The sequence below is a fragment of the Actinosynnema sp. NPDC004786 genome (assembly GCF_053601135.1).
Map to the genome: position 1 here is coordinate 57,672 of NZ_JBSGBG010000019.1, position 91,350 is coordinate 149,021.

The window sequence follows — 91,350 nt, forward strand, 5'->3', positions numbered from 1 at the left end:
GTTCGGCGTGACCGGGCCGGGCGGCCGTCCTTATCCTGCGGAGGTGTCGAAGCCTCCCTCCGGTCCGCTGTGCACCCGGCACTCGATCGCCGCCCAGCTCGGGGAAGCCGGGCTGCGCGCGGGCGACACCGTGCTCGTCCATTCCTCGTTGAGCGCGCTCGGCTGGGTCTGCGGCGGGGCCAACACCGTCGTGGCGGCGTTGCTCGACGTGCTCGGCGAGGCCGGGACGCTGGTGGTGCCCACCCAGTCGACCGACAACTCCGACCCGGCCGGCTGGCACGACCCGCCCGTGCCCGAGTCGTGGTGGGCCGAGATCCGCGCGTCCCTGCCGCCCTACGACCCGCGCACCACCCCGGCGACGGGCGTCGGCGTGATCCCCGAGGCGGTGCGGACCTGGCCCGGGGCGCTGCGCAGCGCGCACCCGCAGACGTCGTTCGCCGCGCTCGGCGCGCGGGCCGCCGAGGTGGTGGCCGACCACGCCCTCGACAGCCAGCTCGGCGAGCGCAGCCCGCTGGCCCGGCTGGAGGCGATGGGGGCGCGGGTGCTGCTGCTCGGTGTCGGCTTCGGCTCGTGCACGGCGTTCCACCTGGCCGAGTACCGGCTCCCGGACCCGCCGGAGGCGGACAACTCGTTCGCGATCACGACCCCGCGGGGCCGGTCGTGGGCGACCGTCCGCGACCTCGCGCTGGACGACGGCGACTTCGCGGAGCTGGGCGCGGCCTTCGGCGGCGCGCGGCCGGTCCGGCTCGGCCGGGTCGGCGCGGCCGTCACCCGGCTGTTCTCGCTGCCCGACGCGGTCGCGTTCGCCGAGACCTGGCTGGCCGAGCACCGGGGCGACGCCGGGCACCGGGACGACGCCGGGCACCGGGGCGACGCCGAGCGCCGCGACGATGCCGAGCGCCGCGACGATGCCGAGCGCCGGAGCGACGCCCAGCACCCGGGCGACGCCGGGCACCGGAACGACGCCGAGCGGACGGACGATGCCGAGCGCCGGAACGACGTTGAGGACCGGGGCGGTTCCCGACTAGGGTGCTGCGGGTGACGAGTCCCGAGTCGGACAGAGCCGAGCCGCCGATCGCCGGCGGCGTCCCGTCCGACCGGTGAGCCACCGGTCCTGATCGCGATCGCCCGTCGGCGGTCGGCACGCGCACGCACCTGACCGCGCACGCCGACCTCGGAGTCGATCCCTTGCCCCTGTTCGTGTACGTCCTCGGCCTTGCCGTGTTCGCGCAAGGCACCTCGGAATTCATGCTGTCCGGCCTGGTCCCCGGCATCGCCGCCGACCTGTCGGTCCCGCCCGGCGCGGCGGCGAGCCTCACCTCCGCCTACGCCGTCGGCATGGTCGTCGGCGCGCCGCTGATGGCCGCCCTGGCCGCGCGGTGGCCACGCCGGCGGGCGCTGGCGGGCTTCCTGACCGCGTTCGTCGTCGTGCACGCCCTCGGGGCGGTCACGACGAGCTTCCCCGTCCTGTTCGCGACCAGGATCGTCGCCGCGGTCGCCAACGCGGGTTTCCTCGCGGTCGCGATGTCCGTCGCGATCGCCCTGGTGCGCCCGGAGCGGCAGGGCAGGGCGACCGCCGTGCTGCTGTCGGGCATCACGCTGGCGTGCGTCGCGGGCGTGCCGGCGGGCGCGCTGCTCGGCGACCGGGCCGGGTGGCGGTGGGTGTTCTGGGCGGTCGCCGCCCTGTGCGTGCCCGCGTTGGCGCTGGTGTTCCGGTCCGCGCCCGCCGACGCGGCCGACCGCCGCGACGTGGCGGTCCGGCGGGAGGCGCGGGCGTTGCGGTCGCCGGTGCTGCGGCGGGCGCTGCTGCTCGCGGTCCTGGTCAACGGGGCCACGTTCGCCACCTTCGCCTACCTCGCGGTCGTCGCCGTGGACGTCGCCGGGTTGCCCGGCGGCGCGGTGCCCGCGCTGTTGGCGGCTTTCGGCGCGGGCGCGTTCCTCGGCGTCACGGCGGCGGGCCGGCTCGGCGACACGGCGCTGCGGCCCGCGGTCCTCGCCGCCCTGCCGGTCGGGTGGGCGGCGCTGGCCCTGACCGGCTCGCACGCGCCGCCGCTGTTCGCCTTGGCGGTGGTGCAGGGCGCGTTGTCGTTCGGCGTGGGCTCGGCCCTGGTCGGCCGGGTCGTGCGGGTGGCGTCCGACGCGCCGTCGTTGGGCGGGGCGTTCGCCACGGTCGCGCTGAACGTGGGCGCGTTCCTGGGGCCCCTGGCGGTCGCCGTGGCCTCCGGTGCGGTGGGGGACTACCGCGCCGCGCCGTGGGTCAGCGCCGTCCTGGCGGGGGCGGCGCTCGCCGTCACCGGTGTCCGTAGGCCAGGTTCGTCCCGGTCACCGCGCGTTCCGCGGTGATCACGGTGTCGCCGACGAGCAGCGCGCGGTCGTCCACGAGCGGCGTGCCGTCCTCGCCCCGGCTGAGGCGGCTGCTCAGCAGGGCGGGCGAGCCGGGCTCGCGCCCCAGCACCCGCGCCTGCCCGGCGGTCAGCGCGACCGCCTGGATGGTCTCGCTCGCCTGCCGCACCGGTCGCCCCGACTCCGCGAGGAGCCGGTACAGCGACTCGTGGCGCAGGGCGTCCACGCCGATGCCGAACTCCTCGGGCAGGTAGGACGTCTGCAACAGCAACGGGACGGACCCGCCGGCGGGAGGTCGGGTGCTGCGCAGCCTCTCGACCGCCAGCACCCGACCTCCCCCGGCGAGGCCCAACCGCGCGCCCACGTCGCCCGGCGGCACGACGAGCCGCGCGTCGAGCACCTCGGTCTCCAGCTCGATGCCTTGCTCCACCAAGTCCTGCGCCAGGCTGCGCAACCCCGTCAGCCCGTAGGCGAAGGCGGGCCGCCGCACGAACGTGCCGACGCCGTGCCGCGTCTCCAGCAGGCCGTCGGCCTCCAGCGCCGCGATCGCCTGCCGCACCGTCATCAGCGAGACGTCGAACTCCTCGCCCAGCTCGCGCTGCGCGGGCAGCGGCGCGTCCGCCGGGTAGCGCCCGTCCGCGATCCGGTCGGCCAGCGCCCGGTAGATGGCGAGGTACTTGGGCAGGCGCGCCCCGTGCCCGCGGCCCGTGCGCCGCCCGTCGTCCACCGGTGCGAACCCCCGACTCTCAGCCCCCGACGGAGGATAGCGTCCGGCGGAACGCGGCCACCTCCTCCACGACGTCGGCGACGGGCGCGCCGTCGACCAGCATCCGCATCAGGACCGAGCCGATCACCACGCCGTCGGCGTCCGCGCACGCCCGCACCGCGTGCTCGACCGTGGAGATGCCGAAGCCGGTCACCACGGGCAGGTCGGTCACGGCCTTGAGCCGCCGGGCGTTCGCGCCCGCCGTCGCGGCGAGGTCGGCGCGTTCGCCGGTGATCCGCATCGAGCTCATGCAGTAGACGAACCCGGACGACGCCCGCGCGATCTCGCGGCACCGGTCGTCGTCGCAGGCGGGCGCGGCCAGCAGCACCCCGGCGATGCCCAGCTCCGCGGCCCGCGCCAGGTGCTCCGCCGACTCCTCCAGCGGCAGGTCCGGCACGATCACCCCGCGCACGCCCACCGCCGCCAGGTGGTCGAGGAACCCGTCGGCCGTCGCCACGTTGGCGTAGGTCATGACGACCAGCGGCACGTCGAGGTCGAGGTCGGCGAGGTCGTCCAGCAACGCCCTCGGCCGCCCGCCGCGCCGGGCGGAGAGGGCCGCCGCCCGCTGCACCGTCGGGCCGTCGAGCATCGGGTCGGAGAACGGCAGGCCGATCTCGACCGCGTCCGCCCCGGCCTCCGCCGCGCCCCGCACCAGGTCCAGCCAGTCCGGCACGACGCCGGCCATCACGTACGGCACGAGCAGCCGCCGACCGTCGGCGCGGGCGGCCCGCAGGTGGTCTGCCACGGTGTCGGTCATCGCAGGTGCTCCCTGATCTGCTGGACGTCCTTGTCGCCGCGGCCGGACAACGTGACGAGCACCGTCGAGCCGGCCGCCAGCTCGCCGGTCGCGGCGGCGTCCACCACCCACGCCAGCGCGTGCGCCGACTCCAGCGCGGGCAGGATGCCCTCGGTCCTCGTCACCAGCCTCAACGCGCGCAACGCCTGCTCGTCGGTGACGCTCGCGTAGTGCGCGCGGCCGGTCTCGGCGAGGTGCACGTGCTCCGGGCCGACGCCCGGGTAGTCCAGCCCGGCGGAGATCGAGTGCGCTTCGAGGACCTGGCTGTCCTCGTCCTGCAGGAAGTGCGAGCGGAACCCGTGCAGCACGCCGGGCCTGCCCTTGTCGACCGCGCTGCCGCCGGCCGCCTCGACACCGACCAGCCGCGCCGGGGTGTCCACGAACCCGGCGAACGTGCCCGCCGCGTTCGACCCGCCGCCCACGCAGGCCACGACGACGTCCGGCACGGCCGCCGCCAGCCGCTCGGCGCACTGCGCGCGGGCCTCGTCGCCGATGACGCGCTGGAACTCGCGCACCATCCACGGGTACGGGTGCGGGCCCATGGTGGAACCGACGCAGTAGTGCGCGTGCCCGGTCTCGGCGACCCACGCGCGCAGCGCGCCGTTGGTCGCCTCCTTCAACGTGCCCGTGCCGCTCGCGGAGGCGACCGGCACGACCTCGGCCCCGAGCAGCTGCATCCGGAAGACGTTCAGCTCCTGCCGCCGGACGTCGGTCTGCCCCATGTAGACGGTGCAGTCCAGGCCCAGCAGGGCAGCGGCCGTCGCGGTCGCCACCCCGTGCTGGCCCGCGCCGGTCTCCGCGATCAGCTTGCGCTTGCCCGTGCGCCGCGCCAGCAACGCCTGCCCGAGCACGTTGTTGATCTTGTGCGACCCGGTGTGCGCCAGGTCCTCCCGCTTCAGCAGCACCCGCACGCCCAGCGCCTCGGACAACCGCGCGCAGTCCGTCAACGGCGTGGGCCTGCCCGCGTAGGTGGTGAGCAGCCGGTGGAACTCCGCGGTGAACGCGGCGTCCGCCCACGCCTCGCGGAACGCGGCCTCGACCGCCCGTGCGGCGGGCACCAGCGCCTCCGGCAGGTACCGCCCGCCGAACCTCCCGAACCGACCGGCCGCGTCGGGTGCGCGCATCAAGCCGGTCGTCACGACCTCGTGGAATGACACTTCTAGAACTCTAGAACTGTCGTGCGGTTGTGGCAAGTGGGTGACCGTGTCGCCGCACGGCTCCGGAGGCGGTCGGCGGCGGCTACGGTGCACGCGGACCAGGGCCTGCGTGGCAGGAGGACCGCATGCCGGAGCAGCACGACGCGTTCGCCGAACCGCCCCGGACCGCCGAAGTCGTCGCCGCGCACGCGGAGGAGGTCGCGCTCCAGCGGTTCCGGGCGACTTACGACCCCGGCCGCCGGCCCGACCTGGCCAGGGCGCTGACCGACCTGGCCGCCGTGCACGACGCGGCCGGCCGGCGCCTGGACGCCCTCGGCCCGGCCGAGGAGGCCGTCGCCGTCCACCGGGACCTGGTCGCCGACGACCCGGCGCGGCTGCCCGCGCTGGCCGCGGCGCTGGACGACCTGGGCGTGCGCTGCCACGAGGTCGGCAGGTCCGCGGACGCGGTCGCCCGGTCGCGGGAGGCGGTGGACCTCTACCGGCGGCTGGCCGACGCGGACCCGGCGTACCGGCCGCACCTCGCCGCCGCGACGGCCAACCTGGAACGCCACCGGCAGGCCCGCGAACCGCGCACCAGCTGAGCGACCGGTCCGTCGACCACCTCGCGGACGGAACCGGTGCTGCGGGTGCGGGCCGGTGCTGCGGGTGTGGGCCGGTGCTGCGGGTGTGGGCCGGTGCTGCGGGTGTGGGCCGGTGCTGCGGGTGTGGGCCGGTGCTGCGGGTGTGGGCCGGTGCTGCGAGGGCGGGTTGGCGCTGCGAGGGCGGGCCGGCGAGGTGGGAGTGAACGAGCGGGGGGCGGGCAGGGTGCCGTGAACCGCGTTCCGCCGATCGGGGCGCGCGGGTTACCGTGCGCCGGTGGACGTGGACATCAGACGCGGCGACCTGGCCGACCTCCCCGCGGTCATGGCGATGCTGGACGGTGCGGTGGCGTGGTTGACCGAGTCCGGCCGCACCGGGCAGTGGGGGAGCGAGCCGTTCTCCGACCAGCCCGGCCGCGTGGAGGGCATCGCCGGGAAGATCCGCGAGGGCACCGCCTGGATCGCCGAGGTCGACGGCGTCCCCGCCGGGGCGATGACGCTGGCCCCGAAGCCGCCGAAGTACGTGAGCCCGGCCGGCGAGCCCGAGGTGTACGTGACCCTCCTCGTCACGTCCCGCTCCCACGCCGGGCTCGGCGTGGGCAGCGCCCTGCTGGCCCACGCCCGTGACGAGGCCCGCCGCGCCGGCGTGGACCTCCTGCGGGTGGACTGCTACGCGGGCTCGGACGGCGAGCTGGTCGCCTACTACCGGCGCAACGGGTTCGAGCCCGTCGAGCCGTTCACGGTCGGCGCGTGGCCGGGGCAGCTGTTGGCCCAGCGCGTGCTCACCACACCGCGATAACCACCCGACAGGTGGACGCGCCACCCCGTTCGGAGGCAACACCGCTCACCCCGGCTCCGCAATTCTGCGTTCTCGGGCGGGATTTCCGGCGTTTCCGCCGGAAATCGACTCACCCCATCAGGGCGTTGGCCGTAGGTTTCGCCCCGAGTACGGTTTGATCTCGAGGATGGCCACCTCTCCTGTCAAACCGTCCGCGGCGCGTCCGCGGCCCCGATCGGGTGTGAGGTGGACTCATGGCGTTGGACGCGCTCGACCTGCTCAAACAAGGTCTTCCGGACAGCTCGGCCCCGCGGCGGAAGATCGTCGTCGTCGGCGCGGGAATGGCCGGGTTGACCGCGGCCATGCTGTTGAAGGAAGCCGGTCACGAGGTCGTCATCCTCGAAGGGCAGAACCGCCTGGGCGGGCGCATCCTCACGCACCGCGGTTTCGCGGGCGACATGTACGGCGAGTTCGGCGCGATGCGGTTCCCGCAGCAGCACCCGATGGTCTCCTGGCTGATCGACGAGAAGTTCAAGCTCGCCACGAAACCGTTCCCGATGTACGACGAGGACACGTTCGTCTACCTCCAGGGCAAGGGCGTGCGGCGCAAGGACTTCAGCGCCGACCAGTTCAGCTTCGACCTGTCCTCCGCCGAGGCCGACCAGGCGCCCCACGAGTTGCTGCGCCGCACCGTGCAACCGCTGATCGACATCATGGAGCACGAGGACGAGGCCAAGGCGTGGCACCGGCTGCTCACCGACTACGACCGGTACACCCTGCTGGGCTACCTGAAGGAGCGCGGCCTGAGCGACGGCGCGCTCTCGATGCTCGGCCCGCTGTTCAACCTGGAGGGTCGCTACCACTTCTCGCTGGTCGAGTGGTTCTCGCACTTCTACGAGGACGTGTTCGGCCACCTCGTGTACATCGTGGACGGCGCGGACTCGCTGCCCAGGGCGTTCGAGCCGATGCTGATGGACGACATCCGCCTCGGCGCGCTGGTGCACGCCATCGACCAGGACGACAGCGGGGTGCGCGTGCACTACCGCGCCGGTCGGCGCACGCAGACCGTCACCGCCGACGAGTGCATCGTGACGGTCCCGTTCGCCAGCCTGCGGCACATGGAGATCCAGGGCCTCGACCCGGACAAGTGGTACGCCATCCGCAACACCTACTACGGCCGTGCGCACAAGCTGTTCATGCAGTTCAGCGAGCGGTGGTGGGAGAGCGGGTACGGCATCACCCACGGCCTCACCGTGACCGACCTGGCGATCCGCAACATCGTCTACCCGCCCGCCGGCCAGGACACCCGCTTCCGCAAGGGCGTGATGATCGCGTCGTACTGCTGGGAGCAGGACAGCATGCCGTACACGCCGCTGGCCGGCGAGGAGAGCGTCATGCAGGCGCTGGAGGACCTGGTCAAGATCCACCCGGAGGCGCGGGACACGTTCGAGTTCGGCGTCTACAAGGACTGGGCGCTCGACTGGTTCGCCTGCGGCATCGGCCCGCTGTTCCGGGCGTTCGAGATGAGCGAGACGTTCTACGAGGACGTGATCCGGCCGGTGAACCGGGTGTGGTTCGCCAACGACGCCTGCGACCGCCGGCACCGGCGGTGGGTGGAGGGCGCGCTCAAGGCGGCGGTGAAGAACGCGTTCGCGATCCACGAGGGCATGCGCGACGAGATGCCCTGGAAGGACTGAGCGGGCCCATCGCGCCGGCCGCTCCCGACGCCTTCGTCGCTCCGCCCGCACGACGTCCCGACCACTCGGTGCCGGGTTCTCGTGGAACGATCACCCGGTTCCACGAGAACCCGTCCCGCAAGGGGGTGCACGCCTTCGACCGGCCTGTCGAGACGGTGGACGACGCGGTCACGGGTGGATGTTCTTGTTGAGGTGCAGGAAGTTGGTCGGGTCGTAGTGGCGTTTGAGCGCGCTCAGGCGTGCGGTTTTGCCCGGTCCGTAGGCGTCGGCGACGCGTTGTGCCGGCTCGTCGGCGTCGAGGAAGCCGGGGTGGGTGCGGCGGTCGGTGAACGGGGCGAAGGCGTTCCACGCCTCCCGCGTCCACGCGGTGTGGGCGGCGGTGTCGCCGGGGTCGCTCCAGGTGGACTGGAACATGCAGAAGAACCGGGCGTCGCGGCCGGGGAACGCGGTGCCGTCCTCCGGGACGTGGGCGACGGCGCCTTCGAGGTGCAGCAGCTCGACGATGCACAGGGGTGACACGACCCTGTCGGCTTGGTGGACCAGGGCGGCGATGGCGTCGTCGCCGAGCTCGGCGAGGTAACCGGCGCGGATGCTCTGGCGGTAGCCGTAATCGCCCGCGGGCATGCCGTCGAACATGCTCTGCAGCGTCGTGTAGGGCATGGGAGCGACGAGGTCGGCCGCCGGCGGGCCGAATCGGCGCAGGGGGCGCAGCGCTTCGTCGGCGTCCTCGGGCGGGCCGCTGTGGCACACGCCGATGGCGACCGCCGGTCTGCCGTGCAGGGATTCGGGCAGTCCCGGCATCGGTGGCGCGGTCAGGGCGATGACCGTGGAGGTGACCGAGTCGGGTTCGACGGCGGCGTAGTCGCGGTAGAGGGCCAGGACGTCGGCCAGCCGGTCGCCCGGGTACACCAGCAGCCCGGCCGTGACCTCGCGGACCGGGTGCAGGCGGAACTCGAACTCGGTGACGATGCCGAAGTTGCCGCCTCCGCCGCGCAGCCCCCAGAACAGCTCGCTGTTGTCGTGCTCGCTCGCGGTGAGCAGTTGCCCGTCCGGGGTCACGACGTCGACGGAGAGCAGGTTGTCGACGGTGAGGCCGTGCTTGCGCATCAGCCAGCCCATGCCGCCGCCGAGGGTGACGCCGGCGACGCCCGTGCCGGAGCACTGCCCGCCGGTCGTGGCCAGGCCGAACGCCTGCGTCTCCCGGTCGAACTCGGCCCACGTGAGCCCGGCCTGGGCACGGGCGACTCGCCGCACCGGATCGACCCGGACGCCCTTCATCGGCGACAGGTCGAGCACGACGCCGCCCTCGCACACGCCGTTGCCGGCCACGTCGTGTCCCCCGCCGCGCACCGCCACCTCGACGTCGAACTCCCGCGCCACCGCCAGCGCGTGCCGGACGTCGGCCACCCCGCGACAGCGGGCGATCACCGCGGGACGGCGGTCGGCCACGGCGTTCCACACCACGCGCGCCCCGTCGTACCCGGCATCGCCCGGCTCGAGCAGCTCACCGCGAAACCCGGCGCGGATGGCGTCCGCCACGGCCCGCCCTTCCCGATCCGCCACGGCTCCTCCGATCGTCGGACGCCCGCCGGCCGGCCCGCCGGCGCACCGGCGCGCCGCGGCGACCACCGGGAGGGCAGCGTAACCGCGTACCGCGCCCGAACCGCCCGACGTCGCCCGATCAGACCCACGGCAGGTGAAGGCGAACGATCGTCCCGTTTCCCGGGATCGGTGGTCACCACGTGTCACCTCGACCGCCCCGGTACGGGGAAGACCTGCCCGTTCGAGGAGCCGGTCGGCGTCCCCACCGCGTGGGTGGTCGTCGGGCCGGTGTCGCGCCGTGGGCCCGGACCGGGCCGGCCGACGAGGGCACTCCGCGATCCGGCGCAACGAAAGGGCGCGTCGGGGCGACCAACCAGATGAGTGCCCGTGATGCGTGCTGCCCGGACCGGAGGGCGTGACCATGACCATCTTCGTCAGCTACACCAGGGCCGACGAGCCCGCGGTGCGCGCCCTCCGGGACGACCTCGACCGGATGGGGCACCAGGTCTGGCTGGACCACGAGATCCACGGCGGCGAGCTGTGGTGGCGCGAGATCATCCGCACCATCCAGGCCGCGCGGGTGTTCGTGTTCGCGCTGTCGCAGGCGTCGTGGAAGTCGGTGCCCTGCCACGCGGAGTTCGACTACGCGCAGCAGCTCGACCTGCCCGTGCTGCCGGTGCAGGTGGGGCCGCTGGACAACCTGCGGATCCCGATCATGGAACGGCAGCTCGTGGACTACCGGGAGCGTGACGCGGACGCGATCGTGGCGTTGGCGGGCGCGCTGACCGAGCTGACCGCCCGCCCGCGCGTGCTGCCGAACCCGCTGCCCACGCCGCCGAAGGTGCCGTTCGAGTACCTCTACCGGATCGCCGAGCTGCTGGGACCGCAGCCGATCGCGCCGGAGCGGCAGGAGATCATCATCGGGCAGCTGCGGCGGCACCTGAGGACGGAGCGGGACGAGATCGCCCGTGCCGACATCCTGAAGCTGTTGCGGGAGTTCCGCGAGCGCGGCGAGATCACCAACCTGAACTCGCGGGAGATCGACGAGATCCTGGCGAACGTGGAGCCGGCGGAAGGGCTGCCCGAGGGGGTCACCTGGCTGTCGGCGGCCGACCACTGGCGGAGGAACCCCGTGGTGATCGGCCCGCCGAAAGATCCGGAGGACGACGCGGCGGAGAGAGTCGAGCAGGATGCGGGCGAACCACCCGAACGCATCGAACCCGTCGAGGCCGGCGAGTCCGCCGGAACGGGCGGTGCGCCGGCGTGGCTGCGGGGCGCGGTGGAGGCGCAGCGCGCCGCTCCGGTGACGAAGGAAGCGCCGTCCACCACGCCCTGGTGGCAGGGGGACAAGCCCCGACCGCCGGAACCGCCCGCCTCCGCACCGCCCGCCGCGCCCACACCGGCTCCGGAAGCCGCCTCCGCCCCGACATCGCCCTGGCCCACCGCATCGACCCCGACCCCGGCACCCGGTCCCGGTGCGGTGGCGGGCTCGGCGGAGGAGGGCGGTGCGGGCTCCGAGGCGGCCGTGGCCGACGCCGGTTCCCCGTTGGCGTTCGTCAGTGCGGTCCTCGGCGCGCCGGGCATCCCGTTCCTGATGCTCACGGGCACGGGCAGGCACCCCATCGCCGCCACGGTCGCGTTGTCCGTCCTCACCGGACTGGTCCTGGGCGTGCTGGCGGTGAGGCGGCAGGTGCCGCGAGCCCGCGCGGCCCTGGTCATCGCGTCGGTCGGCCTGCTCGGCGTGGTCGTCTACCTGGTCGTGCCGCACGCGTCCTAGCCCGACCGCGCCCGCCGCACGGCCGCGCCGATCGCCCACGCGAGCAGCGCCGCCATCACGCCCCCGCCCACCGCGCCGTCCGGGTCCGCCCCCGGGGCGAACAGCAGGCCGACGCAGGCGAGCACGCCGACGAGCAGGGCGACCACCAGCACGCTCACCCGCCGTCCCGCCGGCTGCGGCTCCACCGCCGCCCACCAGTCGCCCTGGCGCGGCCGGACGGGGACGGCGGGCGTGGCGACCGGCGGCCGCGGGACGGGCACGGGCGCGGCAGGCGCCGGCGTGCGTTCCCACCACGGCGTGACGCGCGGCGCGAGCAACTCCGCCATCCCGGTGCCGGCGACCCACCCCGGCGCGCAGCACCACTGGAGCCGGCGGGCCACGTCGTCCACCAGCGGGTCGCGCAACGCGGCCAGGTGCGCCCAGACGGGCGTGGCGAACGGCGGCCGGTAGTCCTCCTGGTCCAACAGCAGGTTCTCGCCGGTGTGGAAGGCGGACCAGCCGCTCGGGTCGCGCGCCAGCGCCAGCAGCGACAGGTAGATCACCAGCCCGGGGAACGTGTCCATCCACCGACCCCACGGCCGGTGGGCCGGCTGGTAGTTGCGGTGCCCCGTCTCGCCGGGCGGCGGCGTGCCGGCGAACCGGGGGATCCACGAGCAGTCGAAGTCCACCAGCCGCAGCCCGCCGCCCCCGTCCACCAGGACGTTGCCGTGCTGGAGGTCGCCGTGCGCGAACCCGGCCCGCTGGAGCCGCGTCACGAGGTCCCGCCACGACACCGCCAACGCGGCCAGCGACGCGGTGTCCCCGCGCGCCACCAACGCCTCCACGTGCCGGTTGAGCGTGTGGCCCTCGACCCACTGCATCCGCACCACGGGCCACTCGCGGCCGTTGACCCGGATTCCGCCGTCCACCCACCGCGGCAGGGCGACCGCGTCCGCCAGCCCGCTCGCCGTGAAGAACTCGTGCAGCGCGCCGTAACGCTCGCCGCTGGACACGTCCTCGCGGGTGAAGAACCGCAACGCCTGCGCCTGCCCGTCCGCCACCGCCTTGAACACCACGGCGCTCGTCCCCGCCGCAGGCATGGGCACCCCGTACCGGGGGTGGACCACCAGCTCCAGCCCGCGCAGCTCCGCCGCGACGAAGCAGTCCGGGCGCTGCACCGCCTTCACGTACTCCTCGGGCGTCGGGTAGCGGGTCACAGGCACACCACCAGGTGCGTCGCCGGCGCCCGGTCGAGCCGGACCCGCATGAGGGTGACGTCGTCGTTGACCATCTCCCGCGCCGCCCGCGCGCGGGTCACGAGCGCGCGGAACGCGTCCGGGTGGTCCAGCGCCGCCAACGCGGCCCACGAGCCCGGCCCGTCGGCCGCGGCGGCCCACTGGGCGAACGCGTCCGTGGCGAGGTAGAGCGAGTCGCCGTCCAGGAGGTCGCCCTCCGCGAACGACGCCCGGCCGATCACGTCCGCCAACCCGTCGGACCCGGTGGGCAGGCCGTCCGGGTTGGACCCGAACTCCTCGGGCGACAGGGGCGGGAACTGGGTGACGACCCGCCGCCCGCGGACGTGGAACAGCACGGCGTCGCCCAGCGCGACCGCCGACCAGCGCGGACGCGGCCCGGCGAGGTCGAGCAGTTCGCAGCCGAGGAACGTGGCGAACGAGCCGACCGTGGCCTGCTTGAGCCGTTGCAGGTCCGTCGCGCCCGCCAGGCGCGGGTCGTCCCGCCACCGGCGCTGCGCCTCCGACACCCACCGGTGCAGCGCGGTCGGGGTGAGGTCGGGAGCCGGGCCCTGGTCGCCGACGAAGCCCGCGACCAACTGCTGCGCCCAGCGCGCCGAGCCGAAGCCCTGCGTGGCGCCGTCCGCGACGGCGAACCGGGGACCGCGCCCGGCGTCGTCCGCGGGCGCGGCGGCCGCGCCGTCCTCCCACTCGGCCTCGGCGTTGCCGTGCTTGGGCGCGAAGAACACGACCTGCCGGGTGTGGATCACGACGACCCCCTACCGCGTGCGGTCCGGGACCCTGGTCCCGATCTGGAGCACCCGCAGGAGGGTCGAGCGGCCTACGTTGAACGCCAGGCCGCGCGCCCCCGGCCGGACGTCGTAGCCGTCGACCCGGGCGTTGGCCACCATCGGCCCCGGCAGCGGGCTGCTCAGCGCGAACAGCTCCGGGCCGGGCGGCGGCAGGCCGTCCGCGCCGGACGGGAACACGATCTCGGCGACCTCGGCGGGGGAGAGGAACACGTTGAAGAACAACGTCGCGCCGTCGTTGGTCTCAATCGACGTCAGCCGCCGCACCCACTCCTGCAACGACGCGCCCTCGTACGGGCTGTCGGTCACCATGCCGTCGGTGATGTTGACGACGATCGGCGGGAACGAGTCCGGGTGCGCGGCGGCCCAGTCGAACACGTGCCCGCCCGCCACGGCGATGGCCTGGCACATGGGCGTGCGGTAGCCGTGCACCGGGTCCACCCACACCGGCATCCGGGCGTTCACCGGCATCAGGTCGATCGACGGTTCCTCGCGCACCGCCACGGGGTGCTCGGCCAACTCCGGCAGCGGCACCAGCCCGCGCCCCGCCAGCACGCCGCCGAACGCGGACTCGACACCCTCGCCGGGTTCGCCGAGACGCGCGCCGTAGCTGAAGATCCCGACGTCGAAGTAGTGCCGCACCGGGGCGTTCACCTCGGCGGTCGCCTTGATGCACATGTCCAGCAGGATGTTGTTCACCGCCAGCGCCGCGCCGTCGGCGAGCGACGCCCCCGTGCGGCCCCAGGCGAGCTTCATCGAGTCCGAGCGGTCCAACAGGATCACCACGCACCCCGGCGTGGACCGCGACACGGACTGCCGGTACTGCTCCACAACGCACCCCCTCCTGCTCGGCCGTCACGTCATCGGGTCAGGTTGCGGCGGACGACCGTCGTCGGCCACGGCGCGTCCGGCCGCCACTCCCACCGGTGGCCGCAGTTCGGGTTGCGGCAGTGGAAGGCGTAGCCGTCGCCGTGCTGCGCCACGTCGAGGCGGAAGTCGCCGCAGCGCGGGCACTGCGCCACGACCGCGCGGTCCACCTCGTAGCCGTCGTCCGCTCGTCCGGTGTGGACGGTGGGTGGGGCGGTCGGGCGTGCCTCGGTCCACCAGGTCCGGTCGGCCGCGGCCCGCGGTCCGACGGCCGCCGGGGTCGGCACGGGCTCCGGCGTCGGTCGCGGCGTCCGGTGCGGTGCCGGTCGCGGTGACGGGGGCGGTGACGGGGGCGGTGTCGGTTGCGGTGACGGGACCGCTGGGAGTCGCGGCCGTCGACCGGTGGTCAGCACCCCGAGCGCGAGGACGGTCCCGAAGACCGCGCCGGTCGCCACGACGAGGGCCGAGCGCCACAGGTCCGCTCCCCAGGGCAGCACGCCGATCACCGCGCCCGCCACGGCGCACCCGACCGTCACGGCCCCGCCCCGCGCGGTCACCTGCCGGTCTCCGTCCGGGCGACGACGAGGTCCGCCCGCTGCTCGTCGTGGAGCGGCGGCCAGCAGGCGAAGTCGGCGAACTGCTTCGCCGGGTCGGGGGCCGACCACTCCTTCGGGAGCTTCACGCAGACGGTGATCGGCTCGCCCGACGAGGTGATGTGGATGCGGGCCCCGGCGTCCACCGCCAGGGGAGACCCGTCGCCGCCCAGCACCGTGACGGGGACGCGTGCCAGTTCGGTGGCCGGGGACTGATCGGCGGTCACCAACCGGAGGTCGAGCGGACGCGGGGTGACCGGAGGCGGCGCCGGCTCGGGCAGCAGCCACCCGATCAGCGTCGCCACCAGGAACGCGATCACCAGCGCGTACCCCGGGGCCAGCCGGCGGCTGCGCCACGCGGCGCGCGGCTCGGCCCGGTTCCGGGGTTCGGCGGTGCTGCCCGACGTCTGCACCTGGACCTCCGCGCGGAGTTTCGGCGTGTACTCCGGGTATCGCGGAGGATCATGCGCTCGTGTCGCGGTGTCCCCTGAACGGGTTAACGGGGGCGGTTCGTCACCCCACCGTGCCCGTGGTGACCAGGAGGAGGCCGATGGCGGGCAGGAGGTTGTTGGTCTGGTGCGCCACGACGCTCGCGAGGAGGTTGCCGGTGAACATCCGGGCCAGGCCGATCGGGATCGACAGCACCAGCAGCAGCGGTGTGCGCAGCAGTTCCAGGTGGGCGACCGAGAACACCAGGCTGGTCACCGCGAACACGACCCAGCGGTTCCAGCCCAGGCGCTCCACCGCGCGCCACAGCACGCCCCGGAACACCACCTCCTCGGCGAGGGGCGCGACCAGCCACACGACGAGGAACGCGACCACGGCCGCCGCCGGCGCCAGCTCGCGCCCGGCGAACGCGTCGCCCACCGCCGACGAGGCGTCGTCCGCGCCGACCCAGGCCGCCCACAACGCCGCCGCCGGCAGCGTCAGCGCCAACCCGCCCAGGCCGAACCCGAGGCCGATCGCGAGGTCCTTGAGGTCCCAGCGGACCGCCAGCTCGCGCGTCGCCCGCCGGGCACGCGGACCACCGCCCAGCCAGGCGGTGCCGAGCACTCCCACCAGCGCGGCCGACGACGTGGGCACGACCAGCAGCGCCAGCAGCCGGCCGTCCTCCAGCCCGCCGCCCGTCGCGTCGTGGGACAGCAGCACCAGGACCGACACGGCGAGCATGGTGACCTGGGTGGCGAGGAAGACGGCGAGCAACGTCAGGCCGGTCCGCGGGTCGCGGGTCCGGACGGGCGCGGGGTGCGGGTCGGCCGGGGCCGGCGCGGTCACGCGTTCGGGGTGGGGAGGCGGGCCGATCTGCTCATCGCTCACAACCGTGGATAACCCGTGCGTGCCGCGAGGTCAACTCGAAGCCGCGCGGTCCGGCAGGGCGGTGCCGTGGTCGCGGGTCACCCTCGGCCGATGCCGGTCGTCTCCCAGCGGATGCCGGTCAGCCGCGCGGGAAGGCGGGCCGGCGGAAGCGCCACCGCTGCTCGCCGTCGTCGCGGAACTCGCCGGTGGCCCGCATGCCGATCCGCCGCGCCACCGCCTCGCTGGCCAGGTGCTCGGGCGCGATGTGGGCGTGCACGTCCCGCGCGCCGCGCTCCACCAGCCACCCGATCACCGCCGCCGCGGCCTCGGTGGCGTACCCGAGCCCCTGGAACGGCACCCCGACCACCCAGGCCACCTCCGCCGCGAACCCGCCCGCGCACTCCGTCGTGGTCGCCTGCACGGAGCCGACCGCCGCGCCGTCCGCGTCCCGCCGCACGACCCAGTTCAGCCAGCCCTCACGCCCGTCCTCGGAGTGCGGCCGCTCCCACCGCCCGTACCGGGCCACGAGGTCGGCGGCCGTGGGCGGGGCGCCGCCGATGACCGCGTACAACGCCGGGTCGCCCAGCACCGAGGCCATCTCCTCGGCGTGCTCCACCCGCACGGGTTCCACCCGCAACCGCGCCGTCCGCACCACGGCGTCCTCCGGCCAGCGGGCCGGCACCACCACCGGTCGATCCACGTGTCACCCCCGACGTCACGTGCACCCTAATCGCCGTCACGGCGAACGCATGCCCCGCAGGTAGCGGACCGCGGCCCACGGGCGCAGGCCCAGCGGGCGCACCTTCCCCGTCGCGATGGCCCGCGTGAGGCTGATCCGGCGGAAGACGGTGAGCATCATCGCGGTCGGGTCGAACAGGATCCGCGCGTCGAGCCGCCGGCCGTCGGGCGGCTCGACCCGCAACCGCCCGTGCCCGCTGGTCAGCACGACCGGGGTGGTGTGCCGGGAGCGGAATTCGAGGGTGACGCGGTCGCCGCCGCCCGCGCCCGCCAGCAGCCGGCCCGACTGCCCGCCCAGCATCGGCATGAGGAACAGGTCGAAGGCCAGCGCGGCCTCGTGCGCGGCGATGTCCCACGGCACGTCCAGCGCCCGCGCGATGTCCAGCCCGTGGATCAGGATCTCGTTGAGCTGGTGCGCCACGTGCGCGGCCGCGGGCAGCCGCGCGCCGCCCAGCCACGGCCGCGGCTCGCGCGGGTCGACGTCCCGGGCGCGGGCGAGCAGCAGGTCCACCTCTTCGAGCAGGGTGTTGGCCACGACCTCCGGCGACCGCTCGGGGAAGGCCGCCAGGGACAGCGCGTTGAGCCGCGCGAACCCGCCCAGGTTCGCCTCCTGCCACCCCCGGTCCAGGTCGGGTTCGTCGAGCGGGGCCAGGTCGCCCGCGATGAGCCCGGCGTTGAGGCGGCCGACGATCGCGACGTGCGCCGCCGTGTCGGCCGCCGACCAGTCGCCGATCGTGCGCCGGTCCGGCGTCCGGCAGTCCAGCAGCAGCCGGCTGAACCGCGTCGCGGCGCCGGCGAGGGCGTCACGGACGTCCTGCCACCGCCGGTCGGTGATGTCCGGCTCCACGAGTAGCACCCTCCCGCACCGTCGACGTCACCTCACCGAGCGTAGTCAATCGGACCCCGCCGGACTTCCGCGTGCGTGCCCTACCGCCCGCACGGCTCCGGCACGCGGCGCAGGCCGACGTCCGGCGGCTCGGTCGCCGAGTCGAGCACCAGGTGCGGTTCGGCTCTCCCACGTTTCATCCGCAGCACGTGCTCCCACGACACCGCCCGCGGCCGGCCGGGGATCCCCGCGCCCGGCCAGTCCACGGAGAACGCCGGCAGCCCCGCCGCGCCCCCCTCCGGCGGGGCACCACCGGGAAGGCACCGCTCACCGGGTGGCGGCGCGCACCCGGTTGATCAGGGAATCGGTTCCCGGTCGATCACCGCTCGTGCCGAGCGCGACCGCAATAGAGCATCATTCACAAATTGCGATGTGCGCTAGAGTGCCTGTGTTCCGCATCACACCGCCTCGAACGCGAAGGGCCGGCAATGGCACCCAAAATCGCCCCGAATTCCGATCCCGTCCTCGTCCAGCGTTACGACGAACTCTACAACAACAGCGACGCGTTCAAGTCGCGCCTGCACAACGTCGTCACCACCAGTCGTGCCCTCACGCTCGTGTCGGTCGCGGGTGTGGGGGACGCGAGCTACGAAGCGGCGACCAACACCATCAGGGTGTGGCAGCAGAACGCCGGCGGCCCGAAGACGAACACGGAGATCCGGGACGACCTCTTCTTCGAGCTGCACAACGCGAAGAAGGCGATGGCCTTCGCCGACATCGGCGGGCTCAAGGGTTACAACGTCTCGTCGTTGACCAACGACGTCAAAAAGGCCGCGGGCTACGCCCTGGCGGTCGAATGGGCGGAGTGGAACAACGTCGCGGAGTGCGTCATCCTCAACGACGTCGTGAACGCGCAGGCGGCCGGTGCGGGGCCGTTGTTACACACCCCGTCCCCGTTCCGCGCGCCGTTCACCGCCCCCGGCGACAACTGGATGAAGTTCGAGCACTACCTCGCCGACCAGATCCGGACCGGGCACACGGGGCATTACGACGCCGCCGCGTCGAACCCGACCTGGATCGGCAAGGAAATCCTCAAGCAGGTCGCCGCGAAGAGCCGGGACACGGTGGAGGTCTACCCGAACGAGTTGACCCCGCCGCCCGGTCGGCAGCCCGGCATCAACTTCCGCGGCAACCCGTTCCTCTGGGACCTGGTCAAGAACCTGAAGCTGCGCTAGGTCGTCCGCAACGCGTCGGCACGACCGACCGCCCAGCCATCGGACCGTGAGGACGGTCGAGTCCGCGTGCGCTCCACCCGGCGACCGGCGGTGCTGTCGTGCGGCCCGTCAGTCCTCGGACCGGCGTTCGCCGCCGGCGCGGGCGGGGAGTTGGCCCGTGTGGGCCAGTTGTTCGGCCAGGTCGCGCAGCTTCATGTTGCTCTGCTGGCTGACCCGGACCAGCACGGAGAACGCCTGGTCGGCGGTCAGCTTGTGGCGTTCCATCAGGATGCCCTTGGCCTGGCCGATCAGGTCCCGCGTGTGCACCGCCTCCGCCAGGTGGTCGCGCTCCTGCGCGGTGGCCAGCGCCACGGCCGCGTGGCCGGCGAACAGCAGCCCGACGTGGTTCGACTCCTCCTCGAAGGCGTGCGCCTCCGGCGCGTAGAGGTTGAGCGCGCCCAGGTCGTCGCCGTCCATGTAGAGCCGGAACGACAGCATGCTCGTCACGTCGAACTCCAGCGCGCGTTCGGCGAACAGCGGCCAGCGCGACTCGTCGGCGAGGTCCGGCGCGCTGACCACCTTCTGCTGGTACAGCGCGGTCAGGCACGGTCCCTGGCCGGTGGCGTACTGGATCCGGTCGACCTCGTTCGGCACGTCGTCGGTCGAGGCGACGGTGCGCACCTCCCGCTTGCCCAGGATGGTCATGATGCCCGCGTGCCGCGCGCCGGGGATGGTGCCGACGGCGGTGCGCACGATTTCGTCCAACGTGTCCTGGGCGTTGTTCTGCCGGTGCAGCGCGCGGGACACCGCGTTCAGCCGGGCCGCCAGGTCCTCGCCGGTCGTGTCCACCGCCATGCGCCACCTTCCGTGGGTCGAGGTCCCAGCATGTCGCGTGCGGCACGTCACGTCCACGTGAGGGGTGCGCCCCGAGGGTTGGAATACGAGCCGGAAGCGTTCCGTTGAAACGGCTGTCGGCCCTGCCCGAGGTGCGCGGGGCGAAAGTCGTCCGAAGCCGCCGTGTCGGCGGACGACCCCACGAAGTCCCTGGCTCGGGCACGCCGTGCGTGCGTGCGCGAGCGCGATGCCGCGAGGAGAACCATGCCGGTGACGACGGACATGCCCCGACAGACCCGCCCGACCGCTCCCGCCCGGACGGCCGCGCAGCCGCGCGAGGGCGCGGGGGACGCCGACCTGGTTGGCCGCTACCTGCGTGAGCTCGCCGCGACGCCGCTGCTCACGGCGGACGAGGAGGTCGTGCTCGCCAAGCGCGTCGAGGCCGGCGTGTACGCCGCCGAGCTGGTGCGGCGGTCCGACGAGGGCGAGAGCCCGGCGCTGGACGCGGAGCGCCGCCGTGCGCTGCGCACGGTGGTCGAGGAGGGCCGCCGGGCGAAGGACCACATGATCCGGGCCAACCTGCGCCTGGTCGTGTCGGTGGCCAAGAAGCACTCGTTCCGCGGCCTGCCGCTGCTGGACGTGGTGCAGGAGGGCAACCTGGGCCTCATCCGCGCGGTGGAGAAGTGGGACTACGTCAAGGGCTTCAAGTTCTCCACCTACGCCGTCTGGTGGATCCGCCAGGCCATCGAGCGCGGCCTGGCCGAGCAGACCCGCACCATCCGGCTGCCGATGCACGTCCACGAGGAGGTCGGCAAGCTGCGCAAGGCCGAGCAGCGACTGCGCCTGGAGGCCGACCGCGAGCCGACCGCCGAGGAGATCGCGGCGACGGCGAAGATGCCGGTGACCCGGGTGGTCGAGCTGCTGGCCGCGAGCCGCGCCACGCTCAGCCTGGAGGCCCCGGTCGGCGACGAGGGCGACGCGTCGGTGGCCGACCTCATCGAGGACGCCGAGGCCGTGCACGCCCACGAGGCCGTCGAGCAGCACCAGTTCGCCGAGGAGCTGCGGGCCCTGGTGCGCACGCTGCCCGAGCGGCAGGCGCGCATCGTCACCCAGCGCTACGGCCTGGCCGACGGGCAGGCGCACAGCCTCCAGGAGCTGGCCGACGAGCTGGGCCTGACCAAGGAGCGCATCCGCCAGCTGGAGAAGGAGTCCCTTCGCCTGCTGCGCGACCCGGAGCGCCACCGGGCGCTGCTCGCGTGGGCGAGCTGAGCCCCCTTCGGTTTGCGCGTCGCGCCCGGCGGTAGCAGGGTCGGTGGCGCGGCGACCGCGAGGAGGGCCGGTCATGGACGAGCACCCGCACCCCATCCACCACACGACCACCACCGCGCTGGACGGCGACATCGTGCTCGTCAGCGTGTCCGGCGCCATCGACGCGGCCTCCCAGCCCCCGGTCGCGACCGAACTCGACCAGGTGTTCGAGTCGCGTCCCGCCGGGGTGGTGCTCGACCTCGGCGGGGTCGACTTCATGGGCTCGGTCGGGATCGCGATGCTGGTCAACGCCCACCACCGGGCGTCCCGGCTGGGCGTCCCGTTCGCGGTGGTCGCGAACAGCAGGCCCGTGCTGCGGCCGCTGCGGATGAGCCAGGTCGACGGGGCGCTCGCGTTGCACGACTCCGTGGACGCGGCGGTCGCCGCGGTGCGGCTGGTGTCCACCTGATCACGCCGCCCTCAGCCGCCTGACCAGGGCGGTCGCCGCGAGCACGCCCAGCAGGGCGAGCCCGAGCGGCCGCAGCGACCGCGTCCACGGCCAGGCCGGGCCGTCGAGCGCGAGGTGGTCGGTCGGGTACTCCAGGACCCTCGCCGTCCACGTCGCGGTGGCCACGTCGGTGGTGCGCGCCAGGTCGCGCAGCACGCCGTCGAACGGGAAACCCGGCTCGGCGTGCACGTAGACCGGCGCGAGGTCGGCGAACGGGTCCGCCACGCGCTGCCGCGCGGCTTGCGCGCCCGGCACCACCAGCCGGTCCAGCCCGCCCGCCGCGGCGACCGGGTCCGCCCTGGGGACGAACGTCAGCCCGTGCCGCGACCGCACCGGCCCGACGCCCGGCGCGACGGACAGCGTGCGCACGGCCAGCGACTGGCCGTAGGTGTCGAACACCGAGGCCAGTTCGATCTCGCCGACGCCGTCCGACAGCAGCACGCCGGCCGTGTCGCGGTCCCAGCCGAACGCGGTGTTGAACCCCACGACGGCGTCCGCCGGCCGCAGCCGCGCCTGCGCCAGCGCGGCGGCGGTGCCCCGGTGGTAGTGGCGCCACCCGGTGTCCTCGGCCGCCCGGCGCGCGGCCTCCGGCCCGACCAGCCGTTCCACCACGCGCAGCGTGCCGTCCACCCCGGACAGGATCCCGGCCGTGGTGACGACCTCGCCGTCGTCCACGTACCGCGTGCCGCGGACCCAGCGGACCTCCGGGTGCTCCTCCTCGAACGAGTCCACGCGCAACCAGTGGGCCGTCGCATCGCGCCCGTCGAGCAGGCCGGCCGACGCGAGCACCCCGGACCCGTTGCACACGCCCAGCACCAACGCCCCGGCCGCCGCCTGCCGCGCCAGCCAGTCCTCGACCGGCTTCGACGTGGGCTCGCCCACGTCCGGCATGGCGGGCACGACGACCACGTCCGGCGGCTGCGCGCCGAGCAGGTCGGCCAGCCCGGCGAAGGTGAGGTCGGGCACCAGGTCCAGCCCGCCGGTCAACGGCTTCGGCCCGGCGGTGGGCGCGACCGCGTAGACGTTGAACGCGCCCGTCGTGGCCAGGACCTCGTAGGGGGCCAGGGTGTCGGACACGACGGCGCCGCGGTCGCCCACCACGACCACGGCGGTCGGCCGGTCCGGGTCGTGCGCCACGGGCGCCGGCGGCGGTGCGGAGCGGTCCGTGCGCGGGGCGTTCAGGTCGTCGAACGCGGCCAGCGCGGTCGGCGTGCCCAGGGCGGCGGGCAGGGCGAGGGCGGCGAACACGAACACCAGCGCGGTGGCCGCGGTCCGGGTCGGCGCGCGCATGGCGCTCAGCACCCGTACTCGTGCCGGCGGCGCAGCATCGCGGCCAGCATCGCCGGGACCATCAGCACGTGACCGGCCGTCATCAACGCCATGGCGGACAGCGCGCCGGCCCAGTGGAACGGCAGCAGCACCGCGAACGGCACGTACATCGCGGCCGACATCTCCGCGACGGACGCCCAGCCGTGCCGGCGGACCCGCATCCACACCGCCATGCCCAGCGCCATGTTCGTCGCCATCACCAGCACGTGCGCGGTCACGTTGTCGTCCAGGCCCGGCCACGCGAACGACCAGACCGGCTCCAGCGCCACCATGCCCACCACCATGGCGACGACCATCTCCAGCAGGTGCCGGGCGAAGCGCAGCACGGGACGCGGCCGGCGCGTCGTGGTGGTCGTCGGTTCCGGGCTCATGTCGGTTCCCTCCGTCGCGATCGGTGTCGTCACGACGGGATCCTCGGCCGACCGGGGTGGTGCGGTCAGGTGCCGAAGGTCACGGGTGCGGTCATGTTCGCGGCATGACCCCGAGCGGGGTCAGCACAGGCCCAGCTCCCTGGCCCGCAGCGCGGCCTGGGTGCGGTCGCGCACCTGGAGCTTGGACAGGACGCTGGTGACGAGGTTCTTCACCGTGCCCTCGGCCAGGAAGAGTGCCCCGGCGATCTCCCGGTTGCTGCGGCCCTCGGCGAGCAGCCGGACAACGTCCAGCTCCCGGTCGGACAGCGGCACGGGCAGCGGTCGCCGCGCCGGCGGGTCGTCGTCCGGCAGGTTGGCGACCCGGGCGACGAGCTTGGCCGCGACCGACGGCTGCAACACCGACTCGCCGCGCCGTGCGGCGACCAGCGCCTCCACCAACCGGGCCGAGGACACGTCCTTGAGCAGGTAGCCCAGCGCCCCGGCGCGCAACGCCGCGAACACGTCCGCGTCGTCGTCGAACGTGGTCAACGCCAGCACCCGCACCCCGGGCTGCTCGACGCGCAGCCGGTGGGTGGCCGCGATGCCGTCCAGCACCGGCATCCGCAGGTCCATCAGCACCACGTCGGGCGCCAGCTCGGCGCACAGCCGCACGGCCTGCTCGCCGTCGCCCGCCTCCCCGACCACCTCGATGCCCGGCTGGACCTCCAGCAACGTCGCGAGCGCCTCCCGGAACAGGGCCTGGTCGTCCACGATGAGCACGCGGACCGGCGCGTCCGGGGCGGTCACGCGGGCACCTCCACGGTCAAGGTCAGGCCGCGCCCGGCGGCCGAGTCCACCGACACGCGACCGCCGAGGCCCGCCACCCGCTCCCGGAGCCCGACCAGGCCGTACCCGCCGCCGGGGTCGTCGCCCAGGCCGCGGCCGTCGTCGCGCACCTCCAGCCGGACCAGGTCGACGCGTTCGTAGTCGAGCACCACGCGTGCCGCGGACGCGTCGGCGTGCTTGCGCACGTTGGTCAACCCCTCCTGGGCGGCCCGGAACAACGACTCCTCGACCTCCGCCCGCGCCGCGCGGGCCGTGCCGCGGACCTCCACCTCGGTCGGCACCCCCGCCCCGGTGGCCTCCGACGCCAGCTCCCGCACCGCGTCCACCAGCGGCGCGGACCGGGGCTCGCGCAGCGCGGCGACCGAGCGGCGGACCTCCGCCAACGCCTCCCGCGCCTGCTCCTGGGCCTTGGCGAGCATGCCGTCGAGCCGGTCCGGGTCGGCGGTGGGTATCACCGCGCGGGCGGCCTGCAGCAGCATCTGCACGACGGTGAGGTGGTGGCCGAGGCCGTCGTGGATGTCCCGCGCGACCCGGTTGCGCTCCTGCGTCGTGGCCAGCTGCTCGGCCTGGGCCGCGTACCCGCGCAGCCGTTCGTGCGCGACCGCCAGCTCGGCGCGGGCGCGTTGCTCGCGCACCAGCAGCTCCGTGATGACGACGGTGAACGCCGTGACGGCCAACGTGCCCAGCCCTTCCCGCAACCCGTCGGGCCACGCCATCTCCACGTGGATCAGCGGGATGACCGCCGCCACGCCGGCCGCCGCCGGCAGCGGGAGCAGCAGCACGGCCTGCGAGACCAGCACGACCAGCAGCAGCACCGCGCCGATCGCCGCGCCGGACAGCGCGAACAGCACGAACCCCAACGGCAGCTGGACCAGGACGTACGCCGCCCGCCACGCGCGACCCCGCCGGTGCACGAACGGGAAGCCGAAGACCGCCAGCGCGCCGTAGGCCAGGCCGACCAGCAGCGTCGGCACGAGCGCCTGCTCGTAGCGCTCCGACCCGAGCGGCAGCGTCACGTACGCGAGCACGGTCAGCACGCTCAGGGCCTTCTGCACGTCCTCACTCTGGGGGAGGCGGAACGGCGTGGTCAACCGAGTGGGGTACGCCACTCGGGCGGTCGACCGGGACGCGGCGGTGTTTGACCGCTCCGCCGATCGGGGTACCTGGTGAGGGCGTCAAACAGTCGGCGCGTCGACATCCCCGGGCGACCGGGTCGAAGGCGGCGATGCGCGGTGGAACTGGATTACGACGACGTGGTGGGGCAGGCCCTGCGCGGGTACGTGCGCCGGGTGAGCGCGGAGATCGGGCTCACCGGCGAGTGCTCCTGCGTGCAGTCCGAGCCGCAGGCGACCGCGTACCTGGCGTTGGACGGGCGGTTGCCCGGCATCCCGGACCGGGACGTGGCGTTGCTGTGGGACGAGCGGCACGGGTGGGCGGCCGCGATCGAGACCCACAGCGGCGAGGACCTCATCATCCAGGCGCGTTTCGGGCCGGACCTGGTGCCGTCGCCCCGGGCCGTCGCCCGGTGGGTCGAAGGGCTGTTCCGCGGCGAAGTGCCCCGTCGGGGTGCGGCGGTCGACGGCCGCGACCCGGCCGGGGAGCCGGCGGCGCGGCTGGCCCGTTACGCGGTCGCGGAACTCGTGCCGGTGCCGGTGCCGCGCGTCGGGTCGGTGTGACCGTCCCCGGGTACACGACGGTATGAGCGTTCAGCCGTGTGTCGCCGCGTCGAGCCGGTGGGTGGACGAGGACGGTGTCCGCCAACCGTCCGGTGACGTCCACGCGTGGACCCCGGGCGCCAACCAGACCCTGTGCGGGCAGGCCCTGAGCCGCAGCCGGCTGGCCCGCTTCCCGCACGTGCCGTGGGCGGACGCGGTGTGGCTGTCGCAGACCACCGACCGCAGCCTGCACCTGTGCACCCGCTGCGTCGCCGCGACCACCCCGCGCGCCCAGCGCTCGGGTCGCCGGTGGACCCGCGTCCGACCGCGCCCGTAGGCGCGGAACGCGCCGGTCGACCGGTGCCGGTGGGGTCCGCCGCACCGCGTCCGGCACCACAGCGCCCGCAGGCGCGCTCTCCCGACCCGGGCACGCCCGGCAGCCGGCCGCTTATGCTCGACCACCCGAAGCGGCGGCGGACGTGCCGCCCGCGCCGAGGGGAGCCGGATGAGCGCGACACCCGTGCTGCGCAAGGCCGTCCGGGCGGATGTGCCCGCCATCGCGGCGCTGATGCGCCGGTCCGTGCTGGAGCTGTTCCCGCACTTCCACGACGAGCGCGAGACCGCGAGCGCGGCGCGCTACCTCACCGAGCCCGACGTGGTGCTGGTGGACGACGGCACCTACTTCGTCCACGAGGCGGCGGGCGAGGTCGTGGCCTGCGGCGGGTGGAGCAAGCGGGACAAGCTCTACACCGGCTCCGGCGACCGGCCCACCGACGGCCGCCTGCTCGACCCGGCCGCCGAGCCCGCCAGGGTGCGCGCGATGTTCGTCCGCGACGACTGGACCCGCCGCGGGCTCGGGCGGGCCATCCTCGCCGCGTGCGAGCGCGACGCCCGCGCGGCCGGCTTCCGGTCGCTGGTGCTGATGGCCACGCTGCCCGGCGTGCCGCTGTACCGGTCGTTCGGGTTCCAGGAGGTGAACAGGACTCGTGTTCCCCTGCCCGACGGTGTGACCCTCGCCGGGGTCGAGATGGCCTACCCGCTCGACCGACCACCGCCACCCCATCGCACGGCCGAGTGACCCTGTGCCACGTTCCGGTGATGAACGGTTCCACCGTTTTTCACCGCTCCTACGCTCGCTCCGTACCCCGGTGCGGAGGGAGCTGATCGTCGTGAGCAGGTCGACCGTCCTCATCGCCACCGAACGGGCGGCCGAGGACAACACCGTGCCGGCGGCCAAGGTCGAGCAGGTCCGCGCGCACCTGCGCGAGTGCGGCCACGACGTGATGGTGGTGCACTCCACCGCCGACGCGGCCGCGGCGATCACCGCGCAGGCCGACCTCGGGGCCGCCGTGGTGAGCTGGGAGCTGGTCGGCGGCACGCTCCCGTCCGCCGAGGACGGACCGGCCGAGCCCGGCGGGGTGCTGCGGATGCTGCTGGACCGGTTCTCCTCGCGCCTGCCCGTGTTCCTGCTGACCACCGGCGACTACAGCGACGAGACCCCGCTGTGGGTGTCGGAGGTCATCAACGGCTGGATCTGGCTGCTGGAGGACACCCCGGACTTCATCGCCGGCCGCATCGACTTCGCCGCCCGCCAGTACCTCGACCACGTGCTGCCGCCGTTCTTCCGCGAGCTGCGCCGGTTCGACGACACGCACCCGTACTCGTGGCACACCCCGGCCCACGCGGGCGGCATCGCGTTCCTCAAGTCGCCGGTGGGGCGGGCGTTCTTCGACTACTACGGCGAACGCCTGTTCCGCACCGACATCTCGGTGTCGGTCGCCGAGCTGGGCTCGCTGTTCGAGCACACCGGCCCGGTCGGCGACGCCGAGCGCAACGCCGCCCGGATCTTCGGCGCGGACGAGACCTACTTCGTGCTGCACGGCACGTCCACGTCGAACCGCATGATCGTGCACAGCGCGGTCGCCCGGGACGAGATCACGCTCCTGGACCGCAACTGCCACAAGGCGATCAACCACGGCGTCACGCTCGCCGGCGCGCGTCCGGTCTACCTGGTGCCCACGCGCAACGGGTACGGGATCACCGGCCCCATCCCGCCGGCGCGGCTGACCCCCGAGGCGGTGCGCGAGCAGATCGCGCGCACCCCGATCGCGGCGGGCGCGGCCGGTCCGGACCCGGCGTACGCGGTCGTCACGAACTCCACCTACGACGGGCTGTGCTACGACACCGTCCGGGTCACCGAACTGCTCGGCGCGTCCACCAGGACGCTGCACTTCGACGAGGCGTGGTTCGCCTACGGCCGGTTCAACCCGCTCTACGCGCGCCGCTACGGCATGGCGGTCGACGGCGACGGGCTGCCGGACGCGAACCGCCCGACCGTGTTCGCCACCCACTCCTCGCACAAGCTCCTGGCCGCGCTGTCGCAGTCCGCGATGATCCACGTCCGGTCGGGCGCCAAGGCGCCGTTCGACCGGTCCCGGTTCAACGAGACGTACATGATGCACGGCACCACGTCGCCGCTGTACCCGATGATCGCCGCCTGTGACGTCGCGGCGGGCATGATGGACGGCCCGGCCGGCACCTGGCTGACCGGCGAGGCCATCACCGAGGCGGTCCGGTTCCGGCAGGCGATGGTCCGGCTGGGCCGGCGGCTGGCCGACGCGGGGGACCGGCCGCCGTGGTTCTTCGGGGTGTGGCAGCCGCCGGAGGTCACCGACCCGGGCACCGGCGGGCGGATCGCGTTCCACGAGGCGCCGCTGGACCTGCTGCGCACCACGCCGGACTGCTGGGCGCTGGAGCCGGACGCGGCGTGGCACGGCTTCCCCGACCTCGAACCCGGCTTCTGCCTGCTCGACCCGGTCAAGGTGACGATCACCTGCCCCGGCGTGGACGCGCGCGGCGACGTGTCGGCGTTCGGCATCCCGGCCCGCGTGGTGACCGCGTACCTGGAGACCCGCCGGATCGTGGTGGAGAAGACGGACGTCTACACGTTCCTGGTGCTGTTCTCCATGGGCATCACGAAGGGCAAGTGGGGCACGCTGCTGGACGCGCTCACGGACTTCAAGCAACTGCACGACGACGGCGCGCCGCTGAGCGAGGTGCTCCCGGACCTGGTCAAGGCGCACCCCGAGCGCTACCGCGGGATGACGTTGCCGCAGCTGTGCGCGGAGATGCACCACAGCCTGGCCGACAGCAAGGTCGTGCAGCTGCTCAACGAGGCGTTCACCAGCCCCACGCCGCCCACGGCGGTGATGACGCCGGCCGAGGCGTACCAGCGGTTCATCCGGGGCGAGACCGAGCTGGTGGGGCTCGCCGACCTGGCCGACCGCGTGGTGGCCACCCAGGTCACGACCACGCCGCCGGGCATCCCGGTGCTGGTGCCGGGGGAGCGCGTCGGCTCGCCGGACGGCCCGCTGCCCCGGTACCTGCGCGTGCTGGAGGCGTTCGACCAGCGGTTCCCCGGCTTCGCCAGCGAGACGCACGGCGTGCACCACGAGGGCGGCCGGTACTGGATCTCCTGCGTGAAGGAGTGAGGCCGGGCGTGCCGCGCACCCGAACGGTCGGTGTTCCGCCGCCGCGCACATGACCGGTCGCACCGGCGGTATCCGGGGTCGAACGGGAGGACGGCCATGCGCTTCGGCAACACCCGGGTGGAGTTCCTGGGCGGTCGGGCCGGCTGCCTGACCATGCTCGTGGTGTCGGTGCTGGTGTCGGTCCTGCTGACCGTGCTGCTCAACGTCCTGCTGTGATCGCGGTCGGGGCACGGCGCTCGACGCCCGCCGGTCGCCTCCGCACGCCCTCCCGCCGCTCGGACCAGTCCCCGCGCCGAGGCGTCGGCCGGCGGCGCGGGTCAGCGCAGCGGGTCGAAGTCGCGCAACGCGTCCGGCCGCCGGCCGGTGGCGACGTGCTCGGCCAGCAGCCGACCGGTGACCGGGCCGTGGGCGAGCCCCCACATGCCGTGACCGCCCGCGACGTACACGCCGGGCACCCGCACCGCGCCGATGAGCGGCCGGCCGTCGGGCGTGATCGGGCGCGGGCCGACCCACACGTCGCGGCGCTCCTCCCAGCGCACGCCGTCCAGCAGCGGGCGGACCGAGGCGATGATCGCCTCCGTTCGGGCCGCCACCGCGGGCGCGTCCGGGTCGCGGAACTCCATGGTGCCCGCGATCCGGAGCGCGCCCCGGTAGGGCGTGCCCGCCACCCGGGCTCCGGGGAGGTAGATCGGACCGGGCACGGGTCGGTCCACCGGCACGGTGAACGAGTAGCCGCGACCGGCGCGCACCGGGACCCGCACACCCCACGCGGCCGCGAGCCGGGACAGCCACGCGCCGGTCGCCACGACCGCGACGTCGGCGACGAGCGTCCCGCCGTCGCGGGTGCGCACGCCCACGCCTCGGCCGTGCGGCCGGACGCCGGTGGCCTCGTCGGTGCGGACCGTCCCGCCCCGGTCGGCGACCGACCGGGCCAGCGCCCGCACGAACCCGCCCGGGTCGAGGTGCCGCTGGCCGTCGATCCGCACGCCCGCGGTCAGGGCCCGCGACGCCAGCGGCACCAGCTCGCGCAGCCGGGCCGCGTCGAGTTCGGCGTGCTCGACCGGCTCGCCGGCCTCGGCCATCCGGTCCAGCTCCCGCAGGAGCCCGTGCGCCTGCCGCCGGTCCGCGAACCCGGCGGTGACCGGGGCGGCGACCGTGGGCGCGGCCACGCCGTTGGCGGTCAGCTCGTCGAACGCCGCCAGGCAACCCGCGTTGAGCGAGCGGTTCGCCCGGACCGCGCGGGTCCACGACGACCAGCGGCAGTGCGCCGCGAACCGGGTCAGGAACGACCACAGCGCCGGGTCGGCGGTCAGCGGGACGTGCAGCGGCGCGGCCGGGTCGAGCAGCGACCGCAGGCCGTAGCGCAGCACGGACGGCTCGTTGAGCGGGATCGTCAGGCCGGGGGCCAACCACCCGGCGTTGCCCCACGACGCCCCGGCCGCCACCCCGGTCCGGTCGACCACGGTCACGGCGACGCCGCGCTCCTGCAGGAACCACGCGGTGGACAGCCCGACGATGCCCGCACCCACCACCACCGCCGACCGGGGACCGACCTGGACCACGACCACCTCCCACACCCGACCGCCACCAACCGCCACGGACCGCTACCGCTCAAGCCGCCGCCGACCGCCGCCCCCCACGGACCGCCGCCGCCTCTCAAGCAGCCGCCGACCGCCCGCCTCCGCCGCGCGTTGCCGGGCCCGGGCGTCGCCGTGCCGATCACGCCGCCGTGCCGATCACACTCCCGCCCACGATCCCGGCCCGCGGCCCGGTGGGCAACCGCCGGCGGTCAGGGCTGGTCGAGCTGGTCCCGCCGGCGGATGGTGACCAGCTCGCTCGCGTCCTCCCGCCGCAGCCTGCGGATCATCGACCAGGCGATCCGCTCCGCCTGCGTCTTCGCCATGTCCGCCTTCGCGCCCACGAACAGGTCGTCCACGGTGGCGGCCCAGAGCGCGAGCCACCGGCTGAAGTGCGCGGACGTCAGCGGGAACTGCTCGTGCAGGGCGAGGTGCACCCGCAGCAGGTTCCGGCGGTACGTGCCGGCGCGGAACAGCACCGTGTCCCAGAAGTCGGCGATCACCGGCAGGTGCGCGGCCAGGTCGAGCCGCGCCACGTCCCGGAAGATCGGGCCCAGCACGCCGTCCTCGAACGCGCGCCGGTAGAACTCGGTCACCACGGTCAGCGCGTCGTCCCGGCCGGTCAGGTCGCGGCTCGCGGTCACGGCGCACCGCCTGCGCGCTGCGGCACCAGGTCGAGCAGCACGGGACCGGCCGGGTCGGCCACGAGACCCCGCACGGTCACCCCGTCCAGCACGGCCAGGAACGCGAGCTGGGCCGTGCGCAACGCGGAGCGCAGGTGGCAGCCGCCGCGCAGCGGGCACGGCGGGCCCTCGCAGTCGACCACCTCGCCGTCGCCCTCCAAGGCGCGCACGATCGCCCCGACGGACGTGTCCAGCACCTCGGCGGGCACCACGACCCCGCCGGCCCGGCCGCGCGCGGTGGCGACGAAGCCGTGCCGCTGGAGGCGCTGCACGACCTTGGCGAGGTGGTTGCGCGGCACGTCCAGGGCGTCGGAGAGCTGGTCGACGGTGAGCCGGTCACCGCCGGAGGCGAGCAGCATCACCACGCGCAGCGCGATGTCCGTCGACCGGATCAGGTGCATGGAGGGCACGGTAGCAAAAGAGGTATTGTCGAGTCCGCTTTGTGGTCCGATCGGGACGACGGGAGACGCCATGGGCTCCGACGGGGACGACGTGCCCGTGACCGCGGTGCGCCGGGAGGAGACCGAAGGGGGCGACCCGGTGTGCCGGCTGTCCCAGGTCTGCCCGGAGTGCGGCGCGCTGGACGACGGGCCGGCCCGCCCGGTGTGCCCCCGCTGCGGGGCGACCCTCGCCGAGGGCGGTGGTGCGCGGTGACGTCGGCGGCGGTGGTCGGGGGCGTCTCCTGCCTCTGGCTGGGGATGGTGCTGGCGATCTCGTTCCTGGAGGCTCCGCTGAAGTTCCGCGCGCCGGGCGTGACGCTCGTGGTCGGGCTCGGCATCGGCCGGATCGTGTTCCGCGCGCTCAACGCCGCCGAGGTCGTGCTCGCCGTAGCCGTGGTGGCGGCGTCGCTGGTGGGCGGGTCGCCGAACCCCGTGGCCGTCGGCGTCGTGGTCGTCGTCCTGGTGCTCCAGCTGGCCGCCGTGCGGCCGGTGCTCAACCGGCGGTCCGACCGCGTGCTGGCGGGGGAGACGCCGCCCCGGTCGCGGGCGCACCTCGCGTACGTCGCGCTGGAAGTGGTCAAGGTGGTGGCCCTGGCCGTGCTGGGCGTGACCGCCCTCGGCGCGCCGTGACGCACGGGCCGTTACCGCGGGGCATTTGTTCACAAATGTGACCGGAACCGGTCGGGCCGGTTCACGAATATGACCGGCCGTATTGGCCCCGGATCGTCCTTGATCTGCTCGCACGGCCTTTCACCTCGGCGTTCGACAGTATTCGACGCGCGGGCGGGCGACGCCGTCGAAAACTGCCGTTGACCTGCTGGTTACGCAGCATCTAACATCCGCCGGGAAAGCGAATTCCGCCATCGCGGCGCGTATTTCGCGTGCCCGTGAAATGGATTCGAGCGCATGTTGGTCGGAAAGGGACCGCCGCCTCCCCCGACCTTCCCGGGAAGTGAGAAGTGGAGCTGTGATGAGCACATCGGAGCAACCCCGACCCCCGCGGTCGGCACGGCCGGCGCGCGGCAGGTGGCGCACCGGGTCGGCGGCCGCGGCGGCGGTGATCGCGCTGGCCGCCACCTTCACGGCGTGGTCGGCCGCCGGGTCGGCGCAGGCCGCGGTCGGCGCGGGCACGTACGTGGTGCAGAACGGCGGCAGCGGGCTGTGCCTCGCGGTGCCGAACGCGAGCACGTCCACCGGCGTCCAACTCCAGCAGGCGTCGTGCGGCACGACCGGCAGCCAGCAGTGGACGCTGACCGCGGTGAGCGGCGGCTTCCGGATCACGTCGGTCGCCACCGGCCTGTGCGTGGGCGTCCGGGACGCCTCCACCTCGGCCGGCAAGGCGATCGAGCAGCAGTCGTGCTCCGGGTCCGCAAGCCAGACCTGGAGCCTGACCGCGAGCGGCAGCAACTACCGCGTGGTCAACGCCAACGGCGGCAAGTGCATGAACACCGCCGACAACTCCACCTCGGCCGGCGCGCCCGTGCAGCAGAACTCGTGCGACAGCGTGGCCACCAAGCAGTGGGCGTTCACGCCGACCAGCGGCGGCCCGACCTCGACGTCCACCTCCACGTCCACGACGACGCGGACGACGACCACGACCACGACCACGACGACGTCGGTGCCGGGCGGCGGGGACGGCAGCGGTGCGTGGCCGAGCGACACCGGCAGCGTCCACCAGACGACGACCCGGAACGTGGGGACGTACTTCGACGGTGGGATGAAGCGGTACTACGGCATCGGCGACGGTGGTCAGGGCGAGAGCCAGGACCCGATGTTCGTGGTGGCGAACGGGGGGACGATCGAGAACCTGTTCATCGACGCGCCGGCGGGCGACGGCATCCACTGCGAGGGGTCGTGCACGATCCGCAACGTGTGGTGGAACGACGTGGGCGAGGACGCGGCGACGTTCAAGTCGTCGAGCTCGTCGGCGACGTACCTGGTGGACGGCGGCGGGGCGCGGAAGGCGTCGGACAAGGTGTTCCAGCACAACGGCGCGGGGACGGTGACGATCCGGAACTTCCAGGTGCACGACGCGGGCAAGCTGTACCGGGCGTGCGGGAACTGCTCGACGTCGTACCAGCGCCACGTGGTGATGAACGGGGTGACGGCCCGGAACACGGACGTGTTGGCGGGCATCAACACGAACTGGGGCGACACGGCCCGGTTCTCGCGGATCACGGTCTACGGCGACACGACGATCTGCGAGAAGTACCAGGGCGTGCCGAAGGGCTCGGAGCCGAAGAAGATCGGTGAGGGCGCGGACGGCAAGAACTGCTTCTACTCCGCCTCCGACATCACCTACCGGTAGGCGCGGCGGTTCGACACGGATCGGGGTCGCGGCCCGCGGGTCGCGGCCCCGACCTGTCGGTTCGGCTACCGTGTGCGGCGACCGGACGTGGCGTGACCAGGGGTGAGGGGCGACAGCGGTGACCAGCTGGATCGACGTGATCAACTATGTCCGGACGCGGTACGAGGTCCTCGAGGAGACCGACAGCTGGCTGCGGTTCCGCCTCGACACCGGTCGGGACCGGACCCAGCAGGTGTCGGTGCACCACGTGCCGGAGTCGGACGGCGTCGCGTGGGTCGAGATCTCCTCGCCGGTCGGCCGCGCCGACGCGATCGACCTGCGGCGACTGCTGGAGCTGGCCGGCACGTCCGCGGTGGGCGGCGCCGCGGTGGTCGACGGCGTGGCCCTGCTCAAGCACACCGTGCCGCTGGAGGACCTGAGCGTGCGGGAGGAGTTCGAACGCCCGTTGATGCTGCTCGTGGCGGCCGCGGACGAGTTCGAGCACGAGCTGACGCGGACCGACAGCTACTGACCGCCCCGCCGGCTCAGGCCAGCGCCAGCTCCGCCCACACGGTCTTGCCGTCGTCGTGCACCCGCGTGCCCCAGCGGCGGCACGACAGGCTGTCCACCATGACCAGGCCGCGGCCGCGGAAGCCGTTCAGGCGCGACGTGCCGGCGACCGGCAGGAGGTCGGGGCTGCCGTCGTCCACCTCCACGCGCAGCGCCCGGTAGTCCGGCGTGGGGTGCACGCGCAGCCGGCGTGGCGCGCCGGCGTGGTCGTAGGCGTTGGACACCAGTTCCGTGCAGACCAGCAGCAGGTCCTGCAGCAGCTCTTCGGCGAGGTCGGCCAGGACGGTGGCCAGCCAGTGCCGGATCTGCGCCAGCGGTGGCACCGACATGTTCAGCTCGATGCTGATCTTCGTAGTGAGCGTGTTGTCCGACAACGTCATGGCCGTCCCCAGGTCACTGCGGCCGCCTCGTTCCGGCAGGAGGCAGCCTCGGCACGTCGGAGTACCCCGCTCGTTCGTTCGGCACACATCGCGCCCTCGATCGTGCGCTGTGCACATGCCGGGTCACGGGTGGTGATCTAGTCTTACCCATCGTGAGCGAGGAGACGGTTCCGGTGGACGACCCGGTCGCGGTGCTGCGCACCGCGGTCGACTCCGCCGTGCGGGCCGTGCTGCGCCTCGACCCCCACCACGCCGACGCGCGCGTGGAGATGGCCCGGGTGCTCACGGCGTTCGGTGACGCGGTGGAGCCGGTGCTGGACCGGCTGGTCGCGCTGACCGACGCCGCGCCGCACGGGCCGGTGGCGGCCACCCTGGGGTTCATGCGGGACGCCAAGGCGCAGGCCGCCGACGGCGACGTGCAGGCCGCGCGCGTGTTCCTGCTCGCCGGCCGCACCGCGCTGTTCCGCCTCGCCCGGCCGGTGCCGGACTCGGGCGTGGCGCCGGGCTGAGCGCTGGAGCGGCGCTGTGCTGAGGGCCGGAGCGGCGCCGGGCTGAGGGCCGGAGCGGCGCCGTGCTCCGTGGGGCGGAACGCCCTGCTCAGGCTGTGCGGCCGAACGGCTCGCCGGTCCACGTCTCCGCGCCGGACAGGGTGTCCGCGGCCAGGTGGTCGAGCACGTCCCACATCCGGCCGGCGCGGGCGAAGGCGCGGCGCTGCCGGGCCGCCCCGCCGCCGTTGCCGTCCAGTGTGGACACCAGTTGCCCGACCAGCTCCCGGTCGGCGTGGTCGAGGTGGTCGTGGACGTGGTGCAGCAGCCGGTCCAGCAGCAGGCGCGCGGGCAGCAGGCGGCCGGACAGCACGTCGAGGGCCTGGCCGCCGATGCCGTCGCGCGCCGACCGCCAGCAGGCGGCGCGCAACACCTCCGTCGGCACGGGCGTCGCCCGCAGGCCGCGGCCCAGGTCGGCCAGCGCCGCGACGACGAGCGCCCGCACCAGGGCCGCCAACAACACCGCTTCGTCCACCGTGGCCGCGACGTCCGCGCCCCGCACCTCCACGGTCGGCAGGTGCGCGGACGGCCGCACGTCCCAGTAGACCATCCGCCGGTCCCGGATCGCGCCCGCCGCGAGCAGCGCGTCGCAGGTGGACTCGTAGTGCGCCAACGACTCGAAGTAGGGCGGCGGTCCGGCGGTCGGCCAGCGCGACCACACGATCGAGCGCCAACTCGCGTACCCCGTGTCCCGCCCGCGGGTGAAGGGCGAGTTCGCGGTGAGCGTCCCGAGCACCGGCAACCACGGCCGCACGTGGTTGCACACCTGCACCGCCGTCTCCGGGTCGGGCACGGCCACGTGCACGTGACAGCCGCAGATGGACTGCTCGCCGGCCAGCAGCCGGTAGTCCTCACCGAGCGCCCGGTACCGCTCCCGGTCGCTGATGACCACGTCCGGCCCACCGACCGGCGGCGCGCCGACCGCGAGCAGCCGGTGCCCGAGCCGGTGCGCGGCCTCGGCGGCCACCAGGCGCAGGCCGTGCAGCTGGCGGCGCACGTCGGCGAGGTCGCGGCAGACGGGCGTCTGGACCTCGACCTGCGAGGCGGCCAACTCGACGTCGAGCGCCACCCCGAAACGCGACCGGACCGACTCGACCACCTCGCCGCCGTGCGGCACCGGCTCACCGGTCAGCGCGTCCACGAGGAGGAACTCCTCCTCGACGCCGAGCGTCGGCGCAGCGCCCACGAGACTGCCCATCGCGGCCTCCGATGGCTGGTCGGCCATGGAGGAGTGGGATACCCGGAACCCACGCCGTGAACCGGGCGACCGCGCACCGGCCCCCGACGGCGAAGCCGGACAGGTTCAACCTCTGGGGTGAACCTCACCGGCCGCTCGCCCTCCAAGGGCGAAAGGCGGCCATCTGTGGTCGACATCTTCGCCGCTTCGGTGGAGCAGGGTTCGGCGAGAGCAGTACCGTGGGAGAACGCCCTGTGACGACAGTTGCACTGCTGCTACGCGCCGTTCCTCACACTGCCGGCCAAGGTCGCCGTGCTGACCACCGACATCGCCGGTTCGATCCGGCCGTGAATCGGCGACCCTATGTGAAGAACCGGGGATCGGGCTTTGACCTGCGCCTTTTCGTCTTGCGAAGGTCGCCATAGCTTTCGTGGCGCAGGACCGTTCCCGCCGCAGGTGCGGGGTCCGGGGTGTGGGTATACGGACTGCGTTGTGGCCGGCGAAGGACGCGTGGGACGCGGGCGCGGGCACCGGTTCACGACCAGGTGCCCGCGCCCGCTGCTTTCAGGGCCGCAAGTGGACGAAGGGCAGCACGACGGGGCTGGTCGTGGTCCAGTCGAGGACGGCGGACTGGTCGGCGTCACCGGTGATGACGTCGATGGTGTTGGGGTCGCGGGTGTCGGTGTCCCGGCTGGGCAGGTCGAAGCTCTGCTCGCCCGCGCCGCCGCCGAAGCGGAACTCCTTGGTCCACGGGAACCCGTTGTTCCAGTGCGCCTTGCTAGTAGATCTCGCTGAGCGTGCCGTCGGTGAGGGTGTACCAGACCTTCGAGCCGGTGGTGGTGGACGTGCCGATGCCGTCCTTGTCCCCGGTGGTCCAGTTGGCCGGCGCGCCGGGTGCGCCCGGCGGTTCGGGCTCGGCGGCGGCGGGTGGGGCGGACAGCAGGCAGGCCGCGGCGACGAGCGCTATCGCGGCGCGTGGTCCGGGTGGTCGCATGGGTGCTCCTCGTTGAGCGTGCCCGGCGGAGGCGGGCGTGCGTCATCGCCACGGCGGCGCGCGCCATGGGAGGGATCGGGTGGGCTTGGTCAGCCGGCCCGCAGGGGCAGGACGGCCAGGACGGTGCGCTGGATCGCCACGGCGGCGGCGCCGCGGGCCCAGAGCGTGGGGTCGTCGTTGATGAACCGCAGGTCGATCGGTGACGCCTCGGCATGCCGGGACTGGGCGATGGTCGCCCGCACCCGTGCTTCGGCGACCTGGGCGAGGCGGATGCCCTCACCGGTGAGGATGATCCGCTCGGGCTGGGCGATGTTGGCGACGGCCGCGATCAGCGTGCCGAACGCGTGGGCGGCTCGGCCGACGATCTGGTCGGCGACGGCGTTGCCCTCTTCGGCGAGGTCGAGCACCTCGTCGTAGGTGACGGGCCGGCCCAGTGTGAGGGCGGCCTGTGACTGGATGCCGTCGGTGGTGAGCAGGGCTTTCACGCAGCCGCGGTGGCCTTCGGGACAGATCGGTCCGACGGGGTCGACGGGGAAGTGGCCGAGCACGAGACTGAGTAACGGCCGTACGGTTTGTGAAGGCCCATTAGAGAAGTGGTCAAAAACTGGTCAGTTTGCGCCTGGGGGGATTGTCCAGTCAGCCGTGCTGGTGGCGCGCTCGCATGGGGAATCATGCATAGTTGCAGCTCAGGGCTGCTCTGCCGCTTGGGGTGGTCCACTCCAATCTTCTGGTCGGGCGCAACCTCGATTTGACGGACCTGTGACGCGATGGAGTATGTTTCGAGCCTCAACCCCGCGAATAGATGGAGCGTCCAAGTTTCATGCGGATCTGTCGCTTCTCGGTCAAGAATTTTCGGAACTTGGCCAACGTCGAGTTGGAGCTTTGCCCAGGCACCGTCATCGTGGGCGAGAACCGGGCTGGGAAGAGCAACTTGCTATACGCGTTGCGCCTGATCCTCGACGGCCGGATGTCCTTCGCGGACCGCCAGCTCACGGCGGAGGACTTCTGGGATGGACTGTCCACTGGCGAACCCGACTGGGATCCGATGGCGGAGGGCCACGTCATCGAGGCCTCGATCGACCTCGTCGACTTCCTCCACGACGCCGGTCTCACGTCCGCGCTCGGCGGTGCCCTGGTCGCCGAGGATCCGCCGCGAGCACGGCTAACCTACCGGTTCGGGCCCGTCGACACCGGCACCGCCGACGGCAAGCCCCGCTACCGGGGCGCCGTCTACGGCGGAGACACCGACCAGAAGATCAGCTCGGAGATGCTGGCGAGCCTGCACCTGGTGTTCATGCACGCGCTCCGCGACGTCGAGGCCGACATCCGCAACTGGCGCAAGTCCCCGTTGCGCGGCCTGCTCGTTGCCGCCGCGGCGGCCGCTGCGGAGGGCGGCGACCTGACCGAGGTGAAAGCCGCCATGAAACAGGCCAACGACAAGCTCAACGGTCTCGACGTGATCAAGCAACTCGGCACCAACATCAGCGGCAGGCTGGAGGACATGGTCGGATCGGCGCAGGCGGTCGAGACGAAGCTCGCCGCCGCACCGGACGAACCGGCTCGCCTCATCCGCGCGATGCGGCTATTCGTGGACGGCGAGGCGAACCGCCCGCTCGGCAGCGCCAGCCTGGGCACCCTGAACGTGATCTACCTGGCGCTGCAGGAACTCGGCCTCGACGCCCGGATGATCAATGAGCCGGACATCGCGCACGTCGTGATGGCGATCGAGGAACCGGAAGCCCACCTGCACCCGCACCTGCAGCGGCTGGTCTTTCGCAGGCTTCTCACCGCGCGCGACTCGGCGTACACCGCCCTGGTGACCACCCAGTCCCCGCACATCGCCAGTGTGACCGACCCGCGTTGTTTGGTCGTCCTGCACAACGTGGAGGGCACGACCACCGCGTCGCAGGCCCGCGACGCCGATCTCACCCAGGCCGAGTGGGACGACATCGCGCGCTACCTCGACGCGACCCGCGCAGAGATCGTCTTCGCCAGGAAGGTCCTGCTGGTCGAGGGCTATGCGGAGGAGGTGCTGATGCCGAGGCTCGCCCAGTCGATGGGCATCGACCTCGACAAGGAGGGCATCTCGGTCTGCGCCGTGCACGGCACGCACTTCTCCTCCTACGTGCGGTTCTGCGACGCGCTCGGCCTTCCGTGGGCCGTGGTAACGGACGGGGACGTCGACAGCAAGGGCAACTCGGCTGGCGCGGCTTGGGCCACCGAGCTGCTCAGCCTGCTGAAGCTCGGGGGCATGCCGGCCGAGCACGGCATCTTCGTCGGTAATACCACGCTGGAGTACGACCTGATCACCTCACGGCCGAAGGAGAACATCGTCCCGTCGTTCAAGGCGTTGAAGGAGCTCTGCGCGGCCCCGTCGGCGGCCGACGTGGACTCGTGGGGCGCTGCCGCACCTGATCTGGCGGAATTCATGAGGATCGTGAAGAACGCGGGCGGCAAGGGCAGGTACGCCCAGCGCCTCGCCCAGTTCGACATCGCGCCGTCCAGCCACGTCGAGGGCGCTCTGCGGTACCTGGTGGGACGTTGAGCAACCTCTCGGCGTCGGTCGACGAGCTCAAGAACAACGACTCCCAGTGGAAGGCGTTCACCACCGAAGGTCACTGCGTGGTGCTCGCCCCGCCGGGCAGCGGCAAGACGAAGCTGCTCACCACGCGGATGGCCTACGACCTGGCGAACAAGATCAATCGGCCGCAGGGGGCAGCGTGCATCACGCTGACCAACGCCGCCGCCGACCAGTTGCGCCGCCGGATGGAGCGGCTGGGCACCGAGGACCGTCCTAACTTCTTCATCGGGACGGTCCACAGTTTTCTGCTTCGCCGGGTCGTGGCCCCGTTCGCGCACGCCGTTGGCCGTCCGGAACTTGCCTCGATCACGATCGCGAGCGAGGAGGAGAGCCAGAAGCTCCTACACGAGGCGATCTACGAGGCCTACCCGAGCGCTGACACCTGGAACGTCGCGACCACGATCAATTTCAACCGCACCCGCATGGCGAGCGCGGAGGACTGGGCGAAGTCCGGCGAGGGCTTGATCGAGGCTGCCCGACGCTACGAAGCGAAGCTTGAGGAACGGGGCCTGCACGACTTCAGCGGACTGGTCGAGACCGCCGTGCAGCTGGTCGAGAACCACCAGATCGTGCGCCAGGTGCTCAACGCCCAGTTCCCACACCTGTACGTCGACGAGTACCAGGATCTGTCGCCCGGGCTGGATCGAGTGGTCAAGGCCCTGTGCTTCGACTACCTCACCGGGTCCGAGCTGTTCGCGGTGGGCGACCCCGACCAAGCCTTGTTCGGGTTCACCGGTACCCGGCCCGAACTGCTCAACGAACTGGCCGCGCGGACGGATCTCACCTCTGTCGAGCTCACCCGCAACTACCGGTCCCGGGACGAAATCATCAAGCGGGCCAACATGATGCGACCCGGTCGAGTTCCCATGGTCGGTGACAAGCCGGGTGGTTCGGTCGCAGGGGTATACTGTCCGGGTGGTTTGCCCGACCAGTACCATCGCGTGGTCGACGCGATCGGGGAGGCTCACAGCGGCGGCGTGGCGCTGCACGAGATCGCGGTGCTGTGCCCGACGCGGGACCTCTGCCTAGAAGTGACCGGCGCGTTGCGCCAAGCTGGCATCCCAGTGTTCTACCGCGACGTGAAGAAGGAGTACCGGCCGAACTCGTTGACGAGGTTCATCGAGTCCGCCGCCACGTGGGCCGCCACGGGAAGGGAGACGAGCGGCTACCGGCTCGGGGACCTGTTGAAGCAGTGGCGGTACCTGCTCGGTCCGTTGTGGACACACCAACACGATCGCAAGTTCGTCAGCGTGCTCGTCGGATGGGGAGACCGGGCTGACGAAGCGGCCACTACCTTCCTCGACGAGATTCGGCAGGTGGGCCTGGGCGATGCGCTCGGGCAGGTCGCGTTGGCAGCCGAGGCACCGGAAATCCGGAAGATGGAGGCGGTGATCCGCACCTGGTCGCTGCGCGAGCTGACCCAGCGGGCGTTGCGTCAGGATCGAGTGGAAGTCATCACTACGACGTCGAGCAAGGGCTTGGAGTTCGACGTGGTGCTGCTCGTCGGCGCGGACAACGGCCGCATGCCCAGCCACATGTCGAACACGCCGGAACGACGGGCAGAGGACCGGCGTAAGTTCTACGTGTCCGTCACGCGGGCGCGCGATGACCTCCGCATCTTCTACTCGGGTTTCAGGTTGACCAGGTGGAGGCGCTGGGACGACGGCGTCAGCCCGTACCTCGGGGAGATCGAACTGCTCTAAACGTCCGTTAGCCCGCTGCGTTCGGCGGGATGACCACGACCGGGCATTCGGCGCGAGCGCCCCGCAGCCGCGGGTGCCGATCCCAAGCGGTACGGCGTGCCGGGTGGCCTCGGCGAGCGTCTCGGCCGCGTTGCTCACCACGACGGTCTCGGTGACGTCCGGCGCGTCGGATATGGCCGCCCGCTTTTGCTGCACAGCGACGTGCAGCTCCTGGGCCGGGTGCCTGCGGGGCGTCTCACCGTGAGGGTTGAAGCTCAACGGGGTTGGCCAAAGACGAACGCGGGCTCCTGCTGTTTGGCCGTAAAGCGTGCTCGACCCGACAAGTGTGTGGTGGAGGGTCATCGTTCGTCGCGCAGGTCAGAGCCGTCTATTGCCGACGCGTTGCACCCGATGACGGCCCGTTCCTCCGCGTTGTCGTCGCCATCAGATCGCCGTTCGGTCTTGTCTGGACCCCGTGGAGCGGCGATCCGAGGCATCGGACCTGTACGCGGTCGCTTCGTGAGCGGTCTTGGCACTGTCCGCTGGGGTGCCGCGTACTCGGGCATCTTCCTGTGGCGATCGATGCGCCGCTCGACGGTCCTGTCCGTTCGTCATGGCAGCCCTCCGCTCGCGCGGAGAGACTCCAACAGGTTGAGGCGGCGGGCGACCGAGTCCGGAGCACCCCACCCGCGCAGGGAAGAACAGGCCACGCTGTGGACGCAGGCGATGTGGCCGGACCACCCCTGCTCGCGCGGGGAAGGATGCGAACCGCTCCGATGTCAGGCGACGACGGCATGCGGTCGGAGTGGGGTGACGGACCGCTGCCGACATCGACCCGACAACCTGGTGCGGCCCGGTGAGGCGCCTACAGGCCCTTCCGCGTCCACCAGGGCGGCGGACCTCGTGACCAGGCGGGTCAGCGGCTTGGCGGAGGGGCGATGTCGTTCCGACCGTCGGGCGGCTCGGATCCGTGGGTGATGTCGGCGTTGACGTAGTCGAACTGGGCGTAGGCGAACGGTCCGTCGGGCAGGTGCCACACGGCGGTGCCGCGTCGCGGGCGCATGCGCCCGTCGACCAGGCACCACCCGTCGACCGGAGTCGACCAGCGGGTCTTGACCAAGCCCTCCGGCAGGTCGGCCCAGCGGTCGTCGGTGGTGAACTCGCGGGGTGCGCCGCGGTCGTCCACGACGACCCGGCCGGTGACGGTGTTGCCGTTGTCGGTCAACGTCAGCTCGAAGCTGTCGTCGTCGACCGGGGTCCACGTCACGGGTAGGCGCAGGAGCATGGAGGGTGCCAACAGCACGGCGTCGTCGAGGAACGTCACCAGTTCGCTCAGGTCGTACGCGGCACCCCTGCCGTCGGCGAGGGTGAACGTGCCCAGGGCGGTGGCGCGCATCCGACCGTGCCCGTGCGCGTAGACGTCGGTGGCCTCCACGGGGATCAGGTGGGCCATCGTGAACCGCATCCGGAAGTCGCGCGTGAGGTCCGCGGCGCTGTTGTGCTGCTCGCAGAGGCAAGCCATCCACCGCTGGTCGGGGCGCAGCCGGAAGAAGCCCGGCACGGTCGCGCGGAACCACAGGTCCGCGGGGCGGCCAAGCGCCTGCGCGAACCTCAGGTAGCGCTGAGCCGGCTTCGGCAGGTGGGCGATGTCATCGGCGGTGATCGGTCCGGTCAGGGCGTCGGTGTGCGGCATGGTGCACCTCCCTCTCTCAGCGTGGGGGAATGGCGGAAGTCCGGGCAGGGACGAAAGCAACGACGGCGTGGGGACTTCCGGCTGCCGCCTCGCCCTCAAGGGCAAGGACTTCTCCACCTGGTGCTGTCCGGTGGTCCCGCCGTGCTCGTCATCCCGTTCTGACGATCACTTGCCGACGGCCGGCGTCGAGCCGCTCGCCGTGACGGACGTCAGGCTTCCGCACGAATGCGGTGCGGGTAGCCGGCGGCGGGCCGAATGCCCCGGTGAAGAAGGGTCGAACGGACGTGTCGCCGTGACGACGGGCGCGGGATGGTTGGCGGGCAACTGGGCCGGAATGGCCGGCGTCCGGGGCCGGGAAGGTGTTCCGATGAGAATCCGTCGTTGGTCGCCGGCCGCGGTCGTCGCGGTCTTGGCCACCTTTTCAGTCCCCACGGCGCAGGCCGACCAGGTGGTTGTCGATCTGGGCACGCTGCCCGGCGGCACCGCCAGCTACGCGTCGGCGGTGAACGACAACGGGATCGTGGCGGGCGAGGCGAACACCGAGTCGGGCCGGTGGCACGTCGTGCGATGGGGTCGTGACGGCCGCATCGACGACATCGGCAGGACTCTGCCCGACTCGATGCGCGGCTACGCGATCGGCGTCGCCGCGGACGGTTCGGTGGTCGCCCACGTGCTCGTACTCGACCCCGACGGCGGGCGGTGGATCGGTGCGAGGTGGGACGCCGGGGGACGGTTGACCATGCTGGCGGCGTTGACACCCGGCGAGATGGCCGAACCGCTGGACGTGTCGTGGGACGGTGTGGCGGTGGGCCGTGCCCAGGACGTGAGCGGCAACGTGCGCGGCGTGAAGTGGGACCGGCAGGGCCGGATCACGGATCTGGGCACGTTGCCCGGGGCGACCGCCTCCAGCGCCGTCGCCATCAACCGCCACCACGTCATCGTGGGCTACACCGACGACGACTGGAACGAAGGGCACGCGTTGCGGTGGGGACGCGGCGGTGTCCCCGAAGACCTCGGTCCGCTCCCCGGCGGCACGTTCAGCAAGGCGCTCCACGTCGACGACCGGGGAACCGCGTACGGCATCTCCGGCACGTCGGACGGCGGGACCAGCGTCGTCCGCTGGGATGTCGGAGGTCGAATCACGGAACTGCCGGGTCCGCCCGGCAGCACGTACGGCTGGGTGGTCGGGGCGAACGACCGCGGCTCGGCCGTCGGCATCACCGGTGGCCCGACGATCGGCGAGGTCTCCGTCCGGTGGTCGGGTGAAGGCGGGATGGCCGTGCTGCCGGCCCTGCCCGACGACGCGTACCTGAGGGCCGACCCGATCGCGATCAACGACGAGGGCACGGTGGTCGGTCAGCTCATGCGCCCGGACTTGAGCGTGCGCTGCGTGTACTGGAACCGCGACGGCGAGGTCGAACCGCTGCCGGCCCTCGCCCCGGGCGGCGAGTACTACTGCCAACCGAAGCAGATCAACGCACACGGTGTGGCGATCGGCAACTCGATGCTGATCGTCAACGGAGTCGGCGAGAACCGCGCGGTGCTGTGGCGCGGGGTGAGGTGACGTCGCGGCGCCGATACAGAGGCCGATGCGGTAGACGAAGCGGAGGGCGGTGGCGGTGAAGCGCGCCACGGCCACTGCGGCAACGCCAACCCACGCGAACAGGTGCAACAAGGCAGGCCGAACGACGACCGTTCCGATGCTCCAGCCGACGAAGGTGGCCTGACGGTGTCGTAGTGCCAGTAGGAGGAGACCTGTTCTCGTGTGCAGGGGTCGTCACCGTGTGCGCAGCCACCAGCGCCACAGTTCGTCGGTTCCCCAGACCACGAGCGGGAACAGCAGGAGCATCGGGAGGTACCGCGGCGGGGGCAGCGTGGTGTCGAACAGCCGGCCCAGTGCGGGCACGCCGAGCAGGAGCGCGACGAAGGCGATCTCGAAGGCGATGCCCCACAGCAGCAGGCGGTTGCTGAACACGCCGATGGAGCGCAGGGAGGCGTGTTGGGTGCGGGCGGCGAAGGCGGTGCCGATCTGGCAGGCCACGATGCCGAGGAAGGTCATGGTGGTGGCCTGCTGCCAGGTGTGGTGCAGGGCGGTGCCGGGGCCGGTGGGCGCGCCGGGGGTCCAGCCGCCGTCGAGCAGGACGAGGAAGTAGCCGGCCAGCACGAGCAGTGCGGACAGGCCGCCGAGCAGGCCCCAGGCGCGGAAGAGCATGGGGCCGTCGATGACGTTGTCGCCGCGCTTGCGCGGTGGGCGGTCCATCAGGCCGGGTTCGGCGGGTTCGCGGCCCAGGGCGAGGGCGGGCAGGGTTTCGGTGCCCAGGTCGATGGCGAGGATCTGGAGCACGGTCAGCGGGAGGGGGATGGCGCCGCCGGAGAGGGCGTAGAGCAGGAACGGCACGACCTCGGGGGTGGCGTGGGCGAAGATGTAGAGGATGAACTTGCGGACGTTGTCGTAGACGCGCCTGCCGGCTTGCACGGCGGTGACGATGGTGGCGAAGTTGTCCTCCGTGAGCACCATGGTGGCGGCCTCGCGGGCGACGTCGGTGCCGCTGCGGCCCATGGCGACGCCGATGTCGGCGCGGTGCAGGGCGGGTGCGTCGTTGACCCCGTCGCCGGTCATGGCGACCACGTGGCCCTCGGCGCGCAGCGCGTCGGTGACGCGGAGCTTCACCTCGGGGGAGCTGCGGGCGAAGATCAGTTCGTCGTCGCCCGCGAGCAGGTCGTCCAGCTCGGCCTCGCTCATGGCGTCGAGTTCGGCCCCCGTGACGATGGTGGTGCGGCCGTTGGAGATGCCGACCTGGTGCGCGATCTCGGCGGCGGTCAGCCCGTGGTCGCCGGTGATGACGACGAGCCGGATGCCGGCGGTGTGGCAGCGGGCGACGGCGTCGGCGACCTCGGGGCGGGGCGGGTCGAACATGCCCACCAGACCCAGCAGCACCAGGTCGCGCTCGGCGTCCTCCCGTTCGGCCGGCAGGGGCTCGTCGGGGGCGAGGACGCGGCGGGCGACGGCCAGCAGCCGCAGTCCGTGGCCGGCTTTCTCCGCGATGACGGCGGCGAGCCGGTCACGGTGGGCATCGGTCAGCGGCTCCGTGCAGCCGTCGGGGCCGGCGATCGCCGTCGTGCGGGCCAGGACCTCCTCGGGCGCCCCCTTGACGCTGACCACGCGGGCGCCGCCGAGGTCGTCGACGGTGGACATCAGGCGCAGCGCGGGGTCGAAGTGGAACAGCCGCAGCCGCCGGACGTCGCGCCGGGCCGCGGACACGTCCGCGCCGAGTGCGGCGGCGGCCAGGGCGAGGGCGATCTCGGTGGGGTCGCACTTGGCCGACTCGGGGTCGGCGGGGTCGACGTCGGCGGTGCCGCACACCGCGGCCGATGTCGCCAGCAGGGATGCCGCGCCTCGGGCGGGCGCGGTGAGGTCGACCGCGCCCTGCGGGGTCCACACGTCGGTGACGCGCATCCGGTTGCGGGTCAGGGTTCCGGTCTTGTCGGTGCAGATGACCGTGGTCGAGCCCAGGGTCTCCACCGCGGACAGCCGCTTGACCAGGGCCCCGTTGCGGGCGAGTGCGCGGACCCCCACGGCCAGGGCCAGGGTGATGGTGGGCAGCAGCCCTTCGGGGACGTTGGCCACGAGCAGGCCGATGGCGAACTGCACGGCGTCGGACAGCGGCAACCCGGCCGCGAGGGTTCCCAGCGGCAGGAACGCCAGCCCGGCGCCGATCGCGACCGCGGCGATCATCCACGCCACGCGCTTGACCTGCTTCTCCAGTGGGCTCTGGTCGCGGCCGACGTGTTGGGTCAGGGCGGCGATGCGGCCCAGTTCGGTGCGCATGCCGGTGGCGAACACGAGCGCACTGGCCTGCCCGCCGGTGCAGGTCGTGCCGCTGAACACCATGTCCCGGGCTTCCAGCAGCGGGCCGACGACCCGGTCCGCCCCGGCCGAGCGGAACGCGGGCAGCGACTCCCCGTTCAGCGTCGACAGGTCGACCTCGACCGCGCCGGACAGCAGGCGGGCGTCCGCCGAGATCCGGTCGCCCTCCTCGACCAGCAGCACGTCGCCGGGCACGAGGTCCTTGGCCTCGACGTCGCTGCGCACACCGTCGCGGACGACCTTCGCCATGGGCGGCAGGTAGGCGGCCAGGGTTTCCACCGCCCGTTCGGCCTGCTGCTCCTGGGCGAAGGCCAGAGCGGCGTTGAGGACGATCACCGCGACGATCGCGATGCCCAGCGCGGTCGACCCGGAGGCCAGGGCCAGGGCGGCGGCCAGCCACAGCAGCAGGGCCAGGGGGTGGGTGAACTGCCGCACCAGGGGGCCTGGCCACCCGCGCCGGGCGTGCCTGACGATGACGTTGGGGCCATGGGCCTGCAACCGGCGGGCGGCCTCGCGCGCGGTCAGCCCTTCCGGCCGGGACCGCAGGTCGCGCTGCAACCGGGCGAGGGGCTCCCCGGGGTCCTGGACGACATCACGATCGTCGGTGGTGGTCACCGTTCGATCGTGGTCCCGGGTCGACGCCGGAACGACGGCAGCACGGCACCGTTGTCGCGGCCCCAACGGCCCTTGCGGACCGGGCACAAGGTCCCGGGTCGCGCCCGGGGAGCGCTCCGGCCCGGCGGATCACTCCTCGTCGTTCCTGGTGGGCCTGCGGAGCTTGGTGGCGAGGACGGCGGCCTGGGTGCGGCGTTCGAGGCCGAGTTTGGCCAGGAGGTGGGAGACGTAGTTCTTGACGGTTTTCTCGGCGAGGAACATCTGCTCGGCGATCTGGCGGTTGGTCAGTCCTTGGCCGATGTGGTCGAGCACGGTGCGTTCCTGCTCGGTCAATGACCGGGTGGGGTCGCCCTGGTCGCGTTCGCGGCGGATGCGGTCCAGCAGCGCGGCGGTGGAGCGGGCGTCGAGCAGTGAGCCGCCGGCGGCGACGGTGCGGACGGCGTTCTGCAGGTCGTGGCCCAGGATGCGCTTGAGGACGAAGCCGGAGGCGCCGGCCATGATGGCGTCGAACAGGGCTTCGTCGTCGGTGAACGAGGTCAGCATCAGGCATTGCAGCTCGGGCATCCGGGACCTCAGTTCGCGGCACAGCTCGATGCCGTTGCCGTCGGGCAGCCGCACGTCCAGCACGGCGACGTCCGCCCCGCTGGCGGGCACCCTGGCCAGGGCCTCGGACACCGACCCGGCCTCGCCCACCACCTCCAGGTCGTCCGCGCTGTTCAGCAGTTCCCTGACCCCGATCCGGACCACCTCGTGGTCGTCCACCAGGAACACACGCGCCACGCCGGTCACCTCTCGCTCGTCTGCCTGTGCCGATCCTCTTGCGGAGGGGTCGTCGGCCGGGGATCCACAACCCTACGAGGCGCTCAAGGTCTTCCGCACCCTCTCGTACTCCTCCGCGTCGATCTCCCCGCGCGCCAGCCGCTCCTCCAGGATGCGCTTCGCCGGATCGCGGCGCCCGCGCAGCGCGAGCGCCACGACCGCCACCGCACCCACGATCAGCAGCACGAGCGAGGCCACCACGAAGACCAGTCCGTCCGCTCCGGGGCCATAGCCGCAGTACCAGTGCATCGCACACCTCCCGTCGTCCGCTCCCAGTAGTCCACGGGAGCGGTACGCGGAACGCGGCCATTGGGCCCTGATCGGTGAGGACCAAGGACCGCTGCCGCGGGTCCGGCGGCTGCCTAGCGTCGGAGGCGACAACGACGAGGAGGTGCGCCGTGCGTGCACTGGACATCATGACCAGCCCGGTCATCACCGTGACCCGGGACGTGCCGATCCGCGTGGCCGCCGCGCTGATGGTCTCGCACGGCTTCACCGCGCTGCCGGTGGTCGACGCCGACCGACGGCTCGTCGGGATCGTCACCGAGAGCGACATGCTGCGGGGTCGGTACACCGACGACGACTCCGGGGACACACCGGTGAGCGAGGTGCTCACCACTCCGGTCTACGGGATGGACCCGGCCGCGCCGGTCGATGTGCTCGCCCGGGTGATGATCGACGACCGGATCCGCTGCGTGCCCGTCGTGGACGGCGGGCGGCTGGTCGGCGTGGTCACCCGGCGTGACCTGGTGCGGGCACTGGCGCGCACGGACGCGTCCGTCGCGGCCGACGTGCGGGAGCGGCTGGACGCCTACGACCCCGGCGGCCGGTGGTCCGTGGCGGTGCACGACGGCCACGTCGACCTCGGCGCGCCGTTCCCGGACGAGCGGGCAGCCCGGATCGCGGTCGCGCTGACCGAAGCGGTGACCGGCGTCGTGGGCGTGCGCGTCCACGCGGCGGCGGACATGGAGAGGACTTCGTGATGAGTGCCCCGATCGTGGTCGGCGTGGACGGTTCGGCGTCGGCCGTGCGGGCCGCCGAGTGGGCTGCCGCGGAAGCGGTCCGCCACCGCGTGCCCCTCGAACTCGTGCACGCCTTCATGCCGCCGACCCGCGGCTACCCGGAGATCGTGCTGACCGGGCACGAGGTGCGGGAGGCGTTCGAGGGTCAGGGCAGGAGGTGGCTCGCGGAGGCGGCGGACGCCGTGCGGGCCGCGGTGCCGGAGGTGGGGACGTCCCTGGTGGTGGACACGCCCGCCGGGGCGCTCATCTCCGAGTCGCGCCGCGCCGGCCTGGTCGTGGTCGGTTCCCGGGGGCTGGGCGGCTTCTCCGGGCTGCTGGTGGGTTCGGTCGCGGTCGCGGTCTCCGCGCACGGCGAGTGCCCGGTGGTGGTCGTGCGCGAGCCGCGACGGCCGGACGGTCCGGTCGTCGTCGGGGTGGACGGCTCGCCGGCGAGCGAGGAGGCGGTCGGCTTCGCGTTCGAGGAGGCGTCCCGGTGGGACGCGCCGCTGGACGCGGTCATCGCGTGGAACGACTTCCTGGTGGACAGCCCCTACGGCTCCCGCTTGACCGTGGACTGGTCGCAGGTCGAGGACGAGCAACGGCGCGTCCTGGCCGAACGGCTCGCGGGATGGCAGGAGAAGTACCCCGATGTGCGAGTGGACCGCGTGGTCGTGCGCGACCGGCCGGTCCGCGCGCTGCTGCGCGCCGCCGAGAACGCCCGGCTGCTCGTGGTCGGCAGCCGGGGTCACGGCGGTTTCACCGGTATGCTGCTGGGGTCCACCAGCCAGGCCCTGGTGCACCACGCGTCCTGCCCGCTCGCGGTCGTGCGACCCCTGCACGCCAAGCGGTAGGGCACCACCGACCACCGCGCCGGACGGGCACCCCTCGACCGTCCGGCGCGGTTCCGCGTGCGCGGGAGAGGACTTCGGTCCCCGCCCTGTCGGGACCATGCGCACTGCCCCTCGGCGGCGCGCCGGCGGACCGTTCAGGCATGAACGCCGCAGATGTGATGACCCGCCCCGTGTACACGGTCGAACCGACCACCACCGTGCGCGCCGCGAGCGTGCTCATGATCGACCACGGGTTCTCCGCGCTCCCGGTCGCGGAACCCGGCACCCGCCGCCTGGTCGGCATCGTGTCGGGGTCGGACCTGCTGGCCGCCGGCCTCGACCGGGCCGGCGCCACCGTCGCGCAGGTCATGTCCTCGCCCGCGATCAGCGTGCCGCTCACCGCGTCCCCCGCCGAGATGGCGAGCGCGATGCTGGGCCACCGGCTGCGCTGCCTGCCGGTGGTCGACGCCCGCGGTGTGGCCGTGGGCGTGGTGAGCCGCTGCGACCTGCTGCGCGTGTTCACCCCGGACGACGACTTCCTCGCCGCCCGCGTCGACCGGCTGCTGACCGCCTACAGCCGTACCCGGCGCTGGACCGTGGACGTCCGGGACGGCCGGGTCGTGATCGCCGGGTTGTTCGACGACGAGGCCGAACTCCGCGTCGTCACCGCCCTGGTGCGCACGGTGCCCGGAGTGGCGGACATCGACCTGCGCCCGGTCCGCGCGCCGGTGGAAACCGGCTGAGGCCCGCCTCCGGGGAGTCGAAAGTCCCGGTCCCCACAGGACCGCCGCCACTGACCACCGCGCCCTCCCGCCGCGAGGCTTGGAGGGGAGACCCGAGGAGAAACCATGGACACCAAGATCGTCGTGGGTGTGGACGGATCCCCCGCCGGCCGGACCGCCTTGCGGTGGGCGGTCGAGGAAGCCAAGGTGCGTGGCTGCGAGGTCGAAGCGGTCCTCGCGTGGTGCGCCGATCACGGGATGGTCATCGGTCCGGTGTCGGCCACCGTCGCCGCCGGCGTGGACCCGGACGCGCTGCGCGAGGACAACCGCGCCGTGCTCGACGCGGCGATCGCGGAGACCGGCGCCGAGGTTCGGGCGGTGTTGGCCGAGGGCGACGCGCGGGACGTGCTGGTGAAGGCGTCCGAGGACGCGGCGCTGCTGGTGGTGGGCAGCAGGGGCGCGGGGCCGATCCGCGGGGCGTTGCTGGGTTCGGTCAGCTCCTACTGCGTGCACCACGCGCAGTGCCCCGTGGTCGTCATCCGCGAGCCGCGCCCCCGGCATGCCGAGCCCCGACCGGTCGTCACCCCCGGACCCCTGCTGTGACCGCCCTCGCCGACCGCGCGCTGCTGGCCGACGGGTCGGTGGTGCAGCTGCGCCGGCTCGGTCCCGCCGACGCCGACGCCCTGCTCGCCCTGCACCTGGGCCTGCCGCCGCACGACCGGTACCTGCGGTTCTTCGGCGCCTCGCCACGCGCGTTGACCGACTTCGTCGCCCGGCTCACGTCGCCGGACGAACACGGGCACGTCGCCCTCGGCGCGTTCGCCGGGGACGAGCTGGTCGGGGCGGCGAGTTACGTCCTGCTGGAGGGTCCGACGGCCGAGGTCGCGCTGGTGGTGGCGCACGACCGGCAATCGCACGGGGTCGGCACGCTGCTGCTCGAACACCTGATCTCCGCGGCGAAGTCCGAAGGTGTCCGCCGGCTCTCCGCCGACGTGCTCACCGCCAACTCGCGCATGCTGCGCGTGTTCACCGATCTCGGCCTGGTGGTCGAGTCCGGCGTGGACAGCGGAGTGGTGCACGTCGACCTGGGCCTGGAGTTCGACGAGCGCTACCTGGACGCGATCGCCGACCGGGAGCTGGCCGCCGACGTGGCGAGCCTGCGGGCGGTCCTGCGGCCGTCGTCGGTCGTGGTGGTCGGCGCGGGTCGCAAGCGGTCGTCGGTGGGCAACGCCGTGCTCTACAACCTGGTCTTCGGCGGCTACCCGGGCCGGAAGTACGCGGTCAACCCGCACACCGACCAGGTGCTCGGCGTCGCCTCCCGCTCCTCGGTGGCCGAGCTGCCCGAGGCGCCCGAGTTGGCGGTGGTGTGCGTGCCCGCCGACGCGGTGGTCGGGGTCGCCGAGGACTGTGGTCGGCGCGGCGTGAAGGCGCTGGTGGTCATCACCTCCGGTGTCGAGCCCGACCGCCTGGTGGAGGTCGTGCGGCGGTACGGCATGCGCCTGGTGGGGCCCAACTGCGTCGGCGTGGCCGGACCCGGCTTGAACGCCACGTTCACCCGCGGTCGCCTCACCGCGGGTGACGTCGGGGTGGTGACCCAGTCCGGTGGGGTGGCGATCGTCGCGGTCGAGCGGCTGCGGCGGTTGGGCCTGGGCACGTCGGAGCTGGTGTCCACCGGGGACAAGTTGGACGTCAGCGGGAACGACCTGCTGTTGTGGTGGGAACGCGACGAGCGGACCCGGGCGGTGGTGCTGTACCTGGAGTCGTTCGGGAACCCGCGGAAGTTCTCGCGGTTGGCCCGGCGGGTGGCGCGGCGCAAGCCGGTGCTGGCGATCCGGGCGGGGAGCAGCGAGGCCGGCCGGCGTGCCGCCGCCTCCCACACCGCTTCGACCGCGACCCCGGTCGTGACGCGGGAGGCGTTGTTCCGGCAGGCGGGCGTGATCGCGGTGGACGGTGTCGGCGAGATGGTCGACGTGCTGGCCGCGTTGCACGCCACCCCGTTGCCCGCCGGGCGGTCGGTGGCGGTGTTGGGCAACGCGGGCGGGTTGGGTGTGTTGGCCGCCGACGCCTGCGAGCGCCACGGGCTGGCCGTCGCCGGCCTGGGCCGCGGCACGGTGGAGTCGCTGGGGGAGTTGCTGCCCGGCACCGCGAGCCCGCGCAACCCGGTCGACACGACGGCGGTCGTGGACGACGCCACGTTCGCCCGCTGCCTGGACCTCCTGGCCGCCGACCCGGCGGTGGACGCGGTCATCGCGGTGACCGTGCCCACGGCGCTGGGCGACCCGGCGGGCGGGATCCACCGCACGGCGAAGCCGGTGCTCGCGGTGGGCGCCGACCTGGACGGTTCGGTGTCGCTGCGCGGCGACGGCATCGCCTGCTACGCGGAACCCGATCGTGCCGCCGCCGTGCTCGCCGCACTGGCCGAGCGGGCCGAGTGGCTGGACCGCTCCACACCCCGGCCGGTCGACCTGTCGGACGTGGACCTGGGCACCGCCCGCGCCGTGGTCGCCGACCACCTCATCGGCGAACCCGCTGGTGGGTGGCTCGACCCCGAACGAGTGGTGCGCCTGCTGGGCGCGTTCGGGCTGCCGGTGCTCGGCGGCGTCCTCGTCTCCGATGTCGGGTCCGCGGTGGCCGCACAGCGGTCCTTCGACGCACCGGTCGCCCTCAAGGCCGTGGCACGAGGGCTGCTGCACAAGAGCGAGGGCGGGGGCGTGGTGCTCGACCTGGCCGGCGAGGACGCGGTGGACCACGCCTTCGAGTCGCTGCGCGAGCGGTTCGGCGAGCGGCTGACCGGTGTGTTCGTGCAGCCCATGGCCGACCGGGGACGCGAGCTGCTCGTCGGCGTGGTGACCGACCCCCAGTTCGGCCCGCTCGTGGTGACCGGTCTGGGCGGCGTCGACACCGACCTGGTGGACGACCGCGCCGCCGCGCTCGCACCGCTGACCGAGGCCGACGCCGACGACCTGCTGCACGGCTTCCGCGCGGCGTCGAAGGTGTTCGCCGAGCACGACGCCTCGGTGGTGAGGGACGCGCTGCTGCGCGTCGGCCGGCTCGCCGAGCTGCTGCCCGAGGTCGCGGAGCTGGACCTCAACCCGTTGGTCCTCACCGGGGACCGGGCGCTGGTGGTCGACGCGCGCGTGCGCGTCGTGCCCGCCGTGCCGGTCGACCCGTTCCTGCGCAGGCTGCGCGACGCCGGGAGGTCGTCATGATCACGACGGCGGAGGTGGACGTGACGTACTCGGCCGGGGAGCAGTACGTGGTCCGGATCGGCCGGCACGTCGTCCCGACCGACCAACCCGTCGAAGACGGAGGGGGCGACCGGGCACCCGGCCCGGTCGACCTCCTGGTCGGCTCGATGGCCGCCTGCACCGCGTTCTACGCGGGCCGCTTCCTCGACCGCCACGGCTTGCCCCGCGCCGGCCTCGGGGTCACGGCCCGGTACCGGGTGGCGGCCGATCCGCACCGCCGCGTCGCCGAGGTGCGGTTGGACGTGCGGGTGCCCGCCGGGTTGTCCGCGCACGACCGGACCGCCCTGGTGGCGGTCCTGCAGCACTGCACCGTGCACAACACGCTCCGGCAGGGGCCGGAGATCGTCATCGACCTCGACGAGGCGGAGTCATGAGCACAGGTCCGATCGTCGTGGGGATCGACGGGACATCGGCCGCCGAGCGCGCGTTGCGGTGGGCGATGGTCGAGGCGACCCGCCACGACATCCCGCTGCACGTCGGGAGCGGAGCCGGGCCGTCGGCGCACGCGCCGGGCCCGGCGGTCGGGAAGATCGCGATCGCCCCTCCGCGGGTCCGCCGGCCGCCGGCGGGCACGCGGCGCGGCGACGCCGTCCGCGACGTGCCCGCCGGCGGTGTGGTCCCGGTCCGGGTGGATGCCACGGCTGCGCCGGCGCGCGTACCGCTCACCGCCGAGGGCATGGTCGTCGCGGCGGCGGCGGTCGTGATGGGCTCCTGGGTCGCCCTGGGAGGGGCCCTGGCGCTCGCGTACGTCGTGCTGAGGTCGGCGCACGCCGGTCCCCGGCGCCGACCGGGTGACATGGGGCGGGCCGCTGCCGGGCCCGGTTGGAGGAGATGGGCATGACCACCTATCCCGGTCGTGTGCGCGGAAGGTTGGATCCGGCGCTCAGTCGTTGGCTGTGGCTGGTGAAGTGGCTGCCGGCCATCCCGCACCTGCTCATCGTCGGCGTGTTCCTCGGCGGTGGCGGCTACGTCGCGTTCCGGGCCGGGGAGTGGGCGTTCAGCCCGTCCGGTGGGCTGGTCGGTCTGCTCGTGCTGATCGCGGGCGTGGTGCTGCTGGTCACCGGCCGTTATCCGCGGGGCGTGTTGGACTTCGTGCTGGGCATGGACTGCGCGACCCGGCGACTGGACCGCCGTGGTGATGAACCCGGACGGCTCGCGGGGCGTCGCGACATCCGTCCTGGCGACGGCGACGTTGCCCGCGCTCGCCCCGGCCGGGTGGGCGTTGCCGGGCGTCGGCGTGGTGGTGCTGGTGCTCGGCGGCGGGCTGGTGCTCTTCGCCGTCACCCGACCCTTGCCGACCACGACCGAAGGAGAGATCGATGCGTGAATCGGATGTGGCCTCGCTGATGACCCGCGTGGTGGTCGGCGCCCGGCCGGGAACCCAGGCCCACGGCGTGACCCCGGCCGACGTGATGACCATCCCGGTCGCCACCATCGGCCCGGACGAGCCCGCGAGCGCCGCCGCGCGCGAACTGGCCGCCCGGAACGTGCGCCGGCTGTTCGTCGTGGACACCGGCGGCAGGCTGGTCGGTGTCCTCGCGCGCCGCGATTTGCTGCGGGTCTTCCTGCGCACGGACGAGGAGTTGCGCCGGGAGGTGGCCGACCGGGTGGTGCGCCGGGCGCTGTGGCTGGATCCCGCGGCGGTGACCGTCGAGGTCGCGTGGTCACGCTGCGCGGGCACGTCGAGCGGCGCAGCGAGGTCGACATCGCGGTCCGGCTGACCCGCGCGATGCCGGGCGTGGTCCAGGTGACCGACGACCTGTCCTACGACTGGGACGACGACACCGGCCACCGGGTCGGGTGACGGGATGACCGCCCCGACGGAACTCCCCGGCCGCGGCCCGACCACGGTCGGACGACCCACGACCGGCGTCCTCCCGCACCGGCGTGCCGGGGTGGAGGAGGACTCGTGGACGCGGACGCCGGACACCGACCAGGAGGCGTTGTGAACGGGACAGTGGTGGTAGGGGTCGACGGGTCGGACTCGGCGCTCGACGCCGTGCGGTGGGCGGCGGAGCGGGCGCGGACCGGCGGGGCGCGGCTGCGCCTGGTCCACGCCGAGATGCCGCTGGTGGGCGAGGTCGCCGAACTCGACGGGCGAACCCGCGTCGCCCTGCACGACCAGGCGTCGCAATGGGTGCGGGAGGCCGCCGACGCCGCCCGGGACGTCGACCCCGACGTGCGGCTCGACGTGCGCCTGCAAGTCGCCGACCCCGTGCCGCTGCTGCTGGCGGAGTCGATCGACGCCGATCTCCTGGTGCTCGGGTCGCGCGGACTGGGAGGGTTCACGTCGCTGCTGCTGGGTTCGACGGCGATAGCGGTGACCGACCACGGCGGTTGCCCGGTGGTGGTGGTCCGCGGATCGGGTGGGACCGGACCGGTCGTGTGCGGGGTGGAGGAGGAGAACCCCGCCGTGCTCGACCGTGCCTTCGAGGAGGCGTCGGCTCGCGGCGTGCCGCTGGTCGCGGTGCGCGCCTGGCACGCGCCACCCGGTCCGTTGGCCCATGCGGCGGGCGTCGACCTGGCGGAACGCGACGCGCAGGAGGGCCGCAAGCTCGCCCGACACCTGGGGCCGTGGCGCGAGGAGTACCCGGACGTCGCCGTGGAACCGGTGGTCGCCCGGGGCAACGCGGCCCGGGCGCTGGTCGAGCGTGCCGGGGACGCCGCGCTGCTCGTCGTCGGCTGCCACGGCCGCGGCACGCTGTCCGGATTGCTGCCGGGCTCCACCACGCACGCGCTGCTGCACCACGCGCCGTGCCCCGTGCTAGTGGTCCGGGCGACGGGGAGGGAGGAGCGGTGATGCGGCGACCGCCTTCCTGGCGCGGGAGCGCCTGGCGCCGGCCGGTCGGCCGCTGTGGGCGTTCAGCCGGGCGAACCACGGGACCGGCGGACCCGTCCGGTCGGTCGGCCACGCCGCGTCGTCGACCCCGTCCGGGCACGTGGTGCCGGCCCTGCCGACCGCGTGAACCCCGGCTCCGTCGAACCGGATGTCAGGGTCGAAGGTCCCGACCGGGTCGGGGACCGCGTGCCCTGGGGCTGGATGGTTCCGGCGGCAGCCTTGATCGCAGCACCCCGACACAGGCAGGAGACGCGAGATGTCGCGGTCCGGTCCGATCGACCTCGACCTGGTCGACGCCTATTGGCGCGCCGCGAACTACCTGTCGGCAGGTCAGATCTACCTGCTCGACAACCCCCTGCTCACCGACCCGCTCACCCCGGAGCACATCCCGTCCTCGCCCGGCACCACGTCGAGCGGTGGGACGGCACGCCCGACCTCGACCTGCCGCCCGTGGACGCCGTGGGCCACCGCGTCGTCCACGGCGGCACCCGCTTCACCGAGCCGACCGTGCTGGACGATCCGGCGCGGCGCGGAGTCGAGGAGCTGACCGAACTCGCCCCGCTGCACCGGCCCCGCGCGCCGGCCGGGATCGACGCGGCGGTGAAGCTGCGTGCCGCACGTGGCCTGCTTCGACACCGCCTTCCACCACACCCTGCCCGCCGCCGCGTCCACCCACCCGCTGCCGGGGGAGTGGCGGGAGCGCTGGGACCTGCGCCGCTACGGCTTCCACGGCCTGTCCCACTCCTACGCCTCGCGTCGGGCGGTGCGGCCGGCGGGCGGCGGGAGGCGCGTGGTGACCTGCCACCTCGGCGCGGGCTGTTCCCTGGCCGCCGTGCACGACGGCCGCTCGGTCGACACCACCGTGGGGTTCACCCCGATGGGCGGCGTGCCGATGGCCACCCGCCCCGGTGACCTGGACCCCGGCCTCGACGTGCTGGTCTTCACCGGCGTTGTTGGTGAGCACGACGCGGAATTGCGCGCCCGCGTGGTCGAGGGCCTGGCGTTCCTCGGCGTGACCGTGGACGACGACGCCGACCTCGCCGCCTCGGGTGACGCCGCGATCGGGGCCGGGGTGTGGGTGGTCACCGCGCGCGAGGACGTCGAGATCGCGGCCGGCGCCAGGAGTGCCCTGGCGGTGCGGTGACCGGGAGCGGAAGGTCCGCCGCCTCCCTCGGCGCAGTTGCACTGTTGTAGAGTTGAAGAAGTTTTCAATTCCACACGTCACTGGAGTCCGTCGTGCCCCTTCCGCTGCACCAGGCCAAGGCGGAGTTCTTCCGGATGCTCGGGCACCCCGTGCGGATCAGGGTGCTCGAACTGCTCCAGGACGGTCCCAAGCCGGTGCGCGACCTGCTGGCGGACATCGGGATCGAGGCGTCGAGCCTGTCGGCCCAGCTGGCGGTGCTGCGCCGCTCGGGGATCGTCACGGCGACCCGCGACGGCACGACCGTGGTGTACGCGCTGACCACCGACGACCTGGCCGAGCTGCTGCGCGTGGCGCGACGGGTCCTTACCGGGCTGCTGGCCGGGCAGAACGAGCTGCTGGCGATGTTGCGCGAGGAGGAGCGGGCGTGACGACGTTCCTGCCGGCCCGGTCGGACTGGGTCGGCGCGACCCGGCGCGACCTGCTCGCCGGGGTGACGGTGGCGATCGTGGCCCTGCCGCTGGCCCTCGGGTTCGGTGTCGCCTCCGGCCTGGGCGCGGCCTCCGGCCTGATCACGGCCGTCGTCGCCGGCGCGCTGGCCGCGGTGTTCGGCGGCTCCAGCCTCCAGGTGTCCGGGCCCACCGGCGCGATGACCGTGGTCCTGGTGCCGATCGTCGCGCGTCACGGCGTGGACGGCGTGCTGACCGTCGGCCTGCTCGCGGGCGTCCTGCTGGTGGTGCTCGCGGTGGCCCGTGCGGGCCGCTACATGCGGTACGTGCCCGTGCCGGTCGTGGAGGGCTTCACGATCGGCATCGCGGCGGTGATCGCGTTGCAGCAGGTGCCCGCGGCCCTGGGGGTGTCCACGCCCGACGAGGAGCACGTGGTGCTCGCCGCGGTCGCCGCGTTCACCGACTTCGTCGCCGCGCCGCGCTGGGAGGCCGTCGCCTTGGCGGGCGGAGTCGCCCTGGTGATGCTGGTCGGCGCCAGGTGGCGGCCCGGCGTGCCGTTCTCCCTGCCCGCGGTCGTCGTGGCGACCCTCGTCACGCAGTGGGCGGCGCTGCCCGTGGCCACGATCGGGGCGCTGCCGACGGCCCTGCCCGCACCGTCGCTGGGGTTCCTGGACCTCGGCGCGCTGTGGTCGCTGCTGCCGTCGGCGGTGGCGGTGGCCGCGCTCGCCGCCCTGGAGAGCCTGCTCTCGGCCGCGGTCGCCGACGGGATGAGCGTCAACCAGCGCCACGACCCCGACCGGGAGCTGTTCGGCCAGGGCCTGGCCAACCTCGTCGCGCCGCTGTTCGGCGGCGTGCCCGCCACCGCGGCCATCGCGCGCACGGCGGTCAACGTCCGCTCCGGCGCGACCTCCCGGCTCGCCGCCCTCACCCACGCCGTCGTGCTGCTGTTGATCGTCATGGTCGCCGCGCCGTGGGTGGCCGGCGTCCCGCTCGCGGTGCTCGCCGGCGTGCTGCTGGCCACGGCGGTCCGGATGGTCGAGGTCGGCTCGGTGCGCGCCCTGGCCCGCGCCGGCCGCCCCGACTTCGCGGTGCTGGCGCTGACCGCCGTGGCGACGCTCGCGCTGGACCTCGTCACCGCCGTCATCGTCGGCCTCGTGCTCGCCGGTGTGTTCGCCCTGCGCGCGGTGTCGCGGACCGCGCGCCTGCAGGAGGTGCCCCTGGAACCCGGCGACCACCGCGAGGAGGAACGGGCGCTGCTCGCACAGCACATCGTCGCCTACCGCCTCGACGGCCCGCTGCTGTTCGCCGCCGCCCACCGCTTCCTGCTGGAGCTGACCGAGATCGCCCCGGTGGCGGTGGTGATCCTGCGCATGTCCCGGCTGTCCGCCGTGGACGCCACCGGCGCGCAGGTCCTGCGCGACGCCGTGCGCCGCCTGGAACACCGGGGCATCACCGTCCTGGTTTCCGGCGTGCGCGACGAACACCGGCGCGCGCTGGACGCGCTGGACCTGCCCGTGTTCGACCACACACCCGACGCCATCGACCACGCCCGCACCCTCCTGCGCGAGCGCGACCTGCTGCCCTGATCGTCCCCGGTGGCTCACGCGGGAACCGCGGGCGTGGTCCGGTCGGAAGCCCGGACCGGGCTCACGCCGTGGTCGGCCGGTGCGGTCGGCGATCGGCGGTCACCGCGTCAGCACCACCTTCAACGCGCCGGTCTCTCCTGCCCGCGCGAACACGTCGTAGGCGAGGTCCATCTCGTCCAGCGCGAAGTGGTGGGTGGCGAACCGGGCCGCGTCGAGCCGCCCGCCGGCCAGCATCGTCAGCAGCGTGGGGGTGGTGACCGTGTCGACCAGGCCGGTGGTGATGGTGGCGTTGCGGATCCACAGGTGTTCCAGGTGCAGGGTGGCGGGTTTGCCGTGCACGCCGACGTTCGCGACCCGTCCGCCGGGGCGGATGAGCCGGGTGCACAGCTCGAAGGTCTCGGGCACGCCCACCGCCTCGATCGCGACGTCCGCGCCCATCCCCCCGGTCAACTCGAAGACGACCCGCTCGACGTCCTCGGCCGCGTTCACGGTGACGTCCGCGCCGAACTGCTTGGCCGCGTCGAGTCGTGTCGGCGCGAGGTCGACCGCGACCACGAGGCCGGGGCTGAACAGCTTCGCCGTCTCCACCGCGGCCAGCCCGATCGGGCCCGCGCCGACCACCGCCACGACCTGACCGGGTCGGACCCCGCCGTTGAGCACGCCGACCTCGTAGGCGGTGGGCAGGATGTCCGACAGCATGACCGCCGCTCCGTCCGGCACCGTCTCGGGCAGCCGGTGGGTCGAGGTGTCGGCGAACGGCACCCGCACGTACTCCGCGTGCGTGCCGTCCACGGTGTGGCCGAGGATCCAGCCGCCACCGCCGAGGCACTGCCCGTACACCCCGGTCCGGCAGTACGAGCACCGCCCGCACGCGCTGATGCACGACACCAGCACCCGGTCGCCCGGCTTGATCGCGGTGACCGCCGCCCCGACCCGCTCCACCACGCCCACACCCTCGTGGCCCAGCACCCGGCCGGGCTCCACCTCGGGCACGTCGCCCTTGAGGATGTGCAGGTCCGTGCCGCAGATCGTGGCCGCCGTGATCCGCACGACCGCGTCGGTCGGCTCCACCGGTTCCGGGTCGGGCACGTCCTCCCACGCCCGTCGGCCGGGGCCGTGGAAAACCATCGCCTTCATCGCGTCCTCCTTGCCTGGTGTTCAACCTCAACCGTGCTTCGCCGGTCGGGCAGGAGGCAGTGCCATAGGTCCCGAGCGGCCGGGGCGCGAGGTGGCCCCGGCACGGGACCTGTGGCGCCGCGCCCGTGTTCGGCGAGCCGGGAGGCCCGTGCCCGTGTGCCGATCGCCGATTTGATGCGCTGGACGCCGTCCGGGACGACGCGGTGGTGGTCGCCCGCGGGCCGCCGACGACCGGGGGAGAATCTTCCGTCGCCCGGTCAGGGGGTGTGGCTCGCGGCGGTCGGTTCCAGCAGGAGGTCGTGGACGGGGCGGCGAGGGCTTGCGGGGACCGGGGAGCCGTAGCCGATGCGCAGCACGGTCTGAGGCTCCAGTGAGCCGCCCAGGGCGCGACGCAGCTCCTCGCGGACGGGTCGGACTTCGATGGCCTGGGACAGGAACGAGGCGGACAGGCCGAGGGTGGTGGCGGTGAGCAGCACGCGTTGCAGCGCCTGTCCGGCCTGGAGTTCGGCGAGGGGGCCCTTGTAGTACGAGCACAGCACGACGACGAGCGGGTCCGATTCGTAGTCCTTGCCGGGTGGGCGTTGTCTGGCCTGGAAGTCGCGCAACGCCCACTCGTCCTGGGGTTCGGGTCGTACGCCGGCCGAGGTGGTCGGGATGCCGTCGTCGGTCCGCGTGCCGGTCCACTCGGCCAGTTCGGTGCGCACGTCGGCGTTCCCGGACTGGACGTGGTGGGCCGTGGCCACGAGCCGTTGCAGGCGGGCGCGTTCGTCGCGGTCCGTGACGACGTGCAGCCAGGACCGCTCCCGTTCGGCGGCGCGCACCAGCGCGTGGCGGTGCCGGACCGGCACCGGGACGTCCCGGAACGGCTTGCGGTTGGTCCGCCGGGCCGGGACGGCCTTGGCCAGTTCGCGGGTCTCGGCGTCGAGGACGTCGTGCCCACCGCGGCGGATCGTGGCCAGCGCGCCCGGCGCGTCGGCTCCCGGCATCAGGGTCACGAGCGGGCGGACGCCGTGCCGGCGCAGGGCCAGGCGGAGGTTGTAGAGGGCCGCGCCGCAGGACAGCCGCAGCTCCCGGTGCTCCGGGTCGGTGGCGGGCAGCACGCGCGCGGCGTCGGGGTGCAGTTCGATGCGGTCGGGGGCGAGCCGGAACCGCCAGGGCTGGGTGTTGTGCAGCGACGGCGCCAACGTCGCCGCGGTGAGCATGTCGGTCACCACGTCGACCGCCAGCCCGAACACCTCGGTCACCTCGGTCATGTCCCTGCCCGTTCACCCGGTCGTGCCGTCGACTCCACTGTGCGGCACGGGAAGCCGGGTCCACACGGGCGAAGGTCCCGACCGACCAGGGCCGGTTGGACTTGGCGTCGGCGTCGGGTGGTGGAACGCTGTCGGTGTGTCCGGCGCCGAGGACGGGGATGAGCCGCGCCGCCTGCTCGGCGGCCTGCGGATGGACGAGCTGCTCGACGAGATGCGCGAGCGGTTGACCGAGATCGGTTCCACCCGGGACAAGATGCAGGGTCTGCTGGACGCCGTGTTGGCGGTGGGCGCCGGGTTGGAGTTGGACTCGACGTTGCAGCGGATCGTGCAGGCGGCGGTGGGGCTGGTCGGGGCGCGGTACGGGGCGTTGGGCGTGTTGGGCGGTCGGGAAGACCTGTCGGAGTTCGTCTACGTCGGCATCGACCCGGAGACCCGTTCGCACATGGGGCATTTGCCGCAGGGCAAGGGACTGCTCGGCCTGTTGATCGCCGATCCGCGGGCGATCCGGCTGCACGACCTGGCGCAGCACCCGGCGTCGGTGGGCTTCCCGGCCAACCACCCGCCGATGCACAGCTTCCTGGGTGTGCCGGTGCGGGTGCGTGACGAGGTGTTCGGCAACCTCTACATGACGGAGAAGGTCGACGGGTCGGATTTCAGCGCCGATGACGAGGTGGTGCTGACCGCGCTGGCCGCGGCGGCGGGTGTGGCGGTGGAGAACGCGCGCCTGTTCGAGCGGTCGCGGATGCGCGAGCGGTGGCTGGAGGCGACCGCCGAGATCAATTCGGTGTTGCTGGGCGGCGCGTCGCCGGAGGACGCTCTGCGGTTGATCGCCCAGCGGACGTGCGAGTTGCCGGCGGCGTCCATGTCGTTGATCGTGCTGGTGGAGGACTCCGACGTGCGGCGGCTGCGGTTGGCCGCGGGTGCGGGCGGCCAGGTCGAGGGCCGGGTGGGCGGCGCGTTCGCCGGGGCCGGGACGGTGGTGGAGGAGGTGTTGTCCACCGCCACGCCGATGCTGGTCGAAGACCTGGGCGGGCGGTTGGGCGACCTCCCCGTCGAAGTGGGTCCGGGGGTCGTGGTGCCGTTGCGCGCGGGCTCCGCCGTGACGGGTGTGCTGCTGGTGGGCCGTGAGAAGGGTGGGGCCCGGTTCGGCGCGGAGCAGGTGCCGTTGCTGGCGTCGTTCGCCGACCAGGCGGCGGTGGCGTTGGAGTTCGCCGAGAACCAGCGGGCCCGCCGGTTGGTGGACGTGCTGGAGGACCGCGACCGGATCGCGCGGGACCTGCACGACCACGTCATCCAGCGGCTGTTCGCCACCGGGATGGGTTTGCAGGGCGCGTTGGGCGCGATCCGCGAGCCGCAGGCGCGGGAACGGGTGCGCAAGGCGGTGCACCAGCTGGACGAGACCGTGCTGGAGATCCGCACGTCGATCTTCGACCTGCAGGCGGGCGACGAGCTGCCGGGGCTGCGGCGGCGGCTGCTGGACCTGGTCTCCGAGCTGACCGAGCACGCGCCCGTGACGCCGACCGTGCGGATGAGCGGGACGGTGGACAACTCGGTTCCTGACGACGTGGGCGAGCACGCCGAGGCGGTGGTGCGGGAGGCGGTGACCAACGCCGTGAGGCACGCCCGGGCCAAGGAACTCGTCCTCACCGTGGAGGCGGGCGACGAACTGACCATCACGGTGGTGGACGACGGCGTCGGCATGCCGCCCGCGGTCGCCCGCAGCGGGCTGCGCAACCTCGAACAGCGTGCCGTCGCGTTGGGCGGCACGTGCTCGGTGACCGGTGAGCCTGCCGGCGGCACCCGCCTGACCTGGCAGGTTCCCCTGGTGTGAGGCCCGGCAGGCGCGCCGTGCCCCCGGGCGCGCACGGCTGCTCAACGCACGGCGGGCACCCGGTCGGTCGCGGTCGGCTGCCGCGGGATCAGCCCGGCGGGGTAGCGGTGCGCGACGAGCACGAGACAGGGGGCGTGGTGGAGCGCCGTGCGGGTGACCGGACCCCGTCCCGCCAGGACGAGCAGGTCGGTGTCGTCGTACCGGCCGAGCGCCTCGTGCGGGTGCATCCTGGCCAACAACGACGTGTGGCGCGTGCCGTCCAGCACCTGGTCGGCGTGGACCAGGGGCCACTCGGGGTCGTCGGCCCGCACCGGCAGCGGGGGCGTGGCGTGCAGGATCCGCAGCGCCGCCCGGTGGCGTCGCGCCTGGTCGACGGCGCGGGCCAGGGCCAGGTCGTCGTCGGCCGGGTCGCCCGACAGCAGCGCGGTCACCCTGTGGTGGGCACGCCGCAGCGCCTCCGCGGTGCCGCGGACCACGGCGACGTCGCACGCGGCGTGGTCGGCCAGCGGCAGCACCAGCCGTCCGAGCCCGAACGACGTGCCGTTGGCGCCGCGGTGGGGGACCACGAGCAGACCCGCCCGGTGGCTGACCCGCAGCAGGTCACCGACCGGGTCCTCGGCGACAGGGCGCACCTCCAGCGGCGCGGCGGTCCGCTCCGCGTGCTCGGCCGCCCACCGCACGGCGGCCCGCCCCCACGGGGAATCGTCCCCCGCCACGACGATGGGCGGGGATGTCGCGGTGAGGCGCCGTTCGTCCATGCCTCCACCATCACCCGGCCGGCGCGCTGGCGACGCAGCCGTTGGTCCCTGTCCGATGAGGTCCTAGGACCACTGTTCGCGGCCGGCCGGGTGCCTACCGTCGGGAGGGCGGTCGAGTGGGCCGCCGAGGAAGCGGCACGGCACCACGTGCCGCTCGAAATCCTGCACACCTACGTGACCACGCGCCCTGCCCGGTGGCGGTGGTCCGAGCGGCGCCGTCGCGGCCGGAGCACGACGCGTCGGAGGTCGCCCGCTACCGGGAGATGTTCGACCAGACCCGGAAATCCTGCGCCAGGGAACGTGGTGAAAGGGCAGCCGTTCGAACGGTCGGAACGGCGCCTGCGTCGAGGTCGCCCTGACCGGCGAGCAGGCGTTCATCCGCGACTCGAAGAACCCGGCGGGGGCACTGCCGGCCTTCGGTGCCGACAGCGCCGCATCGTTCATCGACCAGGTCAAGGCCGGTCGTTTCGACGCATGAGCACGTCACGGTGCGGGACCACCGGAACGCGGGAGGAAGGGACGATGACCGGCCCGTTGTCGCCGGGACCGGGAGTCCCGGGGTGGTCACCGCAGGGAGCCGAAGTGCTCACCGGGTGGCACAAGTCCACGTACAGCGATCCCGACCAGTCGTGCGTCGAGGTCGGCGGAAGTGTCGAGAGATCGCTGGTCGGGGTGTGTGACACGAAGAACCGCACGGCCGGTGCGCTGGTCTTCTCGACCGCGCGTGGCGGGCGTTCACCTCGGATGCCGTCGACAACCGCTTCACCGCGTGAACCCGGTCCGGTGCACGGCCCGTGCGATGTCCGGGCCGTGCGCCGGGCGGGGCGGGTCAGTGGTCGCGGAGGAGGTGGAGGTAGCCGCGGTTGATCGGTTGGCCCAGTGCGACGTCAAGGTTCCACCCGGTGCCCTGAACCGACGCGATCGGACACAGACTGCCGGGCCGTAGGCGACCACAGCTTCTCCGTCGCCGGGTTGGCGAAGGGCTGGGACGCCGTCGTGCAGGCCCCTTGTCCCGCAGGCGTACCGGCAGCCTGGCCGGCGCAGTCGTGTGAACTGCGAGCGGCCCGAGCCGCCGGCCCGCCGGCGCATCAGACGAGTTGGCCGGCGAGCCGCCGGTACAGAGGGCTGGTGCTCAGCAGTTCCTCGTGCCGCCCGGTCGCGACCACGCGTCCCCGGTCGAGTACCGCGATCTGCTCGACGTCGCGCACGGTGGACAGGCGGTGGGCGATCACCACGACGGTGGAACGCCTGGCGACCCGGCGCACGGTGGCGGTCAGCATCGCCTCGTTCTCGGCGTCCATCTGCGCGGTCGGCTCGTCGAGCAACAGCAGTTCGGGGCGGCACAGCAGCGCGCGGGCGATGGCGACGCGTTGTCGCTCGCCGCCGGACAGCCGCACGCCCCGTTCGCCCACCTCGGAGTCCAGCCCTTCGGGCAGCCGCTCGACCAGGTCGGTGAGGTTGGTCGTCCGCAGCACCCGCCACAGCTCGGCCTCGTCCGTGTCCGGCGCGGCGTAGCAGAGGTTGGCACGCAGCGAGCCCCACAGGACGGGCGCTTCCTGCTCGACGTAACCGATCCGGGCCCGCAGCTCGTGGGGGCGGATGCCGCGCAGGTCGCGCCCGTCGAGGGAGATGGTGCCGGAGTCCGGGTCGTAGAATCGTTCGACCAGTGCGAACAGCGTCGACTTGCCCGTGCCGGACGGCCCCACCAGGGCGGTCCTGGAGTACGCCGGCACGGTCAGCGACACCTCCCGCAGCACCGGCCGGTCCTCGGTGTACCCGAACGACACGTCGCTGATCACCAGTTCGGCGGCGCGGGAGGCGGTCGGGTTCGGCGCGGGCGGGCCGTCGTCGGGTTCGCGGGGAAGGTCGAGGACCTCGTGGACCCTGTGCAGGGCGCCCAGGCCGCGCTGCACCGACGCCGCCGCCTGGAGGACCGAGACCAACGGCGCGACCAGCATCGTCAGGTACAGCAGGAACGCGACCAGCTCGCCGAGGGCCAGGGTGCCGCCGGCGACCCTGGCACCCCCGACGCCCAGCACGAGCAGGAACGACCCGTGGGCCGCCGCGGACATGACGGGCGAGACCACCGAGTCCAGTTTCGCCGTGCGGATCCCGGCCCGGTAGGCGGCCTCCGCCCGTGCCTGGATACCGGCCGACTCCCGGCCACGGGCACGGCTGGCCAGCACCGTGCGGATCGCGCCGAGCGCGCGGTCCAGGTCGGCGGTCATCTCGCCGACCCGGTCCTGCGCCTCCTCGGCGGCGGCGCGGATGCCCGACAGCGCCATCCCGACCAGGGTGGCCGCCACCGCCACCACGCCCAGGACGAGCAGGAACATCGCCGGGTCGATCAGGACCATCATGAGCACCGAGCCGGCCAGGCCCACCGCGCCGACCAGCGCCTCGACCACCCCGGAGGACACGACCTCGCGCAGCAGCGCGGTGTCCGTCCCGGCCCGGGCCAGCAGATCGCCCGTCCGCAGCCGGTCGTGCTCGCGCAGGGGCAGGTGGAGCAGGTGGGCGATGAGTCGTCGCCGCAGGTCCAGGACGACGCCCTCGCCGCTGCGCTGGAGGAGGTAGCCCTGCACACCACCGAGGACCGCGCTGCCGAGGAACAGGCCGGCCAGCGCCAGGACGACCCCGGTGGTCGCGCCGCCGAGGTCGTCGATCACCCGCATGACCAGCAGCGGCTGCGCCAGCGACGCGCCGGCGCCGAGCAGCCCGAGCACCAGCGCCGCGAGCAGCCAGGAGCGCTGGGGGCGCAGGTGGCGCAGCAGGGCGCGCAGGCCGTGACCCGCCGGGGGAGGCGCGGTGGGCGCCGGGGAGGGTTGCAGGGCCTCCGCCGCGTCGACCTGGCGCGTGGTCACGAACCGTCACCCCGGGCGCTGGTCGAGTCCAACCGGGCGGCCCGAGCGGGGTGCCCGACGACGGCGACCCGTTGGAGCACCCGGTATCCCATGGTGACGTCGTCGTAGTCGTTGAGCACCGTGCCGTGCAGCTCGGTCCAGGCGTGGAAGCGGTCGGCGGAGGAAACGCCGGCGATCACCCTGCCGATGCACAGCTCCGCCGGGAGTCCCAACGTGGACAGGTAGGCCAGCAGCGCGAGGGAGCGCGGCATGCAGTCGGCGCGCGGCGCCAGGGCGCGGACCACGAGCTGGCACCAGAAGACGTGCCGCCCTGCGAGCCGGACGGCGGTGTCCGGGGGCAGCGACCCGAAGCCGGTCGGTCGGGGCCGCAGCGCACGGAGGTGGCGTTGCGTCGCCGACCAGCCTTGCCTGCGGTAGGTCCGCAGGGCCCACGCGGTGCGTGCCGCCGCGTGCACCCGGTGCCGCAGGGGCACCCGCGGTGGCCGTGCGGCGGCGTCCGCGTCGGCCACGAACAGCTCCCAGTCGACCCCGCTCACCGGTCGCCCCTCGGCGCGGAAGTCACCAGCGCGCGTTGTTCGAGCTGGTCGATCAGCGAGCCGACGCCGGCCCGGACGGTGGCGTCGGTGGCGTCGACGTGGTCGAGCAGGTGGTCGACCACCTCGTCCATCGAGCCGAACCGCAGCGCCGCCCGGAGCATGAGCGTGCCGACCGCGTTCAACCCCAGGTACACGCTCTCGCGGGTGTCGAGGATGACGCCGGCGTCGTCGGTCTCGTCGAACACGACGTGGTCAGCCAATCGCACGAGTGGCAACGTTCTGCCCTTTCTCGGAGGCGGTCTTCCGCGGCGCGTCGTGGCCGCGCAGGAACAGTTCGGTCAGGGCGGAGTTGAGCAGGACCCTGGCGTTGCGGTGCCGGCGGTGGGGGTCCGCAAGCACCTCGGGGACCCGGCGGGGGTCCACGATCCCCCGCCGCACCAAGTGGGAGTCGGGGCCGCCGAGGAGCTCCAGGAACACCCCGGGGCGCGTGGAGGTGTACGCCTTGGGCACGCAGTCCAGCCACACCCGCCCGGTGCGCCGCCACACCGGCGCGGGCAGCCGGGTGGACAGCATGAGCCGCAGCACGGGCTTGCTGATCAGGCGACCGCGGTAGGGCAGGAGCCGGTAGGCGTCGGGCATGCGGTTGGCCAGCCGCTGGATGTCCCGGTTGCCCAGGGGGTTGCACATCACGATGCTGCGGGGCCGCCACACCACGAGGTTCGCGCACATGTCCTTGACGTCGAAGGCCGGCGCCGGGGCGGGTCGGTCGTCCGCCGGTGGCAGGAAGTCCGCGGCCTCCCGGTGCACGCCGCCGGACGAGCCGTCGTTGAGCAGCGAGGTCGACTTCCTGAGGCTGTCGAGCAGGCGGGGCAGTTCCCAGTGCGAGGACACCAGTCCTGCGCCGAGCACGGCCTTCTCCCGCAGGCGCAGGTCGCCGAACAGGACGTCGCGTGGCCCGTAGGTCAGCGGCCCGAACCGCAGGTCGCCGTCCCGGCCCCAGACCAGGCGCGTGATGCCGTCCTGCCGGACCCGGTCGGCGAGCTGCTCCAGCCAGCGGACGCCGTAGTTGAGGTACGGGTGGGGCAGGCGCCCGGTGGGCAGGAAGTCGTCCAGGTAGTCGGTGCGCAGCAGCACCAGCGGCACCGACAGGTGCTCGCAGACCATCCGGGCGTACGCCGACTCGTCGGCCAGCGGGTCGTCCAGCAGCACGTGGTAGACCACGACGTCCACGCCGGCCTCGACGAAGGCGGTCAGCACGGCGGCCGAGTCCAGCCCGCCGCTGAGCATCAGGCCGACCCGGCCGACGCCGACGTAGGACCGGGCCTCGCGCAGCAGGAGGTCGTAGGCGAGTTCCGCGTACTCCGGCAACGTGGTGCGCCGGGGCAGCGGCAGCGGGGGCACCTCGTCGAACCGCGCGGCGGTCGTGCGGTGCTCGTCGACCACGACCACCTCACCGGGCTCGACCGCGGTCAGGCCGTCGTAGATGAACACGTCGTCCCCGTGACAGCACCGCAGCAGCGACTCGTCGTCGAACTCCCGTGCACCGGGGTCGAGCAGGTCGGTGGGGTCGGTCGACCACCGGACGGAGCGGTGGTCCCGCCGGTACAGCAGCGCTTCGGTGCTCTCGGCGTTGCGGAACAGGAACACCTTCCGGGGGGTCACCAGGCAGCCGCACAGCTCGCCGGGCACGTCGGCCAGCTCGGCGTGGCGGCCCTGCTCCAGCGCCACCGCGATGCGCCGAGCCCACGCGTCGGTGACCGGCCCCTTCACCGGTCCTGACAGCAGGAGGTAGCTGTCCTCGGCCACCCGGATCGGCTCCTGCGGCGCACCGGGGCGGCTGCGCTGCACCGCGTCGACCTCGGCGGTGCCGAACACCAGGCTGCCGGAGCAGCCGAGGTGGTCGGCGATCAGTGGAGAACCCACACCCATGTCCTTCCCGTGCGAGGTGGTGTCGGCTGCGGCTCGCCGCCACCCCGTTCGCGGGGTGGCGGCGAGCACCCGGGTCAGGTCAGACGATCCGCCTGTGGGTGGTCAGCGGGTTGTCCCACGTGAATCCGTCCCTCAGCCAGCCGGTGAGCTCCTCGACGGACCCCAGCGTCGTGATGGTGGGTTCCTCGTAGGTGTACTTCGTGATCTTCACGGTTCCCTGCCTTCCGCGTCTGTCGTCCCGCTGATGCCGGGACGTGTGGACTGGGCAACCGGGAGCCTGGGGCACAGCGCTTCGACGAAGCTTTGACGCGCCTTTCGCGATGCTTGAGCGGGCCGGCCGTCCAGGCTCGACGGGCCTCACGGCGGAGGTCGAAGGGGCGCGCGGCAGGGGCGCGAACAGGCGAAGACACGCGGGGGCGCGTGGAAAGAGCGCGGGACGCGACGAGGGCACGCGGCGCGGGACGCGAAGCAGCGCGCAGGGCAAGGGAACGCGGCGGAGGGGAGGAGCCCGAGCGGGCCGATCGGCTCAGGAGCCGTGTTCCGCCAGGTGCCCCCGGACGCGGGCGACGTCGGCGGCGCGCCGCTGGGCCCGGTAGAGGTCCACGGCCTGCGTCCAGGCACGCCGGGCCTCGGCGTGGTGGCCCAGGGCGGCGTGGGTCTGGCCGAGCCGGTCGAGCGTGTCGGCTTCCTGGTAGGTGTTGCCCACGCGCCGGAACAGCGCCAGGGTGCGGCGGTAGTGGCGCAGCGCGTCGGCGTACCGGCCGGTCTGGTGGGCGATGTAGCCGAGGCTGTCCCCGGTGGCCGCTTCGCCGTCGACGTCCCGCTGCCGACGGTTGAGCGCCAATGCCTGCTCGCACAACGCGCGCGCGTTGGCGTGGTCGCCCAGCTGGGCGTGGTGCCAGCCCGCCTGGTTTAGCGCGCGGGCCTCGCCCACCGGGTCGGCGAGCAGCCGGTACAGGCGGAGCGCGTGGGTGGCGTGCGCCAACGCGGCGCGGTGGTCGCCCTGGAGCTCGTACGTCCACGCGAGCGAGTGGTGGGTGTGGGCTTGGCTCCGCACGTCCCCGGAGCGCTCGGCCAGGGCGAGCGCCCGGCGGATCTGGTCCCGGGCTTCCCCCAGCCGGTGGGCGCGCATGAACGCGTCGCCGAGCCAGCGGTGCGCCTGGGAGGCCATGGCGGGTTCGCTGAGCCGCTGCGCGGCACGCAGCCCCGCCCGCCAGGTGGCGATCTGGCTGTGCAGGTGGCCCTGCCTGCGCTGGAAGGTGTGCAGCGTCGCGGCGAGCTGCCACACCTCGCGGTGCCGGCCGCGGGTGTCGGCCCACTCCAGGGCGGCGAGCAGGCAGGGGTGCTCGACGGTGAACCACTCTGTCGCGGCGGCGGGGTCGGCGAGCGGCAGCGGGTCGCAGCCCGGCTCCGGCGGGCCGAGCTCGACCCGCGGGCGGTGGGGCTCCAGCAGGTGGTCGCCCGCGGCGGCGGTGTGCACGTAGAACCCGATCAACCGCCGGTGCGCCGCGTCGAGGGCGGTCGGAGGTCGGCGGCGGGCGCGTTCGGTGGCGTACAGCCGGACGAGGTCGTGCATCCGATAGCGGCCCGGTCGGTGCTGCTGGACCAGGTGCGCCCGCTCCAGCCGCTCGAGGTGGTCGAGGGTGGCGGTCAGCGGCAGGCCGGCCAGCGCCGCGGCGGCGGGCAGACCGATGTCCGGTCCCGGTGCGGAACCGAGCAGCTCGAACAGCTCGGCGGCCGGGCCCAGGGAGTTGTAGGAGCCGGCGAACACCGCGCGCAGGTCGGCGGACAGCTCGCCGGCGTCCAGCGCGTCGAGCCGGTCGCGATCCCGGCGCAGCTCCTCGGCCAGCACGGCCAGCGGGAACGTCGGGTGGGCCGCCGCCCGCGCCGCCAGTATCCGCAGCGCCAAGGGCAGGCCCGCGCACCGGTCGAGCAGTTCGCCCACGGCGTCCGGTTCGGCGGCCGCGCGGTGTTCGCCGAGGTGGCGGACGAGCAGCTCGCGCGCGTCGGGCGGGCTGAGCACGTCCAGCGTGAGCGGTTGCGCGTCGTGCCCGGTGATCAGGCCGGGCAGTCGGTGCCGGCTGGTGACCAGGACGGTGCTGTGCGGGCTGCCGGGCAACAGCGGGACGACCTGGTTGGTGTCGTGGGCGTTGTCCAGCAGGATGAGCATGCGCTTGTCGGCGACCAGGCTCCGGTACAGCCCTTCCTGCGCCTCGGGTTCGGCGGGGATGGCGGCGGGGTCGACCTGGAAGGCGTCGAGAAAGCCGCGCAGCGCCGTCTCGGGCGGCGTCGGCGCCGAGCTGGGGTCGAAGCCTCGCAGGTTGACGTAGAGCTGGCCGTCCGGGAACCGGTCGGTGTTGCGGTGCGCCCAGTGCAGGGCCAACCAGGTCTTGCCGACCCCGCCCCCGCCGCCGATCACCGAGATCACCACCGTGCCGCCCGGGGCCGCGTCGTGGTCCAGGGCGGCGGTCAGCTCGGCCAGCTCGCGCGTCCGCCCGGTGAAGGTCCGGGGCGGGGCGGGCAGTTGACGGGGGACCGGCGTCGGCGCGGTGGCGGCGGCGACCCGCCTGGCCGGGGTCGACAGGTCGGGGTGCGCGGCCAGGATGCGCTGGTGCAGGGATCGGAGCGGCTGGCTGGGGTTGGCTCCCAGCTCGTCGGCCAGGTGGTGCCGGGTCCTCTCGTAGTGCCGCAACGCGTCGGCCTGCCGTCCGCTGCGGTAGAGCGCGAGCATGAACAGGCCGGCCAGGCGCTCGTCGAGGGGGTGCGTGGCGACGAGGTCGGCCAGGTCGGTGAGCAGTTCCGCGTGCTGCCCGTTGCGGAGCCGGATGTCGGAGAGGTCGAGCCGCGCGCGGTACCGCTCGTCCTCCAGCGCGGTGCGGACCGAATTGAGCCACGCGGTGTCCAGCGAGCCGAACGGCTGGCCCCGCCACAGGTCGAGGGCCCGGCTGAACAGGCCGGCGGCGCGGGTGTCGTCGTCGGTGGCCCGCGCCTGTCCGATGAGGTCGCGGAACAGGTGCAGGTCCACCGCGGCCGTGTCCACCGAGATCTGGTAGCCGTCCGACCGGCGGGTGATCGCGACGCCACGGGCCCCGGCCAGGGCGCGACGCAGCAGGCTGATGTAGGTCTGCACGGCGTTGGCCGGCCGGGCGGGCAGTCGATGTTCGCCCCACACGCGCTCGACCAGTCGGTCGACGGGCACCGCGTGGTTGGCGTCCACCAACAACGCGGCCAGCACCGCGCGTTGGCGCGTGTGACCGATGTCGACGTTTTCCCCCGCGATCAGCACTTGCACATCGTCCAGAAGACGGAATTCCACCGTTGTCGTTCCACCCCTTGGTCGCCACCCCTTGCCGCATGTCTATCCAGTGTGACGGGGCGATTTCAACGGGGTACCTGTAATTTGCATCATTCGGCTCGTCGTGCTGCTCCGGACGCATGAACAACGCGGGCGGGTCGACGTCCGAATGGTTCGATTCCAGTCAGGTTCGAATGTGCTTCGGGTTGCCGACGCGTTCGTGGACCTGGTCGATGAGGTCGACGGTGGCCGGGATCGCGGGTTCACATTTCGGCATTGCGAATTCGGGCCCGTCGCTCCGGGTCTTCGACCGGCGTTGCACGGGTGAATCGGCCGGCGGTCGCCACGCCGATGGTCACCCGAACCGGCCGGGGCCGTCGCCCAGGCGCGGAGGGGGCCCATGACGAAGGCGGCGCGGGCGTCGGTCTTCGCACGGCCGGGACAGAGCTCGGCGATGCGACGCATGGCCAGGCCGGGCATGGGCCACTTGGTGGTCGGGAGCGCGGGCCACCGCGACCGGCACAGCGCCCCGGTCGTGGCCGCCTGGTCGACCACCACCAACGGCGGCCCGTTGGCCGCGAGCTTGTCGAACAGCGCCCGCAACCTGGGTTTGCCGTTCGCTGACGGCTGTGGCGCACACCATCCGATGCCGCCCCCGTCGGTCATCGTACGAGGCGTGGATATCCGGCGAATTCGTGGGAGCGGACCGTGGAAGCAAACCGGGAGCCGTCGAACGCGTTCAACGGTGTCGGGCCGCGTGCAACGGCTCTCAATGTTCTTCATTGTCCGGGCTTCGTTCGCGTTACCTGGCTGGAGACCTACGGCTTCCACGTGATCCGGACCGGCCAGGCGCCGGACGGCCCGACGCTGTGGGGCAGCTGGCGAAACCCTTGCTGACGATGGATCGACCTGCCGTTGTCAGGTTCGAAGGCTGATGAACATCTCCACCGTCTGCAGCCGGCCATCGCCCGGCGACCAACCGGGGCCCGGGACGGCCGTGGAGATGCCCGACACCGCCCTGGTGTCGATCGGTTCGCACGGCACGAGGTGGTTCGCGATGCCGCCGCGCCGCGCCGCCCAAGCGGGTTTCGAAGACGACCGTGACCGGCACGGAGTCGCCCATCGACAAGGAAGGTCGTGCCCGCGCCGAATGGCGCAATCCGGTCCTGAGATGTTCCATACGCGATTTATGCGGACAGTTCGGTCCGTATTCGTCGTATCTCCGTTTCACCGTATGGCGGAGCGCCGGTCCCCGGTGGAGGCGAGCCGAATGGCCGTCACCCGGAAAGCGCATTTACGGCCCGATCGGGAGACGGCTAGCTTGAGTGCCCCGAGAAACCGCTTCAATCGCCCGATGGTGAGGACGCAGATGGAAACACGTAAAAGACAGCCGCACTCCCGACTGGGCCGACTCGCCGCCGTCGTGATCGCGACCGCCGCGCTGGTGGTGACCGGCCCCGGAGCGCACGCCGACACCGAAGCCCTCAGCCTCGGCACGGCCGCGCTGTCCGCGCACACCCCTGACGCCTCCGTGCAGACCACGGCCACGGTGTCCAAAGGTGCCTGGTCCTGCACATTGAGCGCAACCCTCCCCAACCGCTGGTACGGCGGCTCTGGCGGCGGCGAACAGGCCTTCGGCAACCTGAACTGCACCCACGTCATGCCCGAGATCTACATCGCGGTCGGCCTCTACCGCAACGGCAACCTGGTTGCCGCCACCGACAGCCACAAGTTCTCCGCGGCGTTCGTCAACGCATTCCCCTCCGCGTCGCCGCACGTGTCGGCGACCTACGAGAGCGGCGCCATCGGCGCCGTCCTTTGGCCCGACAACACCGTCACCCAGATCCAGCAGATCTATAGCCCCGCCATTTCTCTCTGAGCGGTTGTTCCCGGGTTGTTTGGGTCGGGTGGGTCGGCGGGTGGTAATATGGATCATGGACTGGCGGGCCATGGCCTCGTGGTGGTGCGGGAGTCGTTCGTAGTCGCGGGCGCAGCGGCGGTGGCTGGTGATCCAGGCAAGACTTCGTTCGACCACCCACCTTCTGGGCAGCGCGGTGAAGTACGGCACGTGCGGACGTCGCACGATCTCCACCAGCAGACCCAGGGTGTCCACCACGATGTGGAGCTTGCGGCCGGCGACCTTCTTCCCGCCGTCCCAACCCCGAGTGGCCCGGCCGACGGCGGCAGCCACGCGCATCGACTGCGAGTCCACGACCGCCGCCGACCTCCGCGGGCCCGCCGATAGCCCTCGATCTTTCCCGACTCCAACGCGGCCACCACCCGCAACCGCGACACCTCACGCTCCGCAGGCCGTAATTGGTGCGCACCCCCGACCTCGATCACGAGCGATCAACCTGGAGGAAGACGATCACTTTCGACTCGATGACCACCCGGCCCGGGGGCAAGCCCACTGGGCGTCGGATCGAGGACCTGCGGGGCGGCTCAGTCGGTGAAGACGGGGACGATGCTGTAGCTGCTGTGGTGCCACGACTCGGTCGGGAAGCCGCCGTCGTAGCTGTAGACACCCGCCGAAACCGGGAGCCGGAACGGGTCGGACACGACTTCGCCGCTGAACTGCCACTCGGTCGACTGGTAGGGCAGGCCCTCGGTCGAGTACGACACGACGTAGCGTTCACCGGGGACGACTTGCGTGTTCCGCGGCATCGGCAGCGAAGTCCGGAAGCCGTACGTCGGGACGTCGGTCACGTCGGCGAGCACGTCACCCGTCGAGTTCCACAGCCGCACGCGGACCGGCGTCGGAGGATTGCCGGGCCGGGTGAGTTCCACGTCGGTGATCACCCCGGGTCGGTTCACCTCGAAGACCAGGCCCAGTTCGACCGGTGAAGGGTCGGCGTCCACGGTGGGGTACACGTCGGCGACGAAAGGTCGGCACCCGATCCCGCACCAGGCGGGGCTTGCGGTCGGCGGTCCGCCGACATGCACGACGTGGGTCCGCGGGTCCCCGGTGCGTCCGTCATCGTGCCCACGCGCAGTGATCCCGAGATCGCCTCGACGGTGGGCGTGTAGAAGTACTGCCAGTTGGATGCAGGACCCGGCTTGTCCACGTAGTCACAGGTCTCGCCACCGTCGAACCCGTGCGGACAGCAACATCTGGATCCGCTCGCCGGTAGAAGCGAACACCTGTGTGATCGCCTGCCGCCGCTCCCCGCTACACCACTGCCGCGAATTGCTGCACCCGCCCGCGCCACGTCCGCCGACAGCCCACCGCCGCTGCGCCACTCGGATCGGCGACGGGCCGGCCGATGATGCTCAGTCGTCGGGTCGAGGCGACGACCCCGAGGGCCGCGGCGGTGTCCACGATGCGGGTGTTCGCGCCTCGCCGGCGGTCTGGGGCCGGAGCACGCGGGCGTAGGGTGGTGGGAATGCGGATCGGCGAGTTGTCCAGGCGCACGGGCGTCAGTCCGCGCTCACTGCGGTACTACGAGGAGCAGGGTTTGCTGACCAGTTCGCGTTCCGGCGCGGGGCAGCGCCACTATTCCGATGCCGAGGTCCAGCGGGTGTCGCTCATCCGGCGGTTGTTCGAGGCGGGTATGTCCAGCCGGGTGATCGCGACGGTGTTGCCGTGCGTGGACGTTCCCGGTGACCCGGGTGTCGCCGAGGAGACGTTCACGGCGATGATGCGCGAGCGCGAGCGGATCGATGCGGAAATCGCGCAGTTGGTCGAGACGCGGGATGCGCTCGACGTGCTGATCGAGGCCAACAGCAGGCATCGGGCGGAGTTGTCCACGACCCGGGAACCGGCGGCACGGTCGGCTTGATGCTGTGACCCGCGCCTCAGCGGCTTGCCCCTGACATCGATGTGAGGGGCGAGGCTGGCGACAGCGCCCGGAATCGCCGGGGCGGTCGTCACGAGGAGGCGGAAGATGGGTCAGGCGTGGGGTTTCGGCAGGTATGGCGGGCCCGAGGTGCAGGAGTTCTTCGATCGTCCCGATCCCGTACCCGGCCGCGGCGAGGTGCTGGTCCGGGTCGACGTCGCCGGCGTGAACCCCCTCGACCACCTCCTGCGCTCGGGCCTGGTCCCCGGGCTCGACGGCGGGCGTCCCTTCCCCCGGGTGCTGGGCATGGAGGCAGCGGGAACCGTCCTCGCCCCGGGCGAGGACGTCGACGGGCTCGAGGTCGGCGACGCGGTCTTCGGCTTCGCGCTCACCGGTGGCGGCACCTACGCCGAGACGACGGTGCTGTCCGCGCCGAACACCGCGCGCATCCCGGCGGGCCTGTCCGCGACCGTGGCGGCGACGCTGCCGGTGGCCGGGACGACCGCGGTGGACGCGCTCGACCAGCTCGGCCTCCCGGCCGGCGCCACGGTCCTGGTCAACGGGGTCGGGGGTGGGGTCGGCCTCGCCGTCGCCCGGCTGGCCGTCGCGCGCGGGCTGCGGGTGATCGGCACCGGGAGCACCGCCAAGCGCGAGCACGCCGAGGCCGTCGGGGTGCGGTTCGTCGACTACACCGCCGAGGATGTCGTCGCCGTGACGCGCGAGCTGGTCCCGGACGGTGTGGACGGGATCGTCGACCTGGCCGGAGGCACCTCGCTGCGGACGGTCGCCCCGCTGGCCCGGGAGGCCCGCAACGTCATCGCCGTGGGTGACATGTCGGTGCCCGACCTCGGTGGGCGTTTCGTCGAGCGGCGCCTCGACCGCGAGAACCTGGAGCGGTCCGCCCGGCTGGCCCTCGACGGAGTCCTCGCACCCGTGATCACCGCGGTCCACCCGCTCTCCGATGCCCCGGCCGCCCTCGCCACCGTGGAGAACGGTCACGCCGCGGGGAAAGTCGTCATCAAGGTGGCATGAGAACCGCCCGGCGGTGTTCGGGAACCGATGTGGGGCGACGTCGAGGTCCGGGGCCGCCGAACCCGACGGTGTGTCTAGTGGCCGCCTGCGTCCATGACCAACAGCATCAGCGACAGCAGCAGTTGCAGCACGCCGACGCACGTGCCGGCGGCGGCGGTCCAGTCGATGCGGTATTCCGTTTTGGTGGTCATGGACCGCACGCCGCACGCCACCGCGCCCAGCGCCAGGACGGGGCCGCCCAACGGGATCGGCCAGCTGAGCAGCGCCAGGCACAGTGAGACCGGACCGAGCCAGGCGTCCTTGCCGGGGCGGTCCTTCGCGGGGAGTTGCCGCATCATGTGGTCCATGGTGCCCGTGACCGGACGGCGTCCGGACGCGGGACGGCGCATCCGAGGGAGGTTCGGCTCCCCGATTCCCGTTGCACCCGTGTGGGTGGTTTGGGTCCGCCGCGGCCTGGCGGGGGCGTTAGGTTTCCCGGTGTGAAGCGCTCCGGGTGGGTTGTCGTCCTCGCTCTGCTGGCCGGATTGCTGGTGCCCGTGCCGGCGGTGGCGGCCGTTCGGACGCCGGCGGAGTGCGCCGCCGCGCTCGACTGCACGGCCGCCCAGATCGACCGGTTGGACATGGCGCAGCGGCTGGAGTTCCTGCGACTGGTGCAGAGCGGTCACGCGGCCGGGCTCGGCGCGTCCGACCGGTGGCGCAACATCGAAGGCGTCCTCGCGTTCTTCCGCGACCGGGGGCTGGGCGCGCCGGGCACGTGGGTCTCGCACGTCGACGCGGCGATCCTGGAAGGGATCGAGCGGGGGGTCGCGCTCGCGCTCGGCCGTTCGACGGACGGGTTCGGCAACCCCGGCTCCGCCCGCTGGGCGGACTACCTGACCAGGCTGGACCGGGGCGAGCTGACCGCGCGCAACGTGCACGACCGGGCGTGGGGCGAGGCCGAGCAGGCGTCGACCGACCACGGCGTCGCGGTGGCCGAGCAGGTGCACGGCCTGAAGCCCACCGCGGTGGAGCGCCGGTTCTTCCTGTTCTCCGAGTTCTACCGGTGGGCGCTGCGCAGCCGTCCGGTGGTGCTGGACCTGCTGCTGGTCTACGCCGTGGTGCTGAACCCGGTGCTGGTGCTGCGGCGGGTGCCGTTCGTGGACTGGTTCACCGACGTGCGCGAGTCGGCCCCGTCGCGCAAGGGCTCGGAGATCGCCTACGCCTACGCCCAGCTCGACCCGGTCACCGGCGGGTTCAGCACGGTCGACCTGCTGCTCGCCTACATCCCGGAGCTGTTCGAGGAGTTCCAGGCGACCCGTTAGCGGCCGATCACGGCTCCTCTCGCCGCGACAGCCCCCGGCCCGGTGGCGGCGATCGTGGCGTGGGGCAGGCCGGTGCCCGCGCACGTGTGACGGCCCGCCTCGCGGCCGCACCGGTCAGGGCGCGACGCCGTGGCTCCCGGTGGCACCCGGTCGGGTGACCGGTGCGGGTGCGACGTCCGCGGGTCCGGGTGACGATGGCCGCGGCACACCGGTGACGGACGCGGGGCGGTGAGGGGCTTGCGGGCAGCGCCTTCCACCGACAGCCGCGCAGCCACCACCGGTCGGCGGGCGTTGATGCTCGGCCTGGCCACCGCGGGGTTCGCGGTGAACTTCTGGGCGTGGGCGCTGCTGAGCCCGTTGGGCCCGCTGCTGCAGGACGACCTCGGCCTGACCTCGTTCCAGCAGGCGCTCGTGGTCGCGGTGCCGGTGATCGTGGGGTCGCTCGGCCGGATCCCGGTGGGCGCGCTGACCGACCGGTTCGGCGGGCGGGTGATGTTCCCGCTGGTGTCGGCCGCGACGATCGTGCCGGTGCTGTTCCTCGGCCTGGCCGGCACCACCTCGGCGGCCGGGCTGCTGGTCGGCGGGTTCTTCCTCGGGCTGGGCGGCACGGCGTTCGCGGTCGGGGTGCCGTTCGTCAACGTCTGGTTCCCGCCCGAGCGGCGCGGGCTCGCGATCGGCATCTTCGGCGTGGGCATGGGCGGCACCGCGATCAGCGCCCTGACCACGGTCGAGCTGGTGGACCGCGGTGGCGTGGCGACGCCGTTCCTGGTCACGGCGGCGGTGCTCGCGGTCTACGCGGTGCTCGCGGCCCTGCTGCTGCGGGACGCGCCGGACCGCACCGTGCCGACCGGGTCGATGGCCCGCCGGCTCGTGGACACCGCGAAGCTGCCGGTCACGTGGCAGGCGTCGGCGTTGTACGCGGTGGCGTTCGGCGGGTTCGTCGCCTTCTCGGTGTACCTGCCCGCGTACCTGAAGACGGCCTACGGGCTCCAGCAGGCGGACGCGGCCAACCGGATGGCCGGGTTCGTGCTGCTCGCGGTGGTGATGCGGCCGGTGGGCGGCTGGCTGTCCGACCGGCTCGGCGCGGTGCGGGTGCTGGTGGCGTGCCTGGCGGTGGTGGCGGTGGGCGCGGTGGTCCAGGCGTTCACCCCCGACCTCGCGCCGCTGGGCACGATCGCGTTCCTGTCCATGGCCGCCGCGCTCGGCGCGGGCAGCGGGGCGGTGTTCGCGCTGGTCGCGCTGCTCGCCCCGGCGAACAAGGTCGGCGCGGTCACCGGAGTGGTCGGGGCGGCGGGCGGCCTGGGCGGGTTCGTCCCGCCCCTGGTGATGGGCGCGCTGTACGGCGCGCTGTCGTCCTACGCGCTCGGCCTCGCCGCGCTGGCGGTGGTCGCGCTCGCGGCGCTCGGGTTCACCTCGACGGTGGTGCGCCGCGCCGTGCACGGCCACCGGCGGTGAGGGGAGCGCGACGATGGCGGGACTCGACAGCGGACTGACCGACGCCCTGGTGCGGACCCGGCGCTTCTTCACCCGCGCCGAGGTCTCCCCGGACCTGCGGACGCTCCACCGGATCGGCGGCCGGCAGGCCGACGGGTTCTACCGGGACCGGTGGAGCCACGACGCGGTGGTGCGCTCGACGCACGGGGTGAACTGCACCGGGTCGTGCTCGTGGAAGGTCTACGTCAAGGACGGGATCATCACCTGGGAGGCGCAGGAGACCGACTACCCCTCGGTGGGTCCCGACCGGCCGGAGTACGAGCCGCGCGGCTGCCCGCGGGGCGCGGCGTTCTCCTGGTACACGTACTCGCCCACGCGGGTGCGCTACCCGTACGTGCGCGGTGTGCTGCTGGAGCTGTACCGGGAGGCCAAGGCCCGCACCGGCGACCCCGTGCTCGCCTGGGCCGAAATCGTGGGCGACCCCGAGCGGGCCCGGCGGTACAAGGCGGCCCGCGGCAGGGGCGGGCTGGTGCGGGCGTCCTGGGACGAGGCGGTGGAGCTGGTCGCGGCCGCGCACGTGCACACGATCAAGGAGCACGGCCCGGACCGGGTCGCCGGCTTCTCGCCGATCCCGGCCATGTCGATGGTGTCGCACGCGTCGGGCGCGCGGTTCGTGTCGCTGGTGGGCGGCGCGATGCTGTCGTTCTACGACTGGTACGCCGACCTGCCGGTGGCCAGCCCGCAGGTGTTCGGCGACCAGACCGACGTGCCGGAGTCGGGGGACTGGTGGGACGCCGGCTACCTGATCATGTGGGGCTCCAACCTGCCGGTCACCCGCACGCCGGACGCGCACTGGATGGCCGAGGCGCGCTACCGGGGGCAGAAGGTCGTCGCCGTGTCCCCGGACTACGCCGACAACGTCAAGTTCGCCGACGAGTGGCTGGCCGCCCGGCCCGGCACCGACGGCGCGCTGGCCATGGCCATGGGGCACGTGATCCTGCGCGAGTTCTTCGTCGAGAGGACCACCCCGTACTTCACCGACTACGTCAAGCGCTACACCGACCTGCCGTTCCTGGTCCGCCTGGACGGGCACGGCGACGTGGTCCGGCCGGGGAAGTTCCTCACCGCCGCCGACCTGGCCGACCACGCCGACGAGGAGCACGCGGCGTTCAAGACCGTCCTGCTCGACTCGGCCACGGGCGGGCCGGTGGTGCCGGGCGGGTCGCTCGGGTTCCGCTTCGGCGAGGCCGGCGCGGGCCGCTGGAACCTCGACCTGGGCGACGTCGACCCGCTGCTGTCCGTGCCGTCCGGCGCGTCGGTGCTGGTCGAGCTGCCGCGGTTCGACGCGCCGGACGGCACGGCGACGACCGTGCACCGGGCCGTGCCGGTGCGGCACGTGGGCGGGCACCTGGTCACCACGGTGTTCGACCTGCTGCTGGCGCAGTACGGCGTGCGGCGCGGCGACCTGCCCGGCGAGTGGCCCGACGGCTACGACGACGCGGAGCAGCCGTGCACGCCCGCGTGGCAGGAGGCGATCACCGGCGTGCCGGCGGCGGCCGCGGCCCGCATCGCCCGCGAGTTCGCCGCGAACGCCGAGGAGTCGCGCGGCCGATCCATGATCATCATGGGGGCGGGGACGAACCACTGGTTCCACTCCGACACCATCTACCGCGCCTTCCTCGCGCTGACCACGCTCACCGGCTGCCAGGGCCGCAACGGCGGAGGGTGGGCGCACTACGTCGGCCAGGAGAAGTGCCGCCCGGTCACCGGCTGGTCCCAGTTGGCGTCCGCCCTGGACTGGGCGCGCCCGCCGCGGCAGATGGTCCAGACCGCCTACTGGTACCTGCACACCGACCAGTTCCGCTACGACGCGTTCGGCGCGGACGCCCTGGCCGCGGCCGGCTCCGGCGGGCGGTTCGCGGGCCGGACGACGGCGGACGTGATCGCCCAGTCCGCGCGGATGGGCTGGATGCCGTCCTACCCGACGTTCGACCGCAACCCCCTCGACCTGGCCGACGAGGCGGAACGCGCGGGCGTCCCGGCGGGGGAGCACGTCGTCGCGGAGCTGAAGGCCGGGCGGCTGCGGTTCTCCTGCGAGGACCCGGACGCGCCGGAGAACTTCCCGCGCGTGCTGAGCGTCTGGCGGGCCAACCTGCTCGGCTCGTCCGGCAAGGGCGACGAGTACTTCCTCAAGCACCTGCTGGGCGCCGACCACTCGCTGCGCGCGGAGGAGGCGCCGCCGGGGGCGCGGCCGAGGGACGTGGTGTGGCGGGAGGAGGCGCCGGTGGGCAAGCTCGACCTGCTGCTGTCGCTGGACTTCCGGATGACCAGCACCACCGTGTTCTCCGACGTGGTGCTGCCCGCGGCGACCTGGTACGAGAAGCACGACCTCAACACCACCGACATGCACCCGTTCGTGCACTCGTTCAACCCGGCGATCGCGCCGCCCTGGCAGACCCGCACGGACTGGGCCGCGTTCCAGGCCATCGCCGAGTCCTTCAGCCGGCTCGCCGCGACGCACCTCGGCGTGCGCAAGGACGTCGTGGCGACGCCGCTGATGCACGACACCCCCGACGAGCTGGCCACCCCGCACGGCGTGGTGCGCGACTGGAAGGCCGGCGAGTGCGAGCCGGTGCCGGGCGTCACCATGCCCCGCATCACCGTGGTGGAGCGCGACTACACCGCCGTCGCGGCCAAGATGGGCGCGCTGGGGCCGCTGGTGGACGAGCTGGGCGTGACCACCAAGGGCGTGACCTTCCGCGTCGAGCGGGAGGTGGAGCTGCTGCGACAGCGCAACGGCGCCGTCCGCGGCGGCCCGGCCGACGGCCGCCCGTCGCTGGTCCGTGACGTGCACGCGTGCGAGGCGATCCTGGCGCTGTCCGGCACCACCAACGGCCGCCTGGCCACGCAGGGCTTCCGCACCCTGGAGCGGCGCACCGGCACGCCGTTGGCGGACCTGGCCGCCGAGCACGAGGGCAAGCTGATCACGTTCGCCGACACGCGGTCCGCCCCGGTGCCGGTGATCACCTCGCCCGAGTGGTCCGGCTCCGAGGCCGGCGGGCGGCGGTACTCGCCGTTCACCATCAACGTGGAGCGCCTCAAGCCCTGGCACACCCTCACCGGCCGCCAGCACTTCTACCTCGACCACGACTGGATGGCCGAGCTGGGCGAGCAGCTGCCGGTGTTCCGGCCGCCGCTGGACATGCACGCGCTGTTCGGCGAACCGGTCGTGGGCGAGCAAGGCGAACCGGGCATCGCCGTCCGGTACCTGACCCCGCACTCGAAGTGGTCCATCCACTCCGAGTACCAGGACAACCTGTTCATGTTGAGCCTGTCGCGCGGCGGCCAGACCATCTGGATGTCCACGCAGGACGCGGCGCGGATCGGCGTGGCGGACAACGACTGGATCGAGGCCGTCAACCGCAACGGCGTCGTGGTGGCCCGGGCCGTCGTGTCGCACCGGATGCCCGAGGGCACCGTCTACATGCACCACGCGCAGGACCGGCTGATCGACGTGCCGCGCGCCGAGGCGTCCGGCAGGCGCGGCGGCATCCACAACTCGCTGACCCGGTTGCTGGTCAAGCCGTCGCACCTGATCGGCGGCTACGCGCAGCTGTCGTTCGCGTTCAACTACCTCGGCCCGACCGGCAACCAGCGCGACGAGGTCACCGTCATCCGTCGGCGCAGCCAGGAGGTGGCGTACTGATGCGCGTCATGGCCCAGATGGCGATGGTGATGAACCTCGACAAGTGCATCGGCTGCCACACCTGCTCGGTCACGTGCAAGCAGGCGTGGACGAACCGCTCGGGCGTGGAGTACGTCTGGTTCAACAACGTCGAGACCCGCCCCGGCCAGGGCTACCCGCGCACCTACGAGGACCAGGAGCGGTGGCGCGGCGGCTGGGCGCTCACCCGGCGCGGCAGGCTCCGGCTCAAGGGCGGCGGGCGGCTGCGCAAGCTGCTCACCATCTTCAGCAACCCGAAGATGCCCGCCCTGGACGACTACTACGAGCCCTGGACCTACGACTACGAGAACCTCACCGACGCGCCGCTCCAGGAGCACACCCCGGTCGCCCGGCCGCGGTCGTTGATCAGCGGCGAGCCGACCCGGATCACGTGGTCGGCCAACTGGGACGACGACCTCGGCGGCGCGCCCGACCACGGCGACCGCGACCCGCTGCTCAAGGGCATCGAGGACAAGGTCAGGTTCGAGTTCGAGCGGACGTTCATGTTCTACCTGCCGCGCATCTGCGAGCACTGCCTGAACCCCTCGTGCGCCGCGTCGTGCCCCTCGGGCGCGATCTACAAGCGCGCCGAGGACGGCATCGTGCTCGTGGACCAGGACCGGTGCCGGGGCTGGCGGATGTGCGTGTCCGGTTGCCCGTACAAGAAGGTGTACTTCAACCACCGCACCGGCAAGGCCGAGAAGTGCACGTTCTGCTTCCCCCGGGTCGAGGTCGGCATCCCGACCGTGTGCGCGGAGACCTGCGTGGGCCGCCTGCGCTACATCGGCCTGGTCCTCTACGACGCCGACAAGGTGCTGGAGGCCGCGTCCGTCCCGGACGACCGGGACCTCTGCGAGGCGCAACGGCGGGTGTTCCTGGACCCGCACGACCCCGTCGTGGTCCGGGCCGCCGAGCAGGTCGGGATCCCGGCGGACTGGATCGAGGCGGCGCAGCGGTCACCCGTGTACGCGCTGATCAACCGGTACCGGGTGGCGTTGCCGCTGCACCCGGAGTACCGCACGCTGCCGATGGTCTGGTACGTCCCGCCGCTGTCCCCGGTGGTCGACGTGGTGCGCGACACCGGCCACGACGCCGAGGACCACGGCAACCTGTTTGCCGCCGTGGAGGCGCTGCGCATCCCCGTGGAGTACCTGGCGCGGCTGTTCACCGCGGGCGACGTCGGCCCGGTCGACGCGGTGCTCCGGCGGCTGGCCGCCATGCGCGCCTACATGCGCGACATCAACCTCGGCCGGGAGCCGCGGGAGGAGGTCGCGGCCTCGGTCGGCATGACCGGGCGGGAGGTCTACGACCTGTACCGGCTGCTCGCGCTGGCCAAGTACGACGAGCGCTACGTCATCCCGCCCGCGCACGCCGAGCAGGCGCACGGCCTGGAGGAGTTGGCCACCGGGTGCAGCCTGGACTACGAGGGCGGCCCCGGCATGGGCGGCTCCGGCCCGTTCGGCGAGGGCTCCGGCGGCACCTCGCCGATCGCGGTCGAGAACTTCCGCATGCTCCGCGACCGGCAGACCACCGACACCCTCGCCGCCCCGGTCGACAAGGGCAGCCGGGTCAACCTCCTCAACTGGGACGGCAAGGGCCGCCCGGAAGGGCTGTTCCCGCCGAAGGACCGGCCGTGACCCTCACCGACGCGCAGCGCGCGACCGCGTGGCAGGTCCAGTCCCTGCTGCTGGGCTACCCCGACGAGCAGTCGTTCGCGCGGCTGCCCCTGCTGCGGGCTGCGACCCGGACGTTGCCCGCGCCGCTCGCCAAGCCGCTGGACGCGTTCCTCGACCACATGGCGACCACGTCCCCGACCGACCTGGCCGCCGCGTACGTGGCGACCTTCGACCACCGCAAGCGGTTCAGCCCCTACCTGACCTACTTCGCCTACGGCGACACCCGCAAGCGCGGCCTGGCGCTGCTGCGGTTCAAGCACGCCTACCGGGCCGCCGGCCTGGAGCTGGGCGACGGCGAGCTGCCCGACCACCTGGCCGTGGTGCTGGAGTTCGCCGCCTCGGGCGACCAGGCGGTCGGCCTGCGGCTGATGACCGAGCACCGCGCCGGGCTGGAGCTGATCCGCGTCGGCCTGCGGGAGGCCGGCTCGCCGTGGGCGCACGTCCTGGAGTCGGTGTCGGCCACCCTGCCGCCCCTGGGCCGCCGCGAGCACGACGAGATCGCCCGGCTGGCCGCCGCCGGACCGCCCGAGGAGGAGGTCGGCCTGGCCCCGTTCGCCCCGCCCGAGTACCTGCCCCCACCTCGCGGAGGTCGCCGATGACCGGGGTGAGCACGCTGGACGTCATGCTGTGGGTCGTCGTGCCGTACGTGGCCATCGCGGTGTTCGTGATCGGCCACGTGTGGCGCTACCGGTACGACAAGTTCGGCTGGACCACCCGGTCCTCCCAGCTCTACGAGAGCAGGCTGCTGCGCCTGGGCAGCCCGCTGTTCCACTTCGGCATCCTGGTCGTGGCCGTCGGTCACGTCGTGGGCCTGCTCGTGCCCAAGTCGTGGACGGAGGCGGTCGGGATCGGCGAGACCGCCTACCACGCGGTCGCGGTCGGGCTCGGCGTCGTGGCCGGGGTGTGCACGCTGGCGGGCGCGGCGATCCTGGTCTACCGGCGGCGCACCGTCGGTCCGGTGTTCTCCGCCACCACCCGCAACGACAAGGTCATGTACGTGCTGCTGGTCGGCACGATCCTGCTCGGCCTCGGCACGACCGCGCTGGGCAACCTCACCGACCACCCGCACGACTACCGCGAGTCCGTGTCGCCCTGGTTCCGCTCCCTCTTCTCCTTCCGGCCCGAGCCGGAGCTGATGGCCGCCGCGCCGCTCGGCTTCCGGCTGCACGCGCTCGCCGCGTGGGCGCTGTTCGCGTTCTGGCCGTTCAGCCGGCTCGTGCACGTGTTCTCGATGCCGCTGGGCTACCTCACCCGCCCCTACATCGTCTACCGCAGCCGGGACGAGGGGCTGGGCAACCGGCCGCCCCGGCGCGGGTGGGAACGGGTGCGGTAGCCGTGCTCAGGGGTTGGCGGCGAGCATCAACGGGCAGCCGGCGACCTGCGGGCACTTGACCAGCTGCGGGCAGCCGCACGCCAGCGTCGAGTTCAGGGTGTCCAGCCACGCCTGGCGCTCTTCGATCTCGCGCTGGATGCAGGCGCGGCGGCGGGCGGCGATCTCCTGCCACGACCCGCCCGACTCCTCCGCCTCGTCCAGCAGCGAGGCGATCTCGGTCAGGCTGAAGCCGATGTTCTGGCACGTGCGGATCATGGACAGGCGGTCGAGCACGTCGCGCGGGTAGTGCCGCTTGCCCCGGATCTTGGAGCCTTCCTCGATGAGGCCGACCCGCTCGTAGTAGCGCAGCGCGGACGAGGCGACGCCCGATGCCTTGGCCACTTGGTCGATCGGCAGCAGGTCTCCGGTCATGGTCGTCCCCCTGGTCGGTCGGCCCGGCAGACCTGCCGTGCGGCTCGGCGGGGTCGATCTGTCGGTGCCGGCGGATCTCGAACGGTGCGCGGCGGCACGGGAGCGGGCCGTCCCGCCGACGGTGGTGGGTCGACGTGCGGCGCGAGCCGCATGCGCCCCGGTGTCCGTGACGTGGGTCACACAAGAACCTCCTTGAGGTTGGTCCTGCTCCAAGGCATAGGTTCGGTGCTGCGACGACATCGTCCGACGCCGGATCGATCATCGTGTGGCTCCGTTCGGCGGACGGTGCGGACTCCCGAAGGCCCGGCCCTTGCCGGCGGTCGGAACACGCGCAGCGGCCGGCTCGGCGGCTCGTCCCCGAGCGCGCCGGCCGGCCTGTTCGAACTGCTCGCCGCCGGCCCCGCGGTCCGGCGGACGCCCGGTCAGTCGATGCGGGCGGTGATGGCCAGGCGGTTGAAGGCGTTGACCACGGCGACCAGCCACACGACCTGCTGCGTCACCGGCGCGCCGAGTTCGGCGATGGCGGCGTCGAGGACGTCTTCGTCCACATGGGTGTCGGCGACGTGCGTGACCGACTCGGCCAGCGCGAAGACGCGGCGCTCGCGCTCGGTGAACGCGGCGTGCTGCTGCCACTGCCCCACGTTGTCGACGCGTTCCGCGGTCTCGCCCGCCTGCAGGGCCTTCTCGGTGTGCATGCGCACGCAGTAGGTGCACCCGTTGATCTGCGAGCAGCGGAGCTTGATCAGTTCGATGAGGCCGAGCGGCAGGTCGGCGTCGTCGTCGATGGCCTTGGACAGCGCGCTCATCGCGGCGAAACCCGGGCCTGCGAACGGGTCGAGCTTGGGCATTCTTCCTCCATCGTCGGGGTCGTGGGACGGCGGCGGTGCCACCGGGAGGGGGGAGCCCGGTGACACCGCCGCCAGGGGCGGTCGGGTGCGTGCCTCGGTCAGTCGCCGCCGCGCTGCCCGAACTTGACCTGTTCGACCGCCTTGTCGGAGGTGCCGCAGCCGCAGTTGTCGCCGCAGCCGCCGGTGGTGGCTTGGGGTGGGGTGAGGGGGATGATCTTCGGTGCGGCGGGGGTTTGGGCTTTGGTGCCGCAGCCGCAGTCGTCGCCGCAGCCGCCGCCGTCGTCGGGGGTGAGGGCTTGGACCACGGGGAGTTCGAAGGCGGGCCGGGGCAGGGTGGCGGAGTGGGTCACGGTGGCCTTTCGGGGCGGGGTGACGGTGGTGGTGTGGTTGGTGTTCTTCCCGCCGCGCAGGAGGCGTAGGCCGTTGGCGATGATGACGAGGGCGAAGGCTTCGTTGGCGAGCACGCCCTGGGTGAGGTTGAACGCGCCGATGAGTGCGGCGATCACGAGTGCGGCGATGACGACCAGGGAGACGGCGACGTTCTGGGCGATGATCCGGTTGGCCCGCCGGGCCAGCCGCACCGTGTAGGGCAGTTTGGACAGGTCGTCGGACATGAGGGCGACGTCGGCGGTTTCCATGGCGACGTCGGTGCCCGCCGCGCCCATCACGACGGCGACGTTGGAGGTGGCGAGGGCGGGGGCGTCGTTGACGCCGTCGCCGACCATGGCGACGGTGCCGTGGCGTTGGCGCAGTGTGGTGATGGCGGCGCTCTTGTCGGCGGGCATGAGCTGCGCCCGCACGCTGTCGATGCCGAGCTGGTCGGCGATCGACCGCGCCACCCGCTCCCGGTCGCCGGTGAGCATGGTGGTGTGGGTGACGCCGAGCGACCGCAGTTCCGCGACGGCGGCCTTGGCTTCGGGTCGTAGTTCGTCGGCGACGCCGAGCAGGCCGATCAGCGCGCCGTCCGCGGTGACGGCGACGGGGGTCGCGCCGGCTTGTTCGATCGAGGCCAGGGCGGTGGCGGCGGAGGGGTCGTTGCCGTAGTCGCCGACGCGGCCGACGGTGATGCGGCGGCCGTCGACGACGGCTTCGGCCCCGGTGCCGGGTTGGATGGTCACGTTGTCCGCGGGCCGGACCTCCACGCCCCGGTCGCGGGCGGCGTGGACGACGGCTTCGGCGATGGGGTGGGTGGCGGCGGCCTCGACGGCGGCGGCCAGGCGCAGCAGTTCCTCGTCG

89 protein-coding genes and 4 pseudogenes are annotated in these 91,350 nt (G+C 73.2%); 49 read left to right on the top strand and 44 right to left on the bottom strand.

What is annotated here, in order from left to right; translation table 11 throughout:
• The first annotated feature begins 43 nt into the window (after positions 1-43).
• The gene (locus ACWEFJ_RS18960) at positions 44-1,042 is read left to right on the top strand and encodes an aminoglycoside N(3)-acetyltransferase (RefSeq protein WP_449714508.1); all 999 of its coding nucleotides are present in this window, start codon (positions 44-46) and stop codon (positions 1,040-1,042) included.
• A gap of 146 nt (positions 1,043-1,188) precedes the next feature.
• Positions 1,189-2,343 carry a Cmx/CmrA family chloramphenicol efflux MFS transporter gene (locus ACWEFJ_RS18965; protein WP_449714509.1) on the top strand — a complete coding sequence of 385 codons (1,155 nt, stop codon included), beginning with the start codon at positions 1,189-1,191 and terminating at the stop codon, positions 2,341-2,343.
• Here ACWEFJ_RS18965 and ACWEFJ_RS18970 read toward each other — a convergent pair.
• From ACWEFJ_RS18970 to trpB, 3 genes are read right to left on the bottom strand one after another with little or no spacing between them, the layout of a single operon-like run.
• Positions 2,291-3,070: a GntR family transcriptional regulator gene (locus tag ACWEFJ_RS18970; RefSeq protein ID WP_378090392.1), complete on the bottom strand. Its 780-nt coding sequence runs from the start codon at positions 3,068-3,070 to the stop codon at positions 2,291-2,293. The genes ACWEFJ_RS18965 and ACWEFJ_RS18970 overlap by 53 nt on opposite strands.
• A 19-nt stretch (positions 3,071-3,089) precedes the next feature.
• The gene (gene trpA / locus ACWEFJ_RS18975; RefSeq protein WP_449714510.1) at positions 3,090-3,866 is read right to left on the bottom strand and encodes a tryptophan synthase subunit alpha; all 777 of its coding nucleotides are present in this window, start codon (positions 3,864-3,866) and stop codon (positions 3,090-3,092) included.
• Positions 3,863-5,029, bottom strand: coding sequence for a tryptophan synthase subunit beta (gene trpB / locus ACWEFJ_RS18980; protein WP_449714570.1), 1,167 nt, complete (start codon positions 5,027-5,029; stop codon positions 3,863-3,865). Before trpB ends, trpA begins: the two co-directional genes overlap by 4 nt.
• A 158-nt stretch (positions 5,030-5,187) precedes the next feature.
• On the opposite strand from trpB, the gene ACWEFJ_RS18985 reads away from it, so the two are divergent.
• From ACWEFJ_RS18985 to ACWEFJ_RS18995, 3 genes are all read left to right on the top strand, one after another.
• Positions 5,188-5,643, top strand: coding sequence for a hypothetical protein (locus ACWEFJ_RS18985; RefSeq protein ID WP_449714511.1), 456 nt, complete (start codon positions 5,188-5,190; stop codon positions 5,641-5,643).
• A 274-nt stretch (positions 5,644-5,917) separates the two neighbouring features.
• Positions 5,918-6,439, top strand: coding sequence for a GNAT family N-acetyltransferase (locus ACWEFJ_RS18990; RefSeq protein WP_449714512.1), 522 nt, complete (start codon positions 5,918-5,920; stop codon positions 6,437-6,439).
• Positions 6,440-6,672: 233 nt separating this feature from the next.
• The gene (locus ACWEFJ_RS18995) at positions 6,673-8,115 is read left to right on the top strand and encodes a flavin monoamine oxidase family protein (RefSeq protein WP_378090400.1); all 1,443 of its coding nucleotides are present in this window, start codon (positions 6,673-6,675) and stop codon (positions 8,113-8,115) included.
• Positions 8,116-8,283: 168 nt separating this feature from the next.
• Here the strand turns inward: ACWEFJ_RS18995 and ACWEFJ_RS19000 are convergent, their stop codons facing one another.
• Complete coding sequence (locus tag ACWEFJ_RS19000; RefSeq protein WP_449714513.1) at positions 8,284-9,678, bottom strand: FAD-binding oxidoreductase; 1,395 nt, start codon at positions 9,676-9,678, stop codon at positions 8,284-8,286.
• 400 nt (positions 9,679-10,078) lie between these two features.
• Between ACWEFJ_RS19000 and ACWEFJ_RS19005 the strand changes: the two genes are divergently transcribed.
• Positions 10,079-11,434 carry a toll/interleukin-1 receptor domain-containing protein gene (locus tag ACWEFJ_RS19005; protein WP_449714514.1) on the top strand — a complete coding sequence of 452 codons (1,356 nt, stop codon included), beginning with the start codon at positions 10,079-10,081 and terminating at the stop codon, positions 11,432-11,434.
• On the opposite strand, the gene ACWEFJ_RS19010 is transcribed toward ACWEFJ_RS19005, so the two are convergent.
• The 8 genes from ACWEFJ_RS19010 to ACWEFJ_RS19045 form a co-directional block, all read right to left on the bottom strand.
• A complete protein-coding gene (locus tag ACWEFJ_RS19010; protein ID WP_449714515.1) occupies positions 11,431-12,630 on the bottom strand; it encodes a hypothetical protein in 1,200 nt (399 codons plus the stop codon). The genes ACWEFJ_RS19005 and ACWEFJ_RS19010 overlap by 4 nt on opposite strands.
• Entirely contained in the window at positions 12,627-13,415 is a 789-nt protein-coding gene (locus tag ACWEFJ_RS19015) for a hypothetical protein (RefSeq protein WP_449714516.1), read from the bottom strand. Before ACWEFJ_RS19015 ends, ACWEFJ_RS19010 begins: the two co-directional genes overlap by 4 nt.
• Positions 13,416-13,424: 9 nt before the next feature.
• Positions 13,425-14,285: a hypothetical protein gene (locus ACWEFJ_RS19020; RefSeq protein ID WP_449714517.1), complete on the bottom strand. Its 861-nt coding sequence runs from the start codon at positions 14,283-14,285 to the stop codon at positions 13,425-13,427.
• Between the two features lie 29 nt (positions 14,286-14,314).
• The gene (locus ACWEFJ_RS19025; protein WP_449714518.1) at positions 14,315-14,608 is read right to left on the bottom strand and encodes a hypothetical protein; all 294 of its coding nucleotides are present in this window, start codon (positions 14,606-14,608) and stop codon (positions 14,315-14,317) included.
• Between the two features lie 266 nt (positions 14,609-14,874).
• Positions 14,875-15,327 (bottom strand): hypothetical protein, encoded by a 453-nt coding sequence (locus ACWEFJ_RS19030; RefSeq protein WP_449714519.1) that lies wholly within the window; start codon positions 15,325-15,327, stop codon positions 14,875-14,877.
• A 100-nt stretch (positions 15,328-15,427) separates the two neighbouring features.
• The gene (locus tag ACWEFJ_RS19035) at positions 15,428-16,231 is read right to left on the bottom strand and encodes a CPBP family intramembrane glutamic endopeptidase (RefSeq protein WP_449714520.1); all 804 of its coding nucleotides are present in this window, start codon (positions 16,229-16,231) and stop codon (positions 15,428-15,430) included.
• Positions 16,232-16,349: 118 nt separating this feature from the next.
• Complete coding sequence (locus ACWEFJ_RS19040) at positions 16,350-16,910, bottom strand: GNAT family N-acetyltransferase (RefSeq protein ID WP_378090419.1); 561 nt, start codon at positions 16,908-16,910, stop codon at positions 16,350-16,352.
• A 36-nt stretch (positions 16,911-16,946) separates the two neighbouring features.
• Positions 16,947-17,804, bottom strand: a complete 858-nt coding sequence (locus tag ACWEFJ_RS19045; RefSeq protein ID WP_378090421.1) for a maleylpyruvate isomerase N-terminal domain-containing protein — start codon at positions 17,802-17,804, stop codon at positions 16,947-16,949.
• 458 nt (positions 17,805-18,262) lie between these two features.
• Here ACWEFJ_RS19045 and ACWEFJ_RS19050 point away from each other — a divergent pair, with 458 nt between their 5' ends.
• Positions 18,263-19,009 (top strand): hypothetical protein, encoded by a 747-nt coding sequence (locus tag ACWEFJ_RS19050; RefSeq protein ID WP_449714521.1) that lies wholly within the window; start codon positions 18,263-18,265, stop codon positions 19,007-19,009.
• A 108-nt stretch (positions 19,010-19,117) separates the two neighbouring features.
• On the opposite strand, the gene ACWEFJ_RS19055 is transcribed toward ACWEFJ_RS19050, so the two are convergent.
• Positions 19,118-19,843 (bottom strand): GAF and ANTAR domain-containing protein, encoded by a 726-nt coding sequence (locus tag ACWEFJ_RS19055; RefSeq protein ID WP_449714522.1) that lies wholly within the window; start codon positions 19,841-19,843, stop codon positions 19,118-19,120.
• A 243-nt stretch (positions 19,844-20,086) separates the two neighbouring features.
• Between ACWEFJ_RS19055 and ACWEFJ_RS19060 the strand changes: the two genes are divergently transcribed.
• Complete coding sequence (locus tag ACWEFJ_RS19060) at positions 20,087-21,091, top strand: sigma-70 family RNA polymerase sigma factor (RefSeq protein ID WP_449714523.1); 1,005 nt, start codon at positions 20,087-20,089, stop codon at positions 21,089-21,091.
• Between the two features lie 73 nt (positions 21,092-21,164).
• A complete protein-coding gene (locus ACWEFJ_RS19065; protein ID WP_378090429.1) occupies positions 21,165-21,539 on the top strand; it encodes an STAS domain-containing protein in 375 nt (124 codons plus the stop codon).
• Here ACWEFJ_RS19065 and ACWEFJ_RS19070 read toward each other — a convergent pair whose 3' ends face one another.
• The 4 genes from ACWEFJ_RS19070 to ACWEFJ_RS19085 all read right to left on the bottom strand — a co-directional run bounded on the left by ACWEFJ_RS19070 (position 21,540) and on the right by ACWEFJ_RS19085 (position 25,158).
• Positions 21,540-22,868: a DJ-1/PfpI family protein gene (locus tag ACWEFJ_RS19070; RefSeq protein ID WP_378090431.1), complete on the bottom strand. Its 1,329-nt coding sequence runs from the start codon at positions 22,866-22,868 to the stop codon at positions 21,540-21,542. It abuts the gene before it with no gap.
• Between the two features lie 5 nt (positions 22,869-22,873).
• Positions 22,874-23,278: a hypothetical protein gene (locus ACWEFJ_RS19075; protein WP_378090433.1), complete on the bottom strand. Its 405-nt coding sequence runs from the start codon at positions 23,276-23,278 to the stop codon at positions 22,874-22,876.
• Between the two features lie 120 nt (positions 23,279-23,398).
• Positions 23,399-24,064, bottom strand: coding sequence for a response regulator (locus tag ACWEFJ_RS19080; RefSeq protein ID WP_378090435.1), 666 nt, complete (start codon positions 24,062-24,064; stop codon positions 23,399-23,401).
• Positions 24,061-25,158 carry a sensor histidine kinase gene (locus tag ACWEFJ_RS19085; protein WP_449714524.1) on the bottom strand — a complete coding sequence of 366 codons (1,098 nt, stop codon included), beginning with the start codon at positions 25,156-25,158 and terminating at the stop codon, positions 24,061-24,063. Before ACWEFJ_RS19085 ends, ACWEFJ_RS19080 begins: the two co-directional genes overlap by 4 nt.
• A 177-nt stretch (positions 25,159-25,335) precedes the next feature.
• Between ACWEFJ_RS19085 and ACWEFJ_RS19090 the strand changes: the two genes are divergently transcribed.
• The 4 genes from ACWEFJ_RS19090 (at position 25,336) to ACWEFJ_RS19105 (ending at position 29,249) form a co-directional block, all read left to right on the top strand.
• Positions 25,336-25,779: a DUF6292 family protein gene (locus ACWEFJ_RS19090; RefSeq protein ID WP_449714525.1), complete on the top strand. Its 444-nt coding sequence runs from the start codon at positions 25,336-25,338 to the stop codon at positions 25,777-25,779.
• Between the two features lie 61 nt (positions 25,780-25,840).
• Positions 25,841-26,095, top strand: a complete 255-nt coding sequence (locus tag ACWEFJ_RS19095) for a hypothetical protein (protein WP_378090441.1) — start codon at positions 25,841-25,843, stop codon at positions 26,093-26,095.
• Between the two features lie 168 nt (positions 26,096-26,263).
• Positions 26,264-26,836 (top strand): GNAT family N-acetyltransferase, encoded by a 573-nt coding sequence (locus ACWEFJ_RS19100; RefSeq protein WP_378090443.1) that lies wholly within the window; start codon positions 26,264-26,266, stop codon positions 26,834-26,836.
• A 91-nt stretch (positions 26,837-26,927) separates the two neighbouring features.
• Positions 26,928-29,249: an Orn/Lys/Arg family decarboxylase gene (locus tag ACWEFJ_RS19105; RefSeq protein WP_449714526.1), complete on the top strand. Its 2,322-nt coding sequence runs from the start codon at positions 26,928-26,930 to the stop codon at positions 29,247-29,249.
• A gap of 317 nt (positions 29,250-29,566) precedes the next feature.
• Here ACWEFJ_RS19105 and ACWEFJ_RS19110 read toward each other — a convergent pair whose 3' ends face one another.
• From ACWEFJ_RS19110 to ACWEFJ_RS19120, 3 genes are all read right to left on the bottom strand, one after another.
• Positions 29,567-30,811, bottom strand: a complete 1,245-nt coding sequence (locus ACWEFJ_RS19110; RefSeq protein WP_449714527.1) for an NAD(P)/FAD-dependent oxidoreductase — start codon at positions 30,809-30,811, stop codon at positions 29,567-29,569.
• 227 nt (positions 30,812-31,038) lie between these two features.
• Positions 31,039-31,470 carry a group III truncated hemoglobin gene (locus ACWEFJ_RS19115; protein ID WP_378090449.1) on the bottom strand — a complete coding sequence of 144 codons (432 nt, stop codon included), beginning with the start codon at positions 31,468-31,470 and terminating at the stop codon, positions 31,039-31,041.
• On the bottom strand, positions 31,467-31,910 hold the full coding sequence (locus tag ACWEFJ_RS19120) for an RrF2 family transcriptional regulator (RefSeq protein ID WP_449714528.1): 444 nt from the start codon (positions 31,908-31,910) through the stop codon (positions 31,467-31,469). Before ACWEFJ_RS19120 ends, ACWEFJ_RS19115 begins: the two co-directional genes overlap by 4 nt.
• Before the next feature lie 70 nt (positions 31,911-31,980).
• Between ACWEFJ_RS19120 and ACWEFJ_RS19125 the strand changes: the two genes are divergently transcribed.
• From ACWEFJ_RS19125 to ACWEFJ_RS19140, 4 genes are all read left to right on the top strand, one after another.
• On the top strand, positions 31,981-32,163 hold the full coding sequence (locus tag ACWEFJ_RS19125) for a hypothetical protein (RefSeq protein ID WP_449714529.1): 183 nt from the start codon (positions 31,981-31,983) through the stop codon (positions 32,161-32,163).
• Between the two features lie 44 nt (positions 32,164-32,207).
• Positions 32,208-32,579, top strand: coding sequence for a hypothetical protein (locus tag ACWEFJ_RS19130; RefSeq protein WP_378090469.1), 372 nt, complete (start codon positions 32,208-32,210; stop codon positions 32,577-32,579).
• Positions 32,580-32,919: 340 nt separating this feature from the next.
• Positions 32,920-34,257, top strand: a complete 1,338-nt coding sequence (locus tag ACWEFJ_RS19135) for a pectate lyase (protein WP_449714530.1) — start codon at positions 32,920-32,922, stop codon at positions 34,255-34,257.
• 118 nt (positions 34,258-34,375) lie between these two features.
• On the top strand, positions 34,376-34,768 hold the full coding sequence (locus ACWEFJ_RS19140) for a hypothetical protein (RefSeq protein WP_449714531.1): 393 nt from the start codon (positions 34,376-34,378) through the stop codon (positions 34,766-34,768).
• Positions 34,769-34,781: 13 nt separating this feature from the next.
• Here the strand turns inward: ACWEFJ_RS19140 and ACWEFJ_RS19145 are convergent, their stop codons facing one another.
• Positions 34,782-35,186 (bottom strand): ATP-binding protein, encoded by a 405-nt coding sequence (locus ACWEFJ_RS19145; protein WP_378090459.1) that lies wholly within the window; start codon positions 35,184-35,186, stop codon positions 34,782-34,784.
• Positions 35,187-35,338: 152 nt separating this feature from the next.
• Between ACWEFJ_RS19145 and ACWEFJ_RS19150 the strand changes: the two genes are divergently transcribed.
• Complete coding sequence (locus ACWEFJ_RS19150; RefSeq protein ID WP_378090461.1) at positions 35,339-35,695, top strand: hypothetical protein; 357 nt, start codon at positions 35,339-35,341, stop codon at positions 35,693-35,695.
• An 88-nt stretch (positions 35,696-35,783) separates the two neighbouring features.
• Here ACWEFJ_RS19150 and ACWEFJ_RS19155 read toward each other — a convergent pair whose 3' ends face one another.
• From ACWEFJ_RS19155 to ACWEFJ_RS19165, 3 genes are all read right to left on the bottom strand, one after another.
• Positions 35,784-36,956 carry a carboxylate-amine ligase gene (locus tag ACWEFJ_RS19155; protein ID WP_449714532.1) on the bottom strand — a complete coding sequence of 391 codons (1,173 nt, stop codon included), beginning with the start codon at positions 36,954-36,956 and terminating at the stop codon, positions 35,784-35,786.
• Positions 36,957-37,686: 730 nt separating this feature from the next.
• Positions 37,687-37,902: a hypothetical protein gene (locus ACWEFJ_RS19160; RefSeq protein ID WP_449714533.1), complete on the bottom strand. Its 216-nt coding sequence runs from the start codon at positions 37,900-37,902 to the stop codon at positions 37,687-37,689.
• A gap of 89 nt (positions 37,903-37,991) precedes the next feature.
• Positions 37,992-38,450, bottom strand: a complete 459-nt coding sequence (locus ACWEFJ_RS19165) for an ROK family protein (RefSeq protein WP_449714534.1) — start codon at positions 38,448-38,450, stop codon at positions 37,992-37,994.
• A gap of 272 nt (positions 38,451-38,722) precedes the next feature.
• Here ACWEFJ_RS19165 and ACWEFJ_RS19170 point away from each other — a divergent pair, with 272 nt between their 5' ends.
• Both ACWEFJ_RS19170 and ACWEFJ_RS19175 read left to right on the top strand, forming a co-directional pair.
• Complete coding sequence (locus ACWEFJ_RS19170; protein WP_449714535.1) at positions 38,723-40,447, top strand: ATP-dependent nuclease; 1,725 nt, start codon at positions 38,723-38,725, stop codon at positions 40,445-40,447.
• Complete coding sequence (locus ACWEFJ_RS19175; RefSeq protein ID WP_449714536.1) at positions 40,444-42,186, top strand: ATP-dependent helicase; 1,743 nt, start codon at positions 40,444-40,446, stop codon at positions 42,184-42,186. Before ACWEFJ_RS19170 ends, ACWEFJ_RS19175 begins: the two co-directional genes overlap by 4 nt.
• A gap of 895 nt (positions 42,187-43,081) precedes the next feature.
• Here the strand turns inward: ACWEFJ_RS19175 and ACWEFJ_RS19180 are convergent.
• Positions 43,082-43,858 (bottom strand): DUF6544 family protein, encoded by a 777-nt coding sequence (locus ACWEFJ_RS19180; RefSeq protein ID WP_449714537.1) that lies wholly within the window; start codon positions 43,856-43,858, stop codon positions 43,082-43,084.
• 367 nt (positions 43,859-44,225) lie between these two features.
• Here ACWEFJ_RS19180 and ACWEFJ_RS19185 point away from each other — a divergent pair, with 367 nt between their 5' ends.
• A complete protein-coding gene (locus tag ACWEFJ_RS19185; protein ID WP_449714538.1) occupies positions 44,226-45,422 on the top strand; it encodes a hypothetical protein in 1,197 nt (398 codons plus the stop codon).
• 213 nt (positions 45,423-45,635) lie between these two features.
• Here ACWEFJ_RS19185 and ACWEFJ_RS19190 read toward each other — a convergent pair whose 3' ends face one another.
• The 3 genes from ACWEFJ_RS19190 to ACWEFJ_RS19200 all read right to left on the bottom strand — a co-directional run bounded on the left by ACWEFJ_RS19190 (position 45,636) and on the right by ACWEFJ_RS19200 (position 49,409).
• A complete protein-coding gene (locus ACWEFJ_RS19190) occupies positions 45,636-48,341 on the bottom strand; it encodes a cation-translocating P-type ATPase (protein WP_449714539.1) in 2,706 nt (901 codons plus the stop codon).
• 129 nt (positions 48,342-48,470) lie between these two features.
• Entirely contained in the window at positions 48,471-49,121 is a 651-nt protein-coding gene (locus ACWEFJ_RS19195; RefSeq protein ID WP_378096909.1) for a response regulator transcription factor, read from the bottom strand.
• A gap of 72 nt (positions 49,122-49,193) precedes the next feature.
• Positions 49,194-49,409 carry an SHOCT domain-containing protein gene (locus tag ACWEFJ_RS19200; protein ID WP_449714540.1) on the bottom strand — a complete coding sequence of 72 codons (216 nt, stop codon included), beginning with the start codon at positions 49,407-49,409 and terminating at the stop codon, positions 49,194-49,196.
• Between the two features lie 149 nt (positions 49,410-49,558).
• On the opposite strand from ACWEFJ_RS19200, the gene ACWEFJ_RS19205 reads away from it, so the two are divergent.
• From ACWEFJ_RS19205 to ACWEFJ_RS19280, 16 genes and pseudogenes are all read left to right on the top strand, one after another.
• The gene (locus tag ACWEFJ_RS19205; RefSeq protein WP_449714541.1) at positions 49,559-50,143 is read left to right on the top strand and encodes a CBS domain-containing protein; all 585 of its coding nucleotides are present in this window, start codon (positions 49,559-49,561) and stop codon (positions 50,141-50,143) included.
• Complete coding sequence (locus ACWEFJ_RS19210) at positions 50,143-51,012, top strand: universal stress protein (RefSeq protein ID WP_378096918.1); 870 nt, start codon at positions 50,143-50,145, stop codon at positions 51,010-51,012. The genes ACWEFJ_RS19205 and ACWEFJ_RS19210 overlap by 1 nt, the downstream gene beginning before the upstream one ends.
• 140 nt (positions 51,013-51,152) lie before the next feature.
• Positions 51,153-51,734: a CBS domain-containing protein gene (locus ACWEFJ_RS19215; protein ID WP_378096921.1), complete on the top strand. Its 582-nt coding sequence runs from the start codon at positions 51,153-51,155 to the stop codon at positions 51,732-51,734.
• A gap of 105 nt (positions 51,735-51,839) precedes the next feature.
• Complete coding sequence (locus tag ACWEFJ_RS19220) at positions 51,840-52,316, top strand: universal stress protein (protein WP_378096924.1); 477 nt, start codon at positions 51,840-51,842, stop codon at positions 52,314-52,316.
• Entirely contained in the window at positions 52,313-54,922 is a 2,610-nt protein-coding gene (locus ACWEFJ_RS19225; protein WP_449714542.1) for a bifunctional acetate--CoA ligase family protein/GNAT family N-acetyltransferase, read from the top strand. The genes ACWEFJ_RS19220 and ACWEFJ_RS19225 overlap by 4 nt, the downstream gene beginning before the upstream one ends.
• Positions 54,919-55,335 (top strand): OsmC family protein, encoded by a 417-nt coding sequence (locus tag ACWEFJ_RS19230; protein ID WP_449714543.1) that lies wholly within the window; start codon positions 54,919-54,921, stop codon positions 55,333-55,335. Before ACWEFJ_RS19225 ends, ACWEFJ_RS19230 begins: the two co-directional genes overlap by 4 nt.
• Positions 55,332-55,802 carry a universal stress protein gene (locus ACWEFJ_RS19235; RefSeq protein WP_449714544.1) on the top strand — a complete coding sequence of 157 codons (471 nt, stop codon included), beginning with the start codon at positions 55,332-55,334 and terminating at the stop codon, positions 55,800-55,802. Before ACWEFJ_RS19230 ends, ACWEFJ_RS19235 begins: the two co-directional genes overlap by 4 nt.
• The gene (locus ACWEFJ_RS19240) at positions 55,799-56,308 is read left to right on the top strand and encodes a hypothetical protein (protein ID WP_449714545.1); all 510 of its coding nucleotides are present in this window, start codon (positions 55,799-55,801) and stop codon (positions 56,306-56,308) included. The genes ACWEFJ_RS19235 and ACWEFJ_RS19240 overlap by 4 nt, the downstream gene beginning before the upstream one ends.
• Positions 56,281-56,682 (top strand): CBS domain-containing protein, encoded by a 402-nt coding sequence (locus ACWEFJ_RS19245; RefSeq protein ID WP_449714546.1) that lies wholly within the window; start codon positions 56,281-56,283, stop codon positions 56,680-56,682. Before ACWEFJ_RS19240 ends, ACWEFJ_RS19245 begins: the two co-directional genes overlap by 28 nt.
• On the top strand, positions 56,622-56,765 hold the full coding sequence (locus ACWEFJ_RS19250) for a BON domain-containing protein (protein WP_449714547.1): 144 nt from the start codon (positions 56,622-56,624) through the stop codon (positions 56,763-56,765). The genes ACWEFJ_RS19245 and ACWEFJ_RS19250 overlap by 61 nt, the downstream gene beginning before the upstream one ends.
• A 4-nt stretch (positions 56,766-56,769) precedes the next feature.
• The gene (locus ACWEFJ_RS19255; protein ID WP_449714548.1) at positions 56,770-56,910 is read left to right on the top strand and encodes a hypothetical protein; all 141 of its coding nucleotides are present in this window, start codon (positions 56,770-56,772) and stop codon (positions 56,908-56,910) included.
• The gene (locus ACWEFJ_RS19260; RefSeq protein ID WP_449714549.1) at positions 56,907-57,761 is read left to right on the top strand and encodes a universal stress protein; all 855 of its coding nucleotides are present in this window, start codon (positions 56,907-56,909) and stop codon (positions 57,759-57,761) included. The genes ACWEFJ_RS19255 and ACWEFJ_RS19260 overlap by 4 nt, the downstream gene beginning before the upstream one ends.
• A 295-nt stretch (positions 57,762-58,056) precedes the next feature.
• A pseudogene (locus tag ACWEFJ_RS19265) lies at positions 58,057-58,188 on the top strand (phosphoketolase family protein); the annotation flags it as partial.
• Between the two features lie 222 nt (positions 58,189-58,410).
• Positions 58,411-58,944 carry a hypothetical protein gene (locus ACWEFJ_RS19270; protein WP_449714550.1) on the top strand — a complete coding sequence of 178 codons (534 nt, stop codon included), beginning with the start codon at positions 58,411-58,413 and terminating at the stop codon, positions 58,942-58,944.
• Positions 58,945-59,036: 92 nt separating this feature from the next.
• Complete coding sequence (locus tag ACWEFJ_RS19275) at positions 59,037-59,372, top strand: ArsR/SmtB family transcription factor (protein ID WP_378095088.1); 336 nt, start codon at positions 59,037-59,039, stop codon at positions 59,370-59,372.
• The gene (locus ACWEFJ_RS19280; protein WP_449714551.1) at positions 59,369-60,976 is read left to right on the top strand and encodes a SulP family inorganic anion transporter; all 1,608 of its coding nucleotides are present in this window, start codon (positions 59,369-59,371) and stop codon (positions 60,974-60,976) included. Before ACWEFJ_RS19275 ends, ACWEFJ_RS19280 begins: the two co-directional genes overlap by 4 nt.
• 99 nt (positions 60,977-61,075) lie before the next feature.
• Here ACWEFJ_RS19280 and ACWEFJ_RS19285 read toward each other — a convergent pair whose 3' ends face one another.
• On the bottom strand, positions 61,076-62,113 hold the full coding sequence (locus ACWEFJ_RS19285) for a zinc-dependent alcohol dehydrogenase family protein (protein WP_449714552.1): 1,038 nt from the start codon (positions 62,111-62,113) through the stop codon (positions 61,076-61,078).
• Positions 62,114-62,370: 257 nt separating this feature from the next.
• On the bottom strand, positions 62,371-63,366 hold the full coding sequence (locus tag ACWEFJ_RS19290) for an Acg family FMN-binding oxidoreductase (RefSeq protein ID WP_449714553.1): 996 nt from the start codon (positions 63,364-63,366) through the stop codon (positions 62,371-62,373).
• A gap of 190 nt (positions 63,367-63,556) precedes the next feature.
• On the opposite strand from ACWEFJ_RS19290, the gene ACWEFJ_RS19295 reads away from it, so the two are divergent.
• A complete protein-coding gene (locus ACWEFJ_RS19295) occupies positions 63,557-65,197 on the top strand; it encodes a GAF domain-containing protein (protein WP_449714571.1) in 1,641 nt (546 codons plus the stop codon).
• Between the two features lie 41 nt (positions 65,198-65,238).
• Here the strand turns inward: ACWEFJ_RS19295 and ACWEFJ_RS19300 are convergent, their stop codons facing one another.
• Positions 65,239-65,955 (bottom strand): hypothetical protein, encoded by a 717-nt coding sequence (locus ACWEFJ_RS19300; protein WP_449714554.1) that lies wholly within the window; start codon positions 65,953-65,955, stop codon positions 65,239-65,241.
• A 319-nt stretch (positions 65,956-66,274) separates the two neighbouring features.
• Here ACWEFJ_RS19300 and ACWEFJ_RS19305 point away from each other — a divergent pair.
• Both ACWEFJ_RS19305 and ACWEFJ_RS19310 read left to right on the top strand, forming a co-directional pair.
• Positions 66,275-66,433: pseudogene (locus ACWEFJ_RS19305) on the top strand (DUF397 domain-containing protein); the annotation flags it as partial.
• 44 nt (positions 66,434-66,477) lie between these two features.
• Entirely contained in the window at positions 66,478-66,822 is a 345-nt protein-coding gene (locus ACWEFJ_RS19310) for a DUF397 domain-containing protein (protein ID WP_449714555.1), read from the top strand.
• 221 nt (positions 66,823-67,043) lie between these two features.
• Here ACWEFJ_RS19310 and ACWEFJ_RS19315 read toward each other — a convergent pair whose 3' ends face one another.
• The 7 genes and pseudogenes from ACWEFJ_RS19315 to ACWEFJ_RS19345 form a co-directional block, all read right to left on the bottom strand.
• Positions 67,044-68,819 (bottom strand): ABC transporter ATP-binding protein, encoded by a 1,776-nt coding sequence (locus ACWEFJ_RS19315; protein ID WP_449714556.1) that lies wholly within the window; start codon positions 68,817-68,819, stop codon positions 67,044-67,046.
• The gene (locus ACWEFJ_RS19320; protein WP_449714557.1) at positions 68,816-69,355 is read right to left on the bottom strand and encodes a lasso peptide biosynthesis B2 protein; all 540 of its coding nucleotides are present in this window, start codon (positions 69,353-69,355) and stop codon (positions 68,816-68,818) included. The genes ACWEFJ_RS19315 and ACWEFJ_RS19320 overlap by 4 nt, the downstream gene beginning before the upstream one ends.
• Positions 69,352-69,621: a PqqD family protein gene (locus ACWEFJ_RS19325; RefSeq protein ID WP_449714558.1), complete on the bottom strand. Its 270-nt coding sequence runs from the start codon at positions 69,619-69,621 to the stop codon at positions 69,352-69,354. The genes ACWEFJ_RS19320 and ACWEFJ_RS19325 overlap by 4 nt, the downstream gene beginning before the upstream one ends.
• Complete coding sequence (locus ACWEFJ_RS19330) at positions 69,608-71,278, bottom strand: asparagine synthase-related protein (protein WP_449714559.1); 1,671 nt, start codon at positions 71,276-71,278, stop codon at positions 69,608-69,610. Before ACWEFJ_RS19330 ends, ACWEFJ_RS19325 begins: the two co-directional genes overlap by 14 nt.
• Before the next feature lie 85 nt (positions 71,279-71,363).
• Entirely contained in the window at positions 71,364-71,495 is a 132-nt protein-coding gene (locus ACWEFJ_RS19335; protein WP_378086221.1) for a hypothetical protein, read from the bottom strand.
• 315 nt (positions 71,496-71,810) lie between these two features.
• Positions 71,811-74,570 carry a BTAD domain-containing putative transcriptional regulator gene (locus ACWEFJ_RS19340; RefSeq protein ID WP_449714560.1) on the bottom strand — a complete coding sequence of 920 codons (2,760 nt, stop codon included), beginning with the start codon at positions 74,568-74,570 and terminating at the stop codon, positions 71,811-71,813.
• Between the two features lie 408 nt (positions 74,571-74,978).
• Positions 74,979-75,197, bottom strand: a pseudogene (locus ACWEFJ_RS19345) (IS110 family transposase); the annotation flags it as partial.
• 736 nt (positions 75,198-75,933) lie between these two features.
• On the opposite strand from ACWEFJ_RS19345, the gene ACWEFJ_RS19350 reads away from it, so the two are divergent.
• Positions 75,934-76,458, top strand: coding sequence for a hypothetical protein (locus tag ACWEFJ_RS19350; protein ID WP_449714561.1), 525 nt, complete (start codon positions 75,934-75,936; stop codon positions 76,456-76,458).
• A 213-nt stretch (positions 76,459-76,671) separates the two neighbouring features.
• On the opposite strand, the pseudogene ACWEFJ_RS19355 reads toward ACWEFJ_RS19350, so the two are convergent.
• Positions 76,672-76,797 (bottom strand): annotated as a pseudogene (locus tag ACWEFJ_RS19355) (transposase); the annotation flags it as partial.
• Between the two features lie 224 nt (positions 76,798-77,021).
• Positions 77,022-77,450, bottom strand: coding sequence for a DUF4082 domain-containing protein (locus ACWEFJ_RS19360; protein ID WP_449714562.1), 429 nt, complete (start codon positions 77,448-77,450; stop codon positions 77,022-77,024).
• 512 nt (positions 77,451-77,962) lie between these two features.
• Between ACWEFJ_RS19360 and ACWEFJ_RS19365 the strand changes: the two genes are divergently transcribed.
• The gene (locus ACWEFJ_RS19365; protein ID WP_449714563.1) at positions 77,963-78,358 is read left to right on the top strand and encodes a MerR family transcriptional regulator; all 396 of its coding nucleotides are present in this window, start codon (positions 77,963-77,965) and stop codon (positions 78,356-78,358) included.
• 105 nt (positions 78,359-78,463) lie between these two features.
• Positions 78,464-79,387, top strand: a complete 924-nt coding sequence (locus tag ACWEFJ_RS19370; protein ID WP_449714564.1) for an NADP-dependent oxidoreductase — start codon at positions 78,464-78,466, stop codon at positions 79,385-79,387.
• Positions 79,388-79,461: 74 nt separating this feature from the next.
• On the opposite strand, the gene ACWEFJ_RS19375 is transcribed toward ACWEFJ_RS19370, so the two are convergent.
• Complete coding sequence (locus ACWEFJ_RS19375; RefSeq protein WP_378096794.1) at positions 79,462-79,725, bottom strand: hypothetical protein; 264 nt, start codon at positions 79,723-79,725, stop codon at positions 79,462-79,464.
• A 141-nt stretch (positions 79,726-79,866) separates the two neighbouring features.
• Here ACWEFJ_RS19375 and ACWEFJ_RS19380 point away from each other — a divergent pair, with 141 nt between their 5' ends.
• The 6 genes from ACWEFJ_RS19380 (at position 79,867) to narI (ending at position 88,855) form a co-directional block, all read left to right on the top strand.
• Positions 79,867-80,688 (top strand): hypothetical protein, encoded by an 822-nt coding sequence (locus ACWEFJ_RS19380; RefSeq protein WP_449714565.1) that lies wholly within the window; start codon positions 79,867-79,869, stop codon positions 80,686-80,688.
• Between the two features lie 294 nt (positions 80,689-80,982).
• Positions 80,983-82,143, top strand: coding sequence for an MFS transporter (locus ACWEFJ_RS19385; RefSeq protein WP_378096809.1), 1,161 nt, complete (start codon positions 80,983-80,985; stop codon positions 82,141-82,143).
• Between the two features lie 13 nt (positions 82,144-82,156).
• Positions 82,157-85,828 (top strand): nitrate reductase subunit alpha, encoded by a 3,672-nt coding sequence (locus ACWEFJ_RS19390; protein WP_449714566.1) that lies wholly within the window; start codon positions 82,157-82,159, stop codon positions 85,826-85,828.
• Positions 85,828-87,483: a nitrate reductase subunit beta gene (gene narH, locus ACWEFJ_RS19395; protein ID WP_378096785.1), complete on the top strand. Its 1,656-nt coding sequence runs from the start codon at positions 85,828-85,830 to the stop codon at positions 87,481-87,483. Before ACWEFJ_RS19390 ends, narH begins: the two co-directional genes overlap by 1 nt.
• The gene (gene narJ, locus ACWEFJ_RS19400) at positions 87,480-88,121 is read left to right on the top strand and encodes a nitrate reductase molybdenum cofactor assembly chaperone (protein WP_449714567.1); all 642 of its coding nucleotides are present in this window, start codon (positions 87,480-87,482) and stop codon (positions 88,119-88,121) included. The genes narH and narJ overlap by 4 nt, the downstream gene beginning before the upstream one ends.
• Positions 88,118-88,855: a respiratory nitrate reductase subunit gamma gene (narI, locus tag ACWEFJ_RS19405; protein WP_378096779.1), complete on the top strand. Its 738-nt coding sequence runs from the start codon at positions 88,118-88,120 to the stop codon at positions 88,853-88,855. The genes narJ and narI overlap by 4 nt, the downstream gene beginning before the upstream one ends.
• Positions 88,856-88,861: 6 nt before the next feature.
• Here narI and ACWEFJ_RS19410 read toward each other — a convergent pair whose 3' ends face one another.
• The 3 genes from ACWEFJ_RS19410 to ACWEFJ_RS19420 all read right to left on the bottom strand — a co-directional run.
• On the bottom strand, positions 88,862-89,266 hold the full coding sequence (locus ACWEFJ_RS19410; protein WP_378096776.1) for a MerR family transcriptional regulator: 405 nt from the start codon (positions 89,264-89,266) through the stop codon (positions 88,862-88,864).
• Between the two features lie 422 nt (positions 89,267-89,688).
• Positions 89,689-90,114, bottom strand: a complete 426-nt coding sequence (locus ACWEFJ_RS19415) for a carboxymuconolactone decarboxylase family protein (protein WP_378094269.1) — start codon at positions 90,112-90,114, stop codon at positions 89,689-89,691.
• A gap of 98 nt (positions 90,115-90,212) precedes the next feature.
• The coding region (locus tag ACWEFJ_RS19420) for a heavy metal translocating P-type ATPase (RefSeq protein WP_449714568.1) at positions 90,213-91,350 on the bottom strand (1,138 nt) is incomplete at its 5' end.

What these genes read in the sequence shown, in the direction of transcription:
- ACWEFJ_RS19130 (WP_378090469.1), top strand. Translation starts at nt 32,208, where the DNA reads ATGGTGCTGGCGATCTCGTTCCTGGAGGCTCCGCTGAAGTTCCGCGCG.
- ACWEFJ_RS19075 (WP_378090433.1), bottom strand. Translation starts at nt 23,278, where the DNA reads ATGAGCCCGGAACCGACGACCACCACGACGCGCCGGCCGCGTCCCGTG.
- trpB (WP_449714570.1), bottom strand. Translation starts at nt 5,029, where the DNA reads ATGCGCGCACCCGACGCGGCCGGTCGGTTCGGGAGGTTCGGCGGGCGG.
- ACWEFJ_RS19210 (WP_378096918.1), top strand. Translation starts at nt 50,143, where the DNA reads ATGAGTGCCCCGATCGTGGTCGGCGTGGACGGTTCGGCGTCGGCCGTG.
- ACWEFJ_RS19255 (WP_449714548.1), top strand. Translation starts at nt 56,770, where the DNA reads ATGACCGCCCCGACGGAACTCCCCGGCCGCGGCCCGACCACGGTCGGA.
- ACWEFJ_RS19285 (WP_449714552.1), bottom strand. Translation starts at nt 62,113, where the DNA reads ATGAAGGCGATGGTTTTCCACGGCCCCGGCCGACGGGCGTGGGAGGAC.
- ACWEFJ_RS19385 (WP_378096809.1), top strand. Translation starts at nt 80,983, where the DNA reads ATGCTCGGCCTGGCCACCGCGGGGTTCGCGGTGAACTTCTGGGCGTGG.
- ACWEFJ_RS19050 (WP_449714521.1), top strand. Translation starts at nt 18,263, where the DNA reads ATGGCACCCAAAATCGCCCCGAATTCCGATCCCGTCCTCGTCCAGCGT.
- ACWEFJ_RS18995 (WP_378090400.1), top strand. Translation starts at nt 6,673, where the DNA reads ATGGCGTTGGACGCGCTCGACCTGCTCAAACAAGGTCTTCCGGACAGC.
- ACWEFJ_RS19230 (WP_449714543.1), top strand. Translation starts at nt 54,919, where the DNA reads ATGATCACGACGGCGGAGGTGGACGTGACGTACTCGGCCGGGGAGCAG.
- ACWEFJ_RS19390 (WP_449714566.1), top strand. Translation starts at nt 82,157, where the DNA reads ATGGCGGGACTCGACAGCGGACTGACCGACGCCCTGGTGCGGACCCGG.
- ACWEFJ_RS19060 (WP_449714523.1), top strand. Translation starts at nt 20,087, where the DNA reads ATGCCGGTGACGACGGACATGCCCCGACAGACCCGCCCGACCGCTCCC.
- ACWEFJ_RS19065 (WP_378090429.1), top strand. Translation starts at nt 21,165, where the DNA reads ATGGACGAGCACCCGCACCCCATCCACCACACGACCACCACCGCGCTG.
- ACWEFJ_RS19005 (WP_449714514.1), top strand. Translation starts at nt 10,079, where the DNA reads ATGACCATCTTCGTCAGCTACACCAGGGCCGACGAGCCCGCGGTGCGC.
- ACWEFJ_RS19170 (WP_449714535.1), top strand. Translation starts at nt 38,723, where the DNA reads ATGCGGATCTGTCGCTTCTCGGTCAAGAATTTTCGGAACTTGGCCAAC.
- ACWEFJ_RS19220 (WP_378096924.1), top strand. Translation starts at nt 51,840, where the DNA reads ATGGACACCAAGATCGTCGTGGGTGTGGACGGATCCCCCGCCGGCCGG.
- ACWEFJ_RS19295 (WP_449714571.1), top strand. Translation starts at nt 63,557, where the DNA reads ATGGACGAGCTGCTCGACGAGATGCGCGAGCGGTTGACCGAGATCGGT.
- ACWEFJ_RS19300 (WP_449714554.1), bottom strand. Translation starts at nt 65,955, where the DNA reads ATGGACGAACGGCGCCTCACCGCGACATCCCCGCCCATCGTCGTGGCG.
- ACWEFJ_RS19145 (WP_378090459.1), bottom strand. Translation starts at nt 35,186, where the DNA reads ATGACGTTGTCGGACAACACGCTCACTACGAAGATCAGCATCGAGCTG.
- ACWEFJ_RS19155 (WP_449714532.1), bottom strand. Translation starts at nt 36,956, where the DNA reads ATGGCCGACCAGCCATCGGAGGCCGCGATGGGCAGTCTCGTGGGCGCT.
- ACWEFJ_RS19245 (WP_449714546.1), top strand. Translation starts at nt 56,281, where the DNA reads ATGCGTGAATCGGATGTGGCCTCGCTGATGACCCGCGTGGTGGTCGGC.
- ACWEFJ_RS18985 (WP_449714511.1), top strand. Translation starts at nt 5,188, where the DNA reads ATGCCGGAGCAGCACGACGCGTTCGCCGAACCGCCCCGGACCGCCGAA.
- ACWEFJ_RS19125 (WP_449714529.1), top strand. Translation starts at nt 31,981, where the DNA reads ATGGGCTCCGACGGGGACGACGTGCCCGTGACCGCGGTGCGCCGGGAG.
- narI (WP_378096779.1), top strand. Translation starts at nt 88,118, where the DNA reads ATGACCGGGGTGAGCACGCTGGACGTCATGCTGTGGGTCGTCGTGCCG.
- ACWEFJ_RS19185 (WP_449714538.1), top strand. Translation starts at nt 44,226, where the DNA reads ATGAGAATCCGTCGTTGGTCGCCGGCCGCGGTCGTCGCGGTCTTGGCC.
- ACWEFJ_RS19350 (WP_449714561.1), top strand. Translation starts at nt 75,934, where the DNA reads ATGGTGAGGACGCAGATGGAAACACGTAAAAGACAGCCGCACTCCCGA.
- ACWEFJ_RS19100 (WP_378090443.1), top strand. Translation starts at nt 26,264, where the DNA reads ATGAGCGCGACACCCGTGCTGCGCAAGGCCGTCCGGGCGGATGTGCCC.
- ACWEFJ_RS19055 (WP_449714522.1), bottom strand. Translation starts at nt 19,843, where the DNA reads ATGGCGGTGGACACGACCGGCGAGGACCTGGCGGCCCGGCTGAACGCG.
- ACWEFJ_RS19410 (WP_378096776.1), bottom strand. Translation starts at nt 89,266, where the DNA reads ATGACCGGAGACCTGCTGCCGATCGACCAAGTGGCCAAGGCATCGGGC.
- ACWEFJ_RS19070 (WP_378090431.1), bottom strand. Translation starts at nt 22,868, where the DNA reads ATGCGCGCGCCGACCCGGACCGCGGCCACCGCGCTGGTGTTCGTGTTC.
- narH (WP_378096785.1), top strand. Translation starts at nt 85,828, where the DNA reads ATGCGCGTCATGGCCCAGATGGCGATGGTGATGAACCTCGACAAGTGC.
- ACWEFJ_RS19415 (WP_378094269.1), bottom strand. Translation starts at nt 90,114, where the DNA reads ATGCCCAAGCTCGACCCGTTCGCAGGCCCGGGTTTCGCCGCGATGAGC.
- ACWEFJ_RS19310 (WP_449714555.1), top strand. Translation starts at nt 66,478, where the DNA reads ATGACCGGCCCGTTGTCGCCGGGACCGGGAGTCCCGGGGTGGTCACCG.
- ACWEFJ_RS19160 (WP_449714533.1), bottom strand. Translation starts at nt 37,902, where the DNA reads ATGCGACCACCCGGACCACGCGCCGCGATAGCGCTCGTCGCCGCGGCC.
- ACWEFJ_RS19180 (WP_449714537.1), bottom strand. Translation starts at nt 43,858, where the DNA reads ATGCCGCACACCGACGCCCTGACCGGACCGATCACCGCCGATGACATC.
- ACWEFJ_RS19370 (WP_449714564.1), top strand. Translation starts at nt 78,464, where the DNA reads ATGGGTCAGGCGTGGGGTTTCGGCAGGTATGGCGGGCCCGAGGTGCAG.
- ACWEFJ_RS19135 (WP_449714530.1), top strand. Translation starts at nt 32,920, where the DNA reads ATGAGCACATCGGAGCAACCCCGACCCCCGCGGTCGGCACGGCCGGCG.
- ACWEFJ_RS19200 (WP_449714540.1), bottom strand. Translation starts at nt 49,409, where the DNA reads ATGCACTGGTACTGCGGCTATGGCCCCGGAGCGGACGGACTGGTCTTC.
- ACWEFJ_RS19290 (WP_449714553.1), bottom strand. Translation starts at nt 63,366, where the DNA reads ATGACCGAGGTGACCGAGGTGTTCGGGCTGGCGGTCGACGTGGTGACC.
- ACWEFJ_RS19375 (WP_378096794.1), bottom strand. Translation starts at nt 79,725, where the DNA reads ATGATGCGGCAACTCCCCGCGAAGGACCGCCCCGGCAAGGACGCCTGG.
- ACWEFJ_RS19235 (WP_449714544.1), top strand. Translation starts at nt 55,332, where the DNA reads ATGAGCACAGGTCCGATCGTCGTGGGGATCGACGGGACATCGGCCGCC.
- ACWEFJ_RS19365 (WP_449714563.1), top strand. Translation starts at nt 77,963, where the DNA reads ATGCGGATCGGCGAGTTGTCCAGGCGCACGGGCGTCAGTCCGCGCTCA.
- trpA (WP_449714510.1), bottom strand. Translation starts at nt 3,866, where the DNA reads ATGACCGACACCGTGGCAGACCACCTGCGGGCCGCCCGCGCCGACGGT.
- ACWEFJ_RS19120 (WP_449714528.1), bottom strand. Translation starts at nt 31,910, where the DNA reads ATGCACCTGATCCGGTCGACGGACATCGCGCTGCGCGTGGTGATGCTG.
- ACWEFJ_RS19240 (WP_449714545.1), top strand. Translation starts at nt 55,799, where the DNA reads ATGACCACCTATCCCGGTCGTGTGCGCGGAAGGTTGGATCCGGCGCTC.
- ACWEFJ_RS19215 (WP_378096921.1), top strand. Translation starts at nt 51,153, where the DNA reads ATGAACGCCGCAGATGTGATGACCCGCCCCGTGTACACGGTCGAACCG.